Below are 115,343 nucleotides of genomic sequence, written 5' to 3'. Positions count from 1 at the left end.
GGTCCGTTTACGTTGGATCCGCATGAAAAAAACCTCCCTTTGTTCGCTAGGATGCGAAGGGAGGTTTATCTCTATACCGCCGTAATTTCTTCCTTGACGACCCGGGCGCGCCCTCCGGCGCTAACCACGGTTCGCATGGATCCAACCGAGCGCGTCTTCTCACGCTTGTTGACGGAGTGTATCTTACAGGCCGTATTTTTTCTTGAACTTGTCAACGCGTCCGCCGGCATCCAGGAACTTCTGTTTGCCCGTGAAGAACGGATGGCATGCCGAGCAAATCTCGACGCGGATGTTCGAACGAATCGAACCCGTTTCGAACGTGTTGCCGCAAGCGCAGGTCGCCGTCGTCACATGATATTGCGGATGGAGGTTTTCTTTCAAGGGGTTCACCTTCTTTCTCGCCCTGGATCAACAGTCGGAACCAGAGTAATGGACACATAATAGGAGTATATCACGCTGGGGGCACCTGTGACAAGATAACATTCTCCGGGAACTTTGCCGAAACGTCTCCGCGAGTCACTGCAGCGCTCGCATTCGGGCGTTCCTTCATCCTCATTTTTTCGCAACTACCGTACTCCCGCCGGAGGCACGTGTGTATAGGAGCCGATCACGACGTCCGGGAGCTCGCCCCGGAAAATATCCAGCATCGCTTTCATGCCGTAAATCTCGCCCTGAGCGGGCGGGATCAGCGCCAAATAAGCGTCCGGGTCGATGTTCAGGTTCCGCATCTGGATCAGCTTCAAGCCCGTGCGGCGGACGAAGCCGATCATCGCCTCGATCTCTTCCTCGCGATCCGTCACCCCGGGGAATACCAGGTAGTTGATCGACGTGTACACGCCTTTATCGGCGGCATAGCGCAGCGACTTCTCCACGTTCTTGAGCGAATAACCGCGCGGCTTGTAATAGGCGTTATAGTGGTCGTCCAGCGCGCTGATCGTGCTGACCCGCATGAGATCCAGCCCCGCGTCCGTGATCGCGCGGAGATGATCGGACAACCCGGCGTTCGTGTTGATGTTGATATAGCCGTTGGAGGTCTGCGCGCGGACGCGCTTGATCGCTTCGATGATCGTGGGCGCCTGAGTGGACGGTTCGCCTTCGCAGCCCTGGCCGAAGCTGATGATCGCGTCCGGCGTGCGCAGATGCTCGAGCATGACGTTCACGACGTCTTCTACCGCGGGCTTGAACTTCAGCCGCGTTTGCGGCGCCGGGAACCCGCTGTCGTCCGGCTGTTCGGATATGCAGCCGAAGCAGCCCGCATTGCACGCGAACGATACGGGAACCGCCCCTTCCAGCCGCTGCAGGAACGTATTGGAGGCCGTCAAGCACTCGTATTCCAGCGCGCAATGGGAGAGATGCCGGTACAGCTGGTTGTCGGGATACGCTTGGAGAAGGCGGTCCACCTGCAGCTCCAGCTCCTTGCGGTCGCAGCGCTCCGGGTTCCAAGGCTCGGGATCGTCCGTCGGATCGGCGGCAACGTAGAAGCCGTCATCCTTCCACACGACCGCCGTATAGCCGAAGAGCGGAAACAGCTGCGATTTATCCTGCTTCAGGTAGCCGGGGACATACAGCCGCGTGAATCCTTGCGGCAGCAAGGCGCCGACCGCTTGGTGTCCCGGCGGCAGCGCCTGCATTTCGCCCGTTTCCGGATCCATGCCGACCGCTCTCGTATTCGGCAGCCCGACCAGAGTGGCGCCGGCCGGAAGGGGAATCAGCTCGTCCTCCATCAGCTCGACCAGGTCGCTGCCGCTGCGGGCGATCCCGTGCAGCTCCGGGTGGTCGTAAACTTGGCCGCGTTCGTCGGCGTAAACCAAATGCATGCGTTAACGCTCCTTTCCGATCGGCGAACCGTAGGAAAAACTTCTATCGCAGTCACCCGATGATGAGTGACCGCTCTCCTGCAGCGAAAGCCTGCGGAAGTTTTTCCAAGTACGGAAAGTTTCGCACTCTCTATTGCTTTAGCGAGCATAAACTTTCTGTAACGTTCAGGAGGAAGCGCCCCGCGGCGATCTCCGGGCTCCGCCGCCGCTAGGGGGCGCGGGCATGCCGGACGTATCGAGCGAATCGAGAAACTCCTGGTTCGTCTTCGTGTTTCCAAGCTTCTTCAGGAACTGTTCCACGTATTCCTGAGAGTCGTTCATGCTCTTGCGGATGGCCCACAGCTTGTCGAGCTCTTCCTTCGTGAGGAGCAATTCCTCGCGGCGGGTGCCGGAACGGCGGATGTCGAGGGCCGGGAAGATCCGGCGCTCCGCCAGCTTGCGGTCCAGATGCAGCTCCATGTTGCCGGTACCTTTAAACTCTTCATAAATGATGTCGTCCATCCGCGACCCCGTCTCGACGAGCGCCGTGGCGAGAATCGTCAGACTGCCGCCCTCTTCCACGTTGCGCGCCGCCCCGAAAAACCGCTTCGGCCGGTGGAACGACGCGGGATCGATACCCCCGGACAGCGTGCGTCCCGACGGGGGCACGACCAGATTGTAAGCCCGCGCCAGCCGCGTGATGCTGTCCATCAGGATGACGACGTCCTTCTTGTGCTCGACCAGGCGGATCGCCCGCTCCAGCACCAGCTCGGCCACCTTGATATGGTGCTCCGGAACCTCGTCGAACGTGGACGCGACGACCTCTCCCTTGACCGAACGCTGCATGTCGGTCACTTCCTCCGGACGCTCGTCGATCAGCAGGACGAACAGATGGATGTCCGGCCGGTTGGTCGAGATGCTGTTGGCGATTTCCTTCATCAGAAGCGTTTTGCCGGCCTTCGGCGGAGCGACGATCAAACCGCGCTGGCCCAGTCCGACGGGAGAGAGCAGATCGATGATTCGCGTGGACAGCTTGGAGGGGGACGTTTCGAGAACGAGCTTGTTTTGCGGGTACAGAGGGGTGAGAGCGGGAAAATGAAGCCGTTCGGCCGCGGTCTCGGGCGGCTCCCCGTTGACGGCATTCACCTGCAGGAGCCCGAAGTAGCGTTCGTTCTCCTTGGGAGCCCGGCACTTGCCGGATACCAGGTCGCCCGTTCTCAGATCGAATTTCCGGATTTGCGAAGCCGAGATGTAGATATCCTCGGGACTGGGCAAATAGTTGATCGGCCGAAGGAAGCCGAAGCCTTCCGGCAACACGTCCAAGACGCCTTCCATGAACATGTGGCCGCTGCGCTCCGCCTGGGCCCTCAGGATGGCGATGATGAGCTCCTTCTTCTTCATCTGCCCGTAGGCGGCGATTTGATGCTCTTTGGCAAGCTTGTAAAGCTCCGTCAGCTTGAGTTCTTCCAAATCGGACATTTGGAAATCGGTCACTAAAGATCCCTCTTTTGCTCCTTATGATCGAGCAAGGCCCGAAGGCCTCACCCCTGGCGCCAGACTTCCGCGCCTAAATTGCTGAGCTGCGTCACGAGCTTCTCGTATCCGCGGTCGATATACTCGACGCCCGTGATTTCCGTCGTGCCTTCCTCCACGGTGAGCCCCGCCACGACCAGGGCTGCTCCTGCCCGAAGATCGGCCGCTCGGACTTTGGCCGCGTTCAAGCGACCGCCCTCGATGATCGCCGACCGGCCTTCCACCCGGATCTGGGCGCCCATGCGGGCCAATTCCGGCACGTGCTTGAAACGATTGCTGTACACGTAGTCGGACAAGATGCTGACGCCGGTCGCCTGGGTCAGCAGGCTGGTCATCGGAGACTGCAAATCCGTGGCAAAGCCGGGATAGACGAGCGCCTTCACGTCCACGGACTCGTAGCTTGGCTGCCCGACGACGCGGATCGATTCGTCCATCTCGTACACGTGCACGCCCATTTCCTGCAGCTTCGCCGTCAACGCTTCCAGGTGTTTCGGTATGATATTATCGATGAGAACGTCTCCGCGGGTCGCCGCGGCGGCTACCATATACGTACCTGCCTGGATCCGGTCCGGGATGATCGAGTGCCTGCACCCGTGCATTTCGGTCACGCCTTCGATTCGGATCGTTTCCGTTCCGGCGCCCTTGATCCGGGCTCCCATCGAGTTCAGGAGCGTGGCCACGTCGATGATCTCAGGCTCCTTCGCGGCGTTCTCGATCACAGTCGCGCCTTTGGCCCTCGAGGCGGCCAGCATGATATTGATCGTCGCCCCGACGCTGACCACGTCGAGATAGATTTTGGCGCCCCGCAGTTCCTTGGCCCGGATGCGGATCGCGCCGAACTCGTTGGTCACCTCGGCTCCCAGCGCTTCGAACCCCTTGATATGCTGGTCGATCGGACGCGGCTCGAAATTGCACCCTCCCGGAAGTCCGATGACCGCTTCTCCGAACCGTCCTAGCAGCGCCCCCATCAAATAATAGGAAGCACGAAGAAGCTTGACCCGGCCGTTGGGCATCGGGACGGACTTGATTGCCGACGGATCGATCGTCATCATGTCCTCGTTCCAGGTCACTTTGCAGCCGAGCTCTTCCAGCAGCTCCGCGTAGACGGCGACGTCGGTGAGTTGAGGCAGGTTGTCCAGGCGAACTTCGGATTCCGCCAGAATGGCGGCGGGAATCAGCGCGATCGCGCTGTTCTTCGCGCCGCTGATGCCGACCGTGCCGCGAAGCGGACGGCCGCCCCGTACCATTAATTTCTCCATGAAAGCAGGGTCCTCCTCGTGTCTTTCAGAGCGGGTACCTCGACCCCGGCGAAACGGGGCCTTCACCATGAAGGAAAGGGAAAACGCCGATCGGCGTTTTCCCGCACTTGTGCATTCGCTATCAATACCTTACCCGCCCCTTGAATGGGCAAAGAAGGAACCGCGTCTTACGCTTGGTTGCTGCTGCCGAACAGGCGGATCTTCTCTTTCACGACTTCCTTCATCGCGTTGCGGGCAGGCGTCAGGTACTTGCGCGGATCGTAAACCTTCGCGTCCTTGGCGAGCACTTCGCGGATGGCGGCCGTGCAAGCGACTTGGTTCTCCGTGTTCACGTTGATTTTGCCGACGCCGGCTTGAATCGCTTCGCGGATCATGTCGTCCGGTACGCCGGAGCCGCCGTGCAGCACGACCGGTACCGGAATCTTGGCCACGACTTCCTTGATGATGTCGTAGTGAATCTTCACTTCGCCCTTGTACATGCCATGCGCGGTGCCGACGGCAATCGCCAGGCAGTCGACGCCGGTTTCCTCGTAGAAGCGGATCGCTTCTTCCGGTTTGGCCAACGCCGCATTCGCTTCATCTACGCTGATGTCGTCTTCCACGCCGCCGATCGTGCCAAGCTCGCCTTCGACGGAAACGCCCATCGCATGAGCGGCTTTCACGACTTCTTTCGTCAAGCGGATGTTGTCTTCGAAGGAATGATGCGAGCCGTCGAACATAACGGAGGAGAATCCGGCCCGAATACACGCCATCGCCACTTCGAACGAGCTGCCGTGGTCCAAGTGCAGGGCGATCGGCAGGCCCGATTTCTCCGCGGCCGCCCTCGCGATCGCTACCGTATACTCCATGCCCATGTATTTCAAGGCGCCTTCGCTGACGCCGAAAATAAACGGGGATTTCTCTTCGATGGCCGCGTCGGTGATCGCTTGCGCGAACTCCAGGTTGTTCATGTTGAATTGGCCTACGGCGAATTTACCCGCTTTGGCTTTCGGCAAAAACTCATTCATCGATACGAGTGGCATAATGGAATTCCTCCTGCTTTTCTGTTTGGGATCCTATCCGAATTGCATACTGCGTCATTATAACACAAAACCCGGACAAGAAAGAAGGTCTTACGACCCCGTGGCGATTCGGGACGCAGGACCTTCTCCCATCTGCATGTTGACGGCCATCCGCATTTCGTCGATATCGAAAGGTTTGGTGAAATGCATCAATGCCCCCAAATCCGTCGCTTCCTTGATCATGTCCAGTTCGCCATAGGCGGTCATCATGATGACCTTGATGTCCCGGTTGATCTCCTTGATCTTCTTCAAAATCTCGAGTCCGTCCATGCCGGGGATCTTCATGTCCAGCAGCACCAAATCGGGGGTATGGGCTTTGACGATCTCCAGCGCCGTCCGGCCGTTGGCCGCCTGGAAGGTTTCATAACCTTCCGTGGAGAACACTTCGAGCAGCAGAATTCGGATGCCTACCTGGTCGTCGACGATTAACAGCTTCTTCTTGTCCATAATCTTCCCTCCGTGGCCGTGAACTGCTCTGAACTACCGCATCCTTGCTATATTCGCGTTCCCAGGCGAGAATTCCTTCCTTTTCCAGCTAAAAAAATTAACGCTCCGGCATGAGCCGGAGCGCGGGCGGACGGCGTTACCCTTCGGTATGGGCCAAAGCGGCCTTGACGAACTCCCGGAACAGCGGCTGCGGGCGGTTGGGCCTCGAGGTGAACTCCGGATGGAATTGGACCGCCAGAAACCACGGATGGTCCGGCATCTCGACCATCTCGACGAGACGGCCGTCCGGAGAGGTGCCGGAAATGCGGAGCCCGGCAGACTCGATCCGTTCACGGTATTCGTTGTTGAACTCGTAGCGGTGGCGGTGGCGTTCGTACACCAGTTCGTCGCCGTAGCATTCCGCGGCCAGGCTTCCCGGGGCCAGCTTGCAAGGATACAAGCCGAGGCGCATCGTGCCGCCCAAGTCCTCCACGTCCTTCTGCTCGGGCAGCAGGTCGATGACCGGGTACGGAGTCGCGGGATTGATCTCGGAGCTGTTGGCCCCGTCCAAGCCGCACATGCTGCGGGCGAATTCCACGACGGCCACCTGCATGCCGAGACAGATGCCGAAGAACGGGATTTTCCGCTCCCGGGCATACCGGATCGCGGTGACTTTGCCTTCAATGCCCCGGTCTCCGAAGCCGCCGGGCACGAGGATGCCGCCGACGCCTTGCAGCTTCTCGTCCACGTTGTGCGGGGTCACTTCCTCCGCGTTCACCCAACGGATCTTGACTTTGGAGCCGGCGTGGATGCCGGCATGGCCGAGCGATTCCGCGATCGAGAGATACGCGTCGTGGAGGGCGACGTATTTGCCGACGATGGCGATCTCCGTCGATTTCTCCAGCGACTTGACGCGCTTCACGAGCGATTCCCACTCGGTCATGTCGGGCGCGCCGGCATTCAGTCGCAGGTGCTGGACGACATAATCGTCCAAGCCTTGTTCACGCAGCATCAGCGGCACATCGTACAGCGTCTCCGCGTCCAGGCATTCGATGACCCCGTTCACGTCGATGTCGCAGAAAAGGGCAAGCTTCTTCTTCATGTCCTCCGACAGCGGATATTCGGTGCGGCAGACGATGACGTTCGGCTGGATCCCGATGCTGCGCAGCTCCTTGACGCTGTGCTGCGTCGGTTTCGTCTTCACTTCGCCGGCGGCTTTGATATACGGAATGAGCGTCACGTGGATGTACATGACGTTCTCTCGGCCGATGTCGCTCTTGATCTGGCGGATCGCCTCGAGGAACGGAAGGCTCTCGATGTCGCCGACCGTGCCGCCGATCTCCGTGATGACGACGTCGGAACCGGCTTCGCGCCCCGCGCGGAAGACGCGTTCCTTAATCTCGTTCGTGATGTGCGGAATGACCTGCACCGTCCCGCCCAGGTATTCCCCGCGGCGTTCCTTGCTGATGACCGTCGAATAGATTTTGCCGGTCGTCACGCTGCTGTTCTTCGTCAGGTTGATGTCGATGAAGCGCTCGTAATGCCCCAGGTCCAAGTCGGTTTCGGCGCCGTCGTCGGTGACGAACACTTCCCCGTGCTGATACGGGCTCATCGTGCCCGGATCGACGTTAATGTAAGGATCGAATTTCTGGATGGTCACTTTGAGTCCCCGGTTCTTCAGAAGCCGGCCCAGCGACGCTGCGGTAATGCCTTTACCGAGCGACGAGACGACGCCGCCCGTTACGAAAATGTATTTGGTCACTCTGCTTCAACCCCCCACCACGTGCCGCTTTGGCATCTTCTTATCGTTGCCCAGTTGACAGTTCCTTTTATCCCAAGTAAAAACGACTTCGACGCCCTCAGGGTACGGAGAATGCCGTTTTTATCGAAGATCACTCAGAAATGAATCGGCATGCAACTTATCATTCTGAATGATCAAGTAAAACGGCTGCCCCGTCCATGTGGGACGGATAGACGTTCTACCCTAGGTGATTCGGAAAAGCAGCGCAGATCGTATACTTTCAAGAATCACCGGAGTCCGGGAAAAAACAAAAAAGTGACACCCAATTAAATGGGGGCACTTTTCATTCAAACCTTATATGGACAAGCACTGTTCTAAAGCCCAAGCATAAGTTTACCGTCTCGCCCGGGCGGTGTCAAGCCGAAAACGGGAGCGCCGAAAACGGGTGAGTTCGAGCAAGTAAAACCGCATTTAGCGGACCTTGTAGCAATGTACTGCAATGTACCTATGAAAGTTTAAACAACCGTCTCTTGTTGGGGTCATCGAATGAAATTAGGCGATACGGCAACTCTATATGTCGAATACGAACCGAATTCCCGGCTTGGGGCGCCCATAACGCGCAGGCAACCTGTTATTCCACCTGAGTTAACGCAGTTGCGATGCAATAACCAGCATTATGCCTCTTCAAGCGCCGACTTTTGAACGGTGCACCGATAAATAACAGCACGCCGGTCCACCAAAGCTATTCTTCTCCGTTAACGCACCTGCGGATGATTCAATAAGCTCGCGGGAGGAGCTTAACGAGGGGAAACGGGGTACCGAGGATGCGATAAGCTCGCGGAAGGAGCTTAACGAGGGTCGTGGGAGTGCCTGGGATGAGATAAGCTCGCGGGAGGAGCTTATCGTACGGAAACGGGAGTGACGAGGATGCGATAAGCTCGCGGAAGGAGCTTATCGTACGGGTACTATCCAGGGTAAAGGACAAGCACCGCTCCCGCGCCTTCGCTTGGGCTGCGCCCTCAAGCAGAACGAAGTCGAAGCATATTTATCCATCGTCCCGATGGATAATCCTGCTACACAGGCTTCTTGACGGTCCCCATCTGCAAAGGCAATAACGCTGCGCAACAACGTTATGCGCTTCTAACGAATCGCGGACTTGAATGCGAAATAAGACTTAACCCGAACGCCCGCGGATTGGAACCATGACGCAATCACGGCCATTACCCTCACCTTGAAAACTTATAAACACTATCAAGACAAGTAAAAAACGACTTCGCCGTCCTACAGGAACAGGGAAGTCGTTTGAAACGGAAATCATTCAATCATCACGACGCGAGAACGTCAGCGACCTTCATCCTCGTCGTCGCCCAGTTCGTCGTCCTCGTCGATTTCGTCCAATTCTTCGTCCGCGTCGTCGTCCTCGTCCTTCTCGCCCGCGAGGTCTTCGTCGTCCAGACCCGCGTCCTCGTCGTCCAGCACGACTTCCTCGTCCACTTCGGCGCTCTCTTCCCCTTCGTCGAAGATCTCTTCGCGGTCCTCGTCGAACAGATCGAAGTTCTCTTCGTCCGTGGCGAAGGTTTCCTCGTCTTCCTCTCCGTACAGATCCTCGTCGTCATCGTCATCGTCGTTGATGATGCGCGGCCGCTTGCCTCCTCCGGTCACCCCGTCGGTGTCGCGCTCTACCGGGTACCAGCGCTTAAGGCCCCAAACATTGCTGCCTACGCAGGCGAAACGCCCGTCGATGTTGATCTCGGTATACAGCTGGGCGATCACTTCGTTGATCTGCTCTTCGGAGAAGCCCCGAAGCTTCGCGATTTCGTTCATGAGGTCGCGGTAGTAAAACGGGGTGTTGGCGGCCTTCAGCACCTCGAAGGCGAGGTCGACCATCGGCATCTCCCGAATCTTCTCGGAGTCGAGTTTCAACACGTACTCGGCACTCAAGTGATTTCCCATCCTCTCTGTATGTAAAACCGTTAAAGTGCGTCTCGTTTTAGGCGTCAACCTATAGTAAACCTCATTTTCCGCAAAATTGCAAATTCCCGCAGCTAAAATAAATCGAAAAAGCGAAGACGCGTCCGACTGACGGCGCCTTCGCTTTTCGACTGTATCCCCCCGGCCGCTCCGCGGGCGGAGGAACCGGCATGGCCAAGAGTCTCACCCTGAAACTCTCCATTCATCCTATGCCCCGGCGAGGGAAATGACACGGAATGCCGCCCATTTCCACCCAAAAAAGGCCGCTTCCCAAGCCTTTGGAGAGGTGTCCACATACAATAGGGAAGCACTTTCGGCGGGAGGGAAACCGTATTGAACGCATGCGGATTTCTGGATTGGCTGCACGACTCCCTGAATGCGGGCAAGCACAGCAAACGACGGTCGATCCTCCGGTTCGCGAGTCACCGCGATTACCGGCAGCTCCTTCACGAGCTCCAAACGAGAAAGCGCCGCGGCGACAAGCTGCGCGGCGTCCGCCAGCTCGGCCTGATCCGCGGAATCTCCTGCCCCTCGCCTCCGGAAGCGGTCCCGCGGCATTGGGGAAACCGGATTCGCTGCGAAGAGGACGGGGCGGTCCGCGTACACGCTTTGTCGCGGGGCTCCGTCGCATTGGACAAAGGCATTCCCTGGGGCGTGCGGCACATTCAGGCGCCGGATGCCTGGAGCAAAACGACAGGCCATAACGTACACGTAGGGGTCATCGACACGGGGATCGATTTCATGCACCCCGACCTGCAGCATTCGATCGACCGCGGGATCAACCTGATCTACCGCACCGAACCGCCTTACGACGACAACGGCCACGGCACGCATATCGCCGGAACGATCGCGGCCGCCAACCGTCTCGAGGGCATGATCGGCGTCGCGCCGCGGGCGACGATCCATCCCGTCAAAGCCTTCGACCAGAACGGCACCGCGTACGTTTCCGACATTATTCTCGGTCTTGATTGGTGCGTCCGCAACCGGATGCACATCGTCAACATGAGCTTCGGAATGCAGACCCGCAGCAACTCGCTGCTCCAAGCCGTGATGAACGCCAACCAGGCCGGCGTCATCGTCGTCGCCTCTTCCGGCAACGACGGTCGCAGCAGCGAGATCGACTATCCCGCCCGCTACGGCCATACGATCGCAGTTGGCGCCACCACCGAGCAGGGACGCGTCGCGCCGTTCACGAACCGCGGACCGATCGACATCTACGCGCCCGGCGATAAAATCGTGTCGGCCTGGCTCGACGGCAAATACCGCGAGATGAGCGGGACCTCCATGGCGACCTCCCACGTCAGCGGGGCTATCGCCCTTCTGATCGCCTATCGTCCCGGCTTGTCGCCGGCCCAGATCAAGGAGATCGTCAAGCAGTCGGCCAAAACGTTGAGAGGCTCGAATGCGCCCCGGGCAGCCGGGGAACTGAACGTCATGCGGATGCTGAAGGCGGTCGATCGGATTTTTTAGCGAATGTTTCGGGCCCCGCAAAAGGAATCGGAATCAGCCTCGGGGCTTACCTCACTTTTGTGGGCTTCTTTTTACATTCGATCCGGGGCGGAGACGCCGACGATCGACAGGCAGTTCGCGAACACGATCCGAAGTGCCGCGAGCAACTGCAATCTCGCCTGGCTCTGTTCCGCGTCTTCGGTGATGACGCGTTCGGCCCGGTAGTAGCTATGGAACATCGACGCCAACTCGTAAAGGTAACGTATCATCGCGTGCGGGGCATAGATGCGGGCCGCGTCCGCGACGACCTCGGGAAGCTCTCCCATTTTGCGGAGCAGATCGAATTCCTGCTCGGCGTCCAGGCGGTGCAGCGGCGCTTCCTCCCAAGGAAGCAGAGCGATGCCTTGCTCTTCCGCCTGGCGGAAGATGCTGCAAATCCGCGCGTGAGCGTACTGGACGTAATACACCGGGTTCTCGTTGGACGTCGAGACGGCAAGATCCATGTCGAAGTCCAGGTGCGAGTCCATGCTCCGCATGGTGAAGAAATAGCGGATCGCGTCGACGCCGACCTCATCCATCAAATCTTCCATCGTCACCGCCTTGCCCGTACGCTTGGACATTTTCACCTTCTCGCCGTTCTGGAACAGGCTGACCATTTGGGCGATCAGGACGGTGAGCTTGTCGGGGTCATTGCCGAGCGCCGCCATCGCCGCCTTCATCCGGGGAATGTATCCGTGATGGTCAGCGCCCCAAATGTTGATCATCCGGTCGTAGCCCCGGCCGTACTTGTCCATGTGATAGGCGATATCCGGCGTCAGATACGTATAGCTGCCGTCGTTCTTGACGAGAACGCGGTCTTTGTCGTCTCCGAACGGCGTAGTGGACAACCAGACGGCGCCGTCGTTCTCGTACACCTGGCCTTTGGCCCGGAGGGCGTCCAGAGCGGCGGTCACTTTGCCCGTTTCATAGAGCGAGGTTTCGCTGTACCAGATGTCGAACCGGACGCCGAAGCGTTCCAGGTCCCGCTTGAGCTTATCCATCTCCCGCTCCAGCCCGTAGCTCCGGAAAAAGGCGAACCGCTCCTCGTCCGGCAGCGCGAGCAGCTTGTCGCCTTCGCGTTCCGCCAATTCCCGGGCGAATCCGATGATATCTTCGCCGTGGTAGCCATCCTCGGGCATCTCCGCATCCTGGCCCAAAGCTTGGCGATAGCGGGCTTCGATCGACTTCGCGAGGTTGGCCACCTGGTTCCCGGCATCGTTGATGTAGTATTCGCGGGTCACTTCATAGCCGGCATAGGCGAGAAGATTGCACAGCGCGTCGCCGACCGCGGCGCCGCGGGCGTGGCCCAGATGCAGGCTGCCCGTCGGGTTGGCGCTGACGAACTCGACCTGCACCTTCTTCCCGCTGCCCGCTTCCACCGAGCCGTACCGTTCCCCTTGGGCGCGGACGTCGCCGATCACCCCGTGCAGGAAGCTTTTGTCCAGCCGGAAATTGATGAATCCGGGTCCCGCGATTTCGGCGGATTCGATCCAGGCGCGGCTCTTGTCGAGGTGCTCCAGAATCGATTCCGCGATCTGGCGCGGGTTGCGCTTCGCGATCTTCGTCAACTGCATCGCCAGATTGGTCGCCAGGTCGCCGTGCGACTTGTCCTTGGGCACTTCGAGCACGATGTTCGGCAGCTCGTCCAAGCTATCCACGAGGCCCGCTCCCAGCGCAGCATTGGACAGCGCGTTGCTCATGACGGTGTGAAGCTTCTCCAGTACGTTCATTTAAATCTGTTCCTCCCGAATATCCAGCCTGATCGAACAGCGTCCGAGTTCCTGGCCCGCCATCCGCATGTCGTATTCCCATTCGACGGTTCCGCCCGTTTTCGACAGACCGGTCTCCATGCGGTGAGTCCAAGCCTCCGCGGCCATGGAGCCATATGCGGTGCCGACCGTGCCCGACCGCCATTCTCCGACGCGGAACGCCTGGTCCTGCGATACCGTTCCCCTGCGGCTCATCCGGATTTCGCCATCCCGGACGAGCAGGGTCATGTCGGATTCGCCGGTCGGTTCCGTTCCTTCGGACGTTCCGGCCATCCGGCAGGTGACGGCCCAGCCGTCCACCAGCCGGTGAAGCCGCCCCGGCGCGTCGATCTCCTGCGTTTCCCCGTCCCGGACGATCCGGAAAGCAACCCGCACGTTCACTTTGTCCGGCATGCCGCCCTCTCCCGTCGTTCTTCCATTACATAATTACTACTATAAACAGAACGTCCAGGCAATTCAAATGGAGGTTCGCGGCGGGCTCGGCATGTCCCGGCTTAGCCGATAGACGCCGTAACCGCTGCTTACGCGGGCAAATCGGTGAAAATTCAGGGAGGTCGGCATTCTGAAATATTTGGAACGAGCGAGGCGGCGCTGAAGCTGAGAACCGGCGAACAGGCCAAGTTGACCGCCACCGCGACCTATGCGGACGATACCGAGAGGGATGTATCGAAGGCGGCCGTCTGGACCTCTTCAACTTTCGGGAGCAAGAAAACGAAGGTGGGCGTTACGGTTACGGGCTAAGTTCGAATGGAGGCTTATCGCCCTCTGTTTTCTCCAGTTCGCGGCATATTTCATGCTGCCATTCGGTGTCTCCGGTCATGGAAGCGAGCAGGGACAGGTTGTACAATCCCGCGAGTTTGGACATATGCGCGGCGTTGACGGAGAGGCAGTGATCGAAATCGGACCGCTCTTGCGCGGTCAGCGCGCGCCTTCTCTTGATGTACCACAACTCGGCCAATCTCTCGTAAATAGGACGCATGGGCATCCATCTATCATCTCCTTCCATTAGCCATTATGACCAAAGGAGAAGGGAGGTATAGCCGGGGAGCTGATGACAAGAGCATCTTGAGCTGCACGCGGAAGTCGGGTATAATAGTCAAAATTATTCGAAAAGACGATGAACGGGAGAGTACCCGATCTACGCCGTTTAGCAGAGAGCCGGGAGGGTGGAAGCCGGCACGGCCGTTCGGGGAAGCGGGCCCGGGAGTCGGTTTCCCGAAGCATGGCGCAAGGTGACCCGGCAGCACGCTGCCGGAGGTCCCGAGTACTCGCGGGAGATCCGGTCGGCACGCTGCCGGACTTCCGCGAGCGCCGCGTAGGGAAATCCGGTCGGCGAGCGCCGGCCGTTATCCCGTGAAGAGGATTCCCGGGCACGGGAATGCCAGAAGAGTGGTACCGCGGACTGATCCTCCGTCTCTTAGCCGAGACGGGGGATTTTTTTATTTTCCACAAGGAGGTTTTCCGCATGCTCGCCCAACTAACCGCTTGCCTGCTGGCTCCGCATCTTCCGATTTCCGAGAAGGAGCTGGCGTCCGCAATCGAAATCCCGCCCCGTCCGGAGCTGGGGGACGCCGCCTTCCCCTGCTTCACCCTCGCCAAAACGATGCGGCAATCGCCTCAGTCGATCGCGGAGCGTACGGCCGACGCGGTCAACGGAACAGACGAAGGAGTGCGCGCCGAAACCGCCGGCGGCTACTTGAACCTCTTCTTCGATCCCGCCGTCTGGGGCAACCGCATCCTGACCCGCGTCATGGCGGGCGATTACGGCCGCCTGCAAGACGGGCAAGGCCGCCGCGTCGTCATCGACATGTCCTCTCCCAATATCGCCAAGCCGTTCGGCATCGGCCACCTTCGTTCGACGATGATCGGCAACGCGCTGGCGAACGTCTACCAAGCAGCCGGATACCGGGTCACCCGCGTCAACCACCTGGGCGACTGGGGCACGCAGTTCGGCAAGCTGATCGCCGCCTACCGCCGCTGGGGAGACCGCGCTCTCCTGGAAGCCGAGCCGATCCGGGAGAGCTTGCGCCTGTACGTGAAGTTTCACGAGGAGGCCGAATCGAACCCCGAGCTTGAAGACGAAGCGCGGGAATGGTTCCGTAAACTGGAGACGGGCGACGGGGAAACGCGCGGGCTGTGGCGTTTTTTCGTGGACGAAAGCCTGAAGGAATTCGACCGCGTTTACGCGCGTTTGGGCGTCCGGTTCGATCTCGTGCTCGGAGAAAGCTTCTATAACGACAAAATGGAAGCGGTCGTAGACCGCTTAACCGAGCTGTCGCTGCTCGAGGAAAGCGACGGGGCGCAGGTGGTCCGGCTGGAGGAGCTCGGCATGCCGCCCTGCCTCATCCTTAAATCGGACGGCACGACGATCTATCCGATCCGCGATCTGGCCACGGCCGTCTACCGCAAAAAACAGCTGGGCGCGGACCTTCTCCTCTACGTGGTCGGAGCCGAGCAGACGCTGCATTTTCAGCAGGTGTTCGCCGTTCTGGGCAAAATGGGAGAAGCCTGGCACGCCGATTGCCGCCACGTCCCGTTCGGGCTGATGAAGTTCGAGGGCAAGAAGATGTCGACCCGCAGAGGGAAAGTCGTATTCCTGGACGAGGTGCTGGACGAAGCCGCAGCCAAAGCCCTCCAGGTCATTGAAGCGAAAAACCCGGAGCTCGAAAACAAACGCGAAACCGCGGAAGCGATCGGAGTCGGGGCCATCGTGTTCGCCGATCTCAGGAACCGCAGGCAGCTGTCCGTCGACTTTCAATTGGAGGAAGCGATCGGCTTCGAGGGGGAGACCGGCCCTTACCTGCAGTACACGTACGCGAGGATTCTCAGTCTTCTCCGAAAAGGGAAATACGAGGAATTCGCGGCGCGCGGCAAGGCGGCTGAAGGCCGGCACATGTCGTCGCCGGCGGCATGGGCGTGCCTGAAAACCGCCTCCCGCTTCGAGGAATCGATCCTGCAGGCGGTCCGGGAGAACGAGCCCTCCGTCATCGGCCGTTATTTACTGGAGCTCGCCAAGGATTTCAACCGTTACTACAATGAGGGCAAGATGCTCACGGAGGACGGGGAGGAAACGTTCGGCAAGCTCTCCGTGGCCGCGGCATGCGCCAAGGTGCTGAAGCAGGGCTTGCAGCTCCTGGGCATTCGAACGCCGGAGCGGATTTAGCCGGAGGATTTACCCGCCAGCTTCAGGATTTCCGCGGCGACAAGATCGGGGGCGTAATGGTGCAAATAGTGGGCGGCGTTCGGCACGACGATTTGCCGGCCTTCCGCCGACCATGACGGAAAAGCGGCTTGGGAGCTCTGCCAGGCCCGGTCCTCGCTCAGCTTGCCGAAGGCGTCGGCCGTCAGCACGGTTATCGGGACTCCAAGGAGTTTCTTTCCTCGCAAAACGGTTTCGGCGTTCTCCCGGCTGAGCCGGATTTCATCGGTCATGTTCCGGTTGCCGGCCAGCAGGAGCGTCGATACCCGGTCCATCTCCTTCAACTCCGGCGGCAGCAGCCGGAGTCCGTTCCGGTCGTCGGCCATCCAATCCGCAAAACCGCCTACCGAATACAACAAGCGCGCGATTCCGCTTTTCACTGCGAAACGGTAGGCTAGCGGAACGGCGGTTAGCGGCTGGCTGGCCGCGTAATATTCCGGACTTCCGCCCTCGATGAATACGATCCCTTTCACTTCGTCCGGATATTTCTGCGCATACCGGATCGCTTCGAGCGAACCCAGGGAATGGGCGGCGAAAACGTAAGGCGGGCGCTGTCCCGAACGTTCGAGAAGCTGGTGGATTTCCTCCGCGATCCCGTCGATGTCCCGCTTTCTTTCGGTCATGTCGCTGAAGCCGTAACCGAACCGGTCGTACACGGCGATTCTAACCTTGGATTCCAGCTTCTCGTTCAACGGATAGAAATCCGCGTACGGATTGGCCGTCCCCCACCCCGCGGAGAATACGACGGTCACAGGACCTTCTCCGCCCGCGTACAGATGCATACGGCCTCCGTTCACTTAATACAATTGGCCAACCGGCCGGTACGTTTGTAAATCGCGTTCGCTTGCCGTCCGCTGATAAATCCAACCCGCCAGCAGCAGCACGGCAACCGTCAGAGTCAGATACGTGAAGACCTTCAGCCATTTCTTTTTTCGCATGCACCCATTTCTCCTCTTCCGGCTCCGATGGACCCCACCCCGGTATTGTCTCATGGAATGATTTGGCCAACGTTAACGGAGGAAATTGCAGCGAAAAAGACCCGCACCCGGCTGATTGCCGGACGCGGGTCTTCGTCGGTAAATCGCTTATTTCGTCAGCTCTTCCACGAACTTCGGCAGCACGAATGCGGCTTTGTGAAGGCGCGGCGAGTAGTATTTCGTATCGAGCTCCGGTATCGCGCTCTCGTCGACGGCCAGCGGGTCGTGTTTCTTGCTGCCCATCGTGAACGTCCACAGCCCGCTCGGATAAGTCGGCACGTTCGCCCAGTAGACGCGAACGAGCGGGAACACTTCCTTCACGTCGCGGTTCACGCTCTGGATGAGGTCGGCCTTGAACCACGGATTGTCGGTTTGCGCGACGAACAAGCCGTCTTCCTTGAGGGATTCGTAGATGCCTTGGTAGAAACCCCGCGTGAACAGCTGCACCGCCGGTCCCATCGGCTCCGTCGTGTCCGCGAGCACCACGTCGTACGTGTTCTTGTGGTCGTGGATGTGCATGAAGCCGTCGTTCACGAGCACCTCGACGCGCGGATCGTCCAGCTTGCCCGCGATCGCCGGCAAATACTTCTTGGAGTATTCGATGACTTTGCCGTCGATGTCGACGAGTACGGCTTTCTTCACCTTCGGGTGCTTGAGCACTTCGCGGATGACGCCGCCGTCGCCGCCGCCGACGACGAGGACGTGCTCCGGATTCGGGTGGGTGAACAGCGGAACGTGCGCGACCATTTCGTGGTAGACGAATTCGTCTTTGTCCGTCGTCATGACCATGCCGTCCAACACGAGCATGTTGCCCCATTCTTCGGTTTCGATCATCGCCAGCTCTTGGAATTCGGTTTGCTCATGCACCATCGTGCGTTTGGTTTTCATCGTGATGCCGTAATTTTCGGTTTGCTTCTCGGTAAACCACAGTTCCATGGAGGACATGGGATCCCTTCTTTCCTTATGTATTCTCATGAGGCAAACGCCTCTCTTTCCGTGATTCGGACAAGTTGTATTATAGGGCATCGCGCGCAAAAAGCAACTTCGGAGTCTCCCCGCACGGGAATAGCCCTCGTCCTCCCGCATCATACTAACAGGAAAATGATGCCTTCTTGGCGCAGGGAGACGTGGGCCTCATGGATACCCCTCAAGATCATATGCCGCGGAAAATCAGGACGTTCCTCCGCCTGGAACCGCTGCGCAGGCGGCTGGCGTGGTTCACCCTCTTCTGCCTCCTGGCGGCGGCCTTCGGCAGCTACGCGCTGCACCGGTTCGGATCGCTTCCCGCCGGGGCCGTTCCGCAATCGACGCAGATTCTGGACGCCGAGGGCAACGTCCTGGCCACGCTCGCGGGAGGCGTCAATCGGCAGCCCGTCAAGCTGTCGGAAATTTCCCCTTGGCTCGTCAAAGCCACGCTCGCCGTAGAAGACCGAAGGTTCTACGAGCATTCCGGCTTCGACGCGAGAGGGCTCGTCCGGGCAGCCTGGGTCGACGTCCGGCATCTGTCCAAGCGGGAGGGCGCGAGCACCTTGACCCAGCAGCTGGCGCGGAACTTGTATTTGGACCACCATAGGTCGTGGTCGCGCAAGCTGAAGGAAGCCTGGTACGCCGCGCGGCTGGAGCAGACGTACTCTAAGGAAGAAATTTTGCAAATGTACTTGAATCAAATCTATTACGGGCACGGAGCCTACGGCGCCGAAGCGGCCGCCCGGATGTACTTCGGCAAGCCGGCGAAGTCGTTGACGCTGGCGGAGAGCGCCCTGCTCGCCGCAATCCCCAAAGGTCCGCGCTATTACTCTCCGCATCTCCACCCGGCGGATGCGGAAGCCCGCAGGCAAACCGTGCTGCAGGCCATGCTGGAAACGAAGGCGATCACCCGGGAGCAAGCCGACGCGGCCGGGCGCGCGAAGCCGGCCGTCCAACCGCTCCCGGAGGAACCGGACCGCATCGCGCCCTATTTCGCGGATTACGTGAAACGGGTCGCCGTCGAACGGCTCGGCATCGACGAGCGGCTGCTGAACGAAGGGGGGCTCGTCATTACGACCACCCTCGATTCCGGCATGCAGCGCGCCGCGGAGGAAACGATCAAGCGAAGGCTGCCTGCCGATTCGAAGCTGCAGACGGCGCTCATCGCGATCGATCCCCGCAACGGGTATATCAAGGCGATGGTCGGCGGGCGGAGCTACAAACGCAACCAGTACAACCGCGTATTCGCCACCACCCGGCAGCCAGGCTCCTCCTTCAAGCCGATCGTCTACGCTGCCGCGCTCGAGCAACGTGTCGTGACGCCTTCGACGCGTTTCCGCAGCGAACCGACGATTTTCTACTACGACAACGACCGGGAAATCTACCGGCCCCGCAATTTCAACGACCGCTACTTTCACGCGGACATCAGCCTCCGCCAGGCGATCGCGGCGTCCGACAACATCTACGCGGTGAATACGATCATGCAGGTGGGCCCGGAAGCGGTGATGGACACCGCGCGCAGGCTGGGCATCACCTCGCGCCTGAAAGCCGTCCCTTCCCTCGCGCTCGGCACGTTCCCCGTCAGCCCGTTCGAAATGGCGACGGCCTATTCGGCTTTCGCCGGCGGCGGCAGCCGGGGGAGTCCTCTCGCCATTCTGCGCGTCGAAGACCGTTTCGGGCACGTCCTGTACGAGGCGCACCCCCGGGCGACGCAGGTCATGTCCCCGGCCGTGGCGTACGTGACGACCCGGCTGCTGGAGAGCGTGTTCGATACCGGCGGCACGGCCCACCGGATTGCCGGGATGCTGAAACGTCCGGTCGCCGGAAAAACCGGCACGACGAACTCCGACGCCTGGTTCGTCGGCTATTCGCCGGACCTGACGGCCTCCGTGTGGGTCGGCTACGACCGCGGCCGCGCGATCACCTCCAGCGAAGCCCATCTCGCCGCGCCGATTTTCGCGGATTTCATGGAAACCGCGCTGAAGGACCGCCCGCCTTCGGATTTCCCGATGCCCGAAGGCGTCGTCAGCGTCTACGTCGATCCTTCGAACGGCCTGATCGCTTCGCCGGGGTGCCCGAAGCCGGTGCTCGAGACTTTCTTGGCCGGTACCGAACCGACGGCAAAGTGCCTGATCCACGGCCCGGCGACGGTCGAAGAGACGGAAAGCGGACATCGCGGCGGCGGATGGTGGAAGAAGGTGCGGAGTTGGTGGCACTGGTGAGGCAGAGGTCTGGCGGCTCGCGGTCCCCCTAAGACGCTTCAGGCGTCTTGCATAAGGTACAATTTGCACGCTCTAACCGGGTTTTTCCGGGTTACGGCGGACCTTGGGAGGGTTTACTGCGCTCTAGCCGGGTTTTTCCGGGTTACGGCACCCACTTGGTCGGTTTGCGGCGCTCTAGCCGGGTTTTTCCGGGTTACGGCACCCACTTGGTCGGTTTGCGGCGCTCTAGCCGGGTTTTTCCGGGTTACGGCACGCACTTGGTCGGTTTGGCACGCTCTAACCGGGTTTTTCCGGGTTACGGCGAGCCAGGAGTCGGTTTACTGCGCTCTAGCCGGGTTTTTCCGGGTTACGGCACGCACTTGGTCGGTTTACTGCGCTCTAGCCGGGTTTTTCCGGGTTACGGTCGGTTTGCGGCGTTCTAGCCGGGTTTTTCCGGGTTACGGCACGCACTTGGTCGGTTTGCGGCGCTCTAACCGGGTTTCCGTGCTGCAACAGCCCTCCGCGCACCACCATCGCAAAACGCAGAAACCCCGGCCGCTTGGCCGGGGTTCCCGTATCTTCACGCGTTCAGCGCTTCCTTGAGCTGTTCGGACGAACGCTCCCACATCTCGGCGTTGTGCTCGATGAGCAGCTTCTTCAGGGCGGCTTTCTCTTCCGGCCCGATGTTGTCGAGCATGATCTTCCGCTTCAACGCCGCGTCCAGCCGGTTCACGTGATCGGGCAGCACCTTCCACCCGCGCCGCGCCTCCTCGTCCACCAGCATCTCGCAGGAAGTGACGCCCGCATAGCAGCTGCCCTCTTCGCCCCGGTCGACCGCAACCCATACGACCCAGCAAGGGCGCCCGTTCGGCACGTCTTCCTTGTTCGGCGAAAACTTGATGCCCCGCTCCACCTTGCTTTTGGCGTGCATGGCTCCAATATCCAGGTAAGCCTCCCCGCGGTCGATTATGACACAGGCGACTTGGCTCAAATCGATGGTTCCCGCCCCGAACCCCTTATGCTCCTTGTTGCTGACGACGTTCAGCGCGAGCTTCTTCTTCTCCGTCGGCTTTTCGTTGTTTTCCACGCTTCCTACCTCCGTTAAAAAACGGGCCAAGAATCCTCCGAAGAAGGTCCCCCACCCGTTCATTTTTCCTATTTTGAATGCGAACATTCGTTCTGCCGTTTGTAGGTAATCCGATAACCAACATCATATCAAAAAGGATAACATAAGTCTATTCTTTTATGCGGTTTTTGTGCAAAATGGGTACTGGCGCCAATCCATCGAAAAGTATCGCCGTTTCGTCGCTATCCGAATCACCATGGAAGGGAGAGGGTGAAACACGCATGACCCGCACGCAGAATGCCGAAGACGCAGCCGGAATGTACGAGGAAGAACGCACCAGATTAATTGATACGCTAGAGGAAGTCGAACGACAGCGCTCCGAAATCGGTCCCGTCTACCGGGGACAGGATTTCGTGGAGCAGCTGCTCGAGGGCAAACGCGAGGAAACCCGCCGGCGGCTGGAGCTGCTCGGGATGGAACCCTATTTCGGCAGGCTGGACTTCCGGGAGCAAGGGCATCCGGAGCCCGTCCCGCTCTATATCGGCAAACGCGGCATGGACCGCCGCGATACGGGCGAGCCCTTCATCATCGACTGGCGGGCGCCGGTCGCGAGCTTGTTCTATTCGTTCACCGGCGGCGACGAATCGGTCGCGTACGATGCTCCGGAAGGTACGGTGGAAGGAGAAGTCTACCGCAAAAGGAATCTGCAGGTCCGGGACCGGAGCTTGCAGCGGGTGGTCGAGAGTTATGTGCGCGGGGGAGAGAACCTCGGGCTGAGCGACGAATTCCTGCTCTACCGCCTCGGCGAGAAGAAGGACAACCGGCTGCGGGACATCGTCTCCACCATCCAGGCCGAGCAGGACCGAATCATCCGCGCTCCCCGGAAGCTGGCGATGATCATCCAGGGAGCCGCCGGATCGGGCAAAACGACGGTTGCCCTGCACCGCTTGGCATTCCTGCTGTACCGGTACCAGGACCAGGTGAAGGCGGAGAGGATGATCATTTTCGCCCCGAACGCCATGTTCCTGGATTACATCTCGGGGGTGCTGCCCGAGCTCGGCGTCGGCAGCGTGCGCCAGACTACATTCGCGGATTGGGCGCTTGGCAAGCTGGGCAACGTCCGGCTGGCCGAAACGGCCGGCGAAGGCGCGCTGTGGTTCCAAGCCCGCGGTAACCGTCCCGCCATCGACGACCGGACACCGGGCCGGATCAAAGGGTCGCTGCGCTATAAAGACTGGATCGACGCCGAGCTCGACCGTTTCGAGGCGGGCTTCCTCACGGACCAGGATTTCGAGGCGTGGGACAGCCGCAAGCTGCCCGCCGCCGCGATCCGGGAATGGTTCGACGTCGAATACCGGCATTACCCGCTGGCGATGAGGCGGGAGCGGCTGCTCGGACGGATGAACCGGTGGCTGGAGATGCAGCTGAAGGAGATCGGCGATCCCAAAGTCCGCAAGGAACGGGCCAAAACCGGCAAACAGCGGCTCAAAGCCTTCGAGAAGAAACTGCCGCAGGCGGACGCCTTGGCCTTCTACCGGGCCTTGTTCGAGAGGCAGGCCGATTTCCTGCCGGAAGACCTCGCCACCCGAACCAAAGCGTACCTGAAGAAAGGCGCCGCGATGCCGGAGGACCTCCCCGCGCTCGTCTGGATTCACCTTCGGTTCCGCGGTTCCGAAGAGACGTTCGACCACGTCGTGCTCGACGAGGCGCAGGACGTGCCGCCGTTCCAGATCGCCCTGCTGAATGCGATGATGGCCGAGCCTTCCTTCACGATCCTCGGCGATTTGGCGCAGGGCATCCACGCCTACCGCGGCATCAAGCGCTGGGAAGAGCTGTCCGCGGTGTTCCCGGCCGACCGGAACGCCTATCACGAGCTGCGGATGAGCTATCGCTCCACGCTCGAAATCATCGAGTTCGCGAACCGGATCCTTCCGCACACGGACACGTCTCTGCCGCCTGCACAGCCCGTGTTCCGGAGCGGCGATCCCGTGGAAGTTGCAGCGGCGGCAAGCGCGGAAGACCGGATTCGGCGCATCTCTGCCTTCATCCATGAGAATCGGGCCCGCGGCATGCAGACGATCGCCGTCATCGCCAGGACGGACGACAACTGCCGGGAGCTTGCGTCCATCCTTGCGAACGCCGGAACGGATGCCCGGCTGATCGCCGAAGGACAGACACGGTATGGCGGCGGCGTGACGATCGTGCCCGTCTATCTGGCCAAGGGTCTTGAATTCGACGCCGTGCTCATCGCAGACGCGGATGCCGCGAGCTACGCGGACGATCCGCAAGACGCCAAGCTGCTGTACGTCGCTTGCACGAGGGCTCTCCACCGGCTGGCGCTGCTCTACGAGGGAATGCCGTCGCCCCTCGTCGCCCAACCTTAGCGGCCGGCGCTTCCAGCGCTTCCGCAAACGCCCGGCATGGCGATCGCGCGCCGGGCGTTTGCGCCAACTGAACGGAGAGGAGCGGCAGGAGCACATAGGCGACCACGACGCTCGGCTTGCAGAGCCGACAGATCCGTCCGGACCGGGTGAGGAGGAGTAAACCGGTAAACCGGCGAGCAGCAGAGATAAGCAACGCATTGCACGCCGTCGCCCCGGCTTCCAGGGTACAAACCCCGAATAACGCGAAGCTATCCATGAAAGTCGGTCAACATGTCCAATCACCGCGACCCTCAGCCCTCGCCCGAACAGGCAGCCCTCGCCCGTTCCGGGTCCCCGTTCTCCTCTCTTTCCTCCCGCCGCACCCCCGCCCTCCCCTTCCCTTCTGCCCATTTTCCTCGAATCCTTGCTGATTACCATATTTTCAATAACTTATATCTATCATCCATATAGCAAAGAAATATTAAAATCTATAAACAATAGTGATACACTAGATAAGGTTATCATTGAACCGGATAAGTTGCATGGCCAGGTCGGACCCTGGCTTGCCGCAGCGACTGAGCAGGAGCGCCTGCATCCTTGCTGCAAATCTTAGGGCATAAGGACGGTAAAAATGAGCAACGGACAAACGAAAACAGACGTTATCTTAATCGGTGCCGGAATCATGAGCGCGACACTGGGATCACTGCTGAAAGAATTAGCGCCGGACTGGGACATCACGGTGTTCGAGAGACGCTCGGCCGCGGGAGAGGAAAGCTCCAACGAATGGAATAATGCGGGAACGGGGCATTCTTCGCTGTGCGAGCTGAACTACACCGTCGAAAAACCGGACGGATCGATAGATATCAGCAAAGCGATCAAGGTAAACGAAGAGTTTCAGGTTTCCAAGCAGTTCTGGTCTTATCTCGTGGGCAGCAACCTGATCCGCAATCCGAGGGACTTCATCGTGCCGGTGCCTCATATGAGTTTCGTTCAAGGGGAGCAAGACGTAACGTTCTTGAGGAAACGTTTTGAAGCGCTGTCGGGCAACCCTCTGTTCCATGGGATGGAGTTTACGGACGAGCCGGGAAAACTGATGGAATGGATTCCGCTTATGATGAAAAACCGGTCGTTGGATCATCCGATCGCGGCGACAAGAATCGAATCCGGAACGGACGTCAACTTCGGCGCTTTAACGCGAATGTTGTTTGCCCATCTGCAGAGTCACAACGTGGATATCAAATTCAACCATCAAGTCGAGGATATCAAACGGACGAGCGACGGCTCGTGGGAGCTCGAGGTGCGGAACGCCGTCAGCGGCGCCCTCGAACGGCATTCCGCGAAATTCGTCTTTATCGGCGGCGGGGGAGGCAGCCTGCATTTGCTGCAAAAATCCGGTATCCCCGAAGGCAAAGGGATCGGAGGATTTCCGGTAAGCGGACTGTTCATGGTGTGCCGGAAACCGGAAATCGTCGCGCAGCATCAAGCGAAAGTATACGGCAAAGCGCCGGTCGGCGCTCCTCCGATGTCCGTTCCGCATCTTGACACAAGAGTGATCGACAAGAAAGAATCGCTGCTTTTCGGACCGTTTGCCGGCTTCTCGCCGAAATTCCTGAAATTCGGTTCCATGTTCGATTTGATCACGTCCGTCAAGCCGCATAATCTCGTCACGATGCTTGCGGCGGGAGTAAAGAACATTCCGCTGACGACTTACCTGATCAAACAAGTGATGCTGTCGAAAGAAAAGCGCATGGAGGCGTTACGCGAATTCATCCCGAACGCCAGAAGCGAGGACTGGGATTTGCTCGTAGCCGGCCAGCGCGTGCAAATCATCAAGGATACGGCCGCCGGCAAAGGAACGCTTCAATTCGGAACGGAAGTGATCAGCGCCGCCGACGGTTCGATCGCCGCCCTGCTCGGCGCTTCTCCGGGCGCTTCCACCGCTGTTTCCGTCATGCTTGAGGTCATCGAAAAGTGCTTCCCGCAGCATCTCGAAGCGTGGGAGCCGAAAATCAAAGAAATGATTCCTTCTTATGGCGCGTCCCTGCTCAAAAACCCGGAGCTGATCCGCGAAATTCACGCGCAGGCCGCGCGGACGCTCGGCCTAGGCGACAACATGCCGCTGCAGACAGCACACAGAACCGTATCCTAATCACGCAGTTAGATCGGAGAACCGTTCCCATACGTTCGCAAGCCCCTTGACCCTCCCGTAAGACAAGCAGAAATAATCTTCGGACAGCCGTCATATACATGTCCGTAGATGCTTGTCAACGGGAGGGTTATCCGTTATGCCGAAGCGCCGCACGCTACGCCTGCTTCTGTTCTCCCTGGCCGCCGCCGCCCTCGTGCTCTCGATCCGGTTCGGGTTCGCGGACGCGCTCGAAACGCAATACGCCTGGCCGGCTTCCGCACGGGCAGCGGCACCGGGCCCTGCCGCGGCCGTGCCCAAGGCCCCGCAACCGGAGGCGGCGCCTCTGCAGCCGAAGCCGATCGTCCTCAGCCAGCGCGTGACCGAATACCATATTTCCGTCGTCTTGGAGCCGGACGACACGCTGACCGGTCAACAGACGGTCACTTGGAAGAATCCCGGGCGCCAAGCCGTCACGGACCTCTATTTCCACCTCTATCCGAACGCCTTCTCTCCGGGCAGCACATTCCTCAAGGAATCCGGCGGCAAGCTGCGGAGCGACAAGATGGAGCCGGGCGCATACGGCTCGATGGAGCTCTCTTCGCTGACGACGGAGCAAGGAGAGACGCTTCTGCCCCGCCTGCATTACGTTCAGCCCGACGACGGCAACAAGCAGGACCGGACGCTGGCCACCTTGCGCCTTCCGGAGGCGGTCAAGCCCGGCGGCTCGGTGACGCTCAAAATGAGCTTCAAGGTCAAGCTCCCGCGCGTCTTTGCCCGCATGGGGACGGCCGGCGATTTCGTCATGGCGGGCCAATGGTTTCCCAAAGTCGCGGTGTACGAAACGATCGGCATGCGCGGCAGAACGGCGGAAGGCTGGAACCTCCACCAATACCACGGCAACTCGGAGTTCTATTCGGACTTCGGCATTTACAGCGTGCGCATCGACGTCCCGGAAACTTACACCGTCGCGGCAACCGGTTTCCAGACGAAACCGGCAGCCGTGTCCAAGGGGCGCAAAATCTATCAATACTACGCCGACGACGTGCACGACTTCGGTTGGGCCGCCTCGCCGCATTTCGTCTATTACGAGGATTCCCTCTCCGCGCCCGGCATCCCCGGGGTCCGGATCCGGCTCTATCTCGACCCGCTTCACAAAGACCTGAGGGACCGGTACATGCATGCGGCCAAATCTTCTCTGACCAAGCTGGCGGCGTGGTACGGGGAATATCCTTACTCCACCTTGTCCGTGGTGATCCCCCCCGCAGACGGGAACGGAGCCGGCGGCATGGAGTATCCCACGCTCGTGACGGGAGCGGCGGCCAAAGACGCAAGCCCGGGCTACGATCTCGAACGGACCGTCGTCCATGAAATCGCGCACCAATACTGGTACGGCATGGTGGCCTCCAACGAGTTTGAGGAAGCCTGGCTGGACGAAGGCTTCACGTCCTATTCGGAAGACAAGTTGATGTCGGCGATCTACGGGGTTTCGCCGAATACGCCCGTGGAAGCGAGCTACCTGACGGCTCCCGAGCCTCTGTATCGTTATTCCTGGCATTACGGCAGCCATGACGGCTACGCGGATAACGTCTACCTCCGGGCGAAACTGGTGCTGACCGCCCTGGAGCGGCAGGTCGGGGACAAGACGATGAACAAGATCATGCGCGCCTACTTCCAGAAATACCGGTTCAAGCATCCATCCACGGGAGAGTTCCAGAAGGTCGTCGAGAGCGTGACGAAGGCCAAATGGGACGACTTCTTCGCCGCATACGTGTACCGGGGCGAGATGGCGGACTTCTCCATCGAGTCGATCGACTCCCATAAGAACGACCAAGGCGGTTACCGGACCTTGATTCTGCTCAAGCGGAACGGAGGAAGTCCGCAGGCGGTCACCCTCCTGTTCGGTTACGCGGACGGCAGCACGGTGCGCAAGCGGTGGGACGGAACCCAGACCCACGTCCAGCTGCAGCTCGATTCTGCTTCTCCTCTGACCTACGCGGCCGTGGACCCCGGCGTGGCGGTCGTCCTGGACAACCGGCGCTACAATAACTTCCTCAAGGCGGAGGTGCCCTCCAAAGACCGGGTCAAATGGACGGCGGGCATCGCCCAGGCGCTGGAAAGCTTCTTCAGCACATTCGCATGGTGAGGGGGGCAATCCGTGAAAAAGATGCTTGGCAGGGGATGGGACATGACGGTCCGGCATAAGTATGTAGGGATTCTCTTATTTCTTTATCGCTTTCTGTGGGGCTTCTTCCTGTTCCGTCTCGTCGATTCCGTCGTTACGCCCGTTCTGGCGCGGTATCCCGACCTCCATCCGAATGCGGACGCCGTCCCGCTGTTCTTCATCGAAGCGGAGTTCCGGCTGCTTCGGACCGATCTGCTCGACCCTCTGTTGTGGCTGCTCGCGGGTTTGCTGCTTTTCCGGATGGTGATCACGCCCCTTATCAATGCCGGCCTTTATTTCTCTTTCCACCACACGGAGGAGGAGAAAGGCAGCGGCACCCGGGTACTGGCCGGCATCCGTCATGCCTGGAAACCCGTCGTCCTGCTGTACTGGCTGGAGAACGCGCTTGTGCTGCTTCCCGCGGTCTGGGTGCTTCCCCTGGCCAGGGAACGGTTCTACAGCCTCGGCTCGCCCGACCGCTGGCTCCTCGACCTGCTTCCTTACGCGGCCGCCTGGCTGGTCTGGGGATTCGCCGTGCACCTGCTGCTCCGGTGCCTGCAGTTCGGCGCCGCCAGCCGGGAAGGCATCGGCAAGGGGTTCAAGCAAGCTTGGGACCGGGCGCTGCCTCTATTGGCCGTCTCGCTGGCGATGGCCGGAATCGGGCTCGCCGCTTCCGCCGCCGTGTCGTCCGTCACCGTCATCTGGTCGGGTTTTATCGCCGTCGTGCTGCACCAGGCTTTCCATTTCATACGTTCTCTGCTTTCCCTCTGGACCGCAGCCTCCCAATTCGCCGTCTGGAGGGAAAGATGAGGACGCATGTCCCGGTCGCCCTTTTCGACATGATCCACTCCGGGAATCCCCGTTCGCAGGCTCGTTCGGAGCCTGTGGACGGGGCTTGCGCGTTTTATCGGGCCCTTGAAAATCACCCTGCGGAAGGAGGCCGCAAGGCATTCCGGGAGGCAAAGATTAAGGAATTCTAATCCAAAAGGAGCAGGAAGTCCGCCGCAAAAAGCGAATATGTAGGGCTGTGTGCAAAAATTGCCGAATTCCCGCGCACCGGGAAACGGGGGAACCATATCGGGTGAATTGGCTTCGCAATATAGGAGCCATAGGGAACCTTCAACCGAACCCTCCAGCTAACCTCGTAGGCATCGGAAGGGGACACCCAGCTTTGCGTAAAGTCTCTGTTTTGCTGCTTTCTCTTGCTTTTTTGCTTGCTTTCCAAGTCGGAAGCGCTTTTGCGGATTCGAAACTGGACGACACCATCGCCAAGGTGATGGGCGTCGACTACGACTACGGCGGAACGACCACGAGCGGATTCGACTGTTCCGGTTTTACGGGATACGTGTTCAAGAAACTCGGAATCGAACTTCCCCGGAGCTCGAAGGAGCAGTTTGCCCGCGGCAAAAAAGTGGCTCGCGACGACCTTCGCGCGGGCGACCTGGTATTCTTCAACACGAGCGGAAGCGGCGTATCGCACGTAGGCATCTATGTCGGGGAGGGCAAATTCGCCCACGCCTCCGTCACCAGGGGAGTAACCATCGACTCCCTGTCTGCAGAGTATTATGCGAAACGTTACATGGGAGCCCGCCGCGTGATGGATACCGATACCTACCAGGAAGTCGCCACGGATCCGGAAGTTGCCGCCGAAGCGGACGCTTCCGAGGCCGGATGACTTTGTGGATGGAAATGAAAAATGGCTGTCGCCTTCCAATGGATGGCGACAGCCATTTTTCATTTCCTCCCGGTCCGCGCGCTTAATCGAACAAGTCCCCGAATACGTCGAGCACGCTTTTCTTCTTTTTATGGTATTTCGGGTGTCCTTGCGGATGGCTTCCGTAGTAAGGCTGGTGGGACTGGTGGGTTTGCTGCGGGTACGGCGGAGGCGACTGCGGCGCTCTCTGCGGCTGGCCGTGACGGTTCGAGTCGCCGTAATACCATTCGTTGTACTCCTGCCGGATTTCCCGGACGTCCGACATGAGCTTCTCCAGCTCGCCGCGGTCCAGCCATACGCCTTTGCAGGACGGGCAGACATCGATCAGGATCCCGTTTTTCTCGACCTCTCTCATCCGGGTGTCGTCGCATACCGGACAATTCATCATTACCCTACCTCCTCGGATTCATCTTTCCCTCGTTGCATACGCACGAAACCGAAAGTGGTTTCATTCGGGCAAGCCCGACTCTATCGCGGATTCGCCGATGTTCGGTAATGTTCCGCCAAGCTCTCCGCCACTTCGGCCATTCGCTCCTGCAGCAAGGGCGGCTCCTCGACCCGGATCGCCCTGCCATAGGGCAGCAGGAAGTACGGAACCATGACCTTGACCGTCTGCTCCTGCAGGCGGAATCGGGCCTCCTCGTCACCGGTCCGCTCCAGCAGCCCGTGTCCGAACAGCCAGTGATCGCACAAGTCGTTCAAGGCTTCCCTCCGGCCGCGAATGACGACGTCCACGAGCGCCTCCGGTTTCTCGGGATCCGGAAGCAAATTCTGCAGCAGGAACCGGCGCGCGGAGAAGTCCGCCGGTCTCGTGAATCCCGCTTCCGCAGGCGACAAGGCGCGGATCCGATCGACGCGGAAGCTCCTCATTTCCCCGCGCACATGGCAATACCCCACCGTGTACCATTTGCCCTTCCAATGCACGAGTCCGTACGGATCCAATTCTCTGTTTACGGCCGTTTGATCTCGTCCGGTCTGGTACTCCATGACCACCGTCCGCCCGTCCGCCACTGCCTGCTCCAGCATCCGCAGGAACGGCTCCTGCCTCGGATCGGCAGGGGCGTGCACGACTTCGAAGCCGGACAGGTGCCGGTTGACTTCGTCCCACTGCTCTTCATTGGCGTACCGCTGCAGCTTCGTGACGGCCCGGTTCAGCGCGTCGCCGTACGGATACCCGGCTTCCTTGGCGAACAGGGCCGCGTGGGCGAGCGCCTTCTGCTCCTCCATATCGAAGAAAAGCGGGACGTTCCGAAAATGGTCGGGAAGCCGGTATCCGCCGTCATGCCCCGCTTCCGCTTCGATCGGCACGCCGCTGGCGCACAGACTGTCGATATAGCGGTACACGGTGCGGACGTGGATTTCGAGCGCTTCGGCGATTTCCCTAGCCGTCATGCGCCGCCTCGTTTTCAGCAGCCACAGAACCTGCAGCATGTTGTCGGCTTTGGACATCGGTTCCGGTCACCCGCCTCTTAAAAATTCCTTAAGTTTCTATAAATTTCCCTAAAATTACTAGGCACCGCCCGAATAATAAAAGATAATGAATCTGGTCGCCAATGACCAAGACATAGAGAAGGAGTGGGAATTTGAATCGGAAGCGTTGGACCCGCAACGTCCTCCCGATCGCGCTGGCGGCGAGTTTGCTCGCCGGATGCAGCATGGGAGCCGGCAACGCGGACAAGAGCTCGGAACCGGTTAGCCTGAAGGTGATGTTCTATGACGAGAGGTCCTTCTTCGACCAATACGGCATGCTGTTCTCGGCCCTCCATCCGGAGGTGGAGATCGAAGTCGTGAATACGCAGAGCGTGAAGTACGAAGAAGGCAAAGACATGAACGCGGCCATGCTCAAGTTCATCGACGAGCAGAAGCCGGACATCCTCATGCTCTCTCCGGAACAGTATACAAAAATGGCGGAAGAAGGAAAACTGCTGGAGCTGGAAACCCGTACCGAGGAGAAAAGCTTCGACAAGGCGGGCCTGTTGCCCGGCATGATCGATTACCTCAAGGACTTGAGCGGCGGCAAGCTGTACGGCCTCGTCCCCAGCTTCTACAGCCAGGTGATCTATTACAACAAAGACCTGTTCAACAAACACGGAGTCGAGCTGCCCAAGGATCAGATGAGCTGGGAAGAGCTATTCCGATTGGCGGCCATGTTCCCTACCGAAGGCTCGAAGGAAGATCGGGTATACGGTTTGAAAATGGGGTATAGCGGAACGGACATCTACCAGCTTGGCAACATGATCGGAGTGACGCAGAACCTGAACATCGTAGACTCCGGCGCCACGAAGGTCACCCTTAACACGGACGCTTGGCGGAAGGCGTTCGGCACGGCGTTAACCGCACTGAAATCGGGTTCGCTCTATACCGAAGATCCGAATCGCGGCATGAACGCTCCTATGCAATATGAAGATTTTCTGCTGCAGGATCCGTTTATTAGCGGCAAGGCCGCCATGTCGATGGATGGCACTTATTTGATGGATCAGATCAAACAAGCCCAGACCGCCGTCAAAGACAAGGCGATCAAGAATTGGGACATCGTGACGATGCCGGTCGACCCGGCGAATCCGGAAGTCAGCCCGAATATGTCTTTCTACAACATTTTCGCGATCTCCGCCAAATCGGCTCAAACCGATGCCGCATGGACGTTCTTATCCTACGTGCTGAGCGACGAGTACGCCCGCGTAACCTCCAAGCGGCAGCAAGGAAGCATGTCCGTGCGGACGAAATATTTGTCGGACAAGGAAGGGCATCATTACGAAGCCTTCTATAAGTTAAAACCGGTTCAGCCGGCTATGTACAAGAATTACGAGAAGCTGCCCCGTGAATTCATGATGCAGTTGCAAGGAATGGCCCAGCAGGAGCTGCAGCCGGTCGTTGACGACAAGAAGTCCCTGGAGGAGGCGCTGGGCAGCCTCGAGACCAAAGCCCAGGAAGCCTTGCTGCTGGCGAAGAAGAAGCAGGAGGAAACCAAAGGCGCCGAACCGTCGGCCTCGACCTCCGCGACCACCACGACAACGACGACCGGAGGGTAAGCATAACGGCCGATTCTCTCGCATGAAGCGAAGAATCGGCCGTTGTTCCCTGTACTGGAGATCCGCCGTCTCAAACGTCCCCGGACATCGGATCGTCCGGGACGAGGCTCCGGCCCTTCCCGTCCGACAGCCGGAACGTGACCCGGATCACGCCCGGAATCCCGCGCAGTTCATCCAGGATGCCGAGGTTTCTCTCCAGCACCGTGTTTTTCAACCGGAGGTGAAGCTGAATGGCCGGTTCTTCCTTCCCGTTCGGATCCGTCCCGGCCGACAGATTCGTGATCGTCGCCCCGACCGGGCCGACCTTCTCCATCACCGATTGGACGCTCCCGCTGGACTCCTTGAGCGTAAGGGTCAAATCGGCCATTCTCCTTTTGCTGTTGAACACCTTCTCGAGCTTATTCAGGACGAATAGACACACGAGCGACAGGAAGGCCGTGAGCAGCGCGCCGTAATAGAAGCCGGCCCCGACCGCGAGGCCGAGCGCCGCGACGACCCATAGCGACGCCGCCGTCGTCAGGCCCGAGATCGAGTTGCCTGTCCGGAGGATCGTACCCGCCCCCAGAAATCCGATGCCGCTGATGACTTGCGCCGCCAGCCTCGCGGGATCCGAGCGGACGTTCGGCTCGTTCATGAACGAGCTGAAGCCGTAGATGGACAGCAGCATGACGAGCGCCGACCCGAGGCAGACGAGAATGTGCGTGCGGAACCCGGCCGAGTGATGTCCGAATTCCCGCTCCAGGCCGATCAAACCTCCGACCACGAGCGCGAACAGGATGCGCAGGGTCAATTCCCAATGACTGATTTGCCATATAGCGGGATTGGCCATCCTCTAGAACCCTCCCTCTCTACGCCTCTTCCTGCATTGCCAAAGGGACGCTGATTCTCCGCCGTTTCTCGAAATAGACGATTTCCCGGTAGCCCGTATTCCAGGCCAGCCTGGCGGCTTCGTCCAGCATCGTGCCGATGTCGTCCGGAAAATGGGAATCCGAGCTTAGCGTGATCGGGACATTGTGCGCATACAGCCTGGCCAGCAAGGACGGACTGGGGCACATTTCCTTGACCGGGTACCGGTACGCCAGGCCCGTATTAATTTCGGACGCCACGTCCGCCGCCCGGAGCGCCGCCGCGACATCGTCGTACAAGTCCATCATCAGCTTTTCGTCCGGCCGGTAATTGAATACCTTCAAATTGTCCAAATGGGCGATCATATCGAAAATGCCGGATCGGGCCGCCTGTTTCACATGCTCGAAACCGCGGCGGTACAGCTCCAGCAGGTCTCTCTGTTCGAATATATGCTGGACCTCCGGGTTATCGAAGCCCCATCCGTCCACGAAATGCACGCTTCCGATTACGTAGTCCAACTCGTAACGGCTAAGCAACGCCTTGAGCTCCGCCTCTCCGCCCGGGAAGAAATCGGCCTCCACGCCGACGGAAACCGGATAGCCTTTCTGCTGCAACCTCCGAACCGCCGTCAAATATAACTCGATCGAGCCGATCTGGACCCGGTCGAGCCAATAACGCTGCAGACGGCCCAATGGGCTGTCGTCCGTGGTGATGTATTTGTCGTAGTATTCGCGGAATTCTTCGAAACGATAGAGGTGATCGACGATACCGAACCGCTCGATGCCCCGTTTGCGCCCCTCCCGCATGTAACGCTCCATCCACCGGTCGGAGAAACAACCTTCCGCCAAGCGGGTTTGCAGACGTTTCGTCTGCTCCTCCATCCAGGAAAGCGTATGGCTCTCATAGGGATTCGGGGCTTCATCCGGCGCTTTCTCGAGCGCCAGCGCCGTCCGCTGCAGCCATCCGAAGGAATACGGCCCCTCCTCCAGATGGAAATGAAAATCGACCTTCACCGCGATTCCTCTCCTTCCGCGATCCATAACCGGATGTTTTGCTCGGCCATCTCCCGTCTCCACGCGTCGTCAAGGCCCGCGTCCGTCACCATCGTATAGACGTCGTCCAGGGAACAGACGCTGGCGAACGTCGAGTTGCCGAATTTCGAGGAATCCGCCAAAAAAACCGTTTCGTCGGCACGCTCCATCATTTTCCGGGAAATATTCGCCTCCGACAGCTCGTAGTCCGTAATGCCGTCCGTCAGCGAGACGCCTCCCGCGGAAATGAACGCCTTGTTCACCCGCAATCGGCTCAGAACCAACTCCGCGAGAGGACCTTCCGTCGATTGCTGCCGTTTGTTCACTTCCCCGCCGACGAAGATGACTTTGCCCGGGAAAGCCTCCAACGCCAGCAACAGCGCCGGCGTCGAATGGGTAATGATCGTGACGTTCGAACGCCCGGTCAAGTGCCGGATGACTTCCAGCGTCGTCGTGCCGTTGCCGAGCATCACGGTATCGCCTTCCTTCACCATGGACGCCGCGAATTTCCCGATGGCCGCTTTCTCGTCGGCATGGAGCAGCCGTTTCTCGTCGAACGGAAGCTCCAGCGAGTCCGCGCGGACCCGCACGGCGCCTCCGTACACTTTCTTCAACCGGCCTTCGCCGTCCAGCCGCTCCAAGTCCCGCCGGATCGTCTCGGTCGATACCCCGAATTCCTCCGCGAGAACGGGGACCTCTACCCGTCCTTCCATGCTCAGGCGCTCCAGGATTCTCCGCTTCCGTTTCTCGAATGACAAGGACATCGGTCAGGAGCTCCTTAAGATGAGGGTTGAATGCTTTTCCACTCCCCGCGGGGAATGGACAGACGTACGGCGGTTCCGGCGCGCAAATGGTCGATCGATTGCCCGCTCAGCATATCCACGGTGACCGGAAGCCCGGTCACGTCCACTTCGAACCGCAGCACGTTGCCCAGAACGGAAACGATGGATACCGTACCCTCGGCCGTGATTTCGTTCGCCTCATCCTCCGCCCCGGATACGGCCATGCGGATCGCCTCCGGCCGGACGGCAAACATATTGCCCTGGTCGGGAATGCCGCGGATCGGACGACCTTGCAGCTGGCTGCGGCTCCAGACGTTGTAGTTGCCGATGAACCGGGCGACGTACTCGCTGGCCGGCGACGTGTAGATTTCGTTCGGAGTGCCCGCTTGCTCGATTTCCCCCTGCTTCATGACGAAAATGCGGTCGGATACCGTCAGCGCTTCCTCCTGGTCATGCGTGACGAAGATCGTGGTCATGCCCAGCCGCCGCTGAATGTGCCGGATTTCGCCGCGCAGCGTACGACGGATTTTCGCGTCCAGCGCGCTAAGGGGCTCATCGAGCAACAGAACCGTCGGCTTCTTGACGAGCGAACGGGCGAGCGCCACCCGCTGCTGCTGTCCGCCGGACAGCTGGCTCGGGTAGCGGTCTTCCTTGCCCTTCAGGTCGATGAGGTTCAGCATCTCCTCGACCAACGGCCTAATGCCGTCCTTCCGCAAACCCTCCATTTTCAATCCAAATGCAATATTATCAAATACGGTCATATTAGGAAATAGCGCATACGATTGAAAGACCATGCCTACGTTGCGTTTCTTGGGAGGCATATGCGTGATGTCCTTGCCGCCGACTTCGATCTTGCCTTCATCGATCGGATTCAAGCCGGCTATCGCCCGCAGGAGCGTGCTTTTGCCGCATCCGCTCGGTCCGAGCAGCGTGATGAATTCGCCTTCTTCGATCGACAGGGACACGTTGTTCAATACCCGGGTATGATTATAGCTTTTGGAGACGCCTTGAATGCGGACGAAGCTCAAACCGTTTCCTCCTTCCCTTGAACGGACGGCGTTCCCGCCCGCGGCTTGCGATTGCCGATTTTGAGCACGAAGGCGTACAGGACCAGAACGAGCGCGAAAAAAGTCACGATCGTGGCGCTGGAGAGCCGGCCGTCGACGCCCATCATGTGGTACAGGTACACTTGAACGACTTCGAAGCTGCCTCCGACGAGCATGTTGGCCAGCACGAACTCTCCGAACACGATGGAAAAGGAGAGCAGACTGGCGACGATGACTCCCGGCATGATGTTAGGCAGGATAACCCGGATGAACGCTGCGGTTTTGCTCGCCCCCAGCACCTCCGCCGCCTCCATCAGCTCGGCCGCGTTAACGGCCCGCAGCGAATTTCTCGTGCTCTGGTAGACATACGGCAGCACGAGGATGAAATAAGCGCCGATCAGGATCCAGATCGTGCCCGAGATGGCGAAGGGCGGCGCAGAGTACAGCTTGATCAGCCCCACCGCGGCCACGACGCCGGGCAGCGCGAAGGGAACCAGCACGACCGTCTGCAGCCATTTCTCCAACCGGGGCACATACAGCGCGACGACGAAAACGGTTGGGACCATGATCAGGAGCGAAAAGGCGACGGTCATCGACGCCACCAGGAAGGAACGGCCGAGGGCGTATAGAAACCGCTCGTCGCCGAACAAACGGATGTACGAATCGAACGTATAGCCCTGCGGCAGAATCGTGTCTTCCCATTCCGTGCTGATCGAGAACAGGAACGTGACCAACAGGGGCAGCAGCAGGAAAACGAGAACGGCCGCGGCGACGGCGGCGTGCCAAATCCGGCTGCCCGCAGGTCTTCTCTCGTTAACGGGAGTCATGGGACAGCCCCCTCCTCGCGAGACGCAGCATTTTTTCGTTAATGAACAAGGCGATGGCCAGGATGACGAACAGAATCACCGCGAGCGCGCTGCCCAGCTCCACTCTCGGGAATACGTCTCCCGACACCAGGCCGCCGATTTTAATCGGGAGCAGGTTGAAGTTGGACGTCACGAGGGCGTAGGCTGTCGCGTAAGCTCCCATCGCATTGGCGAACAGCACGCTGAACGTGCCGACGAGTCCCGGCAGCAGGACCGGCACCCCGATTCTCAGCCAGAACTGCACCGTTCCCGCGCCGAGCAGCGATGCGGCCTCTCTCCACTCCTGACGGATGGCGAAGAGAGACGGGTAAATCAGCAGAATGCCTACCGGGATCTGGAAGTAAATATAGACCCAGGCAAGCCCTTTCCACGAATACAGGTCGAACGCGAGGAAGGACAGGCCCAGCTGCTTGAAGAGCAGCGTAAGCATGCCGTTCGTCCCGAATAGGATGATAAAGCCGAAGGCCAAAGGCACTCCGGCGAAATTGGTCATCATATTGGACAGGCTCAGCATCCGGTCCCGCGTTTTCGGGGAGAACGTCGTGAAAGAATAAGCCGCGAAGGCCGCCGCGACGAGTCCGACGAAAGCCGAAACGAGCGACAGCAGCACGCTGTTCCGGATCGCCCCCGTATAGAGCGGATGCGTCAGTCCTTTGACATACTGGCCAAGGGTAAACCCTTGGCCGCCTTCGTTCTGGAAGCTGGAGACGAGCATCAGGATGCCCGGCAGCAGCAGAAACGCGAACAGCCACAGGAAAAACGGGAGCAGCAGAAGCAGAAGCGTTACTTGATGGCGACTTGAACTTCTTCCTGCCATTTGGCGCCAAGCCCCTTTACGGTGTCTTCCCATACTTTGAAGTCCTTGATCGGCTTCGTGTTCTTGTATTGATCCTGCGGGATCAGCTTCGCTTCGACGTCCGCCGGAAGCTTCACGCTGGAACGGATCGGACGGGCGTATCCTTTGGCGAGGTTGATTTGGCCCTCATCGCTGAAAATGTAAGCCCGCGCGAGCTTGGCGGCGTTCGGATGGGGCGCCCACTTGTTGATGATCGTCGCATATCCGCTGATGACGCTGCCGTCGGACGGAATGTTCACTTCGTATTTGTCTTTGCCGAATTGGTCGCGGTAACCGAGCGCGTTGAAATCCCACAGCAGCGCTACCGCGATTTCGCCTTTCTGGATGTTGGCGGGCGACACGTCCACTTTGCCGATGATGTCCTTCTCGGCCAGCTTCTTGAAGTAATCGATGCCCGGCTGGATGTTGCCTTCGTCGCCACCGTGCGCGAGCGCCGCGGCCAGAACGGCATGCTGCGCTTGCGACGCCTTCGTCACGTCGCCGACCGATACCTTGTACTTGCCTGCGGCGTTCTCCAGATCCGCCCAGCTCTTCGGGCACTCCTGCACCAGGTCTTTGTTGCAGAAGAAGCTGATGCTGCCCGTGTAAGCGACCATCCAATGGCCGTCCTTGTCCTTCGCCCAATCCGGCACTTCATCCCAATATTGCGTTTTGTACGGCTGCGTTACGCCCTTCTGCACGGCGAGCGGCCCGAACGCGATCCCGACGTCGCCGATATCCGCCGTGGGCTTGTTCTTCTCCGCTTCGAACTTGGCGATTTCCTCGGCGCTGCTCATGTCCGTGTCGGTATGCTTAATCTGGTACTTGGTATTCAATTGGTCCCATGTGTCTTTCCAGTTGGCCCAGGTGTCCGGCATGCCGACGCTGACGACTTGGCCTTCTTGCTGGGCGGGAGCCACCAGCTCTTCGAGCGTCGGAACCGCAGCGGATGCCGCTTCCTGGCTGCCTCCTTCCGACTTGTTGCCGCATGCGGCGACCGTCAGAGCGAGCACGGCCAACCACGCGATCAGAACGAGCTTTTTCCTTTTCCCCCAACGCAATGCCTTCAACATTCCACATCCTCCTCCATGTTTGGAAACCTGTATCTATATCCATCCCGGTCGGTCGATGCCGACGGGTTTGGAGTCTCGTTGGTATCGGCTGCGTGCACAGTTGCGCCTGCCGATTCGGATCCGGGTCCAAGCGCGATGATGTTGATTGTTGTTGTTTTATAAAACTACAAACGCTTCCATTGGAGATATTCGTGCTGTTTCGTGGGCATGAATGGGGAATGACCAACCTTTGATGTGGTTTTATTTTGTATTATGTTTGTTATCCCGAATCGAGAATAGTTTTGATTGATTGTTAAAAGAAGGTTTAATGGCGCGTGGGAGAGGAGATGATCCGCGCGGATGACAGCCGCGGCGGTAGTGCGCATGAATTGCGAAGAGACCGTACTGTCGGGAACTGCCCGCCATACGGCCCTTAATCGGATGCGATGCTTCTTGCGAATATGGCGTAATCCGGGACGGGGATCCTGCCCCATATTTCTCGATCAGCCACTCGCCGTTCTGCTTCACGAAAAGCAACCGGTAGGCGTAAATAACGTTCCACGAACGCTGTAGTGACTTCTGGAAGCGTTATTTGGGCTGAAATGCCTAGTTCGAGCGCTGTAGTGACCTCCGGAGACGTTATTCTGCGAAATCCCCAACTACGAACGCTGTAGTGACTTCCGGAGACGTTATTTCTGCGAAATCCCCAACTACGAACGCTGTAGTGACTTCCGGAGACGTTATTCCTGCGAAATCCCCAACTACGAACGCTGCAGTGACCTCCGGAGACGTTATTCCTGCGAAATCCCCAACTACGAACGCTGTAGTGACTTCCGGAGACGTTATTGAGGCTGAAACGCCGAGTTCGGGCGCTGCAGTGACCTCTGGAGACGTTATTTCTGCGAAATCCCCAACTACGAACGCTGTAGTGACCTCCGGAGACGTAATTGAATCTGAATTGCCAAGTTCGAGCGATGAAGTGTCTTCCGGGGTCGTTAATTTGGGCTAAATGGCTTCCCGCAAGGAGCTCTCGTCGTATTACGCTAGCGTTTTTATTTTTCATGTTTAACTCTTGCTGACATAACGTTGTCAGGGTTGCTTGGCTATCCTTAAGGCAGGTGAGAAAAACCACACGGAAAGGATTTGAAAGCATGCAAGCAGCTCAAAGCAAGAGCGGAATGGTTGTGGCCGGCCTCCTGCTGGCCATCCTGATGGCGTCGATGGACAATACGATCGTGGCGACCGCCATGGGGACGATCGTGGGCGAACTCGGAGGACTGGACAAATTCGTCTGGGTAACCTCCGCGTATATGGTCGCCGAGATGGCGGGAATGCCGATTTTCGGCAAGCTGTCGGATATGTACGGACGCAAGCGCTTCTTCGTTTTCGGCATGATCATGTTCATGCTGGGCTCGGCGCTCTGCGGAACCGCGGGCTCGATCATCGAGCTCAGCATCTACCGCGCGATCCAAGGGATCGGCGGCGGCGCGCTCGTCCCGATCGCTTTCACGATCATGTTCGACGCCGTCCCGCCGGAGAAACGGGGCAAACTGATGGGCCTATTCGGCGCCGTATTCGGCATGTCGAGCATCTTCGGCCCCCTTCTTGGCGCCTATCTGACCGATTACATCAAGTGGCAGTGGATTTTCTACATCAATTTGCCGCTCGGGCTGATCGCGTTCTTGCTCGTCGCATCCGCCTACAAGGAGTCGCTCGAGCATTCCAAGCAGCGAATCGATTGGGCCGGAGCGAGCACGCTGGTCGGCGCGGTCGTGTGCCTGATGTTCGCGATGGAGCTGGGCGGCAAATTCTATGCCTGGGGCTCGCCGCAAATTCTCGGATTGTTCGCCGGATTCGCGATCCTCGCCGTGTTGTTCGTGATTGCCGAAACGCGGGCCGAGGAACCGATCATCGCCTTCCGTATGTTCCGCAACCGCTTGTACGCTTCCAGCAACGCGGTCGCGATCTTAAGCGGAGCCGCGTTCATCGCGGCATCGGTATACATCCCGATCTTCATCCAGGGCGTTCTCGGCGGCTCCGCTACGAATTCGGGCTTCGTCCTGCTGCCGATGATGCTCGGCACGGTCGTTACTGCGACCGGAGGAGGTTTCGTCATGAGCCGCATGTCCTATCGCTCCATCATGATCTCGACGCTGATCCTGCTGGTCGCCGGCCTTGGCTTGCTGACCACGTTAACGCCCGATTCGTCGCGTCTCGTCGTCACGCTCTACATGATTCTGGTCGGCCTCGGCATCGGCGCATCTTTCTCGGTTTTGGCCAACGCTGCAACCCACTCCCTGTCGATACGGGAACGGGGAGCCGGCATGGCGACCCTCAACTTCCTCCGGTCGATGGGCATGACGCTGGGCATCACGGTTTTCGGCATCCTTCAGAGCCATTCCATGACGCGCAAGCTGACCGAGTCGTTCATGGGCGGAGACCTGCCTCAGAACCTGGATTTCAGCGATCCGCACGTTCTGCTGGCTCCGGCGACCCGCGCCCAAATCCCGGAAGGGACGTTACACACGATCACAGGGGGATTATCTTCCTCGATCGCCGATACATTTGCCTGGGGGATCATTCCGGCCATTCTGGCGGTGGCAGCAGCCTTCCTCATGAGCCGGGAGAAAATGGACCCCAAAGCCGAGTCTGAAAAATACGCGGCAGCCCATTAAACTTTATTGACAAGAAAGAGGGCGGCTTCCCGATCGGGAAGCTCGCCCTCTTTCGGTACATATATTGAAAAATCACGTGATCGTGCCGATTTACATGGCCGTCAGTCCGCCGTCACCAGAATGCCCGTGCCCGTCATGGCGCTCGATTCCTCTGAGGCCGGAAATACGTCAACGTTGGCAATTACGACAGGTTGAATCGTTCTGCCGATCGGATGGATGTCAGCGATCATCTTCACAATCTCGTTCCGATCGGCAGCATGGTGAGGAGTCCGAAGATGACCAAATCCTTCGATGTCAACGTTCTCTTTAATTCCTGCGCGTACCCTGTCTCCGCTTGCGGTCTGGTCGATTGTGTCGGGCTTGTTTGCAAATAAAGCCACCGCCTTCATCGATGGGTAGAATTTTTGTAACGTACTATTTGAGTCAAGTAAAATAACATCAAAACATTGTAGTAAACAACAATTCCCGTGTAAACAACATGATTTGATATAAAATGAGACTTTACCAGGGCGTTGACGGCGAAGAACGGAATGCACGCGGCCGGCGTCCATCAGGCCATCTGTTATAAAGGAGAACGAGAGCGGATGACTTTTCAACTTCGCCCGATGACGGAAAACGATGCCCGCCGCATCTGCGAATGGCGGTATCCGGCGCCCTATGAACGGTACAACTGGCCCGACTGGGAACGGATGATCCGGGAAGGACGGGAATTCGCGGATCCCGATATCCGCTCTTCGCAATATAGGTCAGTCTACCGCGGCGCGAACGAATTCGCCGCCTATATTCAACTGTTTCCCCTGGACCGTGCGATCCGGATCGGGCTCGGCTTGCGGCCGGACTTATGCGGTGCCGGGCTCGGCGCGGAAGTGGTCCGGCTGGCCGTAAGGGAGGCGATACGCAGACGGCCGGAGGCCGAAATCGATCTTGAAGTGGAAACCTGGAACCTGCGGGCCATCAAGGCCTATGAGAAGGCGGGATTCGCGGCGGAAGACGAATACGGGAAGCCGGCGGCCGTGGGAATCGTTCAGGTACTGTGCATGGTGTGGCGGCCGCCCGTCCAGCCACCTGCTAGGGGAACCGTGGAATAACCAAGCGGCGAGGCACATACATCTGTAGGGAACATCCAAGATTCGGCGGCATTTCACTTTATGGTTTGGCGATTTTCACCGCATGACAAACCTTGAAGGAGGCTGGGACCGAATGAAGGCATTGCACGTCATCGCCCTGATTCTCGTGATTCTCGGGGGATTGAACTGGTTATCGGTCGGTCTGTTCGAGTATGACGTGGTCAGCGAAACCTTCGGCGGGGCCACGGAGGTCGGCTCGAAAATCGTCTACATTATCGTCGGCGTGGCTTCGATCTGGGCGCTCTCGTTCTTCGGGAAAGTCACCCGGAACGACTGAGATCCCATCGAAAAAGCAAAACCGACTTCGCCGCCCTCCGCGCATGTTTCGATGTGCGTTCCCTTAGGAAACGCTGCAAGACGGAGATCGTCGGTTGATCCGGACCATCGGATAAAGAAAAGCCGTTCCGATCGGAGCCCGAGGCGTTCCTGCCCCGGGCTCCGGTTCGTTAAGTGGCCGCCGCGGCGCCGAACTGCGCCGAGCTGAGCCTGGCATACACGCCGCCGGCCGCGATCAACTCCTCGTGGCGCCCCTCCTCCGCGATCCCGTCCTCCGTCACGACGACGATCCGGTCCGCATGGCGGATTGTCGCCAGCCGGTGGGCGATGATGAGCGTCGTGCGGTTCTTCGACAGCTGCTCTAGGGCCTGCTGGATCATGGACTCAGTCTCCGTATCGAGCGCCGACGTCGCTTCGTCGAGGATCAGGATCGGCGGGTTTTTGAGGAAAATCCTCGCAATGGACAAGCGCTGGCGCTGACCGCCGGACAGCTTCAGCCCCCGCTCGCCGATGAACGTATCCAAACCGTCCGGAAGCGACCGCAAGAGAGATTCGAGATGAGCCCGCCGCGCCGCCTCCCAAACTTCCTCCTCCGTCGCGTCCAACCGACCGTACAGGATATTTTCGCGAATCGTCCCATTAAACAGGAACACATCCTGCTGAACGATGCCGATCTGGTTGCGGAGCGACAGCTGGGTCATCCGCCGGATGTCGATGCCGTCGATCGTCACTTGCCCCGCATCGATTTCGTAAAACCGGGGAATCAGGCTGCACAGCGTGGATTTGCCCGCTCCGGAAGGCCCGACGAGCGCGACCGTTTCGCCGGCCCGGATGTCGAGGTTGATGTCCTTGAGCACGTGGGTGTGATTCTCATAGCCGAAGGTAACGTTTCGAAGCGAGATGTCGCCCTTCAGGCGTTTCACTTCGATGGCGTCCGGCGCGTCCTTGACGTCCGGCTCGGTGTCCATCAGCTCGCAGAATCGGCGGAAACCTGCCATTCCTTTCGGATACATTTCCAACAGCGCGTTGATCTTCTCGATCGGCCTCAGGAAAATGTTGACGTACAGCAGGAAGCCGACCAGCTCTCCGTAGGACAGCTTGCCCTTGTAAGCGAACCAAGCTCCGCAGATCAGCACCAGGAGGGAGATGAACCGCGTCAGCATGTAGATTCCCGAGGCGCTGAAGGAAATCGTCAAATACGACCTCAGCTTGGCGGCGCGGAACGCCCGGTTGTTCGTTTCGAACCGCTTGCGTTCGAACGATTCGTTGCCGAACGATTTGACGACGCGGATGCCGGAGATGCTGTCTTCGATGCGGGCGTTCACGTCGGCGATTTTCTCGAACATTTGGGTCGCGGCCTTGTTCAGCTTCGCGTTGAAGAAGACGATCAGCCAAGCCAGGATCGGCACCGCCACCAGCGTGATCAGCGACAGCTCCCAGTTCACCATGAACATGATGCCGAAGGCGCCCGCGAACGTCATGAGCGCGATGAACAGGTCCTCGGGCCCGTGGTGGGCCATCTCGCCGAGGTCGAACAGGTCGTTCGTCATCCGCGACATGATTTGCCCGGTTTTCGTATTGTCGAAAAACCGAAAGGAGAGCTTCTGCACGTGGTGGAACAACTGCTTGCGCATGTCGGTCTCGATATTGATGCCGAGCATGTGGCCCCAATAGTTCACGACGAACTGCAGCCCCATGCTGAGGAGGTACATGGCCAGCAGCCCCGCGCAAGCCCAAGCGATGGCGGACCAGTCGCCTTCGGGCAACAGGTTGTCGATCGTCCACTGGACCGCCACGGGGAAGCCGAGCTCCAGCAGGGCAACGATGACGGCGCACGTGAAATCAAGCGTGAACAAGCGGGAATAGGGACGGTAATAGGATAGAAAACGGCGGATCAAAACGGATCACTCCAAACGATGGCGGCAGTAGGGACGGCGGCGCGTTTCAGGCGAAGAAGGCGTCCGGATCGGCGGGTTGCGTGTCGGCAGGCGGCTTGTGTCTCGGTCGGCGGGTTGCGTGTCGGCAGGCGGCTTGTGTCTCGGTCGGCGGGTTGCGTGTCGCCGGCGGCTTGTGTCTCGGTCGGCGGGTTGCGTGTCGGCAGGCGGCTTGTGTCTCGGTCGGCGGTTGCGTGTCGGCAGGCGACTTGTGTCTCGGTCGGCGGGTTGCGTGTCGGCAGGCGGCTTGTGTGCTGCCCGTTACCGCGAACCGGTCGGCATCATTCGCCCGCTCGCGCCGAAGCGTCATTATTCCCCATCGTAAGCTTTGGCCGACTGGATGTCCAGCCCCGTCAGGCCGCCGGAATGCCAGGTCGTCAGCCTTAGCGTCACTCTCCTGAAATCGATGGAGATGAACGGGTGATGATTCATCCTCTCGGCGATTCCGGCCACTTTGTTCACGAACTCCATCGCGCCGGCGTAAGTGGGGAACAAGTACTTCTTCGTCAGCCTGCCTTCTTCCACGGACCATCCGGTCAAGCCGCGCAAAGCTTCCTCTAATTCGGTTTCATTCAGCAGCGGTTCTTTGGCCATGGGCGGATCCCTCCATATCGGCTGAGCCGGAATCGGTTCGTTGAAGCGCGCCGTATTTGCGGCGGTAACGCTCGAGAAGCTTGATCCACGACGGGGCGAAAACGACGAGGAAAAACACGTTGGCGGCGGCGTGCACCGTTTCGAACGGAAGCCCGAGCGAATAGACGGCAAGCACGGAGGACCAGGTCTGCTCGCGGACGCCGACGTCGAGCGCCACCGTCACGTTCAGGATCCATCCGTACAGATACCCCCATGCCGCCCCGAACAGCAGGAGAGGAAGCCGTCGCCTACGCGAAGGATTCCGGTGGGCGAACAGTCCGGCGGTGAAGCCGGCCATTCCCCAGGCGAACATTTGCCACGGTGTCCAGGGGCCTTGGCCCAGGAAGAAATTCGAGACCAGTCCCGTCACGGCGCCGACCATCCATCCCGCTTCGGCCCCGAACACGACGCCGGACAGGATCACGATGAACGTGACCGGCGTGAAATTCGGCAATAAAGCCGCGAAAGGAATCCGGCTGACGGTGGCGACGGCGGCCATTACCGCGATCAGGACGAGCTCGCGCGCCTGGCGCTGGCGGCGTTCGAAACGCCACACGAACGGGATCATCGACAGCAGCACGAGCACGATGCCGATCAGCAGCGCGTTTCCTCTCGTCAGTGAAACGTAAGCGAGCACAAGGTAGATGATTGCGATCGGAATGACCAGCAACTTTGGGTTGATCTTTCTGCGAAGAAGGTTCATCGCTGGACGGCTCCTTCTTCGGCTGGTTTCGGATCATGCGCATGGTGCAGCAATCGATGCAGGGGCGTCGTGTAAAACAGATTGCCGCGGAAAAAGGCTTCCGGCTCCCCGTCTGCCACGATTTCCCCCTGAAAAAGCAGGGAGCATCGGTTGGCATATCGGGAAGCGAATTCGACGTCATGCGTCGCCATCACCAGCGTCACGCCGGCTCGGTGGACTTCCTCGAGATGGCCGGCCAGCCGCTTTTTGGCGAGCGCGTCTACGCCTTTGGTCGGCTCGTCGAGCAGCAGCAGCTGCGGCCGACCGAGAAGTGCCAGTGCCAGCGCGCCGAGCTGCCGTTCTCCGCCGCTCAGGTCGTGCGGATGGAGGCCCAGCAGCCCGCTTAGGCCGAGCCGGTCTGCCATCCGTCCGACTTCATCGGCGGGACTGGGGGACCCGACTCTGCTGGCGGCGTGAAGCAAATCCTCGCGTAACGTGTCGTGCACGAAATGCAGCAGCGGATTCTGCGCCAGGTAGCCGATCCGCGAGAATCGGGCTTGCGTGGGCAGGCGGGACAGCTTGACGCCTTCCAGGCGCACTTCTCCGCGCTGCGGTTCGCGGAGGCCGGCCAGCAGCTGCAGCAGCGTCGACTTGCCGCTGCCGTTGCCGCCGAACAAGGCGATCCGGTCGCCTTGCCGGACCGTCCACTCCAATCCCCGCAGCACAGCCGGGGAATTCTTGTCGTAGGCGAAGAAGAGACCATTCGCTTGGAGCAGCGGCTTGGCTTCGGAAGCCGGCGGTTTCGCCGCTGGCGCGGCATGGGCCGCGGCATCTCGGATCGCGGGGTGCGCGCGGGCTTCTTTGACGGAAAGCGGGAGAAATGAGGGCATCGGTTCCGGTTCTTCCGGTTCTTCCGGTTCTTCCGGTTCTTCCGGTTCTTCCGGTTCTTCCGGTTCTTCCGGTTCTTCCGGTTCTTCCGGTTCTTCCGGTTCTTCCGGTTCTTCCGGTTCTTCCGGTTCTTCCGTCGGTCCACCGTCGTTTCGGCGTTCGGCATCCATAAACCGGCGCGCCTCGCCAGACAGAGTTCCCATCCAGGCGGGTTTCTCCTGCGCCGTCCGTATGCTGGTTGCTCGTCCTGCCTCTTCCAGCGCCCACCTCGTCACCGCGGGCAGTGACTCGATCCAGGCGGGATCCTGCCTGCGCCAAGCTTCGGCGGCGTATGCCCGCGGCGTTCCGTCGAAAACGGCAGAGCCCCGTTCCAGCCGAATCACCCGGTCGGCGATCGGCAACAAATCATCGATGCGGTGTTCGCTCATCACGACGGTGATCCCCCACTCGTCGTTCAGCCTCTTCAACATGCCGAGCAGCTCGCGCGCCGCCAGCGGATCCAATTGCGCCAACGGCTCGTCAAGCAGCAACAGCCGCGGCTGCAGCATGAGGACAGAAGCGAGGTTAACCGTCTGCTTCTGGCCTCCGGACAATTCGTCGGACCGGCGGGCCAGAAGCGGCTCCAGGCCGAAAAACCCGGCCATCTCCGCCATCCGCCGTCTCATGGCGCTCCGTTCGAGCCCGAAATTTTCCATCCCGAAAGCGAGCTCATGCTCTACGGTGTCAACCACCAGCTGGTTTTCCGGATGCTGCATGACAAGCCCCACCGCGGAAGCCGCTTCACGGGCGGGCCAGGACTCGATTTTCCGGCGTTCCAGCAGGATGGTCCCGGAGAGCGTTCCCCCAGGCGAAACCTCCCGCTTCAACAATCTCAGCAACGTGGACTTGCCGCTCCCGGACGGACCGGCCAGCACGACGAAATCGCCTTCCAGGATCGACGCCGTAACGCCGGACAAGGCCGGCTCTTCTGCGTCCGGATAGCGGAACGTTACTTGCCGAAGTTCAACGATCGCCACGTTGTCCGGTCCCTCCATTCCCAGCCCAGCGGCATCAGCAGAAATACGAGATAAGCGGCGAGTGCGCCAACGTCTCCCTTTGACAGCGAAAACGATTCAAGGCGCGGGTAAATGGTCAAATATCCATGTCCGTTCGCCCACAGCGTAAACGCGATTCCCGCCGCTGCAAACAAACCGCCGGCCGTCCAAGCGTCCCGGGGCCCGAATCGGAAAGCGGGATACGAGCTTCGCGTTCCCGTCCCGTAGCCCCGCGCCTGCATGGAATCCGCCGTCTGCAATGCGTCTTCCAGCGACCAGGACAGCAGCGCCCCGACCAAGCGGGCGCCGTTGCGCGCGCGTTGCGTGACTGTGCCTTCGGAGACGGCGATTCCCCGCGTTTTCTGCACGAGCATGAGTTCCTTCAGCCGCCTGCGAAGGCGGGGAACCATGCCCGCAGCCATCATCGCCAAGAGCGCCGCTTTGGGAGAGAAACGGGCGAACAAGAACAGAAATTTATGTTCGGTCATCAGAATCCGGTACGAGACGAACAGCGTCAGCAGGCCGAGCAAGGACGAAGCCATCGTGGCCCCGTAGACGACGGACTCCAGCGTAATCGGAATGTCTCCCATATAATACAATACGGTGCGACCCCGGTGGGAAATGAGCGGATTGACGAGGATCAGCGCGACGAAAGCGCCGAGCATCGGGAGCGACCAGCTCCGCCATTCCCGGCCGCCGTCCAAATGCCCGTTCACGATCAGGCAGGCGGCCCAGCCGGATAGCAGAAGAACCGGATGAAACAACAACATGCCGAAGGTGATCCCTCCGGCATAATAAAGCAGCAAGACCGACGGATGAAGCGAGCGCAACCCGAACCCTTCGCTCATGGCGCCTGCTCCTTGCCGGCTTGGTCCGAGTCTTCGTCTTGGGACGCATAGAACCACTCCACGCGGTCTCCGGGTTCAAGCTTGTACGCACCCGCGCCCACGCTGGCCTCCTTGCCGTTCACCTTGTACTTCCAGCCGCTCGTCGGTCCGTCGTCGAACTCGAACAGCCCGTCGATTCCCGCCACGTAGAACATGGCACCGCTGCCTCTCGAATCGTAAGCGAGCCTATGCGCCTTAAGCGTTCGGATCAGCAAGTCGGCCACCGTATCGTTCTTCCGGAGCTCGACCTCCTCCGGCTTCAGCACGGTGCCCCATTCGGCGTTGCCCATGATGGAGATCGAGGCGGTTTGCGGGGTTTTCGTTGTCGGCGATGGGGAGGTTACGGCCGGTTTCGAGGCGGACGGGATAGACGATGGCGGCGGGGAAGATGCGGCAGGCTTTCCGCTTTCTTGCGCGGCGGCGGGATTCGTCTCCGCCGACTCCCCGGCGGTCGGTTCTGCCGTATTCGCGCCGGAAGGCTCCTTTGTCTGAGCGGGATCGGTTGACGGCGGCTCGTTTCCGGTTTCCTGTGGCATTGCTCCGGAGTCCGCCGGCCGTGAGGCTCCGGTTTCCGCCGGAGACGATGCGCCGTCACCGTTCGGCTGGCTTGCCGACGACGTTGCACCGTTGCCGTTTGGTTGATTCGACGACGACGCTGCACCGTTGCCGTTTGGTTGGTTCGACGACGACGCTGCGTCATTAGCAGGGCTCAGTGTCGCTGCCGCAGGAGACCCCGTATCCGCCTTTCCGCACGCCGCCGCGATCAGAACCGGCAAGATCACGAGCAACATGAACACCGCCCAACGCACCCTTCTCCTCACCATTCGCTTTCTCCCTCCTTTCCTCGAACAAATCTGGTCTCTTCCTATCAAGTAAACCGGCTGCAGCAACTGCAACCTCCAAATCCGCGTCCCTAACCCGGTAAAACCCGGCTGCAACAGCTCTAATCTCCGAATCCGCGTCTCTAACCCGGGAAAAACCCGGCTACAGCAGCTCAAATCTCCCGGACTCGTGTTCTAACCCGGAAATACCCGGCTACAGCAGCTCAAATCTCCCGAACTCGTGTTCTAACCCGGAAAAACCCGGCTACAGCAGCTCAAATCTCCCGAACTCGTGTTATAACCCGGAAAAACCCGGCTACAGCAGCTCAAATCTCCCGAACTCGTGTTCTAACCCGGAAAAACCCGGCTACAGCAGCTCAAATCTCCCGAACTCGTGTTCTAACCCGGAAAAACCCGGCTACAGCAGCTCAAATCTCCCGAACTCGTGTTATAACCCGTAAAAACCCGGCTGCTGCAGCTCAAATCTCCGAATCCACGTCTCTCGCGTCCGACCACCTTGGGCGAAAGAAGGCGAGAACGTTGTACGGATGCACAAATACGAGATTCCGTCTCCGCAAGACGGCCTAAACGTCTTACGGATGCACAAATACGAGATTCCGTCTCCGCAAGACGGCCAAAACGTCTTACGGACCCGCAATTCCGCGTTTCCGTCACCGGCATCCTTCATCTCAACGCTATTTACCCAACTTGCCGATGCCCGCGCGGTAGAGCACGCGGACCGCGATGACGGCAGCCTGCTCGCGCGGCATCGTCGTCTTCGGCGAGAAATTGCCGTTATACGAAGTCATCCAACCTTGCTCGAGCACCGCCTGCACGGCCGGCTTCGCGGCGGCCGACACTTGGCCGGCGTCCGCCGGCGACGTGATGCCGCCTGCCTTGAGCTTAAGTGCCCGGGCGAGCAACTGCGCCGCTTGTTCGCGGGTCAGCTTCCCGTCAGGCGCGAACTTGCCGGGGGCGACGCCCGCGATCAGGCCTGCCTTCGAGGCCGCTTGGATCTCTTTGGCATACCACGCCGCGGCGGGCACGTCCTTGAAATCGGAGCCGCTCTGCGGCGCCAATCCCAGAGCGCGGACCAACGATGCGACAAACTCGGCCCGCGTCACGGCCGTTTTCGGATCAAACGCACCCGCAGCCGAGTCGCCCGGTCCCCGCAGCACGCCGCTCGCCTTGGCGATGCGCACCGAATCCGCTGCCCAACCGGACACTTTGGCCTGGTCGGCGTAATCCCCGACCACGGCCAGCGGCGTGACGGTCCGGACCGCAACCGGCGCTTTGCCGGCGGCATAACCCGACACTTCGAGCCGGTATGCGCCTACCGGCAAACCCGCCAATTTCGCGATGCCATTCTCGTCCGTCACGGCCGACGCGCTGCCCGCCGATACGCGTACGCCCGCAAGCGGCGCCGGGTCCTTCAGCTTGCCTGCGTCCCAATCCATCTCACGGTAGGTCACCGCAACGGCAACCGTTTCTCCCGGCTTCGGCGCAGCTGGCGTCACGATGGCCGGCTCCGGCAATTTGGTGCCCATGTCGCCGTAATACACCACGAGCTCCTGACCATCCTCGAGCAGGTAGGTCCCCATGCCCTCACCCGGTACGATCCAAGCATTACCGCTCTTCACGGCGAAGTTCCAACCGTCGTAGCCCCCATATTTACCTGCAGCCGTTCCGTTTATCGCAGCAACATACTTGCCGTAAGCCGAATCTTCCACCTGATACCCGATATTCCGCGCCTTCAGGAAGCTTTCCAGCGCTTCCAGCGCCGTGCCGCCCTGCGCGGTTCCCGCCGCGATCGCGCCTTGGTCGCCTTCCACGCGCAAGGTGACCGTCTTGACGTAGGAGCCGACCGCAAGCGGCGACTCGAACGTGACATAAGCAGGAGTAGATCCCGCACGGTATCCGTCAACGGTCAGCGTATTCAGGCCGATAGGCAGCCCCCTGTCAAACGAAACCTTGCCGTCCTTGTCCGTCACGGCCGACTGTCCGCCGACCGTAACGCGCGCGGCTTCCGCCGGGCTGACCACGGTTTTGCCGGTGTCCCAATCGTACTTTTCCTTCTCCACGGTTACCGTGATAGGCTGACCTTCGCGCGGCGCCGCGGGCTCCACCTTCACGGAATGGATAAGATCGGTTTCGCCTCCGTAGTACACGACGATTCGATCGCCGCCGCGGGGCTCGAACGCCGCCATGCCCGGCAGGCCCGTGAGCCATTGGTCTCCGCGCCGGACCGCGTATTGCCACCCGTCGTACCCGCCGAATGACGCGTTTTGGACACCGGAAATCGACTTCAGGAACGGCCCGAACTGCGGGTGCCGCTCGATCTCATAAGACAGCCCGTTCTTGCGAAGCGCCTGCACAAGCGACTCCAGAGCGGTACGTCCGTTCACGTTCTCCCGGGCCAGGCGGAAGTTCGTTCCGTAAACCGTTATCTCCACCGACTGGCCGGCGCGTTCGCCCGCGTACAGCGCCGGCAGACCGTCCATCCAGCGCTCGACGGCCGTCAAGCCAAGCATGGCATACAAGGAAGACATGCCGTCGGATTTGCCGCCCGGCACATGGGCGAAGCTTCCGTCGCCCAGACGGAACTCCATGAGCCGTGACAGCGCGGATTTGCCGTTCTTGACGAAACGCGCGTCCTGCACCGGGTCGATCCCGAGCGAGGTTAGCGCGATCAGAACCTGGACGGAGCTTTCGCTCGATTCCGGGTTTCCGAAGCCGCCGTTGTCCCGCTGCACGCCGGACAGCCATCCGAGAGCGGCTTCCGTAGCGGCGCGGACATCTTCGCGGTCCTGATAAGGCGCCAGCGCCAGCAAGACGATGCCCGTCACGTCGACGTCGCTTTTGCCCGGAGCCAGCGACCAGCCGCCGTCCGCGTTCCGGTTGTCCACCAGCCATTTCAACAGGGAGTCGCGGCTCCAGCGGTCCTTCACGACGGGCTCGTAATCCCCCGCGTCTAACGCTAGCAGCGCGTATGCGGGCGCGTTCGGGCCTTGCGCCGTCATGTTCTCGTAATTCGCGATTTCCGCGAGCAAATCGCTCTTGCCCGGGCCGAAGCGGCGGACATCGCCGCCGTTCGCGTTGACGGCGAGCGCCGTGCGCGCGTAATCCGTGACAAGACGTAGCTTGCCGTCCGCCACGTTTTTCCCCGCCTGAGCAAGGTAGGGTGCGCCAACGGGTTTGCCCCCGCGGGCCAATCCTAACGCCACCCAGTCGCTGAGCGGTGCCGTCCTGCCGAGCGAGGTTTGCAACGCTCCAAGCGCTTCGTCCAATTGCGCGCGCGAAGGCCCGCCCGCCGCTGCCGCTCCCTCGGCACCAGGCTGCGAATCCCCGTCCGCCGCCAACGCGCTTGTCCACGTACCCAGCACCATTGCCAGCGCCAGCAATCCCGCCATGACCCCGCGGATCCAACCGCCCGCGATAGACCGTTTCCCTGCCATTGTCCCACTCCTCCTGTGTCCCATACACTCATTAAGCCAAGTAAAAACGAATTCGGCGTCCTCTTGGATCGGAAACATCGTTTCTATCGAGACCAATCAGAAATGAATCGCGAGTATGGATCCATCCTGATGGAACGAACAAACAAAAAAACATCCCCCTGAACCGGGAGATGCCGTGTGGATGACCGATCGCGGCAGACGCAGCCCTCCTCGCCGGGCCAGGTGCCGCCTTAGTCCGTAACTGCGCCGACCGCCAGGCCGCCGTTCCGCGCTATCCTCAACCGCAAGCGCCAAACGCGGCCTTGCCGCCACACCTCCCCTATTCCTCGTAGGTTGCGGGTGTTTGTCGAAAACAGGCAGTTCTCCTGGCTCCAGGCTCATCGGCTACCGGGCCTTCCCGCCGCAAAAGCGGCAGTGGCAGTTCCGGAAACCTCCCTTGGTCAGTGGCGGGACCGCGTCGGATTCGCACCGAACTTCTCTATTAAACCATTACGGTACCTGTTTTCCGCCGTATTCATTTGTGATGTCATCTTATCACGGAGACCGTGCGCTGTCCATACCGCGGTGCCTTGTCCCGCCTGGCGCCGGGGCCTTTGTCCGAATGCCGGGAACGAGCGGCTCTTAACGCGGAACACCGATAGAACTTGAATTTTATGCAAGTTTTCGTGCGATTTAACTGGTAAAAACCGGGTAGATATACTATATTATTGATATGCTCGATTTCCGTGAAGAGGGTTGTTCATGCGCTGGGACGGCACTTTTACTTTGATGGAACATGCGGAAGGTAACGCGGGATTCCGCTCGGTGAACGCCGACGATATCCTTTATTTCTGCGTCCAGCAAAACCAGATTGTTGCTCACACCTTCGATGAGGAGCTCTTTACGGGGTGGTATTCCCTGGACAGGCTCTGGCGCGCCCTTCGGATGACGGACTCCCGCTTCTACCGCACCGACCGCGTGTTCATCGTGAATTTAGCGAAAATCCGGAAAGTGGACCGGAACTGGAGCAAAATCTACTTCACCGAGGACCCGGCGCCCGGAGAGAAGCACTGCTACGTGGCCAAATTGAAAATGCCCGAAGTCGAGAAAAGGATGGAGGAGCTCTTCTCCGTTGAGCCGCCGTAATGCCGGACCATGCCGGATAAACCGCGTCACACCCCGCCCGATTTGAACAGCGTGGCGATGGAGCCGCCCATCGTATTGATCCGGATGGCGTCCGCGATCAGTTTGGCCATCGAGATCACGGTGAATTTATCGGAATCCTCGTGCGCGATGGAATCCGTCACCGCGACTTCCTGAATATGCGGGTGATCCAGCAGCTCGATCGCATGATGGGAGAACAGACCGTGCGAAGCGAGCACGTAACAGCGGTCCGCGCCTTTCTCCTTCAGCAAATCCACGGCGGGGCGAACCGTCTTGCCCGTATCGATGATGTCTTTGATCACGATCGGGGTCATCCCCTCGACGTCGCCGACGATATGCAGTCCTCCCGCGTCGGTGCGGTCTCCCGAATTCGCGATCATGATCGCGAATTGCGCCCCCAAGTCGTTCGCCAGCTTCTCCGCCATGCCCGCCCTTCCCGGATCCGGAGAGACGACGACGGGATTCGGGATGTTCCGGCTTCGCAAATAAGCCGTCATCTCGTCCAGCGCGGTCAGATGGTCCACCGGAATGTTGAAGAAGCCTTGGATCGCGTCCGCATGCAGATCGACCGTGATGATCCTGGACGCTCCGGCCATCGTCAGCGTGTCGGCGATCAGCTTCGCCGAGATGGCTTCCCGCGGTGCCCGCTTCCTCTCCTGCCTGGCATAGCCGTAATAGGGAACGATAATATTGACCGTTTTGGCGGAAGCCCGCTTGGCGGCATCGATCATCACGATCAATTCCATGAAATGGTCGTTGATCGGATGGGAGAGCGACTGGATGATGAAGACGTCGCAGGTGCGGATCGGCTCTTGATACGAGACGTACACCTCGCCGCTCTTGAAGCGCGACAGCTTGACCTCGCCGAGAGGTTGGCCGAGCAGCGAGCAAATCTTTTCGGCCAGCGGCCGATTGGAAGAACCCGAGAAAATCTTGACTTTACCGTGCAGCACCTTGCTCTCCTCCTTCAGGAAAACAGGAGAAGCCGCAGTCCCGTTCAACCGGCGAGCGGCTTCACTCTTGATGAAAGTCTATCAGTTCCCCGGAGCAAGAGACAAGTCCGATTCCAAGTAAAAACGACTTCATCGTCCTCAAGGCAGAGAATGTCGTTTTTATCGAAGATCATTCGGAAATGAAAAGACGTGAAACTTATAAATTCTGAATGATTAAGTAAACCGGCTACGACGTCCTTTTCGGACGGATAGACGTTTTATCGAAGTGATTCAGATAAGTATCGCAGATTTTATACTTTCTGAATCACCGAAAAATGCATACGCTGCGTTACTCCCCCTACTCCCGCTGCCGGCCTTGGTCCAGAAGCCGCATCACGCGGGCGAGCTCGGCCCAGGTCACCTTGCGCTCGGGATGAGGAGAAGGCGCAGGCAGGATTCCCCGCTCCTCCAACCAGCGCAAATCCTCGGCCGCGGTTCCTTCGAAACGCCTGGCGGGGATTGGGCCCTCCGCCTGTTCCCCAAACGCCGCTTCCTCCATCTCCTCCATCACCTCGCCCTCCCCTTTCCATTCCATCATGTTCCTCCAGATGGCTACGATATCCTGGCCGTACTTGTGGCCGGGAAGCGTCCATTTTCCGTTCAAATCCTCCCAGCATGCCACGGCTTCCCCGCGCCCGGAAACGAGCTCGTTCAGCCGCCGGTAATGCAGCTCCGTCCGCCGCTTCAGTTCATCCTCCGTCCATGCCGGATCCGCCGCGCTCCAGATCGCATGGGCGAACGGTTTCCAGGGCGGACCTTGCGGGTCCGCCTTCCACACTTGCGTATCCAGCATCGCTTGGCAGAATGCCACATCCGCCCGGATGCCGTACCGTTCCCCCTGCTCCAGGTAATGGACGGCCACGTCGGGAGCTTTCGGATTGCGTCGGTACGCATATGCGCGCATCCGCTCCGCGGAGCACAGCGCACGGCCGAAAATCGACACTTTGCCCGTCGGCCCGACCTCCGGATGCTTGCGGAACACGAGATTGATCATGCCTTCTCCTCCCTCGCGGGGTGGTTGTCCCCTCCTCTATCCATCGTATTCACCCGCCCGCTCGGATTTGATCTTCTTTTCCAAGCTGTTACAATAAAAAAGACTTATACCCACGAAAAAATAGAAGATGTGCATAAGTCTGTGGACAACGAAGGTTTTATCCACAGAATTGTGCACACCATGTTAACAACGAATGCTTGTTCGCTGGCAAGTAAAAACGACTTCGTCGTCCTGGAGGACCAGAGAATGTCGTTTTTATCGAAGAGCATTCAGAAATGAATAGCGTGAAACGAATTCATTCTGAATGATTAAGAAAGGGGATTTCCATTGCTCGACGATGCAGGGCTCGACGACGAAAAATGGATGAAGGAAGCCATCGCGCAGGCTCATCTTGCCCGCGCGATCGGCGAGGTGCCGATCGGCGCGGTTATCGTGCGGGACGGGGAAATCGTCGGCGCCGGCCATAACCTCCGGGAAACGTCGCATGATCCGACGGCGCACGCGGAAATGATCGCCATCCGCGAGGCGAGCGAGAAACTCGGGGCGTGGAGGCTCCTTGGCTGCACGCTGTACGTCACGCTGGAGCCGTGTCCGATGTGCGCGGGCGCGATTCTGCAGTCCCGGGTGGAGCGGGTCGTCTACGGGGCCGCCGATCCGAAAGCGGGCTGCGTCGGTACGCTGATGGATCTGCTGCAGGATGCCCGGTTCAACCACCGGCTGCCCTGGCGCTCCGGAGTGCTGCAGGAGCCGTGCGCCGCTTTGCTAACCGACTTCTTCCGCGGGCTGAGAACCCGCCAGGACCGTTCCTGACGAAAGTCCCGCGTTTTTCTTCTTCTCCTCCGCCTCTATCCGCCGGAGGCGCTGAAGTTGAACGATAAGCCTGTCCGCTTCTTCGCTGACGGCCACAATCTCAGGATCGGTCAAATTGCCCAAATCGTCAGCCATTTCATAAAGTCGACGTTGCAGCAACTGGAGGCGAAGGATCAACTGTGGCGTATCCATGTCGAACTCCCGACCGCTCCCTTCCGTTCAATTTCGTCATACAGCGATAGGTTTTTTATCCTGCTCCCATTATAGGACAAAATTAGTTGTCAGATTGTAGAACCCTGTCGATCATGGGACGCGATTTTACGTTATTTTCCGACAAAATCAAGGACTTTAGACACAAAATATCTCCATTCTTTACCACTTCTCGTGGCGGATGAACAAGGGAAAGGAGCCAGTCTTCCATGGGTACGAACATCTTGCTGATCGAAGATGACGAGGCATTGCACCGGGGAATCCGGTTTACGCTCGAGCAGGAAGGCTTCGAGACCCGGGGAGCGCGAACGCTGGCGGAAGCCAGGAACGAGCTGGAGTGCGGCGAATTCGGACTGGTCCTCCTCGACGTTCAGCTCCCCGACGGGAACGGATTCGACTTTATTTCGGAAATCCGGAGCCGGTGGCGGATTCCGGTGATTTTCCTGACCGCGAGCGACCAAGAGTTCGACGTCGTTCGCGGGCTCGATCTCGGAGGGGACGACTATATTACGAAACCGTTCCGGCTGCGGGAATTCGTGTCCCGGGTGCAAGCGGTCATCCGCAGAAGCGCGGTTGCCCAAGAGGACGCCCCGGCCGCGGCTAAGCCTCAGCACTCCGGGGGATTGACCTTGATTCCCGGGGAAATGCGGATCGAGAAGGAAGGCCGGGACATCCCGCTCAGTCTGACGGAATTCAGGCTGGTGTCGCTGTTCATGGCCCATCCGCGGGCCGTGCTGTCGAGAGACCAGATCATTCGGCATGTATGGCAGGGCGGCGTGGATGTGCTGGACGACAACACGGTCGCGGTCAACGTCCGGAGGCTGAGGGAGAAAATCGAAGACGACCCGCAAAATCCCCGGTTTATCTTGACGGTGCGGGGGGCGGGGTATCGATGGAACGGTTAGGGGATTCAAAGCTGAACGCGGCGCGTCTATGGCGGAATCCTCCCGCGCGGCGCCTGGCGTGGATGCTTGCCGCGGCCGCGATCGTGTCGGCCGTCCTGGTGTGGCTGTTCGCGGAGCGTTCCTCGGAGCGCCTCAAGCAGGATTGGCTGGCGCAGCAGACGGGCATCATCGGCCGGCTTGCCACGGCCGACCCCGGGCAGGCGAAGTTGTGGGCCCGCCTGCTCGCGAACCCGGATAACCTTACGCCCCAAGATGCCGAAAGGGGACGGCAAATCGCCGCCGAGTACGGACTGACGCCGAAGCTGGAATCGCGCCTTTTTCCGGTTCTGAACGATTACCGGGCACGCACCCTCGCCGTCTTGGGCGCGGGAATGCTGGCGCTGCTGGTCGCCCTCTCCGCTCTGCTCGTTCGGGAATACCGCCGGCACTTCGCCGACATCCGCAGGCTTGCCGTCTCGCTCGACGACGCCGTCAAGCATAATGAGCCGATGGCTTTCCGGCTCTATGAAGAAGGCGAGCTCGGGCTGCTGGCCAGCAGCGTGCAGGAGCTGGCGATCCGGCTTCAGGAAACGATCGGGCAATTGCACCGCGACAAGGCTTTTCTGAAGGACACGGTCGCCGACATCTCCCACCAGTTGAAAACGCCTCTCTCCTCCCTGATCATCTATATGGACCTGCTGCTCGAAGGAAACGTCGACGCCGATCGGGCGCGGGAATTCCTCGAGACGTGCCGCCGGGAGCTGGACCGGATGGAGTGGCTAACGCTGACGCTGCTCAAGATCGCCCGCTTCGAGGCGGACGCGCTTGCCCTTCAGATCCGCCCCGCTCCCTTGCCGCCGACCGTGGCACGCGCGAGCGATGCCGTCCGGCGCCTGGCCGAAGACCGGCAGGTCTCGATTGTCCAGAAGCCTCCGCGCGAAGCCGGGCCGGAGATTCCCCACGATCCCCGCTGGCTGGCGGAAGCGATCGCCAATGTGCTGAAGAACGCCATCGAGCACAGCCCGCCCGGAGGCCATGTCACGGTGGGGTGGGAGACGACCCCCGTGTTCCTGCGGCTCTATGTGGAGGATCAGGGCCCTGGCATCGATGAGCAGCATCTTCCCCACATTTTCCGCAAATTTTACCGCGTCTCCCCGGGAGGAAGCGGCGTCGGCCTCGGCCTGCCGCTGGCCAAATCAATCGCCGAACGGCATGGCGGCATGCTGTCGGCTTCCTCCCGCCTCGAGGGAGGTTCCCGGTTCGTTCTAACGATGCCCCTGAATCCCTTGCCCGCCGCGAATATCGCCAAACCTTACAAAACCGTAAGCGAAGACACGGCGGAGCTGTAAGATACTCGCGTTATACTGGCCCTATCATGCCGTTCTTCCCACAGGGCGGCAGGACCAATCGGAAAGCGGGGATTCAGCTCTGATGAACGTTATCGAAACAGAAAACCTAAGCAAAAGTTACGGCAAAGGAAGCACGAAGGTCGATGCTTTGAAGGACGTGACCCTCTCGATCGGGCAAGGCGAATTCGTCGCCGTCGTCGGCGCCAGCGGGTCGGGCAAAAGCACCTTGCTGCACATGTTGGGCGGCCTGGACCGTCCGACGTCCGGCCGGGTGATGATCGACGGGGAAAACTTGTACGAACTCAAGGAGAAGGAACGGGCGGTATTCCGCCGGCGCAAGATCGGGTTCATCTTCCAATCCTACAACCTGATTCCCGTGCTGAGCGTCGAGGAGAATATCCGGCTGCCGCTGCTGCTCGACCACCGCGAGCCCGACAAAGCCTACGTCAACGATCTGATCCGGACGCTCGGCCTGGACGAGCGGCGCAAACATTTGCCTTCGGAGCTGTCCGGCGGCCAGCAGCAACGCGTGGCCATTGGACGGGCGCTCGCGTACCGCCCCGCTATCGTGCTCGCAGACGAGCCTACGGGGAACCTGGACACGGCCAACGGACGGGAAGTACTCGAATTGCTGAAACTCGCGGTGCGGCGTTTCCATCAGACCGTCATCGTGATTACGCACGACATGAACATCGCCTCGGAAGCCGATCGCGTTCTCCGGTTGCAGGACGGCCGACTCATCGCCGACACGCGCGGAGGAATGCGGCCATGAAAGGATACGGATTTCTAGCGGGACGGTACTTGAAGCAGCAGCGCAGACGGTCGATCCTGACCGTGCTCGGCATCCTCATGTCCGTAGCGCTCATCAGCGCGCTGGGAACGATGGGACAAGCGCTCAAGGACAACGTTCTGTTGCAGCAAATCGACGAGAACGGGTCTTTTCATTTCGGTTATTCGAAGCCCGCCCCGGATCTCTATCGTAAGCTGGAAGACAGTGCGTTGATCGACAAGGTCGGTGCCGTGCGCACCGGTGCGGGAACCCCGCTTGGACCTAACGATACGGTCTTCGTCCAAGAAGTGAACGAAGACGCTCTTGAGATCATGCCGATCCATCTCGCATCGGGAAGCCTGCCGGGTTCTCCGGACGAGGTGGCGGCGGAAGAATGGATCGTGCCCCGGTTGCCGGGCAAACCCAAGCTGGGCGATGAAGTGACGCTGACCGCACCGAATGGAAAGCCGCATGCTTACCGATTGGTCGGCATTCTCAGGAACGACCGTTCTTCCCAAATATCCCGGTCCGCCAAGGCGGTCACCCTGATGGCCGATGCGGATCCGGCACGGAGCGAGGATGCTTCCGGCCATGTGCAGCTATTCGCCACGTTCAAGAAAGGAGTCGACATCAGCTCCCGACTGGCGGAATTCGCCAAGCTCGGGGACCCTTTCATCACGAACGGCAGGGTGCTCGCGCTGATGGGCGAGTCCCAGGATAACGGCTTAAACCGCACGTTGAACGTGATTTTCGGAACGCTGGTCGGCCTTGTCGTGCTTTCGACTATCGCGGTCATCTACAATGCCTTCCACATTTCCGTTCTCGAACGCATCCGCCAGTTCGGCCTTCTGCGCACGATCGGCGCCACGCCGCGCCAGATTCGCAACTTGGTGCTTCGGGAAGCGACGATGCTGGCTCTGATCGGCATTCCTCTGGGTCTGGCCATCGGCTGGGGCGGCTTGTGGCTGACGCTGTGGCTGATGATTCAAGGCGGGTTCCGGATTTTGCAAATGGACGATTTCCGCCTGACCTTCCATTGGTGGATCATGGGGCTCAGCGTCGGCGTATCGATCGCTTCGATCTATCTTGCCGCTTGGCTGCCCGCCCGCAAAGCGTCCCGGGTGTCCCCGGTGGAAGCGACGAAGGGGGCCGGCAGCATCGTACGGGAATCGTACCGGCGTTTGCGGATCCCTTCCCTTCTCGGCCTGCTGGGCGTAGAGGGCCGAATGGCCGCGAACAATATCCGGCGCAACCGGACCAAGTTCCGCATCACCACGTTCTCGATCGTCATCAGCGTCATGCTGTTTATCGTGTTCCATTATTTTACCCAGCAAGCTTTCGATATGACGGTCGATCGGACCGAGAACGACAAAATTGCTTTTACCATTGCCCAGACCATCGTAAAAGTGCGCTCTGAAGACGGCAAAACGCCTGCGGATCGGGTAAGCGATATCGTATCTCCCGGCACGATGGACCGGATCGCGAAGCTGCCCGGGGTGGACGCCGCTTACGGCCGGTACGAAATGCCGTCCTCGACCGCCATCGTTCCGGAGTCCGTCGTCAATCCCGACTTCTCTCGCAAGATGAAATTCCATTTCACCGAAGTGAACTTCCAAGGTACGCAAGCGCAGCAAATCTCCGCCGTTCTGCAATTGTACGACGAAGCGCGGCTGGCCAAAGCGGAGCAATGGCTCGAGTCCGGCACGGCAGATCCTGCCGAACTGGCGGCGGAAGACGGCGTTCTGATCGTGCAAACGGTCAAGCCTTACAATCCGGATTCGAAAAAACGGGAACTGCTTCCGCTCACCCGCTACAAAGTCGGAGATCGGCTGACCTTGCAGTTTGGCGAATCCGCTTCGGAGCCGTCAACGGCTCGGCAAGTCAAAATCGCCGGAATCCTCTCGCAATCGCCCTTCGATTCGGCCTATCAGCCGGACGCGTTATACGTCATCGGAACCAAATCGACCATGGCCAAGCTTCTTCAAGCGGTTCCTGCCGAGAAGCGACCGATGGGAACGGCGCTCATGGGCGTCGACGTCGCGCTGAAGGACGGAGCCGACGCTCAGCCGGTGCGCGAGGTCCTGGAGCAAATCGCGGCCGACATTCCGGGAGGGCAGCTGATCAATGTCGTGGATCGGCAGAAGGAAGAACGTCAATTCGCGGTGCAAATGAAAATCTTCGTCTACGGCTTCCTCGCCATCATCGGACTGATCGGCAGCTTGAACATCGTGAATACGGTGCAAACCAACCTGCTGCTGCGGCGCCGGGAGTTCGGCCTGCTGCAGGCGGTCGGCATGACGATGGGCCAAATCCGGAAAATGGCGACGGCCGAAGGCGTATGGTTCGGAGTCATCGGCGGTTTCTGGGGACTGCTGCTCGGGACCGCGCTCAGTTGGTTCTTGTTCTCGCAGCTCTCCAGGGTGCAAGGAATCCCCTTCGATTTCCCTTGGAGCGGAGCCGCCATCGCCAGCGCGTACGCCCTGGGAGTCGGCCTGCTCTCCGTGCAAGGCCCGCTCCGGAGGATGGCCAAAGCCAATCTGATCGAAGAGCTCCGGGAAGATGCCTAGAAGACTAGCCATAATCGCATAAAGAGAAGGCCGATTTCGGCCTTCTTTTTTGCGTCACGGCGGGCTATGATGACAGTAATTCACAGTTATTGGGAGAGGATGGTCAGCCATGTCCTATTTATCCGTCAGCACCTGGAGCCTGCACCGGCTGCTCGGCCCGCTTCGGTGGACCGGGTGGGACGAAGAGCGCCGGACCCACGTCACGCACGTACAGCCGGAGCCCGAAACGATCGCTTTGCTGGAATTGCCCCGGGAAGCGGCCAAGCGGGGATACGAAGCGGTGGAGATTTGCCATTTCCATTTTCCGTCAACGGAGCCGGACTACTTGTCGTCTCTTCGGCAAGCGTTCGAGGAGTCGGGAATCTCCTTCGATACGCTGCTGCTGGACTATGGGGATTTGACCGCAAGGGATCCTGCCCGGCTGGAGGCGGATCTGGCTCTCATCCGCAGGTGGATCGGCATCGCCTCCGAAGCCGGAGCGAAACGGATCCGCGTCATCGCCGGGCAGGCGCCGCATACGGACGGAGACGCGATCCGAGCGTCTGCCGAACGTCTGAAGGAGTTGTCGGCGTATGCGTCGAGTGTTGGGGTGAAAGTCGTATCCGAAAATTTTCAGGCGCTCACGACAACGGGCGAGAGTTGCGCCAAGCTGCTCGGCTTCACGGGGGACTCGATCGGCTTCATCACGGATTTCGGCAATTTCGAAGCCCCTTCGAAGTACGACGAGTTCCGGGCGATCTTGCCGCACAGTCTGTCCGTCCACGCGAAAGCCGCTTATGACGCTGACGGCTTCCCCGACGAAGCCGAGTTCCGCCGGTGCTTGGACACGATGAAGGAGTCCGGCTACAACGGCGCGGTCGTGCTCATCTATGACGGACCCGGGGACATGTGGGAAGGGCTGGAGCGGATTCGCCGCATCGTGAGCGATTACCTGTGAGCTTGCGGGCTATTCTCTCGGAGGAGCGCAAGTTTCGCGGATGATCAATTCCGTCGGGAAGATCACGGCCGGAGCCGGACAATCCGGGTTCTGGATCATTTCGTCGAGCAGCTCGACGGACTTCCGCCCGATGCTCAGCATGTCCTGACGAACCGTCGTCAACGCGGGCCGGACATTGCGCGCGATTTCCAAGTCGTCGAACCCGATGACGGAGATGTCATCCGGCACGGACAATCCGGCATCGCGGGCGGCGTCAATCGCGCCCAGGGCGGCGTAATCGGAGCAGCAGACGACGGCCGTCGGCTTGGCGGGCTTGGCGAGCAGCGTCTGCATGGCGGCGCAGCCCCGCTCCCGGGAATAATCGCCGTAGGCGATGTAATCTTCCGTATCGGGCAATCCAGCCTGGCGCAGGCCCTTCCGATAGCCCTCGAGCCGCAGGCGGCCGACATACGACTCCGGCATATCGGATATGAGCGCAATCCGGGTGTGCCCCAAATCCCGCAAATAGCAGACCGCCCTGGCGATTCCATTCACGTTGTCCGAGCTGATGTAGCCGGCGCGCGGGCCCTTCACGTCGAGATCGATGAACACGGACGGGATGCGGGAGGCGATCAATTCGTCGAAATTCGAATCGTCCAGGAATCCGAAACCGACAACCCCCTCCACGTTGCGGCTCTGGCAATGGCGGACGAAGCTGTATTCCTTGTTCTCGTAGGACAGCTGCGCCAGGTAAATCAGGTCGTAGCCTTTGGCTTTCAGCGCCTGCTCCATGCCGGCGAGGATATTGGTGAAGAACGAATGCGTCAGTCCGGTCGTCAGGAAGACGCCCAGCGTCATCGACCTTTGGCCGACAAGGGCTCTGGCGGCCGCGTTCGGCTCGAAGCCCGTCTCGCTGACGATGCGCTGCACCTTCTCTTTCGTTTTCTGACTCACCGTCGTATAGCCGTTCAACACCTTGGACACGGTCGCCACCGACACCCCCGCCGCTTTGGCCACGTCCCGTATGTTGGTCGCCATTCCGTTCCTCCAATTCGTTCATGTGAATTTGTCTTTGAGCTTACGATACCTTGATTATACAAGGTTTACAATTGTTTTCGCGACGCTCGACTTTCCTCGGGACCGGATTTCTGTTAAAATGATTATCGCATCGCGCGCCCGTAGCTCAGCAGGATAGAGCGACAGTTTCCTAAACTGTGCGTCGCGGGTTCGAATCCCGCCGTGGCGCGCCATACATAACGCTCGAAGAACCGCATCCGTGTGCGGTTCTTTTTCATTGGCGGGATGACCGGAAACGCAAAAACCTGATTGACGCCCTTTACCAAACGTGTTATATTCATCCATATCCAAGTTTTCAATCATTCCGAAGGAGGTCGTCAAGATGCGGATCACATTCCAGATCGTCCCAACCAATCGAATAAGCTTGCGTCTGACGGCCGACCTTGTCTTGCGTATGCATTAGTCCCCGCTATGTATACCTCGCTCCAGGCGATTGCGCCTGGAGTTTTTTTGTCCTTTTCACGTTCCTTTCGTCTGATTTTAAGCCGAAAGTGTCTTCATACGAGGAAGAGAGGGGAGCTTTACATCATCATGCCGCAAAAAGAAACCTTATCCATGGCCTGGCTTCTCCAGTACATGCGTCCCGTGAAGTGGCGAATGCTTGCGCTGCTCTTCCTGCTGCTCGCAGCTACGGGTCTGCAGCTGATTCAGCCGCAGCTCGTTCAGAGATTCATTGACGACGCGGTTGGCCAAGGAACGGTTCAAACCCTGGTCTCGCTGGCCGGTTTATACTTGCTCGTCGCGGTCGTGACCCAGTTGATGACCGTATCCGTCGACTACCTCGGCAACGACGTCGCCTGGCGCGCGACAAACGAGATTCGTTCCGTGCTGCTGAAGCATTGCTTAAGCCTCGACATGCGCTTCCACAATGCCAAAACGCCGGGCGAGATGATCGAACGGATCGATGGAGACGTCACCCTTATGTCGAACTTCTTCGCAATGTTTATCGTGAAAATCGTCAGCAGCTTTGTGCTGCTTGCCGGCATACTCGGCTTCATGTTCGCCTACAACTGGCAGATCGCCGCCGTTATGACCGTGTTCACGCTTCTATCCCTTGCTCTGATGTTCGTCATCCGGGACCTCGGCGTGAAAGCCTCTCAAGCGGACCGGCAAGCCGGCGCTGCCTTGTTCGGCCTGATCGAAGAGCGGATCGCGGGCGTCGAAGACGTGCAGGCAAACGGCGGCGTTCCCCGCCTCATGCAACGCTTCCACGTCTCCATGCGGAACGTGTTCCGGACCGGCCGCAGAGCGTGGATGCTTCGGGTATCCCCGTGGAACGCCACCGTAGTCATGTTCACGATCACCGTTACCGCGGTGTTGCTCATGAGCGTGCGGCTTCATCTGAACGGAGCTATTACGCTGGGCACGCTCTTTCTGTTCTTCCAATACACGCAAATGCTTAACGATCCGATCGAACAGCTTGACGATCAAATGCAGGAGTTTCAGAAGGCGAAAGCCGGCATGCGGCGCACCCGGGAACTGCTTGCCTTGCGCAGCGAGATCAAGGACGGCAGCGATACGACGCTGCCTGAAGGGCCGCTCGGCATAACGTTCGAAGGCGTAAACTTCGGCTACAACCATGAACAGCCGGTGCTTCGCGCCATCAGCTTCGAGCTGCAACCCGGCGAACGGCTCGGAATCGTAGGCCGTACGGGCAGCGGCAAATCGAGCATCAGCCGTTTGATCTTGCGAATGTACAATATTCGCGAAGGCATCATCCGAATCGGGGGGAAAGACATTCGCCAGCTTAAGCTCAATACGCTGTATGGCCGAATCGGTATGGTGACGCAGGACGTCCAGCTGTTCGACGGAACGCTTCGCGATAATTTGACGCTGTTCAACGCCCATATTTCCGACGAGAAGATTTGGGAGACGGCCGAAACGCTCGGTTTGCGGAAATGGATCGATGCCATGCCGGAGGGGCTGGATAGCCGGGTCGTAAACGGCGGCTCCTCGCTCTCCGCCGGCGAAGCGCAATTGTTCGCGCTCATGCGAGTGTTCCTGACTTCACCAAGCCTTATTATCCTGGATGAGCCTTCGTCCCGCCTCGACGCCGCGACGGAAGCCCGGCTGCAAACGGCGCTGGACCGGCTGCTCGCCAATTGCACGAGCATCGTCATTGCGCACCGGCTGTCCACGCTCGATAACGTCGATAAAATCATGGTGCTAAGCGAAGGCAGAATCGTGGAGTTCGGCGATCGGGACACACTCGCCCGCGACCCGCATTCGCATTACGGACAGCTGCTGCTGACGAACGGAGAGGAGGAGCCGGCATGACGGTAACCCGCTTCATGATGCGCCTGTTCAACTTCAGGCTATCGCTGTTTCTTGTCAACGGCTTGCTGTGGGGCGTCTTCCACTCCTTGCCGGTCGGCATCGGCCTCGGCATGAAATGGTTTTTCGACCGCGCCGAGAGCCAGACGTACGACTTCATGTGGCTGGCGGTGCCGCTTCTTGTCGTCGGCTTGGTCCGATTCACGCGGGTCGGCGTCTTCTACATTGCTTTCTTCGAGTGGATTACTTATGTGTACCATGTCCAAGCGGTTCTTCGCCGCAACTTGCTTGCCGGCATCATGCGCTGGCCCGGCCGCAACCTGCCCGCTTCGCCGGGCGAGGCGATGACGCGGTTCCGGGAGGACGTCGACGAGGTCGTAGAATACGTGGAATCATGGGTCGACTTCTGGGGCCGATTCGCCTACGCCGTCCTGTGTATCATCATTATGGCGAAAATCAATTGGCTGATTACGGCCGTCGCCATCCTGCCGCTTCTAATCGTTACGCTAATCAACAATTTGTCCGGCAATCGAGCCAGACGGTATACCCAGCTCAATCGGGAAGCGACCGGCCGCATTACCGGCTTCATCGCCGAGACGTTCGGAGCGGTGCAAGCGGTCAAGCTTGGTCGGGCGGAGGAACATGTGCACGCCCGCTTCCGGCAATTGAACGAAAGCCGCCGTCACGCGGCGCTTCGGGACAATCTGTTTAAGCAATGGATGAAATCGCTCAATCAGCACGTCCTAAGCATCAGCACGGGCATCATTCTGCTCATGTGCGCGGCCGAGATGAAAGCCGGTCGATTCACCGTCGGCGACATCGCCCTGTTTACCTCGTATTTGACGACGTTCTCGTTCAGCATCTCGCTGTTCGGCTACATGGTGTTCCAGCATAAGCGTCTACGCGTTGCGCTCGAACGGATGCGTACGCTCTTCCGTCCCGGCGAAGAGGACCAGGTGATCGCGCACAGCGACATTCATCTCTACGGCGATCCGCCGGAAGCGGAGAAGCCGGACGAGCGAGAGGAGGATCGACTGCAAAGCTTAGAGGCGAGCGGCCTCTGCTACACGTATCCGAACTCCGGGAACGGCATCCGCGGCGTGAGTTTCCGGCTCGAGAAGGGCAAGTTTCTGGTCATTACCGGCCGGATCGGATCGGGGAAATCGACGCTGGTGCGCACATTGCTTGGCCTGCTTCCGAAGGCGGACGGAACGATTCGTTGGAACGCCCGCGAGCTCGCCGATTCCGCAGCGTTTCTGAAGCCTCCCAGAACCTCTTACACGCCGCAGGTGCCCCGCTTGTTCAGCGATTCGCTGATGGAGAACATTACGCAAGGAAATACGGTGTCCCCCGAGGCGCTTCACCGGGCACTCCGGCTATCCGTCATGGAGCAGGACATCCGGACGTTGGACAAAGGACTGGATACCCTCGTCGGTCCCCGAGGCGTGATGCTGTCCGGCGGGCAAATCCAACGCGCCGCGACGGCACGGATGCTCATGACCGAATCGGATTTGTTCATCTTCGACGATCTATCCAGCGCGCTTGACGTGGAGACGGAGAAAACATTATGGGAGCGCCTGTTCCAAGAGCCCGGCATGACCTGCATCGCGGTTTCCCATCGGCGTGCGGCGCTCGCCAGGGCCGACCATATCATCGTCATGAAGGACGGAGCAATGGAAGCCGCGGGCACCTTGTCCGAGCTGCTGGCGACCAGCGAAGAGATGCGATTGTTGTGGCAAGGCGAGGATTTGGAGTCTGAACCCGAACAAGTGAAAGCGGAACAGATGGTGTAGACGGACGCGATCGCTGGATCGCTCTATGCAAACTCATCAGCCGCAAAAGAAAAATGCAGAGCCCGCCTTGTGCGGGCTCTGCTCCGTTCGCGATTGCGGGTCAATGAAACTCGACGTCGATTTTCTTCTTCGAATCGCCTTTCAGCTTGGGCATCCGGACTTCGAGCACGCCGTTCTTGTACGTTGCCGATACCCCTTCGGAAGAAACCGGGGACGGGAGGGCGACGGAGCGCCGAAACCGGCCGAAGTATCGTTCCTGGCGGTGCATGCGCTCGTCCTTAACTTCGTTCACCCGGTTCAAGGTTCCGCTGATCGACAGCGAATCTCGGTCGACGTCGATGCTGACGTCCTCTTTCTTCTCCAGTCCGGGAATTTCGCACGAGGCGACAACCTCGTTCTCCGTTTCATAGAGGTCAATGCTGACGCGACCCGTCCCTTGGCCGCCGAAGTGGACAAAAGGAAAGTCGTTCGTGAAAAATCGATCCCATTCCCGTCTCCAGTTGTCCAGATGGCGGAAAGGTTCATACGGCACTAATGGCATGCGGATATCCCTCCTGATGGATTTTCTCCACCTGAGGGTTCCCCATATGCGGCCCTTTATTCCCGCGGCACCCGTGCCTTGATCAAACAAGCCAGGCGACTGAAAACGTCCGTCATGCCTTATAATAAGAAATAAGAGTAACAAGCTCTTCAACGCGAGGCATAGCGCTCCATCATCGCGACTATCGAGGTGATCCCGTGAATCCCATTCCCAAACTGCTGATTGGTGCCGGCGTCGTCTTGATCGTCATCGGCTTGATCTGGATGGTTGGAGGACGGTTCCTGAACTTCGGCCGGCTCCCCGGAGACATCGTATACGAGAAAGGTCCCGTTAAATTCTATTTCCCTATCGTGACCTGCATTCTGCTCAGCGTCGTGATGTCTCTCATTTTTTACGTGGTACGGTGGTTCTCAAAATAACGGCCTCCCGTTCGGTGCCGGGTGACGTTATTATCGTCAGTGCAGCACCTTCGACAGGAAGCTCTTCGTGCGCTCGTGCTTCGGCTGTCCGAACAGCTCTTCCGGCTTGCCTTCCTCGACGACGTAGCCCTCGTCCATGAACAAGATCCGGTCGCCCACCTCGCGGGCGAAACCCATCTCGTGCGTCACGACGACCATCGTCATCCCTTCCTGCGCCAGCGTCTTCATGACGCCGAGCACCTCTCCGACCATTTCCGGATCGAGAGCGGAAGTCGGCTCGTCGAACAGCATGATTTTCGGCTCCATCGCCAGCGCACGAGCGATCGCCACCCGCTGGGCTTGGCCGCCTGAGAGGGAAGCCGGATACACGTCCGCCTTGGACTCCAAGCCGACCTTGCGCAGCAGCTCCATCGCCTTCGTTCGAGCCTGTTCGGGCGTCCGTCCCAGCACGCGAACGGGCGATAGCGTGATGTTGTCCAACACCTTCATGTGCGGGAACAGGTTGAACTGCTGGAACACCATGCCCATTTCGGCCCGGATTTTCGGAATGTCGGTGCCTTTGGCGAGCAGCTGCGTGTTTTCGATCCAGATTTCGCCCTTCTCCGGTTTCTCGAGCAGGTTCAGACAACGAAGGAAAGTCGATTTGCCGGAACCGGAAGGGCCGATGACGACGACGACTTCCTTAGGCATGATGTCGGCGTTGATTTCTTTCAGAACGGTGTGGGAACCATACGACTTCGACAGTCCTTTCACCCGGATCATCGGATTCATGGCCTCATACCTTCCTTTCGATATAACCCAGCAGTTTATTCAAGCTGTAGGTCAGGATGAAGTAGATCAGAGCAGCGGTCAAATACGGCTCCCAGATCTTGTAATATTGCGTTTGCATGGCTTTGCCCCAATACATCAGCTCCGGCACCGCAATGATCGATACGAGAGACGAATCCTTGATCAAAACGATGAACTCGTTGCCAAACGCCGGAATCATCCTTTTTACGGCTTGGGGGATAATAATGTGACGCATGGCTTGCCGGTTCGTCATGCCCAGCGAGTAAGCCGCTTCCCGTTGGCCTTTGTCGATCGATTGGATGCCGGCACGATAAATTTCTGCCGTATAAGCGGCAGAGTTTAAGCTTAAAGCGAGAACCGCTGCGATTATGGAATTCGTTGAGCCGTAAATGGCAGGCACTACGCCGAAATGAACGATGAGGACTTGAACAAGCAGCGGGGTCCCGCGAAAAAAGTTGATGTACGCGCTGGCAGGAAAGTTCAAAATCCGTTTCGGGGACATTTTCCCGAGTCCGATGACAAGCCCAAGTATAGATCCGAATAGGATACCAAGCAGCGAAATCCAGATCGTTAGCAATGTGCCCTTTAGAAGCAAGGGCGCATATTCATAAACGATATCGAACCTGAAATCCATGGAAGCCTTCCTTTCTAAGTGCGATTCCGGCAAAAAGCATGCGTAACGGCAACCTTACCATTACGCATGCTTAATCGCCAAGCTTATTTTGCGTTGAGGATGTTCTCGACATTCGGCTCATTGCCGATCCACTTCCGGTATATTTCCTTGTACTTGTCGCTCTCCAGCACTTTTTTGATGGCCGGATCCAGCTTCGCCTTCAACTCGCTGTTCTTCGGGAGCAAGATGCCATAGAATTCGGAAGGGAAATTCGGATCCACGGCTTCCAGGTTTTTATCCGGGTTTTGTTTCAAATATTCCCCTACGATTGCAATATCCGCTACAACCGCATCGACACCGCCTTTATCCAGCTCGACGAATGCCAAGGTGTTGCTTTCGAAGCGTTTCAAATTCGAATTATCTTTGCCCATGATGCCTTCCATGATATCATTTGCGGTTGTGCCTTCTTGCACAGCCACTTTCTTGTCCTTAAGATCCTCCCCGGTTTTCAATCCGCTGCCTTTCTTCGCGAGAATCATATTTCTCGACTCGAAATAAGGAGACGTATAGTCGTAAGATTGTTTACGATCATCGGTGATCGAAATGGAAGAAATTCCACCGTCGTATTCCGTTCCTTGCTTAACGAATTCGAGCATCTGGGTCCAACCCGTATTCGTGAGCGTGTACTCGAGTCCCGCTTCCTTCATGACCGCGTCCAGGAAGTCGGCGTCGAACCCGACGACCTTATCCTTGTCCATGAGTTCCATCGGCGAGTAAGCCGCGTCCGTCGCGAATTTGTACACTTTGCCGCCGGAGCCGCCTTCTTCTTTTTTACCGCATGCGGAAATCGCCACGACCAGCAGAGCGGCCAAGGCGAGAAAACTCCATTTCTTCATATTCATTTTTGCCCTCCCATGAGCATATCGGATGCATAAATTCTAGCAGGAAACCTTTTGGATGGCAATAAACATAACCTTTATAATAAGTTGGAAAGTATCAGCAGGGGAATTGGGGGGATTTGCCGTGAAAATCGTCCTTGCACCGGACTCCTTCAAAGGCAGCCTAACCGCGGCGGAAGCGGCGCTGTGCATGGAGCGCGGAATCGGCCGAGTGGTCCCGCCGGACTGGTCGCTGAAGAGAATTCCCATGGCGGACGGCGGCGAAGGCACGCTCGCTTGCCTCGTGGAGGCGACCGGAGGCCGGTACCGCAAAGCGAGGGTTCACGACCCTCTCGGACGGCTGATCGAGGCGGAGTTCGGGATACTGGGGGATGGAAGGACGGCCGTCGTGGAGCTGGCGGCTTCCTCGGGTTTGCCCCTGCTTCGAGCGGAAGAGCGGAACCCGCTGATCGCTTCGACTTTCGGTTACGGGGAGCTGATCCGGGCCGCCCTGGACGAGGGAGCGCGCCGATTCGTGCTGTGCCTTGGCGGCAGCGCCACGAACGACGGAGGAGCCGGCATGCTGCAAGCGCTCGGATTTGCCCTGTTGGACGGGATGGGCCATCCGCTTCCGCCGGGCGGCGCTGCTCTCAGCGGACTGGCTCGGATCGATTCCTCGAATGCGGATCCCCGTTTGCGGTCATGCGAATGGACTGTCGCCTGCGACGTCAACCACCCGCTTACGGGACCTGATGGAGCTTCCGCGGTGTTCGGTCCCCAGAAAGGCGCCACTCCCGAAATGGTGGAACGGCTGGACCGCTCCCTCGCCCGGCTGGCGGACGTGATGGCGGAGGAGACGGGCGTGTCGGTGCATGCCTTGGCGGGCGCCGGCGCGGCCGGAGGAACAGCAGGGGCGCTGTACGCCATGCTTGGCGCCACCTTGGAGTCCGGCGTCGGCCTCTGCATCCGCACGAGCGGATTGGAACGCGAGCTGTTGGAGGCGGATCTCGTGCTGACCGGCGAAGGGCGGATCGACGAACAGACGGTCCGCGGTAAAACGCCGTTTGGCGTCGTACAAGCGGCCTGGCGCCGGCAGGTGCCCAGCATTCTCATCGGAGGATTCGTCGGCACGGGGATCGACGAGCTGTACCGGTACGGCGCAGCCGCCGTATTCGCCTTGCAGGAGCAGGGAATGGATACGGCAACAGCCATCGCCCGCGCGCCGGAGCTGCTGGAACGCCGCACGGCGGAATCCATTCGGATGCTTCTGAACGGAGAAATCCAACTTGAAGGCCGCAGGCGAGAGTGGAGATAATTTCCTCAGAAATATGGTGGCTCTGCTCTTCCTTTTTCCGAATGGCTGTGCTATAATCGAATTCGTTCGCCGGAAACGGCGGCATCGAGACGTGGCTCAGCTTGGTAGAGCGCTTGGTTCGGGACCAAGAGGTCGCAGGTTCAAATCCTGTCGTCTCGACCATCTATACATCAACGATCGCGGCCTTCGGGTCGCTTTTTTCTTTTTCTAAAAGTTAGCCGGTGTATCTTATCGGTGTACCTTATCATCGGTATACCGTCACTACAATTATCAACTAAGAATAATATCCTCATTTTTTTGTTCAATGCCCTTTTGTACAATCAATCTTCGCTTTTTTGCAGCCTCCTTTTTCATCTCATCATTAATGTGATCTCCATAGGTGTCCAATGTAGTTTTACTATCACTGTGACCAAGTTCTGATTGCAGCGTTTTAATGTTGACACCATTATCTATCGACCAGACTGCAAAGAAGTGCCTCAGCGAATGAAAAGAAATACTTGGGACATCAGCAGCTTTTAACATTTGTTTAAAATCTCTTATGAAATTGCGTGGTTGAATTGGGTTGCCGACAGTATTAGTGAACACAAGTCCTTCTGACAACATAACTTCCACTTTGCGTTCACTATACCCAAGCAATTTATATTCATTTTCTTTTCGTTGTCTGTACTCTTCTAGTACAGCTACAACTTCCTCAGGGATTGCAATAATACGATTATGACTAGAATCAGTTTTTAAATCACTTATTTCATGTTTACTCCCAACCTTTACAAGTTGTTGTTCGAGTTTAATCATTCCGGATGAAAAACTGACATTGTCCCACCTTAGCCCAAGCAGTTCTCCTCTTCGAACCCCCGTGTATATTTCAAGAAGTATTGGGGCATAGTATTTTTGAAATCTGGGATGATTACGAATAAAGCATAAAAATGCCTCGACTTGCTCTTTCATTAATACCTTGATACGTTTACGCTTCTGCTTAGGGTAAGCCACTTTTAAAGTAACGTAGTCGGAAATAAACTTTTGTTCGGCTGCTTCTTTCAAAGCACTATTAATAATTTGACATAGGTGCTTCACAGTTTTTGCCGATAACCCTCCTCCTTTTCCGTCCAGTCGTCCACTCTCCAGTTTGTCGTTAATAAATTTTTGTAAATGGAGTCTTCTTAACTTAGACAACTTGTATCCACCTAAGATAGGTAAAATATGATTACGTATCAGGCTCTCGTATAATATCTTTGTCGTTTTTTTTATTGAATTGTTCTTTGTAATTTTCAACCATATTTCAAACCAATCAGCAACGGACAAGTTATTTGGTTCGATATAAATGTTCGTTAGTACTTCTCTCTTCAATTGATCTACCTTAACTTTAATTAGCTTTTCATCTTTCGAATATAATAGTTTATTTATCACTGTGCCGTCTGGCTTAAACCCCACTGGCACTTTAGCTACCCACATTCCGTCTGATTTCCTCTGAAAAATGCTTCCTTCCCCTTTTGAACGCCTCGCTCTCTTTTTTTTCTTCCTATTTAATACGTTTTGTTCTGGCATTATTTCTCTTCCCCACTTTCGGCTTTATTTTATGGCCAGTCTTGTCGGCGGCTCTTATATTCATGAACTAATTTGAACGCTCTTCACCACTCCAACTCGTAACTTGAACCCACGCTCCGACTTATCCACGAAACAAGCTCGCTTTCAGGAATTCTAATGAGCTTTCCTATCCTGATCACTGGAAAACCTTTTTGATTGATTAGCTTGAAAGCTGTACTTCTCCCAACGTTCAACTTCATACAAACCTCTGCAACTGTAAGCAATTTTAGTTCTTGATGTTCAACCACTACTTTCGCCATGTCTCCACCTTCAATCCGAATAAATGTTGAATAAACTTTGAATAAGTCTATTATACAAATGGCATTTTTTCAGATATCCTGCGAAGTGGTTTGGTTTTATGCTTTGCTGTCACCTTTAGCTCCCCAGTTTAAGTATTTAGTTGGTTGCGAATTTATCGAAATGATTCAATTCACTTGCTTGTTGAACAATATCATGTGTTGGAAAGTTAGTTTTATTTTAAAAAAACCTTGTCAAGACCTAATTTTAAAATTCTTTAACTTCAACGTCCGACCCATCCAAATTATTCCTAAGCGTATATCAGAAATCGTTTCTAACATTCGCTTTTGCTACTTAGACTCCCTGAGCATCTATTGGCCATTCGATGCGTTAAAAATGTAAGCTAATGGAAACATCCTCCAAACGCAGATAATCGCGGAATACATAAAGGTTATTAAAGGAATACAAAGCTTATTCTATTCATCCAATTCTACAAAATCGGTAATACACAACTTATAGAGTAAGAATAATCAACCGTCAGGATTAGGAATAATATACGAACATAAAGCTAAAACAAAAAACCCGCACCGAAAGGAGGGGTTTTCGTAAAGTAGGAAGCCACCATTATATATTTCATTTATTTCTTTCGAGAATCATGGAGTGATCGTTATAGACTCAAAATCCTCATTATGATAATCGACCTTATATCCAGCTTGTTCATAAAGTAACCTAATAGGCACAAAATCAGGATAGTTATAGATTAATGCATCTCCTGAATCTTCTTCATTTATTCTTTGTAGAGATGCATCCAACGCCGTAAATTTTATCAAAATCTGACTTCCGTTCATGAATGTAATAGACATACGCAACATTCCCCGCTCGGAGTACTCCAGACTGATTTTTTCAACGAAAGGGAGATCGATTATTTCATTTCTTTTTATAAAAAAACTATCTTCAATTACATAAGGAGTAAAATTGCCCGATCCAAGAGAATGATTATCTTTGGATAAATACTCAATGTACTCCTCGTGATGTTTAATTGTAATAGATTCATTCTTCATCGTTGCTTGTTTCACTAAAAAACCATACGCATATATTGAATCCGTTTGAAACAAGGAAAACACTGTAAATATAGACAATATCACAGCCAACCTCTTCATGGATGATCATTCCCCATTTTTTTGATAGATTTCAATGCATCATTAGGCTTTCAATCGTGACAATTCTTGCGGCAATATTCAGTATGGTTCGATTTCAGCGTTATCGGGAGAAATAGTTATACTACGCTCATGTCTATCGTATTCAAGCTTATAACCCGCTGTTTCGTATAGTTTCCGGAGTGCAATACGTGTTAAATCTAAAGCAAAACTGTATAATTCTTCGGAATCAGGAACTTCCGTGCCTTCTATAATTTTAATTGTTGAATTAAACCGACCTTTACTGAACGTAACCCAATTCCCATTATCAAACAACATATAATACGATTTTGATTTTTTGTGATAGAGACTTTTTTCAAGATAAGGAAACGACCTAAAACTATCAGGGGTTGTGTAAAATGTTCCCTCCATTATTGTGCCGATCAGATTATGTTGAACTCCTTGAGGATCAATGGAAATATAATCATCTGTAAATACATTTTCCTGAACATTCTTAGGTATCAAAATATTGTATGATTTGTTTTCATTATTTGCCGTTACTTCCTCGGCGTAAGATGTTGTGCCAAAAACAAAGAATATAATTAATACGGTTATCAGCAAAGTCACTGTCCTCTTCATTTTCATACTTGTTCTTCTCCTCTTAAAATGGTTATTGATACACCTTTAACATGCTCATGCAGCGATTCGCTTTCGCCTTCGTTAGTTGGGTTCTTTTCAGATGAAGGCCCTATCATAACCGTAATAGATTTTTTATTCTTTACTGTTACTGGTAACTTAAGTTCACCAAAATAGATCAAAAAGGAAGAACCTATCGGTAACCTTCTAATTAAGTTCTTCAAGAAGACAACAGCATAGTCATCACTTGGAGTGTCCGGAAGTATATCTCGAAGATCGACTTTTATTACCTGATCAGGCTTTGCATATAGCTTCTTAACGAGCTTACCACCTTTATAAACCATTACATTAGTTCGACGACGATATAGTAGTACAAACAAGAGAATGAGGGCCACAACCGGAATTGGCCATATTATCTTTTGATCTGGCTTGCTTGGAATCTCCTTCGGAAGTATTAGAGGTTGTTTAGTATCCACTTCGTGAATGTCTTCTGTAAGAGGAGGTTCATTGGGTTGCTCTACAGCCGTGGGAATCGGTATTTCTACGGCGACCGGAGGCGGTTCGCTCGGCTCTACGGCGACCGGAGGCGGTTCACTCGGCTCCACGGCGACCGGGGGCGGTTCGCTCGGCTCTATTACGGCGACCGGAGGCGATTCGCTCGGCTCTACTACGGCGACCGGAGGCGGTTCGCTCGGCTCTACGGCGACCAGAGGCGGTTCGCTCGGCTCCACGGCGACCGGAGGCGGTTCACTCGGCTCTACGGCGACCGGAGGCGGTTCGCTCGGCTCTACGGCGTCCGGAGGCGGTTCACTCGGCTCTACGGCGACCGGAGGCGGTTCACTCGGATCTACCACGACATCAAACGTATGCTCTGTATAATCCGATGCCCAACCGAAAAGCCTGGTTGTAATTTGAGTCGTTCCCTGTGAAACACCAGTGATTTGTCCAGTTGTTGGATTCACGGTGGCTATCGAGGGGTCAGCAGAAACAAAGGTTGAAGGAGTTTTAAAATATTCATCAAGAAATCCCTGATGCCAGGACACCGTATTTGACCAAGTAGTTCCATCATTTGTGCTTAAAAATCCATATCCCGGCGAACGCATTTCTCCGACATTAAGACTGAAAGATGCTCCGAATTCATTGCCATCTACAAAACCGTATCTAATTTGCGGTGTAATTATTTTTGACGCTGGTATGCCGTCGATGATCGCCTTATTTGTCCCGTTAAAGAGGTTTACGAACGTTGAATCGATGATCAAATCAAGCAAGTTCGTTAATCCCGATAGTGGTGTAACATCAATGATCGGATTGTATTGCAAATTTAATGAAGTCATTTGAGTTAATCCAGATAAGCCGGACACGTTTGATATGAGTGCTTGTGAAGCTTGCAAATTTTGCAAGACAGTCATGTTTTGAAGTGCATTTAAGTCTTTGATGAGCGTGTTACTTAGAAATAGCTGATTCAACTTCGTCATACCAGCAATTGGCGAAATTTCAGGAATCGGGTTATTACTAAGGTCCAAGTAAGTAGTCTCCGTTAACCCTACTAATGCTGAAAGATCGACGATATTATTTCTCGAAAGATCGAGCCATTTTAGATCAATCAATGTTTGAAGAGGGGTTGCATTCGATAAGTTGTTGTTAGAAAGAGTGAGTGTTTCTAGTTTCGACAAATTAACAAGCGGGTTGATGTCAGAAATTTGATTTTTGCTTAGCAAAAGGTTTGTCAAATTCGTCAAACCTGAAACTGGGGATACATCAGTGATTTGGTTCCATTCCATAACAAGTGATGTCAAATTCGTGAGTCCTGCAACAGGTGATATGTCTGTAATCTGGTTGAATTCAGAACTTAGAAAAGTAAGATTTGTCAAACCGGCAACTGGCGAGATATTATTTATCTGGTTATTTCCAATAAAAAGTGATTTCAGGTTCAACAAACCTGCAATTGGCGATATATCTGTAATTTGGTTAAATCCGAGGTTTAACCACACAAGATTCGTCATTCCATTGATCGCTGCAATGCGCGTAATTTGGTTATTACCAATATCCATTACTTGAAGAGAAGTAATACCGGATAGAGACGAAATATCCGAGATGTTGTTATTGCTTAAATATAGACGTTTGAGGCTAGAACCCTCAAAAATATCCATGCCTTCTAGACTTGAAATATTCTTGTTCGAAAGGTTCAGATAATCTCCACCGGGGTCGCTTGTTTTCACAACAATATCCGATTGATAAACAGTATCCGTTACTGAAACCCCAAGCCAATCATGAATCACTTTATTCAAATTCGGGTCAGGGAACTTTGCCTCAATATCGACTGCATCAGCATAAACCGTTCGTGGTTGGAACGTTATAGACTTTCCAACAGTAAGTTGTAGAACCATAAAGATACTAAATAGCAGAATCACGTATCTCACTCTCATCTTTTCCGCTAACTCCTTTGGCTTCTTTTTTACAATCAGATAAACAAGGGTTGTTTGTGATATTTTTCACATGTAGGGTTAAACTTAAAAACTTCTAGGCCAGCTACTTATCTCGGTGTCAACCTTATCCCAAGATGTATTCCAAGCACCACTAATGAATTGTGGGATAAAGTCAGAGATACTTGATGCAATTTTCGTTTTAACCATGACAGTGTTGATTAGACCCTTTGACTCATTATGGAAAATAACAGAAAGAGCCAATACGCTCGTAATAAGACAATGTTTCATTTTCATTTCAAGTCACCTTCTCGAGTGAAATTATCCTTCTTATTTTTCATGATCTCTGCTTTCTTCTTTAGATAAGTCTCATGTCTCTTTTTCTTCTCCTTATCCAGCTCGATCTTACCTTTCAGATTTACCTCCGCAGCTTGTCTTACTTTTACATTCGTGTAATTGTTTTCATGAACAAAGTTGTCAATCTCAAAATGCCGCTGTTTAAAGAAAACCACTACATCAATTGGACAGTTAGTAACCGCCGTTATTAATTTTTGTAATTTCAAATAGGTTTCTCCTATGTAATTTGATGTACTGTCGGAATCAATGATAAGAAATTTCTTGTGCTGCTCCCTTTGTGACATTGCATCCACAACGGGGGAAAAATCAATTTCATTCATAGTAAAATTAAAGCCCGAAGTTACAGTTACAGCCCCTTCTTGTAATGCTTCTATTGCCCATTCCGCTCTTACTAAATCAGCATTTAATGACTCGATCCCACGTATGATTGAAGAGTCTGTAGAGACAGATGCCGATCTAAAAACTTGCTTTCCATGTACGGTAAGCCGGTAAACTTTATCAAACTTTTTTCTAATTTCTTCAATATAACCATATACACTCACAAGTTGACGACATCTTAACCTGATTACTTCATTAGATCGTTTTGACTCCTCGGGAACTAGCAAGCATATTTGACTTATCTTTGCATGGCCAAATTTATCGAGCACACGTAATATCTCCATATCCACAGCGCTGAGACTCTTCATAGGAAAATCACCTTATCTACCAGAATGGATTTTGAGTTGATTTAGTTTCTGTTGTGATTTGATAGTTTTGTTCACTAATGTGTCCTTCAGACCCAAGTACGTAATTCTCGTAAGGATTGCGCGCCCATTCCAGTATTTGAAAATCCTGCCCTGTCATAAACGGAATCTGATATTCAGATTCACTACTTGCTCCCTTGGCTTTGAATCGTCCTTTTATATCTGAAATATTTGTTGCTCGTTTATCTTCAAAAATCATTATAGATTGACTGGAACTCATCCATCCTCCAACAATAACTCCTAAATTACTTCGTATATCAGCATTAATAAAACTTTCAGCAGTTGGTCTTTGTGCGGTCAATATTATGTGAATTCCAAACGATTTAGCTCTTAAAACTAACTCTGTTAGATTACGAAGGGCGACTGCAAAATCCTTGCTATCTAACCTCAGCTTTAAAGCATTTGCTTCTTCTATAATTACGAAAATTCTAGGATAGAATCTAAGGTGCTTATCAAGCGTTAATAGCATTTCGTATTCACTGTATTGAGTTATTCCTAATTCTTTAAAATAAGATATTCTTGCCTCTAATTCCCCACAGAGCTGTTGACTCAATGGATTGAACTGGGATGTATCCCCTAATACGATATATCCTTTCTCTCTAAGAAAAGAAAATTCGATACCTCCTTTAAAATCAAAAATAATAATCATATCCTTTCGCGGAATCATATCCCTTCGCGGTAATAGTTGCCATAATATAAACCTCACTTCTGCACTTTTCCCACTACCTGTACGAGCAGCAATTCCACAATGGCCTTCTAAATTAGGATCCCATTCCACAGGACCTTTAACGTCAAATCCTAAGCAAATCCTATCCCTTGAGATTAGATGCTCAATTTCATTGTAAGTAATCATCGAGGCAAGTTTTTTATTTGCCAATTCTATAGCTGTAATACCAGTATTACCTTCAAAATTTTCATGAATAAAGTAAACTTGCTTGCGTACTTGTGATTCAATAGTTGCAATCTTGCTTTGGTAATCTTGCGCGGTTATTCCTCTAATTTTCATAATATGATATTCTGTCGAACTATCTTTATTGCAAATGAAATCTGGAGTTTTGTATTCATGTTTGGGAAAAGTTTGATTAAACAACTCTTTCCATTGCTTGTCTACAGGATTTTTATTATTTATGATGCCATTTCGTTCTATCGTAGCCCTATCCCCTTCCACCACTTCTTCCTTCATTTCTTGATTATCAAACGCGTCTTTCCGGCTAGATGCCAAATAAAACACTATATCTCCTGGGTGATACTTACCCGAGTGAATTTTTCCGCTTACATACCTTCCTGTGTAATTCTCAAGACTCTGTATCTTTCTTTCAAGCTGTTCTGCTGTAACTCCCTTAATGTTCATCCACCATTCTTGACGACCATTCTCATCCTCTTCTAAAAGGCTTGGCCCACTTATTGTTGTCCCTTCAGGCTTAAAATACTTATATATAAAATCAGTTATTTTTTTAGCTAGAATTTCTTCCATGCTCTTTGAATGCTGAATTGCTGGTTTTCTTTCGGTGTCGGTCTTAGTTTTAATATTTAATTTGTCTTCTAATAAGTTATAGTGATTAGGCTTTTCTTCCTTATATTTCATTAATGCTTCTTCAATATATGAATGATTGCGATGTTCACAAATCTTATCAAAATATGTATCAACTACGTCTTTTACCGACATATTCTTAACAACAAACCAATAACTATTATTAACGTTGATCCGATAGCCATCTTTCCTCCACTCTCTACTTTCTCCTAATAAGACTGTTATCTTTTTAAAATATCGCTTGCCTCTGTAATGTAGCCCTACCAGATATAAACCAATAAACAAAAAGACAACGTTGATACTGCTATGTAAACCAAGGAGTTTCGCAATCACTGAAGTTAAAAGCATGTAGAATACAGTCATTTTCAAGACTACCCATTTAGAATCAACATACCACGGAAGAAATAGAGGTTTCTTAATATCCGGAATCTCAGTTGCTAGACTGTTCAGACTTTTCATATCAAGGATTACTTCTACAGCTTTTTTTAAGTCCTGCTTATTCGTAGGTTGTAATGTACACGCATTTTCTACACTTTGTCCATGGGCCTGGACTTTCTCAAACAATATCCTTCCATAAGCAACTGCAAGCCTCGAATCAGACTCCTTTTCATTTTCTCCTTTTCTAAAGTTGAACCGCAGCGATGATTTTATTTTCTCTATTAGACTTCCGGGTAAACCTCCTGTGCGACTCTCCCGGTTCATAAAATCACTCCCTTTATTGAAAATTACATTTGTTTATATTGTTTCTATATTTTAACTATTTTAATTATAAGGGATTATTCAAGTAGTATCAATAAATTATTTTCCATGTATTACCTATTTATTCATCTATTGAAGTAAGAGCAACATCGATCATTATAGTAAAAATAAAATGGCATTCCTTTGAAAGAAGGAATGCCACAATTCGTTGAGTCTTACATTTCCACCAAATGGTCTTCAACAATTACTTTCGTCTTCGTAGAGCTTCCTCGTTTACTGAAAGTATTCCCGAGCTTATATCACCTGTAGTTCTTCGTGCCGTTCCTGATACCAGTTAATAAACCGTTTATCAGAATAAACAAAAGATTTCATTGATTCACTTGACATTGAATAAGCTTTGGAAAATTATTGAATCTGTAGGCATTTAGAACTGAATCTTTGAAATGATTCGGAACAATAGAAATGATGCAGGTCATCCGACCGGAAAAATGGTCGCGAAAGAATTTTTTTCGCAAACCTTCAAGTCTTCATCCCTTATTGTAAGAAAGTTTACCAGCTCATTCAGTATTTCAAGGAAAGCATAAAAATCTCAATGGAGTGAAGAAAGTGGAGAGAAATGTGAATTTTGATATTACCTATAGTAAAGAATTTCTTTCGAGCAATCGGGATTACTATAATAGCCTGGCAAATAATTGTGTTGAGCTGCTTGATGAATTACTTTTGCTTATCGAACACACTCCCGTATTAAAACAATTAGAGTACAGGTATGTAAATATTTTGGTAATACTACAATTTGTCGATCTTGAGTATGACTATCTTTTTGCAATAGTCAAAAACCTAAGGGATGAAGGGGCAAATATAAATCCTACTGAATTTCTAATGCATTTGAAAAATTACTTAGTGCATATTGATAGTTTTATCGATTACTTAGACGGTTTTCTTTTGGTATTAAGTGAAGAAACTGATGAATATGATTATCGATTTGATCGAAAAGCAATTCCGGAATTTCATCTAATTAATGAAACAAGAAATCAAATTCATCATAAAAGCCTGCCTACTGTAGATTATAATTACTATACAATCGCTTCCGGTCATGCCGATTTGGCTATCAGAGAAGAAGTTCACCAAATCATGTTGCGTTGGCCGCTTTCGGATCGTTTTACAGATACAGTTGACCTATCGATACTGCTCCGCGATACACGAGCTGCCGTGAAGACACAGTTTGAAGCTGTGATCGAATATTTACTTCAAAATTTAAAAAAACAATCATAACTCTATTACCAACGAAAAAAGTTGTACGTATTTGAGGTTACAGAACATCATTTTTAATATCGATTACTTTAGAAAAACAAAATGACATTCCTTTACAACTAGGGTTGCCCCTTGTCAGGTGATCCAAAGATGGTTATTCGTGTTGGGAGACCAACAAATTAATGAGATAACAGCAAGAACCCCACTCCGAATGTTTAGGCGTGGGGTTCTGCTATGTTCTTTCCTCATTGCTCATGTTGTTCACTTCGAATCTTGATAAATTTTGGCCGCGCCAACAAAGGCCAGAAGAACGATAACAATTGCCCAAACGACGCTAACTCCAATTCCTTTACCGCCAGTCGCGATTCCGATTTTCCCCATATGTATGTTCACCCCCTTTCATGAGTCCTTCTCCTTGTTTGACATAAAGAAGATCGCAGCAAGTAATGCGATACCGATCGCTATCAAAGCTTTTGTACTCATACTAAAAGCATGTTTACCAACTTGATTTTTAGCTTCTTTTACGGCTCTCTCCGCGTAATCGAATCCTGGGGTGACAATCTCCGATGTATCTACTTTGTTGGCATCGTTCTCAGCTAATAAGTTGAACCTAGTTGCGTCATCCATGCGGGCAAACTGTATAAGGCAAGATTCAACTATTTGACTTATCGGGAGTCCGGTCTGCTTACAGACATCTACAACCTTTTCATTAATGCTTACACTTTGCGATGTTTTATTGGGGTATTCCTCATTTAGAACTGCCACGTTAAATCAGCGCCCCCTCGCTTTAGTTAACTAAAATCATATTATTAATTCATATTATATACTATGAAAATGTAGTTAGCAATATACATTTTGAAGTATTATCGCGTGATTCTTACCCGCTAAGACCAGTGAGCCAAAGAGAAGAGGAAGATTGTGCTATTATATGACAATCTTCCTCTTCTCTTTATGTTATTTGGCAGGATATTTAAAACTTCCTGTCGAAAATCCAATTTATGCCGTGGTTATCGTAGATACTATTCATTGGAAGGCGTGAACTAATTGACATTACAAATCGTAAAAGCAACTATAAAGCATTTTCGATCCATTGACGAAATGACTATTGAATTCAAAGACGGCGAGCCACTAATCATTTGTGGTGCGAATAATATTGGTAAAACTAACTTCTTGAGAGCACTTGATTTGTTCTTCTCAATGGTTCCGGAGAAATTCAGCTACTTTGATATTCCGTACCATATTGCTGAAGGTAGTCGTGGCCATGGATTCAAAAGTGATATTACAGTAAATTTTATTAACACAGCGAATAGAGACACCTATCAAATCAAGACTACCTTCTCTACAAAAAACAATGAGAACACCCTACAAGTTACTGGAAAGAAGAATGGAAAAGCAATCACACCTGAAGACGCACGGATGATCGTAAAACAAAGCTATAAATTTATGTTCATTGAATCCAACAATATTGATCTTCCTAGTATAATCTCAGAAATATTTAAGGAAGATGTGCTTCCGGGGCTAGACGCCCTGAGGAAAAAACAAGCCCAGCCGTTAGCCATTTTGTCAGATTTCATAGTGAAGTCCCAAGAAGCATTGAAAACAATCGAGTCAAACATTACAAAACATTTTAAGAAATTTATGACCGGTGTGGAAGGGTTAAATGCGGATGATTGGGCAATCAAAATATTTTTCCCGGATTACACCAACCTCAGGGAGGCGATCTCCGGACTAGTGAATTTCACTCTAAAAGACACTAATAACACTCTTTTAGACACAAAGGGCAGCGGAATACAAAGGATGGTTTTACTGTCCTTGATTAGCTATATCTCTCAAAATTTTGATGAGAAAGTTATTTGGGCTATTGACGAACCCGAGGTGTTTCTCCAACCGAATCTTCAAAAAAAGGTGTACAGAGAGCTTAAAACAATAGCTAAAGATGTTGATATCATTGTGACGACACATTCCCCACATTTTATTGACATCGCCAACTGTGAGAATACATATCTGTTTGAGGCGGAACAGACACCGGTTCAGTACACCAGACGACCAAAAGAACAGTTTATTAAACTGAGTACATATGTGAACAACAAGAAAGGGACACAAAAAATTGAAGCAATTAGAAAACATATGGGGCTTGGAAAAAATGATTCATGGAGTATTGTGCCGTTCAATGTAATTGTTGAAGGTGAGGAAGATAAGAGATACCTGCAATCATTACTTACTGCCTTTGATATGGACATTCCCAATATATTGGTTGCTGGTGGTTGTAGTAAGATGGCAGGCTATATCGAGTTTTTAAAAGAATTTGCAGAGGATTTAGACTTCATACCCACTGTAGTCTGCCTGCTTGATCACGACGAGGAGGGTAGAAGTACATTCAAAAAGTTAGAAAGCAAATCAAAAACCCAAAAGTTAAAAATAATTCCTAAGCATATCTCCCGATTTGATGGAAAACATAATCAAAATTGGGATTATGAAATGGAGGATATGCTCTACCCAGAGTTGATATTTGATGCTGCCAACAAGTTTCTGCGGAAAAAGAAGTATAAAAGTCTGGTCGCTAAACAAAAAGCAAAGCGAGCTAAGACTTCATATGAAAACATCGAAATTCTCAGGTTTATCAACGAAACTCATAAGGATATAAACCCTGATCAGAAACCCTTGGATTTTGAAAATGAAGGTGCTAAAAAATATATTTGCAATGAAGTATGTATCGCTATAGATAATGACCCAGGAAAAGTATTAGCCTTGAGTAGCAGCTATCCAGAAGTTAAAAACTTCTTAGTTAATCTGTTGAAGCTTGGGGAATAAGACTGGAGGTGGCGTATGGGGATCGATTTATTGCCCGAATCTATACGTAATTATTATGAGGTACGAGAATGGCGCCATGCTTGTGCTGTACTGAGTACGGATTTTCCGGAAGAATGGCGAGAATTGATTGCTGTCTTAGAGGGGTTCCGTTTAAACCGCAGCGATGTTATCTCCGCCGGTGGGAATAAGTCATCAATTTCAGGGAAGCTAGACAGCCATTTCTATCGCTTGGGTTGGGTGGAGAAATCATTTAACACACAAATTCTTATTGACGGCGTGGCTCACGAATCTCCGACACACAAAGTGGACTGTTTTAAAAATCGAATTGCTGTTGAAGTTGAATGGAATAATAAAGATCCATTTTATGATCGCGATTTAAACAACTTCCGACTTCTTTTCGATCTCAGGGCGATTGATGTTGGGGTTATTATCACTCGTTCAGACGAGCTCCAGACTATTTTCAACGCGCTCGGTAAGGGCTCTTCGTATGGCAACTCCACTACTCATATGAGCAAACTTACCCCACGTATTCTAGGTGGAAGCGGCGGCGGTTGTCCTATTCTGGTGTTTGGCATCACTGAAAAGTTGTACATTGAAGCATAGTTTAAAGGCCTTGGGATGAACCCAAGGCCTTTAAACTATGCTCTTCTTCTTGCAATGATCAGACACTCCTGAACATTTCGGTTTTTATCTTCTCTTCTACCCATGGTGCTGTGTAGGTAGTCTTGGAATCGAATATTTACTTCATAAAACCGCTCAGCGAATTCCTCTCGCGCAAGTTCTACCAACTCTTCTAGTGTAATCATCCCAGTGTCACTATAACTTAAAACGAGGTGGGATTCTCGTTGAAATACCTTCGAGAACATTTCTCTAAATGCACCTTTAACCTGGGTCCGGATGCAAAATGGTGATTGATGCCGATCAGTTCTATACCTGCCTTTATGAAGCACTTCAGGATAGTCGTATCTAACCAAAGTTTCGATAACATGATAAAACCTTGAATAATGCACGAATGCATACGGTGGATCGGCATAAACAACTGTGTTATGAGGAATATTGTTTAAGCATTCCCTATAATCTTGAGCTGTTACTTGGTATTCAAATTGATTGATATTTAACGTATCACGCAACTCTTCAAATTTACGAATAAAGAAAGGCAGAATCTCTTTTCTTCGATAAATCAAAATATCGTTCATTGAAGACATATTCGTTGCATCGCGATATTGTGCATAATGACCAGTACTTTGAGAGTTGTATGACATTGCAAACATCAAGCTGGAGATAATCGCATTGTAAAAAGGCGAGTTAATGTATTCGTCTTCTGCGATTGATCTAATAGCGTCTATCCATAAGCATTGCTCATATGACCAATATGTACCCGAATAATTCTTTGCAAATAAATGATTTGGTTGAGCACCGAAGTTAAAATTGATTAAATCCTGTTGGCTCTTTTCAAGTTCGTTAAACTCAGTTAGTGTAAATTCTCGGTTGTAATTAAACACAAGTTGTGGATATTCGTTTTTGAACCGTCGTACTCGGTCGTTTGCTAGATCCACAATGTGTTCTAAGATACCGGGATGTTCATTCCATGGATAACTTTCTAAGTAGGTTTTAGCCAACACGGAGGAATAACTTTGAATATCGTTTGAAATCACTGTTGCTTGGTTTCTTAAAACACCGGATAGCACCGCTGTACCAGCGAATAAATCGCAGACGTGTGCGCCTTCAACATAAACCTCGTTAATCCCTTCAACTACGAAATCGATAAGGTTCTTTTTAGAACCCATATATTTTATAATATGTGGTACATCAACGTTAGATTGCAGTGGCATTAGGTGCGTTCCTTTCAAGGGGTCTCGTGTAAAAAAGCTGCCTAAACATTATTATATTCGACAAAATCAGCACAGAACCTTCTTTTAAGAACAAATGTTTGTATTTTTCTTGAAGGAGTCAAGTTATATGACGATGCCTGGTCAAACCGAAATGGAAGTACCGTTGCTGCAAGTCCTAGTTTCCTTAGGAGGCAAAGGAAAACCGCAAGAAATATATCAACTGATGACCGAAAAGTTCTCAAGTCTCACTCAAGACGATCTTGAAGAAAAGATCGATTCAGGTGGCAACAAATGGACCAACAGAATACAATGGGTCAGAATGAAACTTATCAAAAAGGGTGATATGCATAATCCGCAAAGAGGCGTTTGGGAAATAACAAACCAAGGAAGAAACAGAATAAACAGCGCTAATGTTACTTGGGAGGTAACCCAGAGACCTTCTACTAACTTAGTTGAACTATACGATACATACGAAGAAGAGTTTAAGGCACAACTGCTAGAAAAGCTATATGAGTTAACACCTAGACAATTCGAAGAATTTGGAAAGAAACTTTTGCAAGCTTATGGCTTTATTAATCTCTCTGTAACTAAGACTAGTAAAGATGGCGGCATTGACGGCTTCGGTAAATTGAAGATCGGGCTTGCTTCTATGAATGTAGCGTTTCAGTGTAAACGATGGCAAGGGAATAATGTTGGAAGCAAGGAAATTCAGCAATTCAGAGGCGCGATCCAAGGAAAATATGAACAAGGGATTTTCTTTGCAACGTCCGATTTTACTGAGACTGCCAGAGACCTTTCATTTCAACAAGGGGCCGTGCCAATTGTATTGCTAAACGGAGACAGTATTGTTCAAATGATGATTGAAAAAGGACTTGGTGTTTTGCGAAAACCACTTTACCTTTACTACGAGAAATTCGACGACTTTATGGACAGTTAAAATTGAAGCCCTTGCTATTTCAAGGGCGTCTTTTTATTCATCCTTAACGAATATTGTACAAATATAGTATCGATGCCCAACCGGACGGAAGGCTAGAGGATCTCACCTCTTTTTCCCGATAACGATAAAGCATGTCCAAAAAGTATTTTGCATGTAGGAATGCATCAACTATTGGACGTGTTTCTTCTGACCAATAATCATTTACTTTATTATCAAACACTTTTCCTGTTCCTTGTCGAACGATTCTCATGAATCGTTCATTTAATTCGACATTCAATAATGAAGAAAAGAGTGATACCATCTCTTCAGTATATTCTTGGGATCGAAATGCCTTAAAGCTGTGATGGTAAAAACGATAAATCAAGTCTTCATAAACCCAATGGCCTGATACCTTTTCATACATTTCCTCAATTTTTAGGCTGTTGGTATTAATATTTTTAATCAGCTGTTCCTCTAATTCATCCCTTTCGCCTTCTCTGCGGGAAGCCCACATTCTTTTTTGAATTTGCCGATCTAAATCTCGATATTCCACGCTCAATTCATCTAAAAAACTAAGACGTTCATCATCCGGTAAAACCTTTATGTACTTTATTACATCATCTTTATTCATAATCTTCTCTACCTCGCTCTGTTATGTTATGAAATGAATATAATCACGGTAAATTAGAGCTCCCCTCCCCTTCACCGTGTATGATTATAGATCGTAAAAACCAATTTTCGCCTCGATGACGAACGCAATGACTAATAAAACTCCCCAGATTATTTTAATTTTTTTCATCTAACTTCCCTCCCTCATCATGATTTGCTAATACTTTGCTACAGTTCAAACACTCTCGTATTCCTTTACCCGACGATACCAGGTATTGGGCTTCATATTGCATTTTTTCATCGCGGCGACAGCAGTTATGACCCCAGCTTTCCATTCTTCATACGCAACTCTAAAGGAGTCATTGATTTCAATTTTTCGTTTGCCGAACTTTATCCCATCTCTTTTAGCTTGTTCTATACCATCTGCCTGACGCAGCTTGTTCTTCTTTCGTTCTTGTTCAGCAACATACGATAGCATTGATAGAAACTGATCTTCAAGGAGCTTACCTAAGTCACCCATGGCTTTAAATTTTCTTGAGTCGAAAAGGGTTTCATAATCAAGAACAACAATATCTGCTCCGCGATCACGAGTGATAAACTTCCATTCGTGAATAACACCATCATAGTCTCTTCCCAGTCTGTCCAAAGAATCAAGATAGAGAAGATCTCCCTTATCGATTATTCTCCTTAATGTTTGGTACTCTGGACGATTAAAGTCTTTTCCTGATTGTTTATCAACAAAAATAAACCTTTCCTCGATACCGAGTTCTTTCATTTTTATGATTTGGCGTTCCGTGTTTTGATCTTTACTACTCACACGTACATAACCCAATATCATTCGGCCATTACCTCCATAAGCAATTTCAAAAGGTATCCCCATCATACGGACATATTTCAATTAGGGAAATCGGGCATTTAGACATAGCTTTTCCCTACATTTTTAGTACGGTCAGGAGGTATACTTTTCGACACACTCTCATCAAAGTGATTACTCATCCTTGGATAAGCCTTACTGATAATCCAATTCGTAATTCCGGGAAATTCTCTGCTGAGTTTTCTGAAACGAGTTGAATTACAAAAACCCGTTTCGCTTCATGTAATCTTCTCGGCCATACTGGTTAAACCTCAACATGGAATAACCTGTAACATGCTCGTGTGGTAGGATTCCCATGTAATCAGTCCCCGGTTCCGTAGGCATGTAATCAGAAGAAATAAAGTAAAAATTAAAAAGTACATTGTCATCATCTTCGACGTCGAATACGAGGTTATCCATTATCCTAAACAATTCAACCTTGTTCACATATGAAAACCCATTTTTTTCGATAATGTAAAACGGATATTCGATATTCACTTCTATAATTGTTTGAATGACCTTCAGATTATCAGGAATTTGGTTTAAATAACCGTTAAGCGTCTCGACTTCTTTAAAAATCCCTGATATCCACAATGAAGACTTATTTCTTGCCTCTACGATAAACAATCGCGTACACTCCCTCCGCATTAACTAATAACAATGCTATGTACAATAACCTTCCTCACAATAAACCAAATACACTCCCATCATCAGCTTACGTAGGAATCCCCTGTAGTCAATCTTGTCCAACTTGATTGTTATGCCAACCTTCAAAATCTTCTCTAGAGCGATCTCTGCATCAATCGCTGCCTCAATATCATCGCTGGAAAAAGAACTTGCATCGAACGTTGCTAAAAATATTATTTCCGAACTGTTTTTATTTTCTTGTTCTAGTGCAAGGTACAGCTTTTTGATACGGTGCTCTTTGCAGATCGCGTTGATAGATTCTTTGTTGGCTACTATCTTCTTCAAGTTACCTCTTTGCTGAATTGACATTTGCCTCCCATCCTTTTAGAGCAAAAGAGCCATCGCTTAACATTTAATCTTGTCATAGATGGCTTATGCTCTTGTTCATATAGTTTTCTGAATTTGGACAGATGTTTTTGCATTTGTCCAGAGCGCCTAACTATTATGAACAAAGGTGGGTAAAAATTTGTTATCAATGGAATCAAAATCAAATTAATAGGACTTTTAAGCCATCAGCATCTGATAAGGATATCCTGTATGATAAACCCTCTCCGCATTCTGTTTGATTAACTCCAAGATTTTGCCGATGGTTAAAACGGGGTTACTTTGACCATACTTTTCCTTCAGAACTTTACTTATTTCTACGCCTTCGTGATGAGCATAAGTAACCAAAAAAGGTACATCATCTAGATTGACGAGTCTATCGAGATCATTATCTCTGTTTTGCTTGGCCGTGACCTTTCTCAAGTTAATATCGCGCACATCTAACTTCACATGGTTCGAATGGTCCACTTGAATGCCTGGCATTAATTTTTCGTACAAACCCATTACAAGGCGATGGTAATAAACCAATTTTCTCTTTCCTTTGGCAGTAATAAATGTCGCCATATATCCGTTTACAAGTAGCCAATAATGCTGCCTGACTATGTCCAATTTTGAAGTGGATACAATAGCAATTGCACCTCCCACCCCGCCAAGAACTACTTCTGCCACCTTATCATCAAGAATTCTAATTTCATTTTTTATCATTTTGATCATTCTTCCCTCTCATTTAACATTTTCGCTGAGTTAACGACAACTACATACTCTCTAACTGAACCACTGGATCTTCTTTCTTCATATAGACAACTCCTATCATATTTTATTGAGTTCCGATATCCCCTTATGTTTCCCGCTACAACTCTGGATATCTGTCTGAAAATCATAAAAAATCACACTTCCTTGGATACTTGATAAATTAACTAATTTTTGAGTCTATTAGCTACTTTTTTACTTCGCTTAGCTCTTTTAGATAAAAACTGCTTATCAATTATGGGGAATCCATAGAAAAGTCCCATAATTATTATCGATCACCTAATAAATCTGAATATTCTGTTTTTTTAGTTCGTGCTCATAAGTTAAGCAACCTCGCTCAGATTATGTCTCTTGGATTCGATAAACCCCATTCATAGGTGCTGATCGAATTACGCTTCACTTACTTTAAGCTAACCTGCGAAATCATCTTGCGGAGCACCTAGGTCCCATTCTTATTCTTCGTAACCAAGCTCCAAACGCTACCTCCGACATTAGCTCGACCCTCCTCCAGCGCTTCATCATTAGTCATCTTTAGATCGTCTTTAGTCAATACATTAATGTATTCCATCAATATTCACAATAATGTAAATTTTATATTATATTTACATGTAAATTTAAAGAAAGAACCCGTAGATAGACTCTCTACGGGATACCTAATTGCACGATTATTGTAATACCCTTCAGCATTTAATAGTTACGATGGTTTCTTAAACTCCCATGCTATGTCAAACTGAGGTGTTATTACTACTTTTCCTTGCTTATTAATATAACCAAACTTTCCATTACTACCTTCAAAAGCGGCATATCCATTACTAAAGGAGTAATAGTTATTATTGGGTACATTAAAAACAACTTTCCCTTTATTATTTATATAGCCGTAGGTAGTCTTTTCTCCACGGGCAATGCCAACGAACGCTAAGCCATCTGAAAAAGGCCTGTTTTCTTCATTAGATTGAGGTTTGAATATATACTTCCCTTTTGTATCAATATATCCATAATATAAACTCGCTCGAAGCGAAATTTGTGCAATCCCTTCAGAAAAGGAGGCTTGGGAATATAATTTACCTAACAGAATTACATTACTCGATTTATCCATATACCCATCACCACCCTTTTCACAAGTGACAGGGGCAAATCCCTCCGTGAAAGTCCCAGTAATATTACAATTATTTTTAGTTTTTTTGATCGTGAAGCTTGCTGGGTAAACAATTTCCCCTTTTGTATTGATTAATCCAGCAATGAATTTTCCAGACTTATCGTCAGTTCCATAAACATATGCGTAGCCCTCACTGAAGGGAGTAGCATATTCATAGAGCGGTTTAATTACTTCGTTACCTTTTTTATCAATAAATCCATGCCTATCGTACCCATCTTTATCTTTAACTCTAATTAACGCCCGTCCGTTTGAGAAAGAACCCCAAATTCCTTTTCTTGGTTCAAACAATACTTTTCCGGATTTATCAATAAACCCACCGATAGTCTCATCACTAAAGCTAGTCCCATCATCGAAATAAGCCACCCCTTCATTAAAACTCGAAAGCCTTTTATACTGTAGATCAATAACTATTTTTCCAGAAGCATCGATAACACCTTTCTTGCCGTTCAAAGTAACTACAGCCAATCCTTCTTGAAAGCTTTTAACCTCGTCATAAATATTCGGAATAACTAATTTGCCATACGAGTTTATGAAGCCCCATTTTCCATCCTTCTTAACTGCTGCTAGGATAGGTTCTTTTATATTACCCCTTTCTGTTGCAGCATGTGCTGCAGGCATTATGCTTAGCAGGATAATAAAAGAAAGAAAAATAAGAAAGTTCTTTTTCATAAACCAAGACCTTCTCCTTGTTTTTAAAGTATTATCCACAATTCGACATTTTTCTAGATTCCCCTTCCCTTTTGCTTCTTACTCCCCAAATTATTGAAGTATTTGTGATGGTAATTCCCTAGGGATAATTATCGGTCCTTAATCTGATGAGGATTCACCGTTGGTGGCGGGGATCAAGATGTATTTTGTGATAACCGCGTACATAGCAGAGTTGGATACGGATTAAGTTAACGAGTACGTTAGCTCAGTTAGCCCAATATAAACATTAAACTTTAATATAACCTTTAAATAAGGAACTCAACGAATTCTGGCGATCGCAGTAAACCGTTGCGCGTCCATCCGCGCGATCGAACGCGTGCTCGAATCCGCGGCTCTACGTATACGAAATCACCTTTCTCTCCCGTCTTCAGCGCCTTAGCTACGCCATAAAACGCCTGCTTATGGGCGGCGGGCACCGCTAACTCGATAATACCGGCTGGCTTCCCGTTCTGTTGCGCTAGCCATCCGAATTGACTGCGTCGGTATCCCGCTATTTCCACGTTGGCGTACGTGTAATTGATAATCTTAAGCCAATTTTCGCTACGCCGCCCAACGTACACACTTTCCTTCCGTTTCGCAACGATCCCCTCGAGGCCGCGCTCCTTCATTAGTTGAAACAGCGATATCCCTGCGCCATCCACGTAAAATACTCGATTGTAGTACGAATTGTTCGTGAGTACACGCTCTAGAAGCGCCTTCCGTTCGGTGAGCGGCTTATTACGCATGTCTTCACCTTTGTATCGCAAGATATCGAAAGCATAGTAAACGACCGGCTTGTTGACGCTTGCCTGGCGAATTTCGATGTACTTTCGTTTATGGAATCGCTCCATTACCGTTTCGAACTCGATGTCGCCAGTTTCCGGATTCACGTACGCGACTTCGCCGTCGAGCACAACGTCGGACGGATCGTCGATCGGCACGTTATGAAGCTCTGGATACTGCGCTGTTACTTCGAATTGATGACGGGTAAAAAGCCGAACCTTTCCGTTATCCATCGACAAGAGTAAACGGTGGCCATCGACTTTCGGTTCGTAGAGGTAACGATCATCGTCAAACGGGTTTTCGCGCTTATTAAGTAACATTGGAGTATAGAACACAACGGCATACCACCAATCAATAAACAATGATATACCGATTGTAGCACTCGTGAATGACGGTGTGACGCGGTAAGTTAATGCATAGGAGCCAATGTGCGGAAACATAATAAGTCATAAATCGTGGAGGTGAGAAAAGATGCCAAATCGGAATCAATACGTGGTGAAGAACGCCCGCGGCGCGCTAGATAGGCTGAAATTTGAAGTCGCGCAACAACTCACCATTCCGCTTGATCAAGCTTACAACGGCGATAAGACGTCGCGTGACATGGGGGCGATCGGCGGAAACATGGTCCGCCGTATGATCCAAATCGCTGAGCAACAACTGGTCGGCGGAACAGGACGTTTCTAAACGTAATCTCCCGTATCCTCGCAATCGCGGGGATCGTTTTATTTCGTATTTTCTCTCAGCAACGCGTAAATGTCGTTAATGTATTTCGATATCCGTACGGTGATTTCCGACCGCATGACCTCGCGTACCATCCCAAAACGGTCTTCGTACCCGCGACACACGAACCGGTGATAGACGATCATATCAGCCTGTTCGTCGTTCAGAATCTTAATGTTGCGCCGGCTGAGTTCACGCTTCACTTCGTACATATCCTTCGTTACCCGATTCATGATCGATTGGGTGAACGCGATAAACGCTTTCTTAAGAACATTCGTTGAATTTTGGACATCGTTTAAACTATTTTGCAAGATGGTCAAAATGTGCGGAAGTAACACGTAATCTCTTATCATCGTTAGTTCTTCCGTCGTTGCTTTACCGGTCGCCTTCGGTTGATTGCGCGACTCGAATTGCTCCTGATGTTCAGTTAGTAACATCTTCGTTCCCCACCGCCCATTCCCTTCCAGTTTACTCATACCGCACGCACCGCCACTGGCAACGCCGAAAGAATTCGGTCACTTAGCAAAGTGCGGAATGCCCGCTTATCCCAGTCCAGCGCACGAACTTGTCCGTCGCGAACTGAATAGACGGTTATTCTCCGCTTTGTGAAGTTTCCCTTACTGTCCTGGTAAATGATCTCGGCGCTACGCCCGATATACTTCTCGATCATCACCATCGATATCACTCTCCGCAGGAGCGTTGACCGCAGCGCGGGCATATCGTGCACCCTGCGGTCGGCGGCGCTGGATAAACGGTAAGACAGTTCTGGCATTCCTTCAGTACGGTTTCGGCTGGTTGTCGATTCATTTGTAGCCCTCCATAATGGGAACGTTTGTTCTTAGTATATACGCGAACAAGAGTTCTATTCAAGGGGGTAAAAAATGCAGGAAGTTCGCCTTCCTGCCCCTGTCTATCACGTCTGACTGTATTCCGGAATTTCGTGGTTTTATCAATGAGAGCTAGCTACATATAAGTGTTACTAACAACAATTAATCGTTTATCAAGAATAGAGCCATTCTAAACTCGCAATTTTCTCTTAAAAAATAGGCTCCCCCTTGAAACATCACTGTAGCATCAGTAAAAGTTTCTAATATCCCAAAATAACTAACCTCGCCTTGGAACAAGGCTTCTACAATCGCGTTGGTTTCAATACAATGTTGAAATTGACTGTCAGTATTAATGATAATTTGTTTCATGATAAGCCTCCTTTTAAACGAAAAAACACCGTCTTCAAATAACGCGTTTCAACGTTAAATGAAAACGGTGCTTCCGTTTTTGGGTATTTAATTAAATTTACTTTAACATATCTGTATTTTGAACTGCAATACTTTTACATTTTCCGACTTTTCCTCTGATTAATGACTATTGATTTTATCTTCTGATTTTCAAACCTCTACCTCTTCTATATGAACGTAACTGGGGGGTTCGTTGACTATCCACAAATAATCCACAACAATCAAATGATGAAATTACACACAGCTGTACCTCATTTGTAGTTATCAACTCCGAAGCAGTTAACTGTACTTCATCTGTAGTTATCAACTCCGAAGCAGTTAATAACTGTACTTCATCTGTAGTTATCAACTCCGAAGCAGTTAATAACTGTACTTCATCTGTAGTTATCAACTCCGAAGCAGTTAATAACTGTACTTCATCTGTAGTTATCAACTCCGAAGCAGTTAATAACTGTACTTCATCTGTAGTTATCATTTCCGAAGTAGTTATCAACTGTACTTCATCTGTAGTTATCATTTCCGAAGTAGTTATCAACTGTACTTCATCTGTAGTTATCATTTCCGAAGTAGTTATCAACTGTACTTCATCTGTAGTTATCATTTCCGAAGTAGTTATCAACTGTACTTCATCTGTAGTTATCATTTCCGAAGTAGTTATCAACTGTACTTCATCTGTAGTTATCATTTCCGAAGTAGTTATCAACTGTACTTCATCTGTAGTTATCATTTCCGGGAGCAGTTAGTAAATGTACTCATCTGTAAGTAATAGGGCTATGCGTTAAAGAGAAATCGGAAACCTGTAAAACACCTGTACTCAGTAGAAGTTTAAAGCACGACTTTATTACTGTTCTCATATAGTTCGACTTGCTTGAGCATAAACCCATTATCCCATATAACTACACCTTTTTCTTTATCCAGCGTTGCTGAATAAAACAGACTTAAGTCTTGAGTCAAATCTATGATATGAGCGGCTGCATTCAATAAAACAGGATCTTCAGTTATTAAATAAAATGGCTTACTAAGTTCCTTATAATAATTTTTAACATCGAAAACCCCATACTCCCGATTATCATACTCAATTAGCAATTTTAAATTGGCGACAGGAAATATACGTGTAATTCTTTTCTCCTTGGGATCGCACCTATAGACATCTTTCTTTAAGTCATCAAGCGATTCGCCTTTTCTTGAAATATCTAATAGCATTGGTACATACTCTTCCGCATTAATGGCTCCTCTAAAATTCCTCTTATAGATTACAGGATAATACTTAGTAATCAGTTTTTCCGCTTCCTTAGGCTCGATTCCTTCCTCTAGTAGTGATTTTAATATCGTCCTCTCGTAAGGCCGATATTTCATGACATCCATAAATTCTCCTCCCAGTCTCGACTTTCAATACGAACGGCCAATTCCAGATCACTCAGAGCTATTAAAAAGGCCGGGAAAGATAATCGGTCCCTCGTTCATCTCATTGAACGTCTACTGGGGAAAAACTGCGCGACATATGGGGCCGATCTTTCGTTAAAAGCGCAGAACTTTGCAAAACGACCACACCCATCTTATTTACTTAAACCTCATATTCCTCGCCATTTTTGTTGATCATCGTTCTGGCTAAGTCACCTTGGAATCGCGAGAACGTAACACTATTGTTTGTTTTCTTTCATTATTAATCTATCCACTTCTGAGAGTGGCGGATTCTGCGAAGAGTTCCTTGGACTTAATTAATAATCTATAACTGCTAGCTCAGAAAAATGGTCACCTTTTAATCTCTCGAAATCTCGCGAAAAATAAAATTCATTCGTAGAGTCCCAGATTGAGTTAAGTTTTTCCGGTGACATTTTTGAAATAACAATAGTTTGCCGTTTTTTTCTCTTCCTAATTTTCAGTATTTCCTGCATTGCCATGACATCACTTCGAGACGTATATCCTTTCGGGAACCCAATAAAACATACATCATAAGAACTCAGCTGATTTTCAAAGCGATCCATATAATCAAAATAATCAAGATCAAATTCAAACTTATTCTGAACCCTTACTAGTCTTATTATCTCTTGAGTATCGATGTATGGGGCTACTACTTTATTATGCCTCAAAGCTTTAATCATACAGGCATATACAAAATTGTGAAGTACATACTCAATTTTTGATGAAATGAAGATATTCCTTTTGAGCTTTTCACCCCGGACAAATTTTTGATAAAGGGATTCCATTAACCCTAAAAAACGCTGAAATTCCTGTGAGTTTCTTTGCTCATTCGATAACCTTGACGATTTCGCCAGAATATCTTTGTTAAATTCCGAATTTATGTACTCAGCCGGTATTGTTATTTTTTCCTGCATTTTTGTGAATTCAATGATGTCGTCTTCGACATTTCGAGTCTTGTCAATCTTAAGAAGCAGTTTTCCTCCTTGGCAATGATAACATTTCTGTATTCTTACAGACGGCTTAATAGATATATCAAAATAATCTCTATACTTTCTAAAGACAACGCCGCTATTTTTACATACAGGACAAAAAGGCATTAACTGCAATTCTAATTACCCCTTTCACAATAATGCTGGAAATCTATTTACTTGAAGCAACCCCTCAGACTGGGATACTTTACTCTCGTTCACCACACCGACAGCTACAGACCGCTCGGTACTGTACCTTTCATACGAGCTTCTGCCCCTACAAAGGGCATTCGCTTCGCTTATATCAATGGGGGAGGCTCCGCATAATCAATAACTCTATCGTTCGGAGATCCTGACGCCTCATTGCTGCGTACTGGTTTTTTTTCGGCAGATGGGTGATTGGAGAACTGCTTTTTGAACCCATAATCATTAGCACAAAAAATAGGTTCTTTCCGGTGTGCGGAGTGAATATTTGGCGATGTCCGAGGCATTTTTCTGACTTTGCGGCTTTTCGAGTTTTTATAAATGTCTATGTTAACTAGATTGTCCTGTAAGCATTCTACTTCTGCCTCATTACTGCTAATTTGAGCTGACTCAGTGATGAGATATTTAGAAACAAACGATCGTCCTATTCTCACTTTTTCAATATTAAGTCTACCCTCCACTTTCAGTTTTGAGATAATGTATTCTAAAGATCGTTTTTTTACTTGTAACACTTTGGCAAGTTCATCTTGAGACATGCATGGAGACTCCCCGTTTTCGATTACGCTCCGTTCAAGAAAGCTCAATAAATCCGCTTCGATTTCATAAAAGTGGTCTTTCCTTTCTGTTCGCTCTTTACGCGGCGTAGATGGCCCGATCCAAATTCCAGTTAGTGCATAGACAATTGACCAGGACACTTTTTGATAGTTCCCGCTGTAAGCATGATTGATACAGTTCCTTACTTCATCCCAAGTAAAATCTTCATGATTGATACGCTCGTACCATTTACCTAAAACTAATGTAGCTTCCTCTTTACTCAAACCATCTAATTTATAACCCAATGCAAGTGTGAAAGCGGCATTATTTCGGCCAAGTTTTCGTCCTTTCCAACTCGTTTTAGACTTAAACTTACCCATGAATAACTGGACCATAGCTTTACTAGACATTATTTTTCCAGAACGAATCACATTTTCTCGAACAGTTGTTTTTTTGTTACATTCGAAAGTATTCAGGATAGTCTCATAATCATCGATGCTTGGTTTTTGAAGAGGTTTAAAGTACAAGACATTATCTTTTCTCGGCAAGCGAAAATAATGCTCTGCCGAAGCTGCGTGCAGATCAGAGCCAATTAGACGAGCGATTTTTTTAATCAAGCGGTCATAACGCTTAATAGTGCTCTCGCCGTTCCAGAAGCCTCGAAGAGGCTTTAGAGGCATATAGACGTGGTAACCCCCTGAAGGAGTAGCTACAAGAGCGCAAACCTGAAATCCAAAGCCTTCGATATGCGTAATTAACCCAGCTTCTGAACTGATTCCTAATTCAAATAAATGCTCCTCATCAAAATCAAAAGTAAACCCCATCATCCACCGTAACTTCGTTTTACATCGAGATTTGTTGGTGTAAAATAAATTTGGAGTATAGTACTCATATCCCTCATCAATTTTTTTAATTAGGATCGGTCGGCTTCTTGCGTACTGATGTTTGTATTTCAATGATGACATATCCTTTACCATCGCTATGTAGCCGAAATTGTTTTGTTTTTCAAAGTTCCGATCATAATTCGGCATCGTGAAATCAGTGATATGGTCTTCATATTGATACTCCAACAATTTTATATAACTGTCGTTAGTTAGCTGATTTCCTGACATAGAAACTTGCTCTCCCTTCAATTGATGAGCGGATTACTAATTTGGGCAATAAGAAACCAAGCCCTCAATAATCATTTTCAAAAAAATCCAAATGATCGAAAGCGCATTTAAAGAAGACTCTTAATTTTCGTTTATGTACCTAACGTGTACCTACAGCGTTAAACTTAAATAATCTAGGATAGTTCAGAACAACACATTAAGCCCGAGAAACCATACAGAATAAGGCTCCTTAAACTGTCATAACACGTGCTAACACATTGGACTCATGGTTCGGGACCAAGAGGTCGCAGGTTCGAATCCTGTCGTCTCGACCATCTTCGAAATCCCAAAACCTTGAGAAATCAAGGTTTTTTTGCTTTTTGTCAGCGATTCGTAATTCGTATGTTCGACATCCTCCCCACCCTCGTCGAAACATAAAGAACCGGCCCTCGCGGACCGGTTGCGGACTACTCATTTTAACGGGACACCATCTATATTCCAGTATCCACCGTCTAATCCCTGATCCATGACAGGGAAAGAGGTACCTGCTGCTACTTTCCCCTCGGCTATGTGTACATAAGCTTCGGTTTTCCCTTTTGCTTTGTATTCGCCAGAATGGTAATGATCAAGCGGGTGGTTTTTCACGATAAATTTGTGCACGGTAACCGACTTTCCAAAGACGGGTTCGGGATCGTTGCCTGGCAATTGCCAATAAGCAGAATAAGGGAGACGGGTCACGTTTTCTTTGTTTAACGTATATTCGTAAACCACTCCTTCGTACGAGACAATCTGATAACCTCGGCTCTCCAGGTAAATCTGCGCCGTCCGGGCATCTGGATTGTTCACGCTCTTTGAATTTGATGAACATCCGGCAAGCATGAACAATGCGATTAAATAGAAGGCCAACCTCACCTTCATACTGATTCTCCTTGTAATCAATTTATGCTTGATTACCTTTTTTTCGCTGTAAAAACAAATTGATAAGGAGGGTAAAGAAAAGCCCAATGATTAGACTGAGGGCTATTACAATTATTTTTATTGGCGAACTTAGCGTTATATCGTTTTGTTGTTCTCCCTTTATAAATACACCGGAATCTTCATTTTGACTCGCCAAATCGTCCTGAGTATTTTTCAACAACGCAATCAAACGATCCGACGACCATCCCTTTGGTTATTCATCCCGTTGATCCATTGCTTTGACCATCGAAAATAAGTTGCTTGTTTTTGTCAACACAAAACGCCCCCGCTTACGCGAGGGCGTCTGTTGATGGATAATATCGATTAGTTCTCCGAGCCTTGAGCCGGAGCGTCTGTGCCGAACGCGCCGCCCATTTGCTGCTCGAATTGCTCCATGGTAACGACGTCTTTCGGGCCTTCCGGGTATTCGAGTTTCACGTCTTTGTTGATGTCTTTCGTCTCGGAAACGACTTTGAACGCGAAAGTGACAGCGTCGCCTTCCGCATCGACCGAAGCTTTCACATGCATGTCGGAGTACACCGGATATTCCTTGGCATCGATCCCGACGTTCGCGGTCACTTCCAGCGTTTTGACGGCTTTCTTGAACTCTTCCATGCCCTTGGTGATGTCTTCTTTCTTGGTGTCGCCGAGTTCTTTCTTCGCCTGGTCCAGGTCTTCTTGTTTCAGGCCGAGCATGTCGCGGTATTCGGCGTTTTTGGACAGCAGGTCGATGATTTCCGGGGCGATCTTCTCGACGACGGTGTTCGCGAACGGTTCGACTTGGTCCTTGTTCACTTGGAAACGGATCACTTGCTTCACGTCGTTGCCTTCCGGCAGGCCGGCGTCCTTCACTTTGACATCAGACAGATACTGCTTCTCGTCTACGTTGTTGAAGATGATGGCGAGAATGTCGTTGGCGAATTTCTGCGATTTGCCCGGATCGAGGTTCGGCATCGGTTCGCCGGACTCTTCGGCCATCTTCTTCAGATCGAGCTCCAGGAACTTGCCCACCATGTCCTGCGGCAACGGGAAGAAAGGAATGTTCGGGATTTTCACCCACATTTTTTCCTTCTCCATGATGATCGGAATGTTGAAATTGACGGCCATGTCGCCTTTCATGGCGAGGGACAGCGTCATTTCGACATGCATCGGATCCGCCTTGTACGCGCCTGTCCAGGAGATGTCCGTGTCTTTGAACATCGACAGCATGGCCTTGGTCTGTTCGGCATCCGCGCCGTCGGCTTGGAAGCTGAGGTCCTCGATTTTCATGCTGCCTTTGAAGCTGTAGGATTTCATCTCAGCGGACTTGATCATAGCGGCTTTGAGCGCTTCCTGCGGCGACTTGTTGCTATTGCAGCCGGCGAGAAGCAGCGCGGTCGTGAGCATGAATGCAACCAGCGACAACCAAACTTTGGATCTTGCCAAAGTGTAAAACTCCCCTCATGAATTAAGATCGATGGAACAACGTCAATTGTATCTTAATTAGGGGGGGAGTAAAAGACATTTTCGGTTAAATTTCTCCTAAAATAAGCTGCCATTTCATTCCGAAGCCTAATGGATATCCCTCTTCTTGAACCGGCCGCCTCTAACGTCGTGGATGTTGCCGACCGCCAGGAATGCCTGCTCGTCAAGCTCGGTAACGATGGATTTCAACTTCGCTTCCTCCAGACGGTTGATGACGACGAAAATTACTTTTTTATCGTCGCCGGAATAGCCGCCTTCGCCATTTAAGTACGTCACGCCGCGCCCAAGCCGATCCACGATCGCGCTCCCGATTTCCCGATAGTTGTCGCTGATGATCCAGACCGCTTTGGACTCGTCGAAGCCTTCTATCGTGAGGTCGATCGCTTTGAAGGCTATGTAGTACGCAATCAGGGAAAACAAAGCGCGGTCCAGAGAATACACGAATCCAGCGCTTCCGAGAATGAAGAAATTAATGAACATGACGGTCTCGCCCACGGAGAACGGGAGCTTCCGGTTCACGAGAATCGCGACGATCTCGGTTCCGTCCAGTGAACCGCCGGCCCGGATGACAATCCCCGTTCCTACGCCCAGCAGGATGCCGCCGAATACGGCCGCGAGAAACGTGTCTTCGGTAAACGGACTCCAGCTATGGAGGATTGATGTCGTCACGGACAACGTCGCGACTCCGAGCAAAGTGGACAAAGCGAACGTTTTGCCGATCGTCTTGTAACCGATGAGCAAGAACGGAAGGTTGAGGACGAAGAGGAAAATGCCGACCGGCAAGCCGCTTAAGTAGGAGGACATGATGGAAATGCCGGTGATGCCTCCGTCGATGATGGAGTTGTTGATGAGGAAAGTTTCAAGCGCGAATCCGACCAGGACCGCTCCAAGCATAATGAAGAAAATGCGTCTTGCCACCTCGAAGGGCGTCAGCTTGCTGTGCTTGGCGGCGGTCGGAGGCCGCGGAGAGATAGGATGGTTCTTCTTGGTCATCGATCTGCCTCCTTGAAAATGGGTTTTCCCTATCATACCAATTTACAAGGATCTGTGTCACTTTATGCACACTATATGGAAGGAATTTCATCAAGTAAAGCGGCTACACCGAGCTTTTTGGACGGATAGACGTTTTATCGGAGGTAATTCAGAAAAGGATAGCGGATTTTATACTTTGCTGAATCACTAAAAAACCCGGCAGTCGCCGGGGTAGAACGTCATCCTTCGCCATTATTGTGACGGGTATGGTTGCGGTTCTTCACTTTCTTGGAGCCGGACAGCGGTTCGTTGGGCGTCCGGTTGTTATGTTCTCGGTCCGGTCCGGTTTCCCATGGCCGGGCGACGGGGGATTGTACCCTCGGTTTGCTCACGATCTAGACCTCCTCCTTCTCGAAATCAGCGTTCTCTTTGAAGGATCCGGTTACGTGGATTTGGGATGATGCAGATCAGGGGTGTGATCATGATTCAGGGCCGCCTGATGGCGCCGGTCGTTCTTGTCCTGCCGCAGCTGCTGCTGATGGTGGGAGTTCACCGGATTCTGATTCAGCTGTTCCACGACGTTGCTCAAGTTCTTATCCGCCATTCCGTTCGCGTCCGACATTGAGCCGCCCCTCCTTATTCAAGCATGCGTGACGTCGTGCAGAGCTTGCGCGCATTCGTGCAGGTGACGGCGGTAATCCTGGATCAGCTCCTGCATGACGTCATTGCGCTCATCCACGGTTTGTCCGTCCTTTTCCACGTCCGTCAGCTCGACGCCGATTTCCCGGCTGTCTACGTAGCGCACGGCGAAATCGAATTCCATCATCTGATGGCCGGCCGTCCGGATATGCACCCTAAGCGCGCGGGGGTCGGCTTCATCGGCCAATACTTCCGCGCGGTCTCCTCCTTGAAGCCGCTCGGGAAGCACGCGCCGCCATGCTGCGACCAGCTGGTCCTGGGGGACGGTCATTTCGTCATGGGTTGACATCTCAGCACCTCCGCCTTGTTAGGGTGGCCCGGACAGGGGTTCTTATGCATAGGCTTTATTTAGATAAAATATTGATTTTACTTCCTAACACATGGTCCAGAGGAATAAAACCCAAAGACCGGCTGTCATCGCTAATGTTCCGGTTATCGCCCATGACGAAGATGTGGCCTGCCGGCACCGTCCATTTGGCGTCGGTTACGTCATCCATCCGTTCTTTGATATAAGGTTCCGTGAGCGGTTTGCCATTACGATAAACTTGATGATTTTTAATTTCCAGCACGTCCCCCGGCTTTCCAATGACCCGTTTGATAAAAAAGATGCGGCTGTCTTTGTTTGAAAACAAATTGAAAATCGGATTCTCGAGCACGTCGTCCTTCAAAGAACGGCTACGGCCCACTCTGCTGTCGATAATAACGATGTCCCCGTAGGCCGGCAAATAAGAAAAGGTGTGCGGAAGTTTGGACACATACACCCTCTCGCCGTCATGTAAGGTGGGATCCATCGAGTGCCCTTCGACTTCATAGGGCTGAATGATGAAAATTCCGATGACGGAGGAAACGACGAAGGCAACGGCCAAAGACGAGATCCAGCTCCAGCATTTTTTGATGAACTCCATTTTCTCTTCCCTCCGGTACTCTGTTTCCCCTATCATATCACAAGCTTAAGAGTAATTTCTCTTCGAGCACGGCAGAGAACAAATGCAAAAACGCAGCTGAACCGGATAGAATCGGCAGCTGCGTCGATCATGAGTCTATGGATATGGCGGAGAGGGTGGGATTCGATTTCCTGGGCCTACGAACATGCCCCCGGCATGTTTGCTTAACGGCACGTTCGAACCCACTTTCGTCCTGAACGGAATACTTCGTTATGGCGGAGAGGGTGGGATTCGAACCCACGTGGGCTTGCACCCTAACGGTTTTCAAGACCGCCCCGTTATGACCGCTTCGGTACCTCTCCAGAAAAAAAGGGGCATCGCCTGTCCAAACAGGCGGAATCTGCCCCGTTATCATATCATATGCTCCGCTGCAACATCAACCCCTGGGGCCGATTCCCTCGAGTCCTCCCATATACGGACGCAGGACTTCCGGAATCAACACGGTTCCGTCCGCCTGCTGATAGTTCTCGATCAGCGCGGCAACCGTGCGGCCTACCGCCAAGCCCGAACCGTTCAGCGTATGCACGAATTCCGGCTTCGCTCCCGCTTCCGGGCGGTAACGGATCCCGGCGCGGCGAGCTTGGAAGTCTCCCATGTTCGAACACGAAGAAATCTCCCGATAGACGCCTGCACTCGGCATCCAGACTTCGAGATCGTACGTTTTCGTAGAACCGAAGCCCATGTCCCCCGTGCAGAGCAGCAGCACCCGGTAAGGCAGCCCTAGCAGCTGAAGGACTCGCTCCGCATGTCCCGTCATCTGCTCCAGCATGTCGAACGACGCGTCCGGCTTGGACAGGTGCACGAGTTCGACTTTGTTGAACTGGTGCTGCCGGATGAGGCCGCGCGTATCCCGGCCGGCGGAGCCCGCCTCGGAACGGAAGCAGCTGCTGTACGCCACGAAACGTTTGGGCAAATCTTCCGCGGCCAGAATTTCTTCCCGATGGAAGTTCGTTACGGGCACTTCCGCGGTCGGGATCAAGTAATAGTCCGAGCCTTCCAGTTTGAACAAATCTTCCGCGAACTTAGGCAGCTGTCCCGTGCCCACCAGGCTGTCCCGGTTCACGATGTACGGCGGGAGGATTTCCTCGTAGCCATGCTTGTCCGCGTGCAAGTCCATCATGAAGTTGATGAGCGCCCGCTCCAGGCGCGCGCCTAGACCTTTGTAGAACACGAAACGCGCGCCCGCAACCTTGGCGGCGGCCTCGAAATCGAGAATGCCGAGCTCGGCGGCGATGTCCCAATGGGCTTTCGGCTCGAAGCCGAAATCGCGAGGCGTGCCTTCCCGGCGCAGCTCGACATTGTCGGCCTCCGAAGCGCCTACCGGCACGGATTCGTGCGGCATGTTGGGCACGGCGAGCAGCATAAGGTCGATCTCGGCCTCCAGGACGCGGATTTCCTCGTCGAGAAGCTTGATCCGGTCGCCTACGTCCCGCATCTCCGCGATCAGTTCGTCGGCGTTGCCTCCCGCTTTTTTCAGCTTCGCCACTTCTTGGGACACGACATTGCGGCGATTCTTCAGCTGTTCGGTTTCCGTCAGCTTCTCGCGGCGCGCGGCGTCGAGTTCCGGGAATTTGGCGATCAGTCCGGTCGAAGCGCCGCGATTCTTCAGCGATTGGGCGACGCGGTCGTAATCTGTTCGAAGCAATTTGACATCCAGCATGGAAATCCCCCTATCGGGCTTGCCGGGCCATCTCCAAGAAGAGCCCGTGCAAACGGAAATCGTCGGTCAGTTCCGGGTGGAAGGAGGAGACGAGCAGCCGGTCCTGTTTGGCCGCCACGATCTCGCCTTTGTAAGTGGAGAGCACTTCGACGTTCTCCCCGACTTCCTTGATGAGCGGAGCCCGGATGAACACCGCGCGCAGCGGCGAATCGATGCCCTTGACGTCGAGCTCCGTTTCGAAGCTCTCGCGCTGGCGGCCGAACGCGTTCCGCGCCACCGTCATGTTCATGAGAGACAGATGGGGCTCCTCCCCGCTCTCCAGCCTTTCCGCCAGCACGATCAAGCCGGCGCAGGTGCCGAACAACGGCTTGCCTTGGCTCGCGAAATCCCGGACCGCTTCGATGAAGCCGTATTGCCGCATCAGCTTGCCGATCGTGGTGCTCTCCCCGCCGGGAATGACGAGCCCGTCCAATTCGCCCAGCTGCTCCGTGCGCTTGACCGCGACGCCTTGTCCGCCGGCCAGTCCGATGCTGCGGATATGTTCGGCGACCGCTCCCTGCAGCGCCAGTACACCGATCTTCATACGTTACCCTTCCCCTCGCCTTATACGTAAACCAATCACGGCGGCCCCCCGTAACCCGGCCCGCGAAGGCCGGCGGGAAGCCGCCGGATGGCGAATCATGTTCTGGCCTCTGAAGCCGGAATTACAAGGCTTAGATGCCGCGGTCTTGCATGCGCTGGGAAGATTCGAGCTTGGAAATCTCGATGCCCTTCATCGGAGCTCCCAGGTTTTTGGACACGCGGGCGATCAACCCGTAATCTTCGTAATGGGTCGTCGCTTCGACGATCGCGCGGGCGAATTTCTCCGGATTTTCGGATTTGAAAATGCCCGATCCGACGAATACGCCGTCCGCGCCCAGATGCATCATCAGCGCCGCGTCGGCCGGAGTCGCAACCCCGCCCGCCGCGAAGTTCACGACCGGCAGACGTCCCGTTTCATGAACGCCGAGCAGCAGGTCGTAAGGAACGCCCAGCGTTTTGGCTTCGTGGTAGAGCTCGTCTTTGGACAGGTTCTGCACCTTGCGGATCTGTCCCATGATCAGGCGAAGGTGGCGTACCGCTTCCACGACGTTGCCGGTTCCCGGCTCGCCCTTGGTGCGCAGCATCGACGCGCCTTCCTGAACGCGGCGAAGCGCTTCGCCGAGATCTTTGGCGCCGCAGACGAACGGCACCGTGAATTCGTTCTTGCTGATGTGGAACACTTCGTCCGCCGGCGTGAGCACTTCGCTCTCGTCGATATAATCGACGCCGAGCGACTCCAGTACTTTCGCCTCGACATAGTGTCCAATCCGCGCTTTGGCCATGACCGGAATGCTGACGACCTTCATGACTTCCTCTACGATCGTGGGATCGGCCATACGCGCAACGCCGCCTGCTGCCCGGATGTCGGACGGCACGCGTTCCAGCGCCATGACGGCCGTCGCTCCGGCCGCTTCCGCGATTTTCGCTTGCTCGGCGCTCATGACGTCCATGATGACGCCGCCTTTTTGCATTTCGGCCATGCCGCGTTTGACTCTCGAAGTTCCCGTTTCCATGTTCCATGCCTCCCGAAGATTCTAACTCTTGATTTTACAGGAAGGTGTGCGAATCGGCAACCGCTCGGGTCGGAATTTAGAAAAGATCCACGATCCCTTTGAACAGCCCGGAGAAGAAGCTTCCGATGGCGCGGAACATCAAGGTGAGCCAGCCGGCTTTGTTGACGTCCTCGTTCGCGATCATGTCGACGGTTGCCGTCTTCGCTTCTCCGGTTGCCGGATCGGTATACTTCACCGTCGCCGTGCCGATCTTCGTCCCTTGCTTGATCGGAGCGACCAACGGATTCAGATCCGGCTTCATCGTCGATTCGGTAATCTCGACGTTCGAGCCTTTGGGCGCGAGAATCGTGATATCCTGGGCGGTGACGACGGGCACGCTGGACTGTTTCCCTTTGCTCACCTTGAGCGTTTCGATGCCCTTCAGAGCCGTTTTGCCTTCGACGATCGTCTTCTTCTCGAAGTTGTTGAAGCCGTAATCGAACAGCTTCGCCGTTTCCAGGAACCGCGTGCCGTCATACAGGCCCCCCGGCACGTTCATGACGACCGCGATCAACCGGGTTCCGTTGCGCAGAGAGGTTCCTGTGAAACAGTTGCCCGCAGTCGGCGTATGTCCCGTCTTCAGACCGTCCACGCCCGGATAGGCGAATTTGCGGAAGTTCGGAATGTTCTTGTTCGATTCCAGCATCCAGTTCCAGTTCGGCGTCGAAGTCTTATCCCTCTCCCTGAACTTGAGACTGGGGATTTTGGAAATCTCGAGGAACTGGGGCATTTCCTTCAAAATATGATACGCGAGGATCGCCGAATCGCGCGCGGACATCAGCGTTTCTCCTTCTTCCGCCGGACGGAAGGCTGCCGGCATATCGCTGCGGTCAAGCCCTGTCGTGTTGACGAAATGGGTATTGGTCATGCCCAGCTTCTTGGCGGTTTCGTTCATGAGCTTAACGAACTCTTGCTCGGAGCCCCCTAGCGTTTCCGCCAGCTGTACGGTCGCGTCATTGGCAGAGGCGACGGCCATTGCCACGTAAAGCTGCTTGACCGTATATTTCTCCCCTTTGGCCAGGAATACCCGGCTTCCAATCTGCGCGGCTGCATTATCCCCAACGGTGACGACGTCGTCCCATTTGATTTTGCCCTCTTCGACCGCTTTTTCCACGAGGTATTCGGTCATCATCTTGGACATGCTGGCCGGCGGAAGCGCCAAATCGGCATTATGCTGATAGAGAACTTGTCCGGTCTCCGCGTCCATGAGAATGGCGGCCTGGGCATTCAGTTGAAGAGCCGGCGTCGCGGGAGCGGCGGAAGCGGCTCCGGCCATCAGGAGCATGGACAAAATGCCGAACAAAACCGTCATGCAGACGAATCGTTTGGACAAAAGAGGCGAGCTGCGGAACGACGAATGAGGACGGTTCAAAACGTTCTCTCCCTTATCGATAAATTCGTCCTTCATTGTAACATAACGGAGCGACATAAAAAAAAGGCTTTCGCCTTAATTCCAGCATTTACAGGGGATCATTCCGATGATAAAAGGTTGCAAAAAAGCCGCAAGGCTCAGCTGTGTCAGCTTGCCCGCGGCTTTCGCGTTTGCTGCGATTATAATGAGTAATTAGGGGCTTCTTTCGTAATTTGCACGTCATGCGGATGGCTTTCGCGAAGCCCCGCGCCGGTAATGCGGATGAATTGGGTATCGTTCTTCAATTCCTCGATCGTCCCCGTGCCGCAATAACCCATGCCCGCGCGCAATCCGCCGATCAGCTGATGGATCGTATCCTTGAGCGGCCCTTTGTAAGGAACGCGGCCCTCAATGCCTTCCGGCACGAGCTTGCTCTCGTTCTCCTGGAAGTACCGGTCCTTGCTGCCTTCCTTCATCGCCCCGATGGAGCCCATGCCGCGGTAAGACTTGTAACGCCGGCCCTGGAAAATCTCCGATTCGCCCGGGCTTTCTTCCGTGCCCGCGAACAAGCTGCCCATCATGACCGCGCTGGCACCCGCTGCGATCGCCTTCGTCACTTCACCGGAATACTTGATGCCGCCGTCCGCGATGATGGGGACATTGTATTCGCGGGCGACGGTCGCGCAGTCGTAAATCGCCGTGATTTGCGGAACGCCGATGCCGGCCACGATTCGGGTCGTGCAGATGGAGCCCGGTCCGATTCCGACTTTGACGATGGAAGCGCCCGCCTCGATCAAATCGCGGGTCGCTTCTCCCGTCGCTACGTTGCCGGCCACGATCGTGAGCTCCGGATACTTCTCGCGCAGCTTGCGGACCATCGACACGATATCGATGTGGTGGCCGTGCGCGGAGTCGACGACGAGCAAGTCGATCCCGGCTTGCACGAGCGCTTCCGCACGCTCGAACGTATCCTTGGAGACGCCGACCGCCGCGCCGACGAGCAGACGTCCGTGGCGGTCTTTGGCCGCATTCGGAAACTGGATCGCTTTTTCGATATCCTTGATCGTGATCAGACCCTTGAGCGTGTTCGTCTCGTCGACGAGCGGCAGCTTCTCGATCTTATGCCGTTGGAGAATGACTTCCGCTTCTTGCAGGGTTGTCCCAACCGGCGCGGTCACCAAGTTGTCCCTCGTCATGACGCTGTCGATCTTGATGGAATAGTCGTGGACGAAGCGCAGGTCGCGGTTCGTCAGGATCCCGACCAGCTTGCCCTCCCGGTTCACGATGGGTACGCCGGAAATCCGATACTTGCCCATCAATTCTTCCGCGTCGTACACGTGGTGTTCCGGCGTCAGCGAGAAAGGATTGGTGATGACTCCGCTCTCCGAACGTTTGACCCGGTCGACTTCTTCCGCCTGCTGAGCGGCCGACATGTTCTTATGGATGATTCCGATGCCGCCTTCCCGGGCGATCGCGATCGCCAAAGCCGATTCCGTGACCGTATCCATTCCCGCGCTGATCAACGGAATATTCAGCTTTACGGAAGGACTCAGCCTGGTCGAAACGTCGACGTCCCGGGGAAGAATCGACGATTTCCGGGGAATGAGCAGCACGTCGTCGAACGTGAGTCCTTCCTTGGCGAATTTATTCTGCCACACGAGCATTTCCCTCCTTTGCCGGCCACGCGCCGGCCCATGTCTCCGATTGATTATAGGCAATCTTAGCAGAGGCATTAGGGGCTGTCAAGAAAATTCCCGGCCCCTTCAAACCGCGCCGTTGCGGCAAAATGTTCGAAAATTCCGATCTTTTCAGGAGCGGAAAATAGGATACCGGCACGATGAATTCCAGATGAGGTATGAGGAGAACCCGGCTTGTCTTGCGGCGCGAATCTGATCCCGGATTTGCGCCGGTCCGTATCGCTGATGGGGATGGATCCATCCGGCCGTAAACCCCTGGATCCAAGGCCTGATCTGGGAAGGCTGCTTTCCCGATCGTTTCAGGCGCAGGTTCTGGCCGGCTGCATCTTGCAACGCCCTTGCGATGATGGGTCCCGGCGAGAGATCCGGATGGGGGATTCCCCACGTGCCCGGAGAATAATGGGACGGGTACACCATCGGGGAGAGGACGTCCGTTTCCAGCGCGAGATCTTGCCAACGCTGTCCGATCCCCATATCGCCATGCGTGGAACCGACCATGCCGAAGACGTCCGCGGATACGCGCACTCCCCGCGCGCGGGCTTTGCCGGCCGCATACCGCATGAACCGGCGGATCGTTTCGCTCTTGCTTCGGCCCAGGGGGTTGGAGTAAGCCGCCTCCCGATCGACCCGGGACGGATTTTCCGGGAACCGGACGTAGTCGAATTGTACCTCGTCGAATCCGCAAGCCGCGGCTTCCGCCGCGACCGCCGCCGGATACGCCCAAGCCTCTTCCTTGTACGGGTCAATCCAGGCATGGCCGCTCGCGTCTCTCCAGACGGCTCCGTCTTTGCGCTTCAAAGCCCACTCCGGCCGGGCGGCGGCGAGCTCGAAATCCTTGAAGGTGACAACTCGTGCGATCAAATAAACACGGCGCCGCTTCAGTTCCCGAGCCGCTTGCCGCAAACGCCGGGCTCCCGGGGAGTCTGATCGCGCGAACGAGCTTTGCCGCGGAGAGCGGGGGAGGGACAATAACCTGGCCCCGCTGTTCACGTCCAGCACGACGGCGTTCAGTTCCGTTTGATCCAAGAGCTTCATAAGCGACTGCATTTTGGACGGCGTGAGGGCCGCAAAAGACGAGACATAAATTCCTCGAACGGCATGGGACGGAGGATTCGGGTCGTTACGAGCGCCTAGCTTGATGGAGACTGGCGACGTTTGAAGCTGCCGAAACCTTACGGGGGATGCCTTCTCCAAGCTTGCAGTCGAGATCGGAGCAGTCAAATCCGGAGGATCCTCGCGCGTGCAACCCGCCAGAACGAAGGGACTCGTCAAAGCAGCGACAGTACAGAAGACAATCAAGCTCCGGGCGGTCAGCCTTTTCACGGCACTTCGCCTCCTGGCAGCCATTTTTGTTTGTAGTGTGGCTTCGGGAGCGTAAACAGCCTATGAGAGATTGCTGGGAGGGAAGGAAAAGAAAAAACACTTCCCACGCGTTGGCAACGTGAGAAGTGCTTGGAACCGCTAAACTTGCGCCTTGAAAACTGGATGCGAACTGTGCGACGAAGTCGTCACAGAACCGTGTGACTGCAGGCAGCGTTGCAAAGCAACGCGGTGCAGGCATGCGATTACGAAACATCGTGCTGATTGATGAAACACCGTGCAACCTGTGGGCTGCTGCGTAGGATAAGCCCTCGACCGATTAGTACCCGTCAGCTGCACGCGTTGCCGCGCTTCCACCCCGGGCCTATCAACCTGGTGTTCTTCCAGGGGTCTTACATACTGGGAAATCTCATCTTGA

Annotated in this window: 107 protein-coding genes, 3 tRNA genes, 1 rRNA gene and 2 riboswitches (1 of these 113 running past the window's edge); of the genes, 32 read left to right on the top strand and 79 right to left on the bottom strand. The window is 53.8% G+C overall.

What is annotated here, in order from left to right:
* The 9 genes from GE107_RS22065 to rpoE form a co-directional block, all read right to left on the bottom strand.
* Positions 1-24, bottom strand: the beginning of a protein-coding gene (locus GE107_RS22065; protein WP_219643138.1) for a hypothetical protein. The gene continues 408 nt to the left of window position 1, outside the view; 24 of the gene's 432 nt are visible here — the first part of the coding sequence; the start codon lies at positions 22-24; the stop codon falls past the left edge of the window.
* Between the two features lie 159 nt (positions 25-183).
* Positions 184-381, bottom strand: coding sequence for a 50S ribosomal protein L31 (gene rpmE, locus GE107_RS22060; protein ID WP_219643135.1), 198 nt, complete (start codon positions 379-381; stop codon positions 184-186).
* Positions 382-566: 185 nt separating this feature from the next.
* A complete protein-coding gene (locus GE107_RS22055) occupies positions 567-1,817 on the bottom strand; it encodes a radical SAM family protein (RefSeq protein ID WP_219643130.1) in 1,251 nt (416 codons plus the stop codon).
* 165 nt (positions 1,818-1,982) lie between these two features.
* Entirely contained in the window at positions 1,983-3,275 is a 1,293-nt protein-coding gene (gene rho, locus GE107_RS22050; protein WP_219643196.1) for a transcription termination factor Rho, read from the bottom strand.
* A 62-nt stretch (positions 3,276-3,337) separates the two neighbouring features.
* Positions 3,338-4,588 (bottom strand): UDP-N-acetylglucosamine 1-carboxyvinyltransferase, encoded by a 1,251-nt coding sequence (locus GE107_RS22045; RefSeq protein WP_219643126.1) that lies wholly within the window; start codon positions 4,586-4,588, stop codon positions 3,338-3,340.
* Positions 4,589-4,755: 167 nt separating this feature from the next.
* Positions 4,756-5,610 carry a class II fructose-1,6-bisphosphate aldolase gene (fba, locus tag GE107_RS22040; protein ID WP_219643109.1) on the bottom strand — a complete coding sequence of 285 codons (855 nt, stop codon included), beginning with the start codon at positions 5,608-5,610 and terminating at the stop codon, positions 4,756-4,758.
* 90 nt (positions 5,611-5,700) lie between these two features.
* The gene (locus GE107_RS22035; protein WP_219643097.1) at positions 5,701-6,096 is read right to left on the bottom strand and encodes a response regulator; all 396 of its coding nucleotides are present in this window, start codon (positions 6,094-6,096) and stop codon (positions 5,701-5,703) included.
* A 136-nt stretch (positions 6,097-6,232) separates the two neighbouring features.
* A complete protein-coding gene (locus GE107_RS22030; RefSeq protein WP_219643094.1) occupies positions 6,233-7,837 on the bottom strand; it encodes a CTP synthase in 1,605 nt (534 codons plus the stop codon).
* A 1,320-nt stretch (positions 7,838-9,157) separates the two neighbouring features.
* Positions 9,158-9,757: a DNA-directed RNA polymerase subunit delta gene (gene rpoE / locus GE107_RS22025; protein ID WP_370636488.1), complete on the bottom strand. Its 600-nt coding sequence runs from the start codon at positions 9,755-9,757 to the stop codon at positions 9,158-9,160.
* A gap of 363 nt (positions 9,758-10,120) precedes the next feature.
* On the opposite strand from rpoE, the gene GE107_RS22020 reads away from it, so the two are divergent.
* Positions 10,121-11,257 (top strand): S8 family peptidase, encoded by a 1,137-nt coding sequence (locus GE107_RS22020; protein ID WP_219643088.1) that lies wholly within the window; start codon positions 10,121-10,123, stop codon positions 11,255-11,257.
* Between the two features lie 71 nt (positions 11,258-11,328).
* Here the strand turns inward: GE107_RS22020 and argS (GE107_RS22015) are convergent, their stop codons facing one another.
* Positions 11,329-13,005, bottom strand: a complete 1,677-nt coding sequence (gene argS / locus GE107_RS22015) for an arginine--tRNA ligase (RefSeq protein WP_219643084.1) — start codon at positions 13,003-13,005, stop codon at positions 11,329-11,331.
* Positions 13,006-13,437: a YwiB family protein gene (locus GE107_RS22010; protein ID WP_219643077.1), complete on the bottom strand. Its 432-nt coding sequence runs from the start codon at positions 13,435-13,437 to the stop codon at positions 13,006-13,008.
* Positions 13,438-13,581: 144 nt separating this feature from the next.
* Here GE107_RS22010 and GE107_RS22005 point away from each other — a divergent pair, with 144 nt between their 5' ends.
* Positions 13,582-13,785: a hypothetical protein gene (locus GE107_RS22005; protein WP_219643074.1), complete on the top strand. Its 204-nt coding sequence runs from the start codon at positions 13,582-13,584 to the stop codon at positions 13,783-13,785.
* Here GE107_RS22005 and GE107_RS22000 read toward each other — a convergent pair.
* Positions 13,775-14,029 carry a DUF7667 family protein gene (locus GE107_RS22000; RefSeq protein WP_370636487.1) on the bottom strand — a complete coding sequence of 85 codons (255 nt, stop codon included), beginning with the start codon at positions 14,027-14,029 and terminating at the stop codon, positions 13,775-13,777. The two genes, GE107_RS22005 and GE107_RS22000, sit on opposite strands and share 11 nt — an antisense overlap.
* Before the next feature lie 480 nt (positions 14,030-14,509).
* Here GE107_RS22000 and argS (GE107_RS21995) point away from each other — a divergent pair, with 480 nt between their 5' ends.
* Entirely contained in the window at positions 14,510-16,207 is a 1,698-nt protein-coding gene (argS, locus tag GE107_RS21995) for an arginine--tRNA ligase (protein WP_219643072.1), read from the top strand.
* Here the strand turns inward: argS (GE107_RS21995) and GE107_RS21990 are convergent.
* The 3 genes from GE107_RS21990 to speE all read right to left on the bottom strand — a co-directional run bounded on the left by GE107_RS21990 (position 16,204) and on the right by speE (position 18,156).
* Entirely contained in the window at positions 16,204-17,025 is an 822-nt protein-coding gene (locus tag GE107_RS21990) for an alpha/beta fold hydrolase (RefSeq protein ID WP_255570746.1), read from the bottom strand. The genes argS (GE107_RS21995) and GE107_RS21990 overlap by 4 nt on opposite strands.
* A 15-nt stretch (positions 17,026-17,040) precedes the next feature.
* On the bottom strand, positions 17,041-17,181 hold the full coding sequence (locus tag GE107_RS26785; RefSeq protein WP_255570745.1) for a hypothetical protein: 141 nt from the start codon (positions 17,179-17,181) through the stop codon (positions 17,041-17,043).
* Between the two features lie 147 nt (positions 17,182-17,328).
* Entirely contained in the window at positions 17,329-18,156 is an 828-nt protein-coding gene (gene speE, locus GE107_RS21985) for a polyamine aminopropyltransferase (RefSeq protein ID WP_219643190.1), read from the bottom strand.
* Positions 18,157-18,356: 200 nt separating this feature from the next.
* On the opposite strand from speE, the gene GE107_RS21980 reads away from it, so the two are divergent.
* On the top strand, positions 18,357-20,408 hold the full coding sequence (locus tag GE107_RS21980; protein WP_219643070.1) for a transglycosylase domain-containing protein: 2,052 nt from the start codon (positions 18,357-18,359) through the stop codon (positions 20,406-20,408).
* A gap of 559 nt (positions 20,409-20,967) precedes the next feature.
* Here the strand turns inward: GE107_RS21980 and GE107_RS21975 are convergent.
* The gene (locus tag GE107_RS21975) at positions 20,968-21,474 is read right to left on the bottom strand and encodes a YwhD family protein (RefSeq protein ID WP_370636486.1); all 507 of its coding nucleotides are present in this window, start codon (positions 21,472-21,474) and stop codon (positions 20,968-20,970) included.
* A 260-nt stretch (positions 21,475-21,734) separates the two neighbouring features.
* Here GE107_RS21975 and GE107_RS21970 point away from each other — a divergent pair, with 260 nt between their 5' ends.
* The 5 genes from GE107_RS21970 (at position 21,735) to GE107_RS21950 (ending at position 29,780) form a co-directional block, all read left to right on the top strand.
* Positions 21,735-23,837 carry a HelD family protein gene (locus GE107_RS21970; protein ID WP_219643067.1) on the top strand — a complete coding sequence of 701 codons (2,103 nt, stop codon included), beginning with the start codon at positions 21,735-21,737 and terminating at the stop codon, positions 23,835-23,837.
* A 610-nt stretch (positions 23,838-24,447) separates the two neighbouring features.
* On the top strand, positions 24,448-25,965 hold the full coding sequence (locus tag GE107_RS21965; protein ID WP_219643064.1) for a malate:quinone oxidoreductase: 1,518 nt from the start codon (positions 24,448-24,450) through the stop codon (positions 25,963-25,965).
* 136 nt (positions 25,966-26,101) lie between these two features.
* Positions 26,102-28,087 (top strand): M1 family metallopeptidase, encoded by a 1,986-nt coding sequence (locus tag GE107_RS21960; protein ID WP_219643062.1) that lies wholly within the window; start codon positions 26,102-26,104, stop codon positions 28,085-28,087.
* Between the two features lie 12 nt (positions 28,088-28,099).
* On the top strand, positions 28,100-28,915 hold the full coding sequence (locus tag GE107_RS21955) for a hypothetical protein (RefSeq protein ID WP_219643060.1): 816 nt from the start codon (positions 28,100-28,102) through the stop codon (positions 28,913-28,915).
* Positions 28,916-29,134: 219 nt separating this feature from the next.
* Positions 29,135-29,271: riboswitch (cyclic di-AMP (ydaO/yuaA leader) on the top strand.
* Between the two features lie 5 nt (positions 29,272-29,276).
* Entirely contained in the window at positions 29,277-29,780 is a 504-nt protein-coding gene (locus tag GE107_RS21950) for a C40 family peptidase (protein ID WP_219643057.1), read from the top strand.
* A gap of 82 nt (positions 29,781-29,862) precedes the next feature.
* On the opposite strand, the gene GE107_RS21945 is transcribed toward GE107_RS21950, so the two are convergent.
* Complete coding sequence (locus GE107_RS21945; protein ID WP_219643187.1) at positions 29,863-30,204, bottom strand: TFIIB-type zinc ribbon-containing protein; 342 nt, start codon at positions 30,202-30,204, stop codon at positions 29,863-29,865.
* An 83-nt stretch (positions 30,205-30,287) separates the two neighbouring features.
* A complete protein-coding gene (locus GE107_RS21940) occupies positions 30,288-31,268 on the bottom strand; it encodes a helix-turn-helix transcriptional regulator (RefSeq protein WP_219643053.1) in 981 nt (326 codons plus the stop codon).
* Between the two features lie 134 nt (positions 31,269-31,402).
* Here GE107_RS21940 and GE107_RS21935 point away from each other — a divergent pair, with 134 nt between their 5' ends.
* The gene (locus GE107_RS21935; RefSeq protein ID WP_219643051.1) at positions 31,403-32,848 is read left to right on the top strand and encodes an ABC transporter substrate-binding protein; all 1,446 of its coding nucleotides are present in this window, start codon (positions 31,403-31,405) and stop codon (positions 32,846-32,848) included.
* Between the two features lie 70 nt (positions 32,849-32,918).
* On the opposite strand, the gene GE107_RS21930 is transcribed toward GE107_RS21935, so the two are convergent.
* Genes GE107_RS21930 through GE107_RS21900 form a run of 7 tightly spaced genes read right to left on the bottom strand, consistent with a single transcriptional unit; the run spans position 32,919 to position 39,327 of the window.
* Entirely contained in the window at positions 32,919-33,677 is a 759-nt protein-coding gene (locus GE107_RS21930; RefSeq protein WP_219643048.1) for an MgtC/SapB family protein, read from the bottom strand.
* Positions 33,678-33,696: 19 nt separating this feature from the next.
* Positions 33,697-34,707, bottom strand: a complete 1,011-nt coding sequence (locus GE107_RS21925) for a histidinol-phosphatase HisJ family protein (RefSeq protein WP_219643045.1) — start codon at positions 34,705-34,707, stop codon at positions 33,697-33,699.
* The gene (locus GE107_RS21920; protein WP_219643041.1) at positions 34,704-35,489 is read right to left on the bottom strand and encodes a DeoR/GlpR family DNA-binding transcription regulator; all 786 of its coding nucleotides are present in this window, start codon (positions 35,487-35,489) and stop codon (positions 34,704-34,706) included. The genes GE107_RS21925 and GE107_RS21920 overlap by 4 nt, the downstream gene beginning before the upstream one ends.
* Positions 35,490-35,503: 14 nt before the next feature.
* Positions 35,504-36,535 carry an ABC transporter ATP-binding protein gene (locus GE107_RS21915; RefSeq protein ID WP_219643038.1) on the bottom strand — a complete coding sequence of 344 codons (1,032 nt, stop codon included), beginning with the start codon at positions 36,533-36,535 and terminating at the stop codon, positions 35,504-35,506.
* Positions 36,532-37,380 (bottom strand): ABC transporter permease, encoded by an 849-nt coding sequence (locus GE107_RS21910; RefSeq protein WP_219643036.1) that lies wholly within the window; start codon positions 37,378-37,380, stop codon positions 36,532-36,534. The genes GE107_RS21915 and GE107_RS21910 overlap by 4 nt, the downstream gene beginning before the upstream one ends.
* A complete protein-coding gene (locus GE107_RS21905; RefSeq protein ID WP_219643032.1) occupies positions 37,367-38,236 on the bottom strand; it encodes an ABC transporter permease in 870 nt (289 codons plus the stop codon). Before GE107_RS21905 ends, GE107_RS21910 begins: the two co-directional genes overlap by 14 nt.
* Entirely contained in the window at positions 38,203-39,327 is a 1,125-nt protein-coding gene (locus tag GE107_RS21900) for an ABC transporter substrate-binding protein (protein ID WP_219643018.1), read from the bottom strand. The genes GE107_RS21905 and GE107_RS21900 overlap by 34 nt, the downstream gene beginning before the upstream one ends.
* 1,130 nt (positions 39,328-40,457) lie before the next feature.
* On the opposite strand from GE107_RS21900, the gene GE107_RS21895 reads away from it, so the two are divergent.
* Positions 40,458-41,981: an MDR family MFS transporter gene (locus GE107_RS21895; protein ID WP_219643016.1), complete on the top strand. Its 1,524-nt coding sequence runs from the start codon at positions 40,458-40,460 to the stop codon at positions 41,979-41,981.
* Between the two features lie 101 nt (positions 41,982-42,082).
* Here GE107_RS21895 and GE107_RS26780 read toward each other — a convergent pair whose 3' ends face one another.
* Positions 42,083-42,211, bottom strand: coding sequence for a hypothetical protein (locus tag GE107_RS26780; protein WP_255570743.1), 129 nt, complete (start codon positions 42,209-42,211; stop codon positions 42,083-42,085).
* A gap of 354 nt (positions 42,212-42,565) precedes the next feature.
* On the opposite strand from GE107_RS26780, the gene GE107_RS21890 reads away from it, so the two are divergent.
* Both GE107_RS21890 and GE107_RS21885 read left to right on the top strand, forming a co-directional pair.
* The gene (locus tag GE107_RS21890) at positions 42,566-43,069 is read left to right on the top strand and encodes a GNAT family N-acetyltransferase (RefSeq protein WP_219643014.1); all 504 of its coding nucleotides are present in this window, start codon (positions 42,566-42,568) and stop codon (positions 43,067-43,069) included.
* Between the two features lie 112 nt (positions 43,070-43,181).
* Positions 43,182-43,385 (top strand): DUF378 domain-containing protein, encoded by a 204-nt coding sequence (locus GE107_RS21885; RefSeq protein WP_219643012.1) that lies wholly within the window; start codon positions 43,182-43,184, stop codon positions 43,383-43,385.
* Between the two features lie 169 nt (positions 43,386-43,554).
* On the opposite strand, the gene GE107_RS21880 is transcribed toward GE107_RS21885, so the two are convergent.
* From GE107_RS21880 to GE107_RS21850, 7 genes are all read right to left on the bottom strand, one after another.
* Entirely contained in the window at positions 43,555-45,282 is a 1,728-nt protein-coding gene (locus GE107_RS21880) for an ABC transporter ATP-binding protein (RefSeq protein WP_219643011.1), read from the bottom strand.
* A 345-nt stretch (positions 45,283-45,627) separates the two neighbouring features.
* Complete coding sequence (locus GE107_RS21875) at positions 45,628-45,912, bottom strand: 4a-hydroxytetrahydrobiopterin dehydratase (RefSeq protein WP_219643008.1); 285 nt, start codon at positions 45,910-45,912, stop codon at positions 45,628-45,630.
* The gene (locus GE107_RS21870) at positions 45,887-46,654 is read right to left on the bottom strand and encodes an ECF transporter S component (RefSeq protein WP_219643007.1); all 768 of its coding nucleotides are present in this window, start codon (positions 46,652-46,654) and stop codon (positions 45,887-45,889) included. Before GE107_RS21870 ends, GE107_RS21875 begins: the two co-directional genes overlap by 26 nt.
* Entirely contained in the window at positions 46,651-48,537 is a 1,887-nt protein-coding gene (locus tag GE107_RS21865; protein ID WP_219643004.1) for an ABC transporter ATP-binding protein, read from the bottom strand. Before GE107_RS21865 ends, GE107_RS21870 begins: the two co-directional genes overlap by 4 nt.
* Positions 48,510-49,403 (bottom strand): energy-coupling factor transporter transmembrane component T family protein, encoded by an 894-nt coding sequence (locus GE107_RS21860; RefSeq protein WP_219643002.1) that lies wholly within the window; start codon positions 49,401-49,403, stop codon positions 48,510-48,512. The genes GE107_RS21865 and GE107_RS21860 overlap by 28 nt, the downstream gene beginning before the upstream one ends.
* Positions 49,400-50,266, bottom strand: a complete 867-nt coding sequence (locus tag GE107_RS21855; protein WP_255570741.1) for a DUF4430 domain-containing protein — start codon at positions 50,264-50,266, stop codon at positions 49,400-49,402. The genes GE107_RS21860 and GE107_RS21855 overlap by 4 nt, the downstream gene beginning before the upstream one ends.
* A gap of 692 nt (positions 50,267-50,958) precedes the next feature.
* Positions 50,959-53,718, bottom strand: a complete 2,760-nt coding sequence (locus GE107_RS21850; RefSeq protein WP_219643000.1) for an S-layer homology domain-containing protein — start codon at positions 53,716-53,718, stop codon at positions 50,959-50,961.
* A 338-nt stretch (positions 53,719-54,056) separates the two neighbouring features.
* Positions 54,057-54,235: riboswitch (cobalamin riboswitch) on the bottom strand.
* 224 nt (positions 54,236-54,459) lie between these two features.
* Between GE107_RS21850 and GE107_RS21845 the strand changes: the two genes are divergently transcribed.
* Positions 54,460-54,843, top strand: a complete 384-nt coding sequence (locus tag GE107_RS21845; RefSeq protein WP_219642998.1) for a LytTR family DNA-binding domain-containing protein — start codon at positions 54,460-54,462, stop codon at positions 54,841-54,843.
* A gap of 26 nt (positions 54,844-54,869) precedes the next feature.
* Here the strand turns inward: GE107_RS21845 and GE107_RS21840 are convergent, their stop codons facing one another.
* Both GE107_RS21840 and GE107_RS21835 read right to left on the bottom strand, forming a co-directional pair.
* The gene (locus GE107_RS21840) at positions 54,870-55,814 is read right to left on the bottom strand and encodes a ribose-phosphate diphosphokinase (protein ID WP_219642997.1); all 945 of its coding nucleotides are present in this window, start codon (positions 55,812-55,814) and stop codon (positions 54,870-54,872) included.
* Between the two features lie 337 nt (positions 55,815-56,151).
* Complete coding sequence (locus tag GE107_RS21835; protein ID WP_219642995.1) at positions 56,152-56,847, bottom strand: glucosaminidase domain-containing protein; 696 nt, start codon at positions 56,845-56,847, stop codon at positions 56,152-56,154.
* Between the two features lie 327 nt (positions 56,848-57,174).
* On the opposite strand from GE107_RS21835, the gene tadA reads away from it, so the two are divergent.
* The gene (gene tadA, locus GE107_RS21830) at positions 57,175-57,657 is read left to right on the top strand and encodes a tRNA adenosine(34) deaminase TadA (protein ID WP_255570740.1); all 483 of its coding nucleotides are present in this window, start codon (positions 57,175-57,177) and stop codon (positions 57,655-57,657) included.
* Here tadA and GE107_RS21825 read toward each other — a convergent pair.
* Entirely contained in the window at positions 57,610-57,792 is a 183-nt protein-coding gene (locus GE107_RS21825) for an aspartyl-phosphate phosphatase Spo0E family protein (protein WP_255570750.1), read from the bottom strand. The genes tadA and GE107_RS21825 overlap by 48 nt on opposite strands.
* Between GE107_RS21825 and GE107_RS26775 the strand changes: the two genes are divergently transcribed.
* From GE107_RS26775 to GE107_RS21800, 6 genes are all read left to right on the top strand, one after another.
* Positions 57,715-57,924, top strand: a complete 210-nt coding sequence (locus tag GE107_RS26775; protein ID WP_255570755.1) for a hypothetical protein — start codon at positions 57,715-57,717, stop codon at positions 57,922-57,924. The two genes, GE107_RS21825 and GE107_RS26775, sit on opposite strands and share 78 nt — an antisense overlap.
* A gap of 152 nt (positions 57,925-58,076) precedes the next feature.
* Complete coding sequence (locus tag GE107_RS21820) at positions 58,077-58,772, top strand: response regulator transcription factor (protein WP_219642990.1); 696 nt, start codon at positions 58,077-58,079, stop codon at positions 58,770-58,772.
* The gene (locus GE107_RS21815; RefSeq protein ID WP_219642988.1) at positions 58,760-60,100 is read left to right on the top strand and encodes a sensor histidine kinase; all 1,341 of its coding nucleotides are present in this window, start codon (positions 58,760-58,762) and stop codon (positions 60,098-60,100) included. Before GE107_RS21820 ends, GE107_RS21815 begins: the two co-directional genes overlap by 13 nt.
* An 82-nt stretch (positions 60,101-60,182) precedes the next feature.
* A complete protein-coding gene (locus tag GE107_RS21810) occupies positions 60,183-60,872 on the top strand; it encodes an ABC transporter ATP-binding protein (RefSeq protein ID WP_219642986.1) in 690 nt (229 codons plus the stop codon).
* Positions 60,869-63,436, top strand: a complete 2,568-nt coding sequence (locus tag GE107_RS21805) for an ABC transporter permease (protein WP_219642984.1) — start codon at positions 60,869-60,871, stop codon at positions 63,434-63,436. The genes GE107_RS21810 and GE107_RS21805 overlap by 4 nt, the downstream gene beginning before the upstream one ends.
* Positions 63,437-63,545: 109 nt before the next feature.
* Positions 63,546-64,373, top strand: a complete 828-nt coding sequence (locus tag GE107_RS21800; protein ID WP_219642982.1) for a sugar phosphate isomerase/epimerase family protein — start codon at positions 63,546-63,548, stop codon at positions 64,371-64,373.
* 9 nt (positions 64,374-64,382) lie between these two features.
* Here GE107_RS21800 and GE107_RS21795 read toward each other — a convergent pair whose 3' ends face one another.
* The gene (locus tag GE107_RS21795; RefSeq protein WP_219642980.1) at positions 64,383-65,390 is read right to left on the bottom strand and encodes a LacI family DNA-binding transcriptional regulator; all 1,008 of its coding nucleotides are present in this window, start codon (positions 65,388-65,390) and stop codon (positions 64,383-64,385) included.
* A 134-nt stretch (positions 65,391-65,524) separates the two neighbouring features.
* On the opposite strand from GE107_RS21795, the gene GE107_RS21790 reads away from it, so the two are divergent.
* From GE107_RS21790 to GE107_RS21780, 3 genes are all read left to right on the top strand, one after another.
* Positions 65,525-65,602: transfer RNA gene (locus GE107_RS21790), tRNA-Arg, on the top strand.
* Positions 65,603-65,960: 358 nt separating this feature from the next.
* On the top strand, positions 65,961-67,706 hold the full coding sequence (locus tag GE107_RS21785) for an ABC transporter ATP-binding protein (RefSeq protein ID WP_219642978.1): 1,746 nt from the start codon (positions 65,961-65,963) through the stop codon (positions 67,704-67,706).
* On the top strand, positions 67,703-69,496 hold the full coding sequence (locus GE107_RS21780; protein WP_219642975.1) for an ABC transporter ATP-binding protein: 1,794 nt from the start codon (positions 67,703-67,705) through the stop codon (positions 69,494-69,496). Before GE107_RS21785 ends, GE107_RS21780 begins: the two co-directional genes overlap by 4 nt.
* Before the next feature lie 100 nt (positions 69,497-69,596).
* Here GE107_RS21780 and GE107_RS21775 read toward each other — a convergent pair whose 3' ends face one another.
* A complete protein-coding gene (locus GE107_RS21775) occupies positions 69,597-70,037 on the bottom strand; it encodes an Hsp20/alpha crystallin family protein (RefSeq protein WP_219642973.1) in 441 nt (146 codons plus the stop codon).
* A 197-nt stretch (positions 70,038-70,234) separates the two neighbouring features.
* On the opposite strand from GE107_RS21775, the gene GE107_RS21770 reads away from it, so the two are divergent.
* Complete coding sequence (locus GE107_RS21770) at positions 70,235-70,456, top strand: DUF2905 domain-containing protein (protein ID WP_219642970.1); 222 nt, start codon at positions 70,235-70,237, stop codon at positions 70,454-70,456.
* A gap of 36 nt (positions 70,457-70,492) precedes the next feature.
* Here the strand turns inward: GE107_RS21770 and GE107_RS21765 are convergent, their stop codons facing one another.
* From GE107_RS21765 to GE107_RS21755, 3 genes are all read right to left on the bottom strand, one after another.
* Positions 70,493-71,218: an amino acid ABC transporter ATP-binding protein gene (locus tag GE107_RS21765; RefSeq protein WP_219643178.1), complete on the bottom strand. Its 726-nt coding sequence runs from the start codon at positions 71,216-71,218 to the stop codon at positions 70,493-70,495.
* A gap of 13 nt (positions 71,219-71,231) precedes the next feature.
* Positions 71,232-71,879 (bottom strand): amino acid ABC transporter permease, encoded by a 648-nt coding sequence (locus tag GE107_RS21760; protein WP_219642967.1) that lies wholly within the window; start codon positions 71,877-71,879, stop codon positions 71,232-71,234.
* An 83-nt stretch (positions 71,880-71,962) separates the two neighbouring features.
* A complete protein-coding gene (locus GE107_RS21755; RefSeq protein ID WP_370636490.1) occupies positions 71,963-72,754 on the bottom strand; it encodes a transporter substrate-binding domain-containing protein in 792 nt (263 codons plus the stop codon).
* Positions 72,755-72,881: 127 nt separating this feature from the next.
* Between GE107_RS21755 and GE107_RS21750 the strand changes: the two genes are divergently transcribed.
* Positions 72,882-74,051, top strand: a complete 1,170-nt coding sequence (locus GE107_RS21750; RefSeq protein WP_219642961.1) for a glycerate kinase — start codon at positions 72,882-72,884, stop codon at positions 74,049-74,051.
* 85 nt (positions 74,052-74,136) lie between these two features.
* Positions 74,137-74,213 (top strand) — tRNA-Pro (locus tag GE107_RS21745).
* A 108-nt stretch (positions 74,214-74,321) separates the two neighbouring features.
* On the opposite strand, the gene GE107_RS21740 is transcribed toward GE107_RS21745, so the two are convergent.
* From GE107_RS21740 to GE107_RS21710, 7 genes are all read right to left on the bottom strand, one after another.
* Positions 74,322-75,593: a tyrosine-type recombinase/integrase gene (locus tag GE107_RS21740; protein WP_219642958.1), complete on the bottom strand. Its 1,272-nt coding sequence runs from the start codon at positions 75,591-75,593 to the stop codon at positions 74,322-74,324.
* An 83-nt stretch (positions 75,594-75,676) separates the two neighbouring features.
* A complete protein-coding gene (locus tag GE107_RS27295) occupies positions 75,677-75,892 on the bottom strand; it encodes a helix-turn-helix domain-containing protein (RefSeq protein WP_219642955.1) in 216 nt (71 codons plus the stop codon).
* 630 nt (positions 75,893-76,522) lie between these two features.
* Complete coding sequence (locus GE107_RS21730) at positions 76,523-77,029, bottom strand: hypothetical protein (protein WP_219642953.1); 507 nt, start codon at positions 77,027-77,029, stop codon at positions 76,523-76,525.
* Between the two features lie 78 nt (positions 77,030-77,107).
* A complete protein-coding gene (locus tag GE107_RS21725) occupies positions 77,108-77,650 on the bottom strand; it encodes a hypothetical protein (RefSeq protein ID WP_219642951.1) in 543 nt (180 codons plus the stop codon).
* Entirely contained in the window at positions 77,647-80,067 is a 2,421-nt protein-coding gene (locus GE107_RS21720) for a leucine-rich repeat domain-containing protein (protein WP_219642949.1), read from the bottom strand. The genes GE107_RS21725 and GE107_RS21720 overlap by 4 nt, the downstream gene beginning before the upstream one ends.
* A 290-nt stretch (positions 80,068-80,357) precedes the next feature.
* Positions 80,358-81,107 (bottom strand): hypothetical protein, encoded by a 750-nt coding sequence (locus tag GE107_RS21715; RefSeq protein ID WP_219642936.1) that lies wholly within the window; start codon positions 81,105-81,107, stop codon positions 80,358-80,360.
* A gap of 16 nt (positions 81,108-81,123) precedes the next feature.
* Positions 81,124-83,397, bottom strand: coding sequence for a helicase HerA domain-containing protein (locus GE107_RS21710; protein WP_219642933.1), 2,274 nt, complete (start codon positions 83,395-83,397; stop codon positions 81,124-81,126).
* A 603-nt stretch (positions 83,398-84,000) separates the two neighbouring features.
* On the opposite strand from GE107_RS21710, the gene GE107_RS21705 reads away from it, so the two are divergent.
* Entirely contained in the window at positions 84,001-84,666 is a 666-nt protein-coding gene (locus tag GE107_RS21705) for a hypothetical protein (protein WP_219642930.1), read from the top strand.
* 378 nt (positions 84,667-85,044) lie between these two features.
* Here the strand turns inward: GE107_RS21705 and GE107_RS21700 are convergent, their stop codons facing one another.
* A complete protein-coding gene (locus GE107_RS21700; RefSeq protein WP_219642928.1) occupies positions 85,045-85,410 on the bottom strand; it encodes a hypothetical protein in 366 nt (121 codons plus the stop codon).
* A gap of 279 nt (positions 85,411-85,689) precedes the next feature.
* On the opposite strand from GE107_RS21700, the gene GE107_RS21695 reads away from it, so the two are divergent.
* A complete protein-coding gene (locus tag GE107_RS21695; RefSeq protein ID WP_219642925.1) occupies positions 85,690-87,456 on the top strand; it encodes an AAA family ATPase in 1,767 nt (588 codons plus the stop codon).
* A 15-nt stretch (positions 87,457-87,471) separates the two neighbouring features.
* Positions 87,472-88,059, top strand: a complete 588-nt coding sequence (locus GE107_RS21690; protein ID WP_219642922.1) for a BglII/BstYI family type II restriction endonuclease — start codon at positions 87,472-87,474, stop codon at positions 88,057-88,059.
* A gap of 35 nt (positions 88,060-88,094) precedes the next feature.
* On the opposite strand, the gene GE107_RS21685 is transcribed toward GE107_RS21690, so the two are convergent.
* Entirely contained in the window at positions 88,095-89,288 is a 1,194-nt protein-coding gene (locus GE107_RS21685) for a DNA adenine methylase (protein ID WP_219642920.1), read from the bottom strand.
* Between the two features lie 127 nt (positions 89,289-89,415).
* Between GE107_RS21685 and GE107_RS21680 the strand changes: the two genes are divergently transcribed.
* On the top strand, positions 89,416-90,225 hold the full coding sequence (locus GE107_RS21680; RefSeq protein WP_219642918.1) for a restriction endonuclease: 810 nt from the start codon (positions 89,416-89,418) through the stop codon (positions 90,223-90,225).
* Positions 90,226-90,268: 43 nt separating this feature from the next.
* Here the strand turns inward: GE107_RS21680 and GE107_RS21675 are convergent, their stop codons facing one another.
* The 7 genes from GE107_RS21675 to GE107_RS21645 all read right to left on the bottom strand — a co-directional run bounded on the left by GE107_RS21675 (position 90,269) and on the right by GE107_RS21645 (position 96,388).
* Positions 90,269-90,835 (bottom strand): hypothetical protein, encoded by a 567-nt coding sequence (locus GE107_RS21675; RefSeq protein ID WP_219642915.1) that lies wholly within the window; start codon positions 90,833-90,835, stop codon positions 90,269-90,271.
* Positions 90,836-91,048: 213 nt separating this feature from the next.
* Positions 91,049-91,651 carry a recombinase family protein gene (locus GE107_RS21670; RefSeq protein WP_219642913.1) on the bottom strand — a complete coding sequence of 201 codons (603 nt, stop codon included), beginning with the start codon at positions 91,649-91,651 and terminating at the stop codon, positions 91,049-91,051.
* Positions 91,652-91,885: 234 nt separating this feature from the next.
* Positions 91,886-92,293, bottom strand: coding sequence for a hypothetical protein (locus GE107_RS21665; protein WP_219642910.1), 408 nt, complete (start codon positions 92,291-92,293; stop codon positions 91,886-91,888).
* Between the two features lie 36 nt (positions 92,294-92,329).
* A complete protein-coding gene (locus GE107_RS21660) occupies positions 92,330-92,662 on the bottom strand; it encodes a hypothetical protein (RefSeq protein ID WP_219642906.1) in 333 nt (110 codons plus the stop codon).
* 195 nt (positions 92,663-92,857) lie between these two features.
* Positions 92,858-93,391 (bottom strand): hypothetical protein, encoded by a 534-nt coding sequence (locus tag GE107_RS21655; protein ID WP_219642905.1) that lies wholly within the window; start codon positions 93,389-93,391, stop codon positions 92,858-92,860.
* Between the two features lie 730 nt (positions 93,392-94,121).
* Positions 94,122-95,252 (bottom strand): WG repeat-containing protein, encoded by a 1,131-nt coding sequence (locus GE107_RS21650; protein ID WP_219642902.1) that lies wholly within the window; start codon positions 95,250-95,252, stop codon positions 94,122-94,124.
* A 284-nt stretch (positions 95,253-95,536) separates the two neighbouring features.
* Positions 95,537-96,388, bottom strand: a complete 852-nt coding sequence (locus GE107_RS21645) for an ATP-dependent DNA ligase (protein ID WP_219642900.1) — start codon at positions 96,386-96,388, stop codon at positions 95,537-95,539.
* Between the two features lie 136 nt (positions 96,389-96,524).
* On the opposite strand from GE107_RS21645, the gene GE107_RS21640 reads away from it, so the two are divergent.
* Complete coding sequence (locus tag GE107_RS21640; protein ID WP_219642898.1) at positions 96,525-96,737, top strand: alpha/beta-type small acid-soluble spore protein; 213 nt, start codon at positions 96,525-96,527, stop codon at positions 96,735-96,737.
* Between the two features lie 38 nt (positions 96,738-96,775).
* Here GE107_RS21640 and GE107_RS21635 read toward each other — a convergent pair whose 3' ends face one another.
* From GE107_RS21635 to GE107_RS21530, 22 genes are all read right to left on the bottom strand, one after another.
* Complete coding sequence (locus GE107_RS21635) at positions 96,776-97,210, bottom strand: YhjD family protein (protein WP_255570738.1); 435 nt, start codon at positions 97,208-97,210, stop codon at positions 96,776-96,778.
* Positions 97,211-97,245: 35 nt separating this feature from the next.
* Positions 97,246-97,449 carry a hypothetical protein gene (locus tag GE107_RS21630; RefSeq protein WP_219642890.1) on the bottom strand — a complete coding sequence of 68 codons (204 nt, stop codon included), beginning with the start codon at positions 97,447-97,449 and terminating at the stop codon, positions 97,246-97,248.
* A 313-nt stretch (positions 97,450-97,762) separates the two neighbouring features.
* Positions 97,763-97,969 (bottom strand): hypothetical protein, encoded by a 207-nt coding sequence (locus GE107_RS21625; protein ID WP_219642887.1) that lies wholly within the window; start codon positions 97,967-97,969, stop codon positions 97,763-97,765.
* 175 nt (positions 97,970-98,144) lie between these two features.
* Complete coding sequence (locus tag GE107_RS21620; RefSeq protein WP_219642885.1) at positions 98,145-98,711, bottom strand: hypothetical protein; 567 nt, start codon at positions 98,709-98,711, stop codon at positions 98,145-98,147.
* A 122-nt stretch (positions 98,712-98,833) separates the two neighbouring features.
* Positions 98,834-99,373, bottom strand: coding sequence for a hypothetical protein (locus GE107_RS21615; protein WP_219642883.1), 540 nt, complete (start codon positions 99,371-99,373; stop codon positions 98,834-98,836).
* A 353-nt stretch (positions 99,374-99,726) separates the two neighbouring features.
* Positions 99,727-100,536 (bottom strand): hypothetical protein, encoded by an 810-nt coding sequence (locus tag GE107_RS21610; RefSeq protein ID WP_219642881.1) that lies wholly within the window; start codon positions 100,534-100,536, stop codon positions 99,727-99,729.
* A 161-nt stretch (positions 100,537-100,697) separates the two neighbouring features.
* Positions 100,698-102,248: a hypothetical protein gene (locus GE107_RS21605; RefSeq protein ID WP_219642879.1), complete on the bottom strand. Its 1,551-nt coding sequence runs from the start codon at positions 102,246-102,248 to the stop codon at positions 100,698-100,700.
* A gap of 450 nt (positions 102,249-102,698) precedes the next feature.
* Positions 102,699-103,145: an outer membrane protein assembly factor BamD gene (locus tag GE107_RS21600; RefSeq protein WP_219642877.1), complete on the bottom strand. Its 447-nt coding sequence runs from the start codon at positions 103,143-103,145 to the stop codon at positions 102,699-102,701.
* A gap of 363 nt (positions 103,146-103,508) precedes the next feature.
* On the bottom strand, positions 103,509-104,609 hold the full coding sequence (locus tag GE107_RS21595) for a hypothetical protein (RefSeq protein WP_219642876.1): 1,101 nt from the start codon (positions 104,607-104,609) through the stop codon (positions 103,509-103,511).
* A gap of 126 nt (positions 104,610-104,735) precedes the next feature.
* A complete protein-coding gene (locus GE107_RS21590; RefSeq protein ID WP_219642874.1) occupies positions 104,736-105,641 on the bottom strand; it encodes a YitT family protein in 906 nt (301 codons plus the stop codon).
* A gap of 218 nt (positions 105,642-105,859) precedes the next feature.
* Entirely contained in the window at positions 105,860-106,012 is a 153-nt protein-coding gene (locus GE107_RS27290) for a small acid-soluble spore protein P (protein ID WP_219642872.1), read from the bottom strand.
* Positions 106,013-106,062: 50 nt separating this feature from the next.
* Entirely contained in the window at positions 106,063-106,242 is a 180-nt protein-coding gene (locus GE107_RS21580; protein ID WP_219642870.1) for a hypothetical protein, read from the bottom strand.
* An 18-nt stretch (positions 106,243-106,260) separates the two neighbouring features.
* On the bottom strand, positions 106,261-106,608 hold the full coding sequence (locus GE107_RS21575; protein WP_219642867.1) for a hypothetical protein: 348 nt from the start codon (positions 106,606-106,608) through the stop codon (positions 106,261-106,263).
* A gap of 55 nt (positions 106,609-106,663) precedes the next feature.
* Positions 106,664-107,224, bottom strand: coding sequence for a signal peptidase I (lepB, locus tag GE107_RS21570; protein WP_219642862.1), 561 nt, complete (start codon positions 107,222-107,224; stop codon positions 106,664-106,666).
* A 252-nt stretch (positions 107,225-107,476) separates the two neighbouring features.
* Positions 107,477-107,565, bottom strand: a tRNA-Ser gene (locus GE107_RS21565).
* A 74-nt stretch (positions 107,566-107,639) separates the two neighbouring features.
* Entirely contained in the window at positions 107,640-108,923 is a 1,284-nt protein-coding gene (serS, locus tag GE107_RS21560) for a serine--tRNA ligase (RefSeq protein ID WP_219642860.1), read from the bottom strand.
* Between the two features lie 10 nt (positions 108,924-108,933).
* Positions 108,934-109,506, bottom strand: coding sequence for a pyridoxal 5'-phosphate synthase glutaminase subunit PdxT (gene pdxT / locus GE107_RS21555; RefSeq protein ID WP_219642858.1), 573 nt, complete (start codon positions 109,504-109,506; stop codon positions 108,934-108,936).
* 130 nt (positions 109,507-109,636) lie between these two features.
* Complete coding sequence (gene pdxS, locus GE107_RS21550; RefSeq protein WP_219642855.1) at positions 109,637-110,518, bottom strand: pyridoxal 5'-phosphate synthase lyase subunit PdxS; 882 nt, start codon at positions 110,516-110,518, stop codon at positions 109,637-109,639.
* Positions 110,519-110,594: 76 nt separating this feature from the next.
* Positions 110,595-111,929 (bottom strand): D-alanyl-D-alanine carboxypeptidase family protein, encoded by a 1,335-nt coding sequence (locus GE107_RS21545; protein WP_255570737.1) that lies wholly within the window; start codon positions 111,927-111,929, stop codon positions 110,595-110,597.
* Positions 111,930-112,108: 179 nt separating this feature from the next.
* Positions 112,109-113,566, bottom strand: a complete 1,458-nt coding sequence (gene guaB, locus GE107_RS21540; RefSeq protein WP_219642852.1) for an IMP dehydrogenase — start codon at positions 113,564-113,566, stop codon at positions 112,109-112,111.
* Positions 113,567-113,716: 150 nt separating this feature from the next.
* A complete protein-coding gene (locus GE107_RS21535; protein ID WP_219642849.1) occupies positions 113,717-114,928 on the bottom strand; it encodes a putative glycoside hydrolase in 1,212 nt (403 codons plus the stop codon).
* Between the two features lie 296 nt (positions 114,929-115,224).
* Positions 115,225-115,343 (bottom strand): 23S ribosomal RNA (locus GE107_RS21530); the annotation flags it as partial.

The organism is Cohnella sp. CFH 77786 (assembly GCF_019400745.1).
GTDB lineage: Bacteria > Bacillota > Bacilli > Paenibacillales > Paenibacillaceae > Cohnella.
Note: the sequence above shows the minus strand (reverse complement) of the source record. Positions and strands in the feature narration are given on the sequence as shown.

Coding starts and splice junctions, on each gene's coding strand:
- GE107_RS22055 (WP_219643130.1), bottom strand. CDS start 1,817: ATGCATTTGGTTTACGCCGACGAACGCGGCCAAGTTTACGACCACCCG.
- rho (WP_219643196.1), bottom strand. CDS start 3,275: ATGTCCGATTTGGAAGAACTCAAGCTGACGGAGCTTTACAAGCTTGCC.
- GE107_RS22045 (WP_219643126.1), bottom strand. CDS start 4,588: ATGGAGAAATTAATGGTACGGGGCGGCCGTCCGCTTCGCGGCACGGTC.
- fba (WP_219643109.1), bottom strand. CDS start 5,610: ATGCCACTCGTATCGATGAATGAGTTTTTGCCGAAAGCCAAAGCGGGT.
- GE107_RS22035 (WP_219643097.1), bottom strand. CDS start 6,096: ATGGACAAGAAGAAGCTGTTAATCGTCGACGACCAGGTAGGCATCCGA.
- argS (WP_219643084.1), bottom strand. CDS start 13,005: ATGAACGTACTGGAGAAGCTTCACACCGTCATGAGCAACGCGCTGTCC.
- GE107_RS22010 (WP_219643077.1), bottom strand. CDS start 13,437: ATGCCGGACAAAGTGAACGTGCGGGTTGCTTTCCGGATCGTCCGGGAC.
- GE107_RS22000 (WP_370636487.1), bottom strand. CDS start 14,029: ATGCCCATGCGTCCTATTTACGAGAGATTGGCCGAGTTGTGGTACATC.
- argS (WP_219643072.1), top strand. CDS start 14,510: ATGCTCGCCCAACTAACCGCTTGCCTGCTGGCTCCGCATCTTCCGATT.
- GE107_RS21990 (WP_255570746.1), bottom strand. CDS start 17,025: ATGCATCTGTACGCGGGCGGAGAAGGTCCTGTGACCGTCGTATTCTCC.
- GE107_RS26785 (WP_255570745.1), bottom strand. CDS start 17,181: ATGCGAAAAAAGAAATGGCTGAAGGTCTTCACGTATCTGACTCTGACG.
- speE (WP_219643190.1), bottom strand. CDS start 18,156: ATGGAACTGTGGTTTACCGAGAAGCAAACCGAAAATTACGGCATCACG.
- GE107_RS21980 (WP_219643070.1), top strand. CDS start 18,357: ATGGATACCCCTCAAGATCATATGCCGCGGAAAATCAGGACGTTCCTC.
- GE107_RS21970 (WP_219643067.1), top strand. CDS start 21,735: ATGACCCGCACGCAGAATGCCGAAGACGCAGCCGGAATGTACGAGGAA.
- GE107_RS21965 (WP_219643064.1), top strand. CDS start 24,448: ATGAGCAACGGACAAACGAAAACAGACGTTATCTTAATCGGTGCCGGA.
- GE107_RS21960 (WP_219643062.1), top strand. CDS start 26,102: ATGCCGAAGCGCCGCACGCTACGCCTGCTTCTGTTCTCCCTGGCCGCC.
- GE107_RS21945 (WP_219643187.1), bottom strand. CDS start 30,204: ATGAATTGTCCGGTATGCGACGACACCCGGATGAGAGAGGTCGAGAAA.
- GE107_RS21940 (WP_219643053.1), bottom strand. CDS start 31,268: ATGTCCAAAGCCGACAACATGCTGCAGGTTCTGTGGCTGCTGAAAACG.
- GE107_RS21930 (WP_219643048.1), bottom strand. CDS start 33,677: ATGGCCAATCCCGCTATATGGCAAATCAGTCATTGGGAATTGACCCTG.
- GE107_RS21920 (WP_219643041.1), bottom strand. CDS start 35,489: ATGTCCTTGTCATTCGAGAAACGGAAGCGGAGAATCCTGGAGCGCCTG.
- GE107_RS21910 (WP_219643036.1), bottom strand. CDS start 37,380: ATGACTCCCGTTAACGAGAGAAGACCTGCGGGCAGCCGGATTTGGCAC.
- GE107_RS21905 (WP_219643032.1), bottom strand. CDS start 38,236: ATGGCAGGAAGAAGTTCAAGTCGCCATCAAGTAACGCTTCTGCTTCTG.
- GE107_RS21900 (WP_219643018.1), bottom strand. CDS start 39,327: ATGTTGAAGGCATTGCGTTGGGGGAAAAGGAAAAAGCTCGTTCTGATC.
- GE107_RS21895 (WP_219643016.1), top strand. CDS start 40,458: ATGCAAGCAGCTCAAAGCAAGAGCGGAATGGTTGTGGCCGGCCTCCTG.
- GE107_RS26780 (WP_255570743.1), bottom strand. CDS start 42,211: ATGATCGCTGACATCCATCCGATCGGCAGAACGATTCAACCTGTCGTA.
- GE107_RS21890 (WP_219643014.1), top strand. CDS start 42,566: ATGACTTTTCAACTTCGCCCGATGACGGAAAACGATGCCCGCCGCATC.
- GE107_RS21885 (WP_219643012.1), top strand. CDS start 43,182: ATGAAGGCATTGCACGTCATCGCCCTGATTCTCGTGATTCTCGGGGGA.
- GE107_RS21875 (WP_219643008.1), bottom strand. CDS start 45,912: ATGGCCAAAGAACCGCTGCTGAATGAAACCGAATTAGAGGAAGCTTTG.
- GE107_RS21870 (WP_219643007.1), bottom strand. CDS start 46,654: ATGAACCTTCTTCGCAGAAAGATCAACCCAAAGTTGCTGGTCATTCCG.
- GE107_RS21860 (WP_219643002.1), bottom strand. CDS start 49,403: ATGAGCGAAGGGTTCGGGTTGCGCTCGCTTCATCCGTCGGTCTTGCTG.
- GE107_RS21855 (WP_255570741.1), bottom strand. CDS start 50,266: ATGGTGAGGAGAAGGGTGCGTTGGGCGGTGTTCATGTTGCTCGTGATC.
- GE107_RS21850 (WP_219643000.1), bottom strand. CDS start 53,718: ATGGCAGGGAAACGGTCTATCGCGGGCGGTTGGATCCGCGGGGTCATG.
- GE107_RS21845 (WP_219642998.1), top strand. CDS start 54,460: ATGCGCTGGGACGGCACTTTTACTTTGATGGAACATGCGGAAGGTAAC.
- GE107_RS21835 (WP_219642995.1), bottom strand. CDS start 56,847: ATGATCAATCTCGTGTTCCGCAAGCATCCGGAGGTCGGGCCGACGGGC.
- GE107_RS21825 (WP_255570750.1), bottom strand. CDS start 57,792: ATGGCTGACGATTTGGGCAATTTGACCGATCCTGAGATTGTGGCCGTC.
- GE107_RS21820 (WP_219642990.1), top strand. CDS start 58,077: ATGGGTACGAACATCTTGCTGATCGAAGATGACGAGGCATTGCACCGG.
- GE107_RS21815 (WP_219642988.1), top strand. CDS start 58,760: ATGGAACGGTTAGGGGATTCAAAGCTGAACGCGGCGCGTCTATGGCGG.
- GE107_RS21810 (WP_219642986.1), top strand. CDS start 60,183: ATGAACGTTATCGAAACAGAAAACCTAAGCAAAAGTTACGGCAAAGGA.
- GE107_RS21805 (WP_219642984.1), top strand. CDS start 60,869: ATGAAAGGATACGGATTTCTAGCGGGACGGTACTTGAAGCAGCAGCGC.
- GE107_RS21800 (WP_219642982.1), top strand. CDS start 63,546: ATGTCCTATTTATCCGTCAGCACCTGGAGCCTGCACCGGCTGCTCGGC.
- GE107_RS21795 (WP_219642980.1), bottom strand. CDS start 65,390: ATGGCGACCAACATACGGGACGTGGCCAAAGCGGCGGGGGTGTCGGTG.
- GE107_RS21785 (WP_219642978.1), top strand. CDS start 65,961: ATGCCGCAAAAAGAAACCTTATCCATGGCCTGGCTTCTCCAGTACATG.
- GE107_RS21780 (WP_219642975.1), top strand. CDS start 67,703: ATGACGGTAACCCGCTTCATGATGCGCCTGTTCAACTTCAGGCTATCG.
- GE107_RS21775 (WP_219642973.1), bottom strand. CDS start 70,037: ATGCCATTAGTGCCGTATGAACCTTTCCGCCATCTGGACAACTGGAGA.
- GE107_RS21765 (WP_219643178.1), bottom strand. CDS start 71,218: ATGATCCGGGTGAAAGGACTGTCGAAGTCGTATGGTTCCCACACCGTT.
- GE107_RS21760 (WP_219642967.1), bottom strand. CDS start 71,879: ATGGATTTCAGGTTCGATATCGTTTATGAATATGCGCCCTTGCTTCTA.
- GE107_RS21755 (WP_370636490.1), bottom strand. CDS start 72,754: ATGAAGAAATGGAGTTTTCTCGCCTTGGCCGCTCTGCTGGTCGTGGCG.
- GE107_RS21740 (WP_219642958.1), bottom strand. CDS start 75,593: ATGCCAGAACAAAACGTATTAAATAGGAAGAAAAAAAAGAGAGCGAGG.
- GE107_RS27295 (WP_219642955.1), bottom strand. CDS start 75,892: ATGGCGAAAGTAGTGGTTGAACATCAAGAACTAAAATTGCTTACAGTT.
- GE107_RS21730 (WP_219642953.1), bottom strand. CDS start 77,029: ATGAAGAGGTTGGCTGTGATATTGTCTATATTTACAGTGTTTTCCTTG.
- GE107_RS21725 (WP_219642951.1), bottom strand. CDS start 77,650: ATGAAAATGAAGAGGACAGTGACTTTGCTGATAACCGTATTAATTATA.
- GE107_RS21720 (WP_219642949.1), bottom strand. CDS start 80,067: ATGAGAGTGAGATACGTGATTCTGCTATTTAGTATCTTTATGGTTCTA.
- GE107_RS21715 (WP_219642936.1), bottom strand. CDS start 81,107: ATGAAGAGTCTCAGCGCTGTGGATATGGAGATATTACGTGTGCTCGAT.
- GE107_RS21710 (WP_219642933.1), bottom strand. CDS start 83,397: ATGAACCGGGAGAGTCGCACAGGAGGTTTACCCGGAAGTCTAATAGAG.
- GE107_RS21690 (WP_219642922.1), top strand. CDS start 87,472: ATGGGGATCGATTTATTGCCCGAATCTATACGTAATTATTATGAGGTA.
- GE107_RS21685 (WP_219642920.1), bottom strand. CDS start 89,288: ATGCCACTGCAATCTAACGTTGATGTACCACATATTATAAAATATATG.
- GE107_RS21680 (WP_219642918.1), top strand. CDS start 89,416: ATGACGATGCCTGGTCAAACCGAAATGGAAGTACCGTTGCTGCAAGTC.
- GE107_RS21675 (WP_219642915.1), bottom strand. CDS start 90,835: ATGAATAAAGATGATGTAATAAAGTACATAAAGGTTTTACCGGATGAT.
- GE107_RS21670 (WP_219642913.1), bottom strand. CDS start 91,651: ATGATATTGGGTTATGTACGTGTGAGTAGTAAAGATCAAAACACGGAA.
- GE107_RS21660 (WP_219642906.1), bottom strand. CDS start 92,662: ATGTCAATTCAGCAAAGAGGTAACTTGAAGAAGATAGTAGCCAACAAA.
- GE107_RS21655 (WP_219642905.1), bottom strand. CDS start 93,391: ATGATCAAAATGATAAAAAATGAAATTAGAATTCTTGATGATAAGGTG.
- GE107_RS21650 (WP_219642902.1), bottom strand. CDS start 95,252: ATGAAAAAGAACTTTCTTATTTTTCTTTCTTTTATTATCCTGCTAAGC.
- GE107_RS21640 (WP_219642898.1), top strand. CDS start 96,525: ATGCCAAATCGGAATCAATACGTGGTGAAGAACGCCCGCGGCGCGCTA.
- GE107_RS21635 (WP_255570738.1), bottom strand. CDS start 97,210: ATGTTACTAACTGAACATCAGGAGCAATTCGAGTCGCGCAATCAACCG.
- GE107_RS21630 (WP_219642890.1), bottom strand. CDS start 97,449: ATGGTGATGATCGAGAAGTATATCGGGCGTAGCGCCGAGATCATTTAC.
- GE107_RS21625 (WP_219642887.1), bottom strand. CDS start 97,969: ATGAAACAAATTATCATTAATACTGACAGTCAATTTCAACATTGTATT.
- GE107_RS21615 (WP_219642883.1), bottom strand. CDS start 99,373: ATGGATGTCATGAAATATCGGCCTTACGAGAGGACGATATTAAAATCA.
- GE107_RS21605 (WP_219642879.1), bottom strand. CDS start 102,248: ATGTCAGGAAATCAGCTAACTAACGACAGTTATATAAAATTGTTGGAG.
- GE107_RS21600 (WP_219642877.1), bottom strand. CDS start 103,145: ATGAAGGTGAGGTTGGCCTTCTATTTAATCGCATTGTTCATGCTTGCC.
- GE107_RS21590 (WP_219642874.1), bottom strand. CDS start 105,641: ATGACCAAGAAGAACCATCCTATCTCTCCGCGGCCTCCGACCGCCGCC.
- GE107_RS21580 (WP_219642870.1), bottom strand. CDS start 106,242: ATGTCGGACGCGAACGGAATGGCGGATAAGAACTTGAGCAACGTCGTG.
- GE107_RS21575 (WP_219642867.1), bottom strand. CDS start 106,608: ATGTCAACCCATGACGAAATGACCGTCCCCCAGGACCAGCTGGTCGCA.
- lepB (WP_219642862.1), bottom strand. CDS start 107,224: ATGGAGTTCATCAAAAAATGCTGGAGCTGGATCTCGTCTTTGGCCGTT.
- serS (WP_219642860.1), bottom strand. CDS start 108,923: ATGCTGGATGTCAAATTGCTTCGAACAGATTACGACCGCGTCGCCCAA.
- pdxT (WP_219642858.1), bottom strand. CDS start 109,506: ATGAAGATCGGTGTACTGGCGCTGCAGGGAGCGGTCGCCGAACATATC.
- pdxS (WP_219642855.1), bottom strand. CDS start 110,518: ATGGAAACGGGAACTTCGAGAGTCAAACGCGGCATGGCCGAAATGCAA.